The 112666-nt window shown below is 70.8% G+C and carries 110 protein-coding genes and 1 tRNA gene (2 of these 111 running past the window's edge); 54 read left to right on the forward strand and 57 right to left on the reverse strand.

Annotation, left to right across the window (positions count from 1 at the left end):
- From CLV43_RS03795 to CLV43_RS03810, 4 genes are all read right to left on the reverse strand, one after another.
- On the reverse strand, positions 1–434 hold the 5' end (the start) of the coding sequence (locus CLV43_RS03795) for an NADP-dependent oxidoreductase (RefSeq protein WP_106185505.1). 586 nt of this gene lie to the left of the window's left edge; only the first 434 of its 1020 coding nucleotides appear in the window; the start codon lies at positions 432–434; its stop codon lies off the left edge, out of view.
- Positions 435–579: 145 nt separating this feature from the next.
- Entirely contained in the window at positions 580–1356 is a 777-nt protein-coding gene (locus CLV43_RS03800) for a GNAT family N-acetyltransferase (protein WP_106185506.1), read from the reverse strand.
- A gap of 4 nt (positions 1357–1360) precedes the next feature.
- Positions 1361–2011, reverse strand: coding sequence for a response regulator (locus CLV43_RS03805; protein ID WP_106185507.1), 651 nt, complete (start codon positions 2009–2011; stop codon positions 1361–1363).
- The gene (locus CLV43_RS03810) at positions 2008–3198 is read right to left on the reverse strand and encodes a sensor histidine kinase (protein WP_146174631.1); all 1191 of its coding nucleotides are present in this window, start codon (positions 3196–3198) and stop codon (positions 2008–2010) included. The genes CLV43_RS03805 and CLV43_RS03810 overlap by 4 nt, the downstream gene beginning before the upstream one ends.
- A gap of 164 nt (positions 3199–3362) precedes the next feature.
- On the opposite strand from CLV43_RS03810, the gene CLV43_RS03815 reads away from it, so the two are divergent.
- A complete protein-coding gene (locus CLV43_RS03815) occupies positions 3363–4055 on the forward strand; it encodes a DJ-1/PfpI family protein (protein WP_170155676.1) in 693 nt (230 codons plus the stop codon).
- A 40-nt stretch (positions 4056–4095) separates the two neighbouring features.
- Here CLV43_RS03815 and CLV43_RS03820 read toward each other — a convergent pair whose 3' ends face one another.
- The 10 genes from CLV43_RS03820 to CLV43_RS03865 form a co-directional block, all read right to left on the reverse strand.
- On the reverse strand, positions 4096–4551 hold the full coding sequence (locus CLV43_RS03820; protein ID WP_106185509.1) for a hypothetical protein: 456 nt from the start codon (positions 4549–4551) through the stop codon (positions 4096–4098).
- Positions 4548–7319 carry an FtsK/SpoIIIE domain-containing protein gene (locus CLV43_RS03825; RefSeq protein WP_106185510.1) on the reverse strand — a complete coding sequence of 924 codons (2772 nt, stop codon included), beginning with the start codon at positions 7317–7319 and terminating at the stop codon, positions 4548–4550. The genes CLV43_RS03820 and CLV43_RS03825 overlap by 4 nt, the downstream gene beginning before the upstream one ends.
- A gap of 1 nt (position 7320) precedes the next feature.
- Entirely contained in the window at positions 7321–7572 is a 252-nt protein-coding gene (locus tag CLV43_RS03830) for a hypothetical protein (RefSeq protein ID WP_106185511.1), read from the reverse strand.
- A 1-nt stretch (position 7573) separates the two neighbouring features.
- Positions 7574–7834 (reverse strand): hypothetical protein, encoded by a 261-nt coding sequence (locus tag CLV43_RS03835; protein WP_106185512.1) that lies wholly within the window; start codon positions 7832–7834, stop codon positions 7574–7576.
- A 143-nt stretch (positions 7835–7977) separates the two neighbouring features.
- On the reverse strand, positions 7978–8778 hold the full coding sequence (locus CLV43_RS03840) for a hypothetical protein (RefSeq protein WP_106185513.1): 801 nt from the start codon (positions 8776–8778) through the stop codon (positions 7978–7980).
- A gap of 76 nt (positions 8779–8854) precedes the next feature.
- On the reverse strand, positions 8855–10078 hold the full coding sequence (locus CLV43_RS03845; protein ID WP_106185514.1) for a hypothetical protein: 1224 nt from the start codon (positions 10076–10078) through the stop codon (positions 8855–8857).
- 10 nt (positions 10079–10088) lie between these two features.
- Positions 10089–10877, reverse strand: a complete 789-nt coding sequence (locus tag CLV43_RS03850) for an alpha/beta fold hydrolase (RefSeq protein ID WP_106185515.1) — start codon at positions 10875–10877, stop codon at positions 10089–10091.
- The gene (locus CLV43_RS03855) at positions 10878–11507 is read right to left on the reverse strand and encodes a DUF4232 domain-containing protein (RefSeq protein WP_106185516.1); all 630 of its coding nucleotides are present in this window, start codon (positions 11505–11507) and stop codon (positions 10878–10880) included. It lies immediately after the preceding gene.
- A 135-nt stretch (positions 11508–11642) separates the two neighbouring features.
- Positions 11643–12698, reverse strand: a complete 1056-nt coding sequence (locus CLV43_RS03860; protein WP_106185517.1) for a gamma-glutamylcyclotransferase family protein — start codon at positions 12696–12698, stop codon at positions 11643–11645.
- A 177-nt stretch (positions 12699–12875) separates the two neighbouring features.
- Positions 12876–13241 carry a winged helix-turn-helix transcriptional regulator gene (locus tag CLV43_RS03865; RefSeq protein WP_106185518.1) on the reverse strand — a complete coding sequence of 122 codons (366 nt, stop codon included), beginning with the start codon at positions 13239–13241 and terminating at the stop codon, positions 12876–12878.
- Positions 13242–13325: 84 nt separating this feature from the next.
- Here CLV43_RS03865 and CLV43_RS03870 point away from each other — a divergent pair, with 84 nt between their 5' ends.
- Positions 13326–14168: an SDR family oxidoreductase gene (locus CLV43_RS03870; protein WP_106185519.1), complete on the forward strand. Its 843-nt coding sequence runs from the start codon at positions 13326–13328 to the stop codon at positions 14166–14168.
- Here CLV43_RS03870 and CLV43_RS03875 read toward each other — a convergent pair.
- Entirely contained in the window at positions 14155–15141 is a 987-nt protein-coding gene (locus CLV43_RS03875) for a LysR family transcriptional regulator (protein ID WP_106185520.1), read from the reverse strand. The genes CLV43_RS03870 and CLV43_RS03875 overlap by 14 nt on opposite strands.
- A 569-nt stretch (positions 15142–15710) precedes the next feature.
- Positions 15711–16532, reverse strand: a complete 822-nt coding sequence (locus tag CLV43_RS03880) for a PhzF family phenazine biosynthesis protein (protein ID WP_106185521.1) — start codon at positions 16530–16532, stop codon at positions 15711–15713.
- A gap of 74 nt (positions 16533–16606) precedes the next feature.
- On the opposite strand from CLV43_RS03880, the gene CLV43_RS03885 reads away from it, so the two are divergent.
- Positions 16607–17446 carry a LysR family transcriptional regulator gene (locus tag CLV43_RS03885; protein ID WP_106185522.1) on the forward strand — a complete coding sequence of 280 codons (840 nt, stop codon included), beginning with the start codon at positions 16607–16609 and terminating at the stop codon, positions 17444–17446.
- A 58-nt stretch (positions 17447–17504) separates the two neighbouring features.
- Here CLV43_RS03885 and CLV43_RS03890 read toward each other — a convergent pair whose 3' ends face one another.
- The 4 genes from CLV43_RS03890 to CLV43_RS03905 all read right to left on the reverse strand — a co-directional run bounded on the left by CLV43_RS03890 (position 17505) and on the right by CLV43_RS03905 (position 22263).
- The gene (locus CLV43_RS03890) at positions 17505–18023 is read right to left on the reverse strand and encodes a GNAT family N-acetyltransferase (protein WP_106185523.1); all 519 of its coding nucleotides are present in this window, start codon (positions 18021–18023) and stop codon (positions 17505–17507) included.
- Between the two features lie 22 nt (positions 18024–18045).
- Positions 18046–19437, reverse strand: coding sequence for a GTPase domain-containing protein (locus CLV43_RS03895; RefSeq protein ID WP_106185524.1), 1392 nt, complete (start codon positions 19435–19437; stop codon positions 18046–18048).
- 34 nt (positions 19438–19471) lie between these two features.
- Positions 19472–21286 carry a dynamin family protein gene (locus tag CLV43_RS03900; protein WP_106185525.1) on the reverse strand — a complete coding sequence of 605 codons (1815 nt, stop codon included), beginning with the start codon at positions 21284–21286 and terminating at the stop codon, positions 19472–19474.
- Positions 21287–21393: 107 nt separating this feature from the next.
- A complete protein-coding gene (locus CLV43_RS03905; protein WP_106185526.1) occupies positions 21394–22263 on the reverse strand; it encodes an IniB N-terminal domain-containing protein in 870 nt (289 codons plus the stop codon).
- 244 nt (positions 22264–22507) lie between these two features.
- Here CLV43_RS03905 and CLV43_RS03910 point away from each other — a divergent pair, with 244 nt between their 5' ends.
- Together CLV43_RS03910 and CLV43_RS03915 are read left to right on the forward strand one after the other, a co-directional pair.
- The gene (locus tag CLV43_RS03910; protein ID WP_106185527.1) at positions 22508–23812 is read left to right on the forward strand and encodes an Hsp70 family protein; all 1305 of its coding nucleotides are present in this window, start codon (positions 22508–22510) and stop codon (positions 23810–23812) included.
- A gap of 52 nt (positions 23813–23864) precedes the next feature.
- Positions 23865–26252 carry a helix-turn-helix transcriptional regulator gene (locus tag CLV43_RS03915; RefSeq protein ID WP_245886100.1) on the forward strand — a complete coding sequence of 796 codons (2388 nt, stop codon included), beginning with the start codon at positions 23865–23867 and terminating at the stop codon, positions 26250–26252.
- A gap of 97 nt (positions 26253–26349) precedes the next feature.
- Here the strand turns inward: CLV43_RS03915 and CLV43_RS03920 are convergent, their stop codons facing one another.
- A complete protein-coding gene (locus CLV43_RS03920) occupies positions 26350–27216 on the reverse strand; it encodes a VOC family protein (protein WP_106185528.1) in 867 nt (288 codons plus the stop codon).
- Positions 27213–27719, reverse strand: coding sequence for an RNA polymerase sigma factor (locus CLV43_RS03925; protein WP_106185529.1), 507 nt, complete (start codon positions 27717–27719; stop codon positions 27213–27215). Before CLV43_RS03925 ends, CLV43_RS03920 begins: the two co-directional genes overlap by 4 nt.
- Positions 27720–28027: 308 nt before the next feature.
- Here CLV43_RS03925 and CLV43_RS03930 point away from each other — a divergent pair, with 308 nt between their 5' ends.
- The gene (locus CLV43_RS03930; protein ID WP_146174632.1) at positions 28028–30142 is read left to right on the forward strand and encodes a putative bifunctional diguanylate cyclase/phosphodiesterase; all 2115 of its coding nucleotides are present in this window, start codon (positions 28028–28030) and stop codon (positions 30140–30142) included.
- Positions 30143–30483: 341 nt separating this feature from the next.
- Here CLV43_RS03930 and CLV43_RS03935 read toward each other — a convergent pair whose 3' ends face one another.
- Positions 30484–30996, reverse strand: coding sequence for a DUF2165 domain-containing protein (locus CLV43_RS03935; protein ID WP_106185531.1), 513 nt, complete (start codon positions 30994–30996; stop codon positions 30484–30486).
- 150 nt (positions 30997–31146) lie between these two features.
- Positions 31147–35190 (reverse strand): nSTAND1 domain-containing NTPase, encoded by a 4044-nt coding sequence (locus tag CLV43_RS03940; RefSeq protein ID WP_245886101.1) that lies wholly within the window; start codon positions 35188–35190, stop codon positions 31147–31149.
- Positions 35191–35478: 288 nt separating this feature from the next.
- Here CLV43_RS03940 and CLV43_RS47585 point away from each other — a divergent pair, with 288 nt between their 5' ends.
- From CLV43_RS47585 to CLV43_RS03965, 6 genes are all read left to right on the forward strand, one after another.
- Entirely contained in the window at positions 35479–35640 is a 162-nt protein-coding gene (locus CLV43_RS47585) for a hypothetical protein (protein ID WP_170155677.1), read from the forward strand.
- 419 nt (positions 35641–36059) lie between these two features.
- Positions 36060–36422, forward strand: coding sequence for an MmcQ/YjbR family DNA-binding protein (locus CLV43_RS03945; protein ID WP_106185533.1), 363 nt, complete (start codon positions 36060–36062; stop codon positions 36420–36422).
- 56 nt (positions 36423–36478) lie between these two features.
- A complete protein-coding gene (locus tag CLV43_RS03950; RefSeq protein ID WP_106185534.1) occupies positions 36479–37939 on the forward strand; it encodes a DNA-3-methyladenine glycosylase 2 family protein in 1461 nt (486 codons plus the stop codon).
- Positions 37940–37952: 13 nt separating this feature from the next.
- Complete coding sequence (locus CLV43_RS03955) at positions 37953–38444, forward strand: methylated-DNA--[protein]-cysteine S-methyltransferase (RefSeq protein WP_106185535.1); 492 nt, start codon at positions 37953–37955, stop codon at positions 38442–38444.
- A gap of 115 nt (positions 38445–38559) precedes the next feature.
- Complete coding sequence (locus tag CLV43_RS03960; RefSeq protein ID WP_106185536.1) at positions 38560–40404, forward strand: sigma-70 family RNA polymerase sigma factor; 1845 nt, start codon at positions 38560–38562, stop codon at positions 40402–40404.
- Positions 40405–40492: 88 nt separating this feature from the next.
- Positions 40493–41929: a DUF1996 domain-containing protein gene (locus CLV43_RS03965; protein WP_211304210.1), complete on the forward strand. Its 1437-nt coding sequence runs from the start codon at positions 40493–40495 to the stop codon at positions 41927–41929.
- Positions 41930–42095: 166 nt separating this feature from the next.
- Here the strand turns inward: CLV43_RS03965 and CLV43_RS03970 are convergent, their stop codons facing one another.
- Positions 42096–43535, reverse strand: a complete 1440-nt coding sequence (locus CLV43_RS03970; protein WP_106185538.1) for a phenylacetate--CoA ligase family protein — start codon at positions 43533–43535, stop codon at positions 42096–42098.
- A gap of 17 nt (positions 43536–43552) precedes the next feature.
- On the opposite strand from CLV43_RS03970, the gene CLV43_RS03975 reads away from it, so the two are divergent.
- Positions 43553–44554, forward strand: coding sequence for a protein kinase family protein (locus CLV43_RS03975; protein WP_106185539.1), 1002 nt, complete (start codon positions 43553–43555; stop codon positions 44552–44554).
- On the opposite strand, the gene CLV43_RS03980 is transcribed toward CLV43_RS03975, so the two are convergent.
- From CLV43_RS03980 to CLV43_RS03990, 3 genes are all read right to left on the reverse strand, one after another.
- Entirely contained in the window at positions 44539–45375 is an 837-nt protein-coding gene (locus CLV43_RS03980; protein WP_106185540.1) for an alpha/beta fold hydrolase, read from the reverse strand. The genes CLV43_RS03975 and CLV43_RS03980 overlap by 16 nt on opposite strands.
- A gap of 77 nt (positions 45376–45452) precedes the next feature.
- Positions 45453–45854: a VOC family protein gene (locus CLV43_RS03985; RefSeq protein WP_106185541.1), complete on the reverse strand. Its 402-nt coding sequence runs from the start codon at positions 45852–45854 to the stop codon at positions 45453–45455.
- 38 nt (positions 45855–45892) lie between these two features.
- Positions 45893–46240: a helix-turn-helix transcriptional regulator gene (locus CLV43_RS03990; RefSeq protein ID WP_106185983.1), complete on the reverse strand. Its 348-nt coding sequence runs from the start codon at positions 46238–46240 to the stop codon at positions 45893–45895.
- A gap of 676 nt (positions 46241–46916) precedes the next feature.
- Here CLV43_RS03990 and CLV43_RS03995 point away from each other — a divergent pair.
- Positions 46917–47606 carry a TetR/AcrR family transcriptional regulator gene (locus CLV43_RS03995; protein ID WP_245886103.1) on the forward strand — a complete coding sequence of 230 codons (690 nt, stop codon included), beginning with the start codon at positions 46917–46919 and terminating at the stop codon, positions 47604–47606.
- Here the strand turns inward: CLV43_RS03995 and CLV43_RS04000 are convergent.
- Positions 47575–48729 (reverse strand): metallophosphoesterase, encoded by a 1155-nt coding sequence (locus CLV43_RS04000; RefSeq protein ID WP_106185542.1) that lies wholly within the window; start codon positions 48727–48729, stop codon positions 47575–47577. The two genes, CLV43_RS03995 and CLV43_RS04000, sit on opposite strands and share 32 nt — an antisense overlap.
- Positions 48730–49208: 479 nt before the next feature.
- Here CLV43_RS04000 and CLV43_RS50415 point away from each other — a divergent pair, with 479 nt between their 5' ends.
- The gene (locus CLV43_RS50415; protein ID WP_425445719.1) at positions 49209–50003 is read left to right on the forward strand and encodes a transglycosylase SLT domain-containing protein; all 795 of its coding nucleotides are present in this window, start codon (positions 49209–49211) and stop codon (positions 50001–50003) included.
- A 72-nt stretch (positions 50004–50075) separates the two neighbouring features.
- A complete protein-coding gene (locus CLV43_RS04010; protein ID WP_106185543.1) occupies positions 50076–50447 on the forward strand; it encodes a VOC family protein in 372 nt (123 codons plus the stop codon).
- Position 50448: 1 nt separating this feature from the next.
- Here CLV43_RS04010 and CLV43_RS04015 read toward each other — a convergent pair whose 3' ends face one another.
- The 3 genes from CLV43_RS04015 to CLV43_RS04025 form a co-directional block, all read right to left on the reverse strand.
- On the reverse strand, positions 50449–51225 hold the full coding sequence (locus CLV43_RS04015) for a hypothetical protein (RefSeq protein ID WP_106185544.1): 777 nt from the start codon (positions 51223–51225) through the stop codon (positions 50449–50451).
- A gap of 220 nt (positions 51226–51445) precedes the next feature.
- Positions 51446–52198, reverse strand: coding sequence for a GntR family transcriptional regulator (locus CLV43_RS04020; protein WP_106185545.1), 753 nt, complete (start codon positions 52196–52198; stop codon positions 51446–51448).
- 37 nt (positions 52199–52235) lie between these two features.
- Positions 52236–55001: an AfsR/SARP family transcriptional regulator gene (locus CLV43_RS04025; protein ID WP_106185546.1), complete on the reverse strand. Its 2766-nt coding sequence runs from the start codon at positions 54999–55001 to the stop codon at positions 52236–52238.
- A 160-nt stretch (positions 55002–55161) separates the two neighbouring features.
- On the opposite strand from CLV43_RS04025, the gene CLV43_RS04030 reads away from it, so the two are divergent.
- Genes CLV43_RS04030 through CLV43_RS04055 form a run of 6 tightly spaced genes read left to right on the forward strand, consistent with a single transcriptional unit; the run spans position 55162 to position 60012 of the window.
- A complete protein-coding gene (locus CLV43_RS04030; protein WP_211304211.1) occupies positions 55162–55566 on the forward strand; it encodes a hypothetical protein in 405 nt (134 codons plus the stop codon).
- Between the two features lie 22 nt (positions 55567–55588).
- Positions 55589–57400 (forward strand): PPE domain-containing protein, encoded by a 1812-nt coding sequence (locus CLV43_RS49970; RefSeq protein ID WP_106185547.1) that lies wholly within the window; start codon positions 55589–55591, stop codon positions 57398–57400.
- A complete protein-coding gene (locus CLV43_RS04040; RefSeq protein ID WP_106185548.1) occupies positions 57400–58176 on the forward strand; it encodes an ESX secretion-associated protein EspG in 777 nt (258 codons plus the stop codon). Before CLV43_RS49970 ends, CLV43_RS04040 begins: the two co-directional genes overlap by 1 nt.
- 41 nt (positions 58177–58217) lie before the next feature.
- Positions 58218–58820, forward strand: a complete 603-nt coding sequence (locus tag CLV43_RS04045) for a YbaB/EbfC family nucleoid-associated protein (RefSeq protein ID WP_106185549.1) — start codon at positions 58218–58220, stop codon at positions 58818–58820.
- A gap of 35 nt (positions 58821–58855) precedes the next feature.
- Positions 58856–59158, forward strand: a complete 303-nt coding sequence (locus tag CLV43_RS04050; RefSeq protein WP_106185550.1) for a hypothetical protein — start codon at positions 58856–58858, stop codon at positions 59156–59158.
- A 44-nt stretch (positions 59159–59202) separates the two neighbouring features.
- A complete protein-coding gene (locus tag CLV43_RS04055; RefSeq protein ID WP_106185551.1) occupies positions 59203–60012 on the forward strand; it encodes a WXG100 family type VII secretion target in 810 nt (269 codons plus the stop codon).
- A gap of 791 nt (positions 60013–60803) precedes the next feature.
- Here CLV43_RS04055 and CLV43_RS46950 read toward each other — a convergent pair.
- Positions 60804–61991, reverse strand: a complete 1188-nt coding sequence (locus CLV43_RS46950; protein WP_146174633.1) for a hypothetical protein — start codon at positions 61989–61991, stop codon at positions 60804–60806.
- An 83-nt stretch (positions 61992–62074) separates the two neighbouring features.
- Between CLV43_RS46950 and CLV43_RS04060 the strand changes: the two genes are divergently transcribed.
- A complete protein-coding gene (locus CLV43_RS04060) occupies positions 62075–62638 on the forward strand; it encodes an HD domain-containing protein (protein WP_106185552.1) in 564 nt (187 codons plus the stop codon).
- Here CLV43_RS04060 and CLV43_RS04065 read toward each other — a convergent pair.
- Both CLV43_RS04065 and CLV43_RS04070 read right to left on the reverse strand, forming a co-directional pair.
- Positions 62623–63096: an NUDIX hydrolase gene (locus tag CLV43_RS04065; protein WP_106185553.1), complete on the reverse strand. Its 474-nt coding sequence runs from the start codon at positions 63094–63096 to the stop codon at positions 62623–62625. The genes CLV43_RS04060 and CLV43_RS04065 overlap by 16 nt on opposite strands.
- Before the next feature lie 10 nt (positions 63097–63106).
- Positions 63107–63850 carry a DUF5919 domain-containing protein gene (locus CLV43_RS04070; RefSeq protein ID WP_106185554.1) on the reverse strand — a complete coding sequence of 248 codons (744 nt, stop codon included), beginning with the start codon at positions 63848–63850 and terminating at the stop codon, positions 63107–63109.
- A 160-nt stretch (positions 63851–64010) separates the two neighbouring features.
- Between CLV43_RS04070 and CLV43_RS04075 the strand changes: the two genes are divergently transcribed.
- From CLV43_RS04075 to CLV43_RS46955, 8 genes are all read left to right on the forward strand, one after another.
- Positions 64011–64463 (forward strand): hypothetical protein, encoded by a 453-nt coding sequence (locus CLV43_RS04075; protein WP_106185555.1) that lies wholly within the window; start codon positions 64011–64013, stop codon positions 64461–64463.
- A gap of 229 nt (positions 64464–64692) precedes the next feature.
- The gene (locus tag CLV43_RS04085; protein ID WP_106185557.1) at positions 64693–64932 is read left to right on the forward strand and encodes a hypothetical protein; all 240 of its coding nucleotides are present in this window, start codon (positions 64693–64695) and stop codon (positions 64930–64932) included.
- Positions 64933–64973: 41 nt separating this feature from the next.
- A complete protein-coding gene (locus CLV43_RS04090) occupies positions 64974–65330 on the forward strand; it encodes a helix-turn-helix domain-containing protein (RefSeq protein WP_146174634.1) in 357 nt (118 codons plus the stop codon).
- 691 nt (positions 65331–66021) lie between these two features.
- Positions 66022–67404 (forward strand): FtsK/SpoIIIE domain-containing protein, encoded by a 1383-nt coding sequence (locus CLV43_RS04095; protein ID WP_342749745.1) that lies wholly within the window; start codon positions 66022–66024, stop codon positions 67402–67404.
- Positions 67401–69005 carry a replication initiator gene (locus tag CLV43_RS04100; protein ID WP_106185560.1) on the forward strand — a complete coding sequence of 535 codons (1605 nt, stop codon included), beginning with the start codon at positions 67401–67403 and terminating at the stop codon, positions 69003–69005. The genes CLV43_RS04095 and CLV43_RS04100 overlap by 4 nt, the downstream gene beginning before the upstream one ends.
- A gap of 14 nt (positions 69006–69019) precedes the next feature.
- Positions 69020–69226 (forward strand): helix-turn-helix transcriptional regulator, encoded by a 207-nt coding sequence (locus CLV43_RS04105; RefSeq protein ID WP_106185561.1) that lies wholly within the window; start codon positions 69020–69022, stop codon positions 69224–69226.
- Entirely contained in the window at positions 69223–70593 is a 1371-nt protein-coding gene (locus CLV43_RS49075) for a tyrosine-type recombinase/integrase (protein WP_170155678.1), read from the forward strand. Before CLV43_RS04105 ends, CLV43_RS49075 begins: the two co-directional genes overlap by 4 nt.
- Positions 70594–70661: 68 nt before the next feature.
- Positions 70662–72770: a hypothetical protein gene (locus CLV43_RS46955; RefSeq protein ID WP_146174635.1), complete on the forward strand. Its 2109-nt coding sequence runs from the start codon at positions 70662–70664 to the stop codon at positions 72768–72770.
- A 249-nt stretch (positions 72771–73019) separates the two neighbouring features.
- Here the strand turns inward: CLV43_RS46955 and CLV43_RS04115 are convergent.
- Positions 73020–73092: transfer RNA gene (locus CLV43_RS04115), tRNA-Arg, on the reverse strand.
- A 92-nt stretch (positions 73093–73184) separates the two neighbouring features.
- Here CLV43_RS04115 and CLV43_RS04120 point away from each other — a divergent pair.
- Positions 73185–73931, forward strand: a complete 747-nt coding sequence (locus CLV43_RS04120) for an FkbM family methyltransferase (RefSeq protein WP_106185562.1) — start codon at positions 73185–73187, stop codon at positions 73929–73931.
- A gap of 95 nt (positions 73932–74026) precedes the next feature.
- Here CLV43_RS04120 and CLV43_RS04125 read toward each other — a convergent pair whose 3' ends face one another.
- Positions 74027–77218, reverse strand: a complete 3192-nt coding sequence (locus CLV43_RS04125; protein WP_106185563.1) for a penicillin acylase family protein — start codon at positions 77216–77218, stop codon at positions 74027–74029.
- Between the two features lie 150 nt (positions 77219–77368).
- Here CLV43_RS04125 and CLV43_RS04130 point away from each other — a divergent pair, with 150 nt between their 5' ends.
- Both CLV43_RS04130 and CLV43_RS04135 read left to right on the forward strand, forming a co-directional pair.
- Positions 77369–78001 carry a peptidoglycan recognition protein family protein gene (locus CLV43_RS04130; RefSeq protein WP_106185991.1) on the forward strand — a complete coding sequence of 211 codons (633 nt, stop codon included), beginning with the start codon at positions 77369–77371 and terminating at the stop codon, positions 77999–78001.
- A 173-nt stretch (positions 78002–78174) separates the two neighbouring features.
- Positions 78175–78822, forward strand: coding sequence for a response regulator (locus CLV43_RS04135; protein WP_106185564.1), 648 nt, complete (start codon positions 78175–78177; stop codon positions 78820–78822).
- Positions 78823–78871: 49 nt separating this feature from the next.
- Here CLV43_RS04135 and CLV43_RS04140 read toward each other — a convergent pair whose 3' ends face one another.
- From CLV43_RS04140 to rpmB, 5 genes are all read right to left on the reverse strand, one after another.
- Positions 78872–80209: a diguanylate cyclase gene (locus CLV43_RS04140; protein ID WP_245886104.1), complete on the reverse strand. Its 1338-nt coding sequence runs from the start codon at positions 80207–80209 to the stop codon at positions 78872–78874.
- A gap of 254 nt (positions 80210–80463) precedes the next feature.
- Positions 80464–81117: a 5,6-dimethylbenzimidazole synthase gene (gene bluB, locus CLV43_RS04145; RefSeq protein ID WP_106185993.1), complete on the reverse strand. Its 654-nt coding sequence runs from the start codon at positions 81115–81117 to the stop codon at positions 80464–80466.
- Positions 81118–81195: 78 nt separating this feature from the next.
- Positions 81196–81501 (reverse strand): 30S ribosomal protein S14, encoded by a 306-nt coding sequence (gene rpsN, locus CLV43_RS04150; protein ID WP_106185566.1) that lies wholly within the window; start codon positions 81499–81501, stop codon positions 81196–81198.
- On the reverse strand, positions 81501–81668 hold the full coding sequence (gene rpmG / locus CLV43_RS04155) for a 50S ribosomal protein L33 (RefSeq protein ID WP_106185567.1): 168 nt from the start codon (positions 81666–81668) through the stop codon (positions 81501–81503). Before rpmG ends, rpsN begins: the two co-directional genes overlap by 1 nt.
- Positions 81668–81907, reverse strand: a complete 240-nt coding sequence (gene rpmB / locus CLV43_RS04160) for a 50S ribosomal protein L28 (RefSeq protein ID WP_245886105.1) — start codon at positions 81905–81907, stop codon at positions 81668–81670. The genes rpmG and rpmB overlap by 1 nt, the downstream gene beginning before the upstream one ends.
- 46 nt (positions 81908–81953) lie before the next feature.
- Between rpmB and mrf the strand changes: the two genes are divergently transcribed.
- The 3 genes from mrf to rpmF are packed head-to-tail and all read left to right on the forward strand — an operon-like array spanning position 81954 to position 83289.
- Positions 81954–83027, forward strand: coding sequence for a ribosome hibernation factor-recruiting GTPase MRF (gene mrf / locus CLV43_RS04165; protein ID WP_106185569.1), 1074 nt, complete (start codon positions 81954–81956; stop codon positions 83025–83027).
- Positions 83024–83128 carry a 50S ribosomal protein L31 gene (locus CLV43_RS49080; protein ID WP_245886106.1) on the forward strand — a complete coding sequence of 35 codons (105 nt, stop codon included), beginning with the start codon at positions 83024–83026 and terminating at the stop codon, positions 83126–83128. The genes mrf and CLV43_RS49080 overlap by 4 nt, the downstream gene beginning before the upstream one ends.
- A complete protein-coding gene (gene rpmF / locus CLV43_RS04170) occupies positions 83128–83289 on the forward strand; it encodes a 50S ribosomal protein L32 (protein ID WP_106185570.1) in 162 nt (53 codons plus the stop codon). Before CLV43_RS49080 ends, rpmF begins: the two co-directional genes overlap by 1 nt.
- An 18-nt stretch (positions 83290–83307) precedes the next feature.
- On the opposite strand, the gene CLV43_RS04175 is transcribed toward rpmF, so the two are convergent.
- Positions 83308–83973, reverse strand: a complete 666-nt coding sequence (locus CLV43_RS04175) for a histidine phosphatase family protein (protein WP_106185571.1) — start codon at positions 83971–83973, stop codon at positions 83308–83310.
- Between the two features lie 91 nt (positions 83974–84064).
- Between CLV43_RS04175 and CLV43_RS04180 the strand changes: the two genes are divergently transcribed.
- The 6 genes from CLV43_RS04180 (at position 84065) to CLV43_RS04205 (ending at position 89179) form a co-directional block, all read left to right on the forward strand.
- Entirely contained in the window at positions 84065–84385 is a 321-nt protein-coding gene (locus tag CLV43_RS04180) for an EthD family reductase (protein WP_106185572.1), read from the forward strand.
- Positions 84382–85212 (forward strand): 3-hydroxyacyl-CoA dehydrogenase family protein, encoded by an 831-nt coding sequence (locus CLV43_RS04185; protein ID WP_106185573.1) that lies wholly within the window; start codon positions 84382–84384, stop codon positions 85210–85212. The genes CLV43_RS04180 and CLV43_RS04185 overlap by 4 nt, the downstream gene beginning before the upstream one ends.
- Positions 85213–85222: 10 nt before the next feature.
- Positions 85223–86374, forward strand: a complete 1152-nt coding sequence (locus CLV43_RS04190) for a GNAT family N-acetyltransferase (protein ID WP_106185995.1) — start codon at positions 85223–85225, stop codon at positions 86372–86374.
- Positions 86375–86394: 20 nt separating this feature from the next.
- Positions 86395–87006, forward strand: a complete 612-nt coding sequence (locus tag CLV43_RS04195) for a trimeric intracellular cation channel family protein (RefSeq protein WP_106185574.1) — start codon at positions 86395–86397, stop codon at positions 87004–87006.
- 74 nt (positions 87007–87080) lie between these two features.
- Complete coding sequence (locus CLV43_RS04200; RefSeq protein ID WP_106185575.1) at positions 87081–87776, forward strand: response regulator transcription factor; 696 nt, start codon at positions 87081–87083, stop codon at positions 87774–87776.
- Positions 87776–89179 (forward strand): sensor histidine kinase, encoded by a 1404-nt coding sequence (locus CLV43_RS04205; protein WP_170155706.1) that lies wholly within the window; start codon positions 87776–87778, stop codon positions 89177–89179. The genes CLV43_RS04200 and CLV43_RS04205 overlap by 1 nt, the downstream gene beginning before the upstream one ends.
- A gap of 1 nt (position 89180) precedes the next feature.
- Here CLV43_RS04205 and CLV43_RS04210 read toward each other — a convergent pair whose 3' ends face one another.
- From CLV43_RS04210 to CLV43_RS04225, 4 genes are read right to left on the reverse strand one after another with little or no spacing between them, the layout of a single operon-like run.
- Complete coding sequence (locus CLV43_RS04210; protein WP_106185576.1) at positions 89181–90518, reverse strand: glycoside hydrolase family 36 protein; 1338 nt, start codon at positions 90516–90518, stop codon at positions 89181–89183.
- 3 nt (positions 90519–90521) lie between these two features.
- Entirely contained in the window at positions 90522–91406 is an 885-nt protein-coding gene (locus CLV43_RS04215) for a carbohydrate ABC transporter permease (protein ID WP_106185577.1), read from the reverse strand.
- The gene (locus tag CLV43_RS04220) at positions 91403–92368 is read right to left on the reverse strand and encodes a carbohydrate ABC transporter permease (protein WP_245886108.1); all 966 of its coding nucleotides are present in this window, start codon (positions 92366–92368) and stop codon (positions 91403–91405) included. The genes CLV43_RS04215 and CLV43_RS04220 overlap by 4 nt, the downstream gene beginning before the upstream one ends.
- Before the next feature lie 4 nt (positions 92369–92372).
- Positions 92373–93599 (reverse strand): ABC transporter substrate-binding protein, encoded by a 1227-nt coding sequence (locus CLV43_RS04225; protein WP_245886109.1) that lies wholly within the window; start codon positions 93597–93599, stop codon positions 92373–92375.
- Between the two features lie 347 nt (positions 93600–93946).
- Between CLV43_RS04225 and CLV43_RS04230 the strand changes: the two genes are divergently transcribed.
- From CLV43_RS04230 to CLV43_RS04245, 4 genes are all read left to right on the forward strand, one after another.
- Positions 93947–95944 (forward strand): beta-galactosidase, encoded by a 1998-nt coding sequence (locus tag CLV43_RS04230; RefSeq protein ID WP_106185579.1) that lies wholly within the window; start codon positions 93947–93949, stop codon positions 95942–95944.
- A gap of 1 nt (position 95945) precedes the next feature.
- Entirely contained in the window at positions 95946–96743 is a 798-nt protein-coding gene (locus tag CLV43_RS04235) for a DeoR/GlpR family DNA-binding transcription regulator (protein WP_106185580.1), read from the forward strand.
- Between the two features lie 14 nt (positions 96744–96757).
- Positions 96758–97837, forward strand: a complete 1080-nt coding sequence (gene galT / locus CLV43_RS04240) for a galactose-1-phosphate uridylyltransferase (RefSeq protein WP_106186000.1) — start codon at positions 96758–96760, stop codon at positions 97835–97837.
- A gap of 122 nt (positions 97838–97959) precedes the next feature.
- Complete coding sequence (locus CLV43_RS04245; RefSeq protein WP_106185581.1) at positions 97960–99510, forward strand: S1C family serine protease; 1551 nt, start codon at positions 97960–97962, stop codon at positions 99508–99510.
- 135 nt (positions 99511–99645) lie between these two features.
- Here the strand turns inward: CLV43_RS04245 and CLV43_RS04250 are convergent, their stop codons facing one another.
- Genes CLV43_RS04250 through CLV43_RS04270 form a run of 5 tightly spaced genes read right to left on the reverse strand, consistent with a single transcriptional unit; the run spans position 99646 to position 103079 of the window.
- Positions 99646–100059: a hypothetical protein gene (locus CLV43_RS04250; RefSeq protein WP_106185582.1), complete on the reverse strand. Its 414-nt coding sequence runs from the start codon at positions 100057–100059 to the stop codon at positions 99646–99648.
- Entirely contained in the window at positions 100059–101165 is a 1107-nt protein-coding gene (locus CLV43_RS04255; protein WP_106185583.1) for a molybdopterin-dependent oxidoreductase, read from the reverse strand. The genes CLV43_RS04250 and CLV43_RS04255 overlap by 1 nt, the downstream gene beginning before the upstream one ends.
- Complete coding sequence (locus tag CLV43_RS04260; protein WP_106185584.1) at positions 101162–101776, reverse strand: class I SAM-dependent methyltransferase; 615 nt, start codon at positions 101774–101776, stop codon at positions 101162–101164. The genes CLV43_RS04255 and CLV43_RS04260 overlap by 4 nt, the downstream gene beginning before the upstream one ends.
- Positions 101773–102441, reverse strand: coding sequence for a TIGR04282 family arsenosugar biosynthesis glycosyltransferase (locus tag CLV43_RS04265; protein ID WP_106185585.1), 669 nt, complete (start codon positions 102439–102441; stop codon positions 101773–101775). Before CLV43_RS04265 ends, CLV43_RS04260 begins: the two co-directional genes overlap by 4 nt.
- Positions 102438–103079, reverse strand: a complete 642-nt coding sequence (locus CLV43_RS04270) for a glycosyltransferase family 2 protein (RefSeq protein ID WP_106186002.1) — start codon at positions 103077–103079, stop codon at positions 102438–102440. The genes CLV43_RS04265 and CLV43_RS04270 overlap by 4 nt, the downstream gene beginning before the upstream one ends.
- Positions 103080–103231: 152 nt before the next feature.
- Between CLV43_RS04270 and CLV43_RS04275 the strand changes: the two genes are divergently transcribed.
- The 3 genes from CLV43_RS04275 to CLV43_RS04285 are packed head-to-tail and all read left to right on the forward strand — an operon-like array spanning position 103232 to position 106204.
- Positions 103232–104476 (forward strand): hypothetical protein, encoded by a 1245-nt coding sequence (locus CLV43_RS04275; RefSeq protein ID WP_106185586.1) that lies wholly within the window; start codon positions 103232–103234, stop codon positions 104474–104476.
- A 4-nt stretch (positions 104477–104480) separates the two neighbouring features.
- Positions 104481–105191, forward strand: coding sequence for a response regulator transcription factor (locus CLV43_RS04280; RefSeq protein ID WP_106185587.1), 711 nt, complete (start codon positions 104481–104483; stop codon positions 105189–105191).
- The gene (locus tag CLV43_RS04285) at positions 105191–106204 is read left to right on the forward strand and encodes a sensor histidine kinase (RefSeq protein WP_106185588.1); all 1014 of its coding nucleotides are present in this window, start codon (positions 105191–105193) and stop codon (positions 106202–106204) included. Before CLV43_RS04280 ends, CLV43_RS04285 begins: the two co-directional genes overlap by 1 nt.
- Here the strand turns inward: CLV43_RS04285 and CLV43_RS04290 are convergent, their stop codons facing one another.
- Positions 106205–107248 (reverse strand): NAD-dependent epimerase/dehydratase family protein, encoded by a 1044-nt coding sequence (locus tag CLV43_RS04290; RefSeq protein ID WP_106185589.1) that lies wholly within the window; start codon positions 107246–107248, stop codon positions 106205–106207.
- 95 nt (positions 107249–107343) lie between these two features.
- Here CLV43_RS04290 and CLV43_RS04295 point away from each other — a divergent pair, with 95 nt between their 5' ends.
- The 3 genes from CLV43_RS04295 (at position 107344) to CLV43_RS04305 (ending at position 109332) form a co-directional block, all read left to right on the forward strand.
- Positions 107344–107844, forward strand: a complete 501-nt coding sequence (locus tag CLV43_RS04295) for a MogA/MoaB family molybdenum cofactor biosynthesis protein (RefSeq protein ID WP_106185590.1) — start codon at positions 107344–107346, stop codon at positions 107842–107844.
- Positions 107841–108020: a hypothetical protein gene (locus tag CLV43_RS04300; RefSeq protein WP_106185591.1), complete on the forward strand. Its 180-nt coding sequence runs from the start codon at positions 107841–107843 to the stop codon at positions 108018–108020. The genes CLV43_RS04295 and CLV43_RS04300 overlap by 4 nt, the downstream gene beginning before the upstream one ends.
- A 136-nt stretch (positions 108021–108156) precedes the next feature.
- Complete coding sequence (locus tag CLV43_RS04305) at positions 108157–109332, forward strand: serine hydrolase domain-containing protein (protein ID WP_106185592.1); 1176 nt, start codon at positions 108157–108159, stop codon at positions 109330–109332.
- Positions 109333–109387: 55 nt separating this feature from the next.
- Here the strand turns inward: CLV43_RS04305 and CLV43_RS04310 are convergent, their stop codons facing one another.
- Both CLV43_RS04310 and CLV43_RS04315 read right to left on the reverse strand, forming a co-directional pair.
- Positions 109388–110005: an NADPH-dependent F420 reductase gene (locus tag CLV43_RS04310; RefSeq protein WP_106185593.1), complete on the reverse strand. Its 618-nt coding sequence runs from the start codon at positions 110003–110005 to the stop codon at positions 109388–109390.
- 85 nt (positions 110006–110090) lie between these two features.
- Entirely contained in the window at positions 110091–110825 is a 735-nt protein-coding gene (locus CLV43_RS04315; protein ID WP_106185594.1) for an SDR family NAD(P)-dependent oxidoreductase, read from the reverse strand.
- Positions 110826–110949: 124 nt separating this feature from the next.
- On the opposite strand from CLV43_RS04315, the gene CLV43_RS04320 reads away from it, so the two are divergent.
- A complete protein-coding gene (locus CLV43_RS04320) occupies positions 110950–111546 on the forward strand; it encodes a TetR/AcrR family transcriptional regulator (protein WP_106185595.1) in 597 nt (198 codons plus the stop codon).
- Between the two features lie 371 nt (positions 111547–111917).
- Here the strand turns inward: CLV43_RS04320 and mscL are convergent, their stop codons facing one another.
- Together mscL and CLV43_RS04330 are read right to left on the reverse strand one after the other, a co-directional pair.
- Positions 111918–112358, reverse strand: a complete 441-nt coding sequence (gene mscL / locus CLV43_RS04325; RefSeq protein ID WP_106185596.1) for a large-conductance mechanosensitive channel protein MscL — start codon at positions 112356–112358, stop codon at positions 111918–111920.
- 34 nt (positions 112359–112392) lie between these two features.
- Positions 112393–112666, reverse strand: the 3' portion of a protein-coding gene (locus tag CLV43_RS04330; RefSeq protein ID WP_106185597.1) for an SAF domain-containing protein. 260 nt of this gene lie beyond the right edge of the window; 274 of the gene's 534 nt are visible here — the last part of the coding sequence; its start codon lies off the right edge, out of view — the gene reads right to left on this strand; the stop codon is at positions 112393–112395.

Here is a 112666-nt window from a genome sequence, read left to right on the forward strand (position 1 = left end):
TCGCCGACCCGCAGCAGCCCCGCGTAGGCGGTCAGGCCCGGCATGCCCAGCACGCCGAGGTAGGCGCCGAGGGGAGCGGCGGAGGGGTCGACCGCCACGGCGTGGTCGGCGCCGACCACGGCGTACTCGCGCCAGCCCAGGCGGTGCAGGACGTGGTCACCGACGGTGAACTCGGGGGAGTTCGACGCGATGACCTCGCCGATGGCGCCGCCGTCGAGCGGCTCGCCGACCTGGAACGGGGGCACGTAGGACTTGGCGTCGTTCATCCGGCCGCGCATGTAGGGGTCCACGCTCATCAGGAGGTTCCGCACCAGGATCTCGCCGTCGCCCGGTTCGGGCACCGCGACCTCGGCCACCTCGAAGTTCAGCTCGGTCGGCCACCCCTGCGGGCGGGACGCGAGGCGGATCTCCAGGGCGGTGCTCGGTACGGACATGTGGCGACCTCTCTGCTTGCGGCACTTGCTCGGTTCGGACTGGACCCGTAGGTGCAACATCCCCAGCGTCCCCCGGTGTTCCAGGTTCCGCAGAACCCGAGTGTGAGCCGGCTCCCCGAGGTCGAACACCCCTAGTGATCAACCCCTACCGCCGTCGCGGCGGCCGGGCGGCGGCGATCTCGGCCGGGAGCAGGATCGTCAGCCCCCGGAGCGCGAACCCCAGTCCTCGGTAGGCGGCGATGGCGGCGGTGTTGTCGCCCTCGACCATCAGCGCGCACGCCGGGTGCTCGGCCAGCAGCGCGTGCACCACGAAGGAGCACAACGCCTTCGACAGCCCGCGCCTGCGGAAGTCCGGGTGCGTCGCCACCCCGGCGACGAACCCGACGTGCGGGGCGCTCCACGCGTCCGCGCCCACGGCGACCAGCTCGCCGTCCACGTGCGAGCCCGCCCAGCGGCGGGACCCCGGCTCGCGCGGCACGACGTAGGCGTTCGGGTTCACCTTGCGCAGCAACGCCTCCGCGGTGTCCAGCTCGTCCTCGCGCAGCCACCGCACGCCCGGTGCGGAGGGCAGCGGGCCGGTGCTCTCCATCCAGCCGAACCCCGCCCACGCCACCACGTCCGGCACCAGCGCCGTGACCGCGTCGACGAGGTCGTCGGGCACCAGGGGGTTCAGCTCGGGGCCGTGCGCCCGCGCCTGGTCGCGCAGGATCGCCGCGACCCCCTCGGCCGGACCGGCGAGCACGAGCCGTTCCCGGCGGTTGAGCCCCGGCGCCAGCACGCCCACCGCGCCGCCGTGCTCCCAGGCGGCCCCACCGGGGCCGGGATGGCCCGGCAGCAGCGCCTGGGCGGCCCAGCGGGGCAGCAGGTCGGGGGTCGCGTCGGCTACGGCGTCGGGGGAGTGCAGGGCGCGCATGCCCCGCATCAGATCAGGAGAGCACGCCGGTGCGCCAAGCCCAGGCCGCGATCTCCACGCGGTTGCGGGCGCCGAGCTTGCCCTGCACGGACGCGAGGTGCGTCTTCACCGTGGACAGCGACAGGAACAGCGCCGCGCCGATCTCGGCGTTCGTGGAGCCCTTGGCGACCTCGCGCACCACGTCCAGCTCGCGCTCGGTCAGCTGCTCGGTCGGCCGGTCCGGCGCCGGCCCCGAGGACCGGGTGAAGTGCGACAGCAGCCGCACGGTGATCTGCGGGCTGATCAGCGCGTCGCCGCGCACCGCCGCGCGCACGGCCTCGACCAGCAGCGCCGGGCCCGCGTCCTTGAGCAGGAACCCGCTCGCCCCGGACCCCAGCGCGCTGTGCACGTACTCGTCGAGGTCGAACGTGGTCACGACGACGACCTTGACCGGGTCGGCCACGCCGGGACCGGTGAGCTGGCGGGTGACCTCCAGGCCGTCGATGCCGGGCATCCGGATGTCGACCAGGCACACGTCCGGTCGCAGCTCGCGGGCCCGCGCCACGGCGGAGATCCCGTCCGGCACGTCCGCGACGACCTCGATGTCCGGCTGGTGCTCCAGGATCATCCGGAACCCGATCCGCACCATCTCCTGGTCGTCCGCGATCAGGACCCGGATCGTCATCGTGCGCCCCCCTCGACCGGCAGCTCGGCCAGCACCCGCCAGCCGCGGACCCCGGTGGGCCCGGCCGAGAACGTGCCGCCGAGCAGCTCCGCCCGTTCCCGCATGCCGATCAGACCGTAGCCGCCCGAGCCGCCGACCGGCTCGACGGGCAGGCCGGGGCCGTCGTCGCGCACCGCGAGCCGGACCACACCGTCCTTTGTGGACAGCTCGACGGCCACCTCGGTCGCCTCGGCGGCGTGCTTCTGCACGTTGGTCAGCGACTCCTGCACCAGCCGCAGGACCGACCGCGCCACCTCGGGCGGGACCGGTTCGGGCAGGGCCATCCGCAGCTCCACCGGCGTGCCCACGTCCCGCGCCTGCGCCACGACGGCCCGCACGTCCGCCTGCAGGTCCGTCGTCGCGACGTCGGCCGTCCCGACCCGCGAGCCCTCGTCGCGCAACGTCCCCACCAGCCGCCGCATCGCCGCCAGCGCGTCGCTGCCGCTGCGCGCGATGCCGGGCAGCAGCCGGTGCGCGGCCAGCGGGTCGGCCTCCGCCACGGTCAGCGCGGCCTGCGCCTGCACCACGATCCCGGTCACGTGGTGCGCGACCACGTCGTGCAGCTCGCGGGCCAGCGCGATCCGCTCCTCCTGCTGCGCGGCCGACACGGCGACGTGGATCGACCGCTCCCGGTCGGCGTCGCGCGCCCGGAAGTACAGGCCGGAGCCGATCGCCAGCGCGAGCAGCATCGTGGTGGGGAACAGGTCCGACGGCTCGAGCAGGTGGTAGTGCGGCGCCGTGTCGCGGACGACCGCGGCGTAGACCGCGGCGGCCACCATCAGCGCCACCGCGATCGCGGACTGCTCGCCCGGCGACTGCCGGACCACCACGGCCGCGATCACCATGCAGGCCAGCGTCTCGGCCGGGGACAGCGGGCTGAAGTAGGCCAGCGTGCTCACGCCGAGGAAGTCCACCCAGAACGTGGTGAGCAGCACCGACGCCGCGGCGGCGCACGCGGCCGCCACCGGCCTGCGCACGGCCAGGACGGCGAACAGGCACGTCAGCGCGGTCGGCGCCCACCCCACCAGCGCGCGGTAGCCCTGGTAGCGGAACAGGGCCAGCTCGAACGCCAGCACCACGGTGAACAGGCCCGCGACCGGCCACAGGCCGTGCGTCCACACCCGTGCGCGAGTCAGTAGTCCGTCCACCCCGGACACGCTACGACCCGCGTGCGGGCAAGACCGTCAGCCGAACGGTCATCACCCGCCTCGGTCATACGGCCGATCCCCCTGGACCGCGGCCGGTGCAGGGGAACCGCGGGCGGGGTCGGCGCGACCTGTGGGCGTAGGACAACCGGATCGGGGAGGTCATCGTGGAACGACGTGCTTTCCTGCGCGCCTCGGCGCTGTCGGTGGGCGGTCTCGGCGCGTTCGCGGCGGGCGCGCCGACGGCGTCGGCGGCGAACCCGCTGAGGGTGCAGGTGCTGATGTTCGACGGGGTCGAGGAGCAGGACTGGGCCGCGCCGGTGGAGGTGCTCGGCATGGCCGCGGGGATGAGCGGCGGGGCGGTCACCACCGCGCTGGTCGGCACCGGCGGACCGGGCACCGTGACGGGCAACTTCGGCGCGCGGGTCGAGGTGCCGACCGGGTGGTCGCCGGACCGGGCCGACGTGCTCGTGGTCCCCGGTGGCGGCCGCTACACCGAGCAGGCCGGGCCGGGCGTCCGCAGGCTGATGGCCGACCGGGCGTTCCTGCGGAGGCTGGCCGACGCCGACGTGCTGCACGCGGGCATCTGCACCGGCGTCATGGTGCTGGCCGCCGCCGGCCTGACCAGGGGCCGCAACGCCACCACCCACACCGTCGCCAAGCCGGACCTGGCGGCGCTGGGCACGACGGTCGTCGACGCCCGCGTGGTGGACGACGGCGACCTGGTCACCGGTGGCGGTGTCACCTCGGGCCTGGACGTGGCCCTGTGGCTGGTGGAGCGGTTCCTGGGCGCCCGGCTCGCGCAGCGCGTGGAGACGATCATCGAGTACGAGCGCCGCGGCACGGTCTGGCGCGTCTGAGGCCGCGGGAACGCGGCGGTCCGCCGCGTTCCCGCCCCCGTCACTCCTTCTTGCGGCGCAGCAGCGACCGCTTCTGCAGCGACTCCTCCAGCGCCTGGAACGCCAGCTCCATCGCCGCGTCGTAGTCGTTCTGGTCGCGCGCGGGCACCCGCTCGTCGGGCTGCGGCATCGGCCGCATCCGCAGCCACCGCTCCTCCCACAGCGCCTCGACGGCCGACTCCCAGTGCAGCGCCACGCCGAGCTTCACGACCTTCTCGCGCTCGATCGCGTCGACCATCCGGTCCTGCGACACGGCCAGCCGCGCCATCAGCTCGGCCACGCGGGTCTCGTCGTGGGCGCGCATCGTCGCCACGGCCTCGCCGATCGAGCCGATGATCTCCTTGTACCGCTCGACCGCCGACCGGGTCTCCGGTTCCGCCACGTGCGCGTGCCCGTCGCCGGTGCGCTGCAGGGGAACCACCGAGAATTCGCACGTTCCGTTGGACTGCGTGTTCATGAGATGTCCTCCCCCGTGTCGAACGGAATGACCACTTGCGGACGAGAGTGCTCGAACCGGTCGAAGTACAGCCCGCGCCGCGGTCGCGGGGACCAGGCCATGACCTGCTCCGGGCCGAACGAGATCAGTTCCTTGCCCTGGACGTCGAAGGCGACCCAGGCGCCGATGTCGTCGTACACGCCCGGAGGCAGGCTGCTCTTGAGCCGCTGCACGCCGCGCCACCAGCCGAGCACGTGGGTGCGGCTCTCCGGGCCGTGCTTCAGGACCGTGCGCAGGCTGTCCAGTCCGGACGCCCGCGTCGCGGGGTCCTTCTGCTCCAGCAGGGTGTGCGCCGCGTCGACGGCGTACAGCACGAGGTAGTGCGGCTGCGGCGGTGCGCTCGCCGTGCCGGTGATGGTCTCGGTGAGCCGCTTGGCCGTGCGGTCCAGCAGCTCGCGGATGCCGTCCATGCGCACCACGTCCACCGTGTGCCCGGCGGTGTTGAGCTGCTTGGCGAGCTTCTGCGCGGCGGGCTCGGCCTCGTCCACCAGGCAGCACAGGGTGAACGTCGCCTCGGCCGGGTGGTGCTGCCTGCCCAGCGAGATCGCCGCCGCGCCGAGCACCGCGGCCGCGTCCTGCACCAGCGAGCCGACCACGGCGACGTTGCGGCCCGGCGTGCGGGCCAGCCGCACCTTCGCCGCGCTGCCCGCCACGTCGATGACCTGGCCCAGCAGCACGGTCGGCGTGACGTCGCCGGGGTGCAGCAGCCGGAAGTCCTGCACGCCGTGCAGCGCGGGGACCTTGCTGCCGTCGAACAGGATCGGCTCGGCCAGCTCGGGCCTGCGCCGCCGGAACAGCTCGCGCTGCAGGAAGTCGAACGTGTCCTTGCTCGTCGAGTCGGGGATGCGCGCGACCTCGTTGCCGTGCCGCACACCGGACTCGTGGTTGACCACCGCGTGCCAGCGGGGGAGCTCGACCGCCGCGTCGTTGTTCGGCTCGGCCAGCACCCGGCGCGCCTTGGGCAGCGCGACCCGGACGGTGAACTGCTCGAAGATGGCGGACTTGCCCCAGAAGCCCTCGATGCCCGCCACGTCCTGGCTGCACAGCACCAGGTGGATCCCCTGCGAACGACCGCGCCGCGCCACGTCCTCCAGCAGCTGGGTGGCCTGCTGGGTGACCTGGTCGCGTTCGCCGAACAGGTACTGGAACTCGTCGATCACCGCGACGATCCGCGGCCACCGGCCGTGCGGGTCCTCCGCGCGCAGCTGCTCCAGCTTGGTGACCTCGTGCTGCTTGGCCGCGTCCGCGCGCCTGCGCATCTCGTCGGCCAGGAACTTCAGCAGCGCCACGCCGAACTCGCGGTCGGTGTTCACGTTCACGCCGACCAGGCGCGCGTGCGGCAGCCAGCTCGGGTCCTTGCGGCCCGGCGCGAACTGCGCGAACGACACGCCCTCCTTGAAGTCCAGCACGTAGAGCTCCAGCTCGTCCGGCGAGTACCGGGCGGCCAGGCTGCCGATCATGGCGTAGAGGAAGTTCGTCTTGCCCGACCCGCTCGGCCCGCCGATGAGCGCGTGCGGCGACGTGTCGCCCAGCCCGAGCGACACCGGCTCGCCGTCCTGGTACCCCACGGGCGCCACGACGCCCGCGGACGAGCTCTCCATCCACAGGTGCTCGGGCAGCAGGTCCCCGAACGTGCCGAAGCGCTTGCGGCGCTCCTCGCGCTTCTCCGCGATCGTCGCGCACGCCCTGGGCACCAGCGTGCGCGGGAACGGCGGGTCCAGCGCCACGGTGACGTGCTTGCCGGTCATGGTGCAGGTGGCGGTCTGGTCCGCCTTCAGCGTCACGGTCTCGATCGGCGAGTTCACGGTCACCGGGATGTCCACGATGACCAGCACGATGCCGCAGGCCAAACCGTTGCGCGCCACGCGTTGCAGCTGTTGCTGCTGCTCCTCCTTGAGCGCGTTGCGGTTGCCGAACAGCACCGCGATCCGCCACGGCTCGGTGCGCCGCCCGGTGCCGCTGACCGCGCGCACCGACAGGTGCCCGTCGACCAGGACGCTGGTGTGCACGCGGCGGATGTGGTCGGACAGCTCGTCGAGCACCTCGTGCAGCCGCGACGGGTCGTGCACGGTCAGCAGGCCCGCGCGGGTCAGCGGGTAGAGCCCCGGCAGCGAGCCGGTGAGCTGGTTGACGTCCCACACGTGCACGTGGACGAGACCCGGCTGGAAGTAGCTGAGCACCCGCAGCAGCAGGTTCTCCACGAGCCCGTCGGCCAGGTGGCGGCTGTCCGGGGTGGACGAGACGTGCAGGTGCGCCTGGTCGAGCAGGGGGACGGCCACCGGGAACGGCCGCTGCTCGGGCGCGCTGCGCACCACGCCGCTGCCGATCCGCCACAGCTCCGGCACGCTGCTGCCGTCGGCGTTGCCTGCGTCGCCGAGCCACGACTCGTGCGGCCACGACGCCGCGGCGGGCGACACCTCGCGCACCAACGAGGACAGCTGGTCCGGGCCGCGCTCCGACCACGTGCGGAAGGCGTTGACGTGGTCCAGCATGGCCTGCGCGACGGTGCTGGAGAACTCCTCCTTGGCAAGCGCTTTCTTCAGCAGCGGGTCGTCGAGGGCGCGGTCTATCCCGCCGCCGCGCACCATCACCTCGAACATGTCGCGGGCGCGCTCCTCCGCGAGCTCGCGGTGCTCGCGCGACGCGTTGCCCAGTGCGGCGGCCACGGCGAGGCGGAACTCCTCGAAGGAGTCCTCCACCTTCTTGCGGCGTTCGTCGCGCCTGCTCACGTCACAGCTCCACAGCTAGCCGTTGCACCAGTTCGAGGCTGTTCACCATCAGCGCCAACTGGTCGGGGAACCGGTCCTTGGCCGCCGCGAACCCCGCGGGCAGCAAGGACTCCGGGTGGTTCGCGCCCGCCTCGAGCAGCAGGTCGACGGCCGCCTCCAGGTCCTTCTGCGCCTCGCGCACGCTGCGGTAGGCATCCCTCAAGTGCTCGCAGCTCAGCTCGAGCGCGACCTTGACCTCCGCTACCGACGTCACGTCATAGCCTGGAGTTGATGCTCTCGGCCTGGGAGATCCCAGCGCCCAGGTGCTTCTGCAGGTCGCTCACGCCGTTGACGACCTCGGCGAACTGGGCGTTGGCCTGCTCGGCGTCGGACTGGGCGCTGCCCTGCACCGCGCTGCTCAGGAGGGCTTGGGCGTCCTCGGCCAGGTCGGCTGCCTGTTGCAGAGCGGCGGCGCTCTGGCCCGCCTTCTCGATCGCCTGGGCAATTGCGGCACGGACCTCTTCGATGCTGGCCATGTCGACTCTCCGACCCTCTCCAAAGTGCAACGGGTGGCCGTAGACCGACCAACCTATTAGTACCGAAAGTTTGAACATTCACAAGCAAGATCGGCCAGCCGGGTGGACCCGGATGTTCACCCGCACGGACCTTGCAGTTGATCTTACTCGGGTTCCTTCCAGACCGAAGTGGACGTAACCACGGCCGTCATCTCCAACCCGACGATTCCCGTTACCGGTTCAGGGGTCGCTGACCAGCGGATAACCGCCGAGTCGCCCACCAGTTCCAGATCGGACCACCCGGACTGCCCCATCGACTCCACGGCGGTGTGTAGCGCGGTAGTGGGCGAGTCGACACTCGATCCGAGGTCGATGTGCACGCTGAGTAGGTGACCGTGCGGGACCACATGGGTGATGCTGGAGCTGTTGGCGACCCGGCTGGCTACTGCGCGCGCCTGCCATTCCGCCCCGGCCCGCCTCTCCGTCGCGACGTCCACCCGCAGCAGCAACCGCACCCCCGTCGGGCTGGGTGTTTCCACCTCGGCGGGCTCCGGTCGGACCTCTTCGGACGGTCGCCGGTCGGGGTCACCACCGGCCCAGGACTCCACCAGCAGCCGTTCGCCGCCCGGAACCACCGGGTCCAGCACGTCCGGGTCGTCCAGGACGGTCCACGCCGTCGGCGGTTCGCAGGCCACCCGCGGCATCGGGAAGTCGTCCCCGAGGAGCCGCACGAAGGCCCGCACCGACCGCGCCAGCGCCCCGGCGACCCCGTGCGTCACCTGTTCGCCGCTCGTCGCGCCGATCGTCACCGACCAGCACCCCGGCTCCTCGTCGGAGCAGTCGCCGACCTGCAGGACACGCCCGTCCACCCGCCTGACCAGGCCCGCGCAGGCATCCCTCGCCTGCTGCTCGTCGTCGGCCCCGACCACCACGGTGATCAGCAGCTCCAGGTCTTCCTCAGCCATCGGGGCGAATTGTGCACGAGTGGGTTAACGGTGTGCACGGCGGTGGTTCGGCATCCGCCGCCCGACGGCTTCGGTGTCAACGGCGCGACGCGGCCTTGAACGCGGCCTTCCTGGCCGCCTTGGCGGTCTTCTTGTCCGGGTGGCGCTCGCCGATGAGGGTGAGGGCCTCGGCGGCGTCGGGGTGGGGCAGGCGCCAGACGTGCTCGAACAGGTCGGGCTCCTGGCCCGCGGGGGCCGCCTTGGCGAGCTCGGCGGCCACGGCGGCGGGGTCGTCGGGGTCGGTGGTGACGGCCAGGGTGTCCACCAGGAGCCAGGCGACGTCGTCGGGCGCGGGCGGCTGGTCGAGGGCGAGCTTGGCGTAGGGGCGCAGACCGGGGGTGTCCAGGACCTCCTGCCACTGCGCGGTGACGTCGGCGTCGAGGCCCGCGACGGTCGTGGTGGCGAACACCCTCCCGTTGGCGTCCACGGCGGCCGTGAGGAGCTCGTGGGCGGCGTCGACGGGGGAGCGCCGGGCGAGCCAGGCGGTGGTGTCGGCGTCCAGCTCGGCGGCGGTGAGGGCGTGCACGGCGGCGACCAGGTCGGCCGCGGTCATGTCCTCGGAGGCGGGCATCAGCGGGATCTCGAAGCCGCCGTCGACCATCTGCGCGCGCATGACCGCCGCGCCCAGCGGGGTCATCCGGGCGGTCTCGCCGTCGGACTCGACCGCGCCCAGGTTCGCCAGGCGCTCCAGCAGCACGAGCGCGGGGTCGCCGTGGGCCGCGGAGTAGGCCGCCCACCTGTCGGGCATGTTCTGCTCCAGCCCGGCGGCGCGGGCCATGCCGCTGAACTCCGCGAGCGGCAGCCCGGTGCCCCTGGCCATGAACAGCGCGGTCATCGTGGCGCCGCCGACGCCCTCCAGGTCCAGCTCCTCGCCCGCCTCGATCGGCAGCGACTCGATGACCAGGTGCGTGTAGGCCTCGTCGAACAGCTCCAGCACGGCCTCGGCGCCACCGGTGAGCCACGGCTCGGCGCTGGGCCCGAGCGAGGCCAGGTTGGAGTCCTCGTCGACCTCCACGAACCCGACGGCGTGCGCCAGGTACCAGACCTGCTCCATCGTGTCGGACAGCTCGCCGTCGAACGCGTCGAAGTCGCTGTCCTCGTACACGGTGCGGCCGTCCGCCCAGCGCGACAGGGCAAGCGCTTGCGTCAGCAGCGCGCTCGCGCGCGCCGAGGCCGCCAGCTCGTCCGGTCCGGGCACGCGCAGCGGCGGCAGGGTCGTGGGCAGGCCGAGGGCCGAGGGGAGGTCGAAGTCGTCCGACATGGGCGGGACCTTAGAGCTTCAGGGCCGCCCGGACGAAAGCGACCACGTCGGCGAGCACCTCGTCGCGGTTGGTCTCGTTGAACACCTCGTGCCGCGCGCCGGGGTACACCCGCTCGGTGAACGCCGTGCCGCGGATGCGGTCGGTGCCCGCCCTGGTGTCGGCGATCGGCACCACCCGGTCGTCGTCGCCGTGCAGCCACAGCGTCGGCAGGTCGCCCAGCGGTTCGCCGGACGCGACCGCGTCCAGGGCCCGCTCCAACGACTCCAGGGTCTCCCGGTGCCAGTTCCCGTGGTACACCAACGGGTCCGCGGCGTACGCGGTCGCCACGTCCTCGTCGCGCGACAGCGACGACGGGTCGAGCGGGGCGTCCGGGACCTCCTTGTCCGCCAACGGGTCCAGGCCCTGCCAGGCGCCGAGCACCGGTGCGGACAGCACCAGCGCGGCCAGCTCCTCGCCGTGCGCCTGCGCGTAGCGGGACGCGACCAGCCCGCCGACGGAGTGTCCGATGAGGACGGTGGGCAGCGGGGTGGCGATCGAGCGGGTCACCGCGTGGACGTCGGCGACGAGCGCGTCGACGTCGGTGATCAGCGCCCGTTCGCCCTCCGACCCGCCGTGCCCGACCAGGTCGCCGCCGACCACGAGGGCGCCAGCGTCGTGCAGGGCGGCCGCCACGTGCTCGTAGCGGCCGAGGTGCTCGCCGTACCCGTGCACGAGCACGGCGAGCCAGGTGGCCTCGAGGTTCGGCCAGGTGTGGACCGCGAGTTCGCCCGCGTGGCCGGTGACGTTCGATTCGATCACCTAGGCAGCGTAGAACGCGCTCAGCTCGATCGTGCCGGCGCCGCACACCGGACCGTAGGTCCACGGGAACTGGACCGGTGCGGTCTCGTCCGGCGGGATGGCCGCGGCGCTGGTGGCCTCGGGCTCGCACGGCCCGTCGACCGGCTCGCCGTCGCGCGCCACGACCGTCCAGTGCAGGTTCGCCGCCGCGGACCCGCCGGGGGCCAGCGTGACGAGCGACGGACCGGGGTCGGTGGTGCGGCTGGTCCTGGTCGCGACGTCGCCACCGGACCCCGCGACCAGCTGGAACCCGCTGTACCCGTTGAGCGTGCACGGCTGGTCGCCGGTGTTGGTGAACACCAGCTTCGCGTACCGGTTGCCCGCGCCCGCGTCGCCCTGGTCGACCTTGCCGGACAGCGTCGTCGCGGTGCACCGCGCGGCCCCCGTCGGCGCGGCCGCGCTCTCGGCCGCCGAGGACGCGGCGGGCGGCGGCGGTGCTGGGGTGGACGACGACGCGGCCGCGGAAGGGAGGTCCGCCTGCTTGGTGACCGGGACGCTCGCGGCGCCGGTCGAGGTCTTCTGCCCGGCACCGCAGGCCGCCACCAGCAGCGCCGTGCCGAGGAACCCGCAGGCGATCAGACGTCGGCTCATGTCAGTCCTCCTGATTCGCCGTCCAAAGAGGACGGCTCGCTCGGTGGTCTTATCAAGAGGACGTGCATCCCCGCCGCCGGGTTCGCCCGGACCGGCGAAAAATAACCGGATCGTGTGCCGCATCCGGTGATTTTCCTACCGGCGGACCCAGCCGCCGGGCAGGACGGACATCCCGTCCACGCCCGCGCCCCACAGGTAGGTCCAGGTCACCGTGCCGTCGGGCAGCACGACGCGGGCCCGCCGGTACTCGTCGCCCTCGTACTTGTCCAGCAGCGGGAACGCCGTCTCCGGCGACTTGAGCCGCACGAGGTGGCCCGGCACGTCGTGGTCGCCGCCGGGGCGCAGCGCCGGGTAGCCGCGGCCGGTGTCGTGCAGGCTGCCGGACAGGGTCACGGCCACCGGGTCGCCCGCGACGTGCTCGGCCAGCAGGCGCCAGTGCGACTCGCCGGGCTGGAGGGTGCCGTAGACGAACAGCCGGTCCGGCCAGTCGTCGGGCGACGGGTCGCCGAGCACGGGCGTGAGGTCGAGGCCGTCGGTCTCCGCCGGGTGGCCGCCGAGCCTGCGGGCGCGCGGCTGGTCGACCTCGGAGCACATCACCGGGGCGCCGCGCACGAGCAGCGGCATCCGGCGGGTCCCGGCGCCGGTGTAGGCCAGCACGGAGTCGACCCGGCCGCCGTTGAACAGGGTGACCCGGCCGGAGTGCACCCGTGCGAGCTGGTAGCGCAGCCCGCGCCCCTCGCACCGGTCCAGCACGCGCAGCTGGTCCGCCGTGGCCATCCACACGGCGTGCTCCTCCTCGACGCCCGGCGCGGCGGCCAGCGTGGCGGGCCGTTCGCCGTCGCGGGCGCGCAGCCCCGCCGCCCACACCGCCGAGATCCCCTCGCAGCGGGCCCGCAGCACCACCGCCGGGCCCGTCAGGCCCATCTCCTCGCGCAGCCACGTCACCTTCGCCGGGTTCGCGTTGGACCCGTAGGCCAGCACCGGCATCCGGGCCGCCAGCGGCGGTTCGCCGTGGTCGGCGAGCCAGTCGTCGAGGTCCCGCCCGTCCGGTGCGACCCGCCAGCCGGAGTCGGTCGCGGGGTCCGGGGTGACCGGCCAGCCCTCGCCGTCCAGGTGCACGAAGCAGTGTTCCGGCCGGGTGCCCGGATACGGCAGTGCCGGATGCAGGTCGTCCGTGAAGGGCTGCGTCATGCGCCCATTCTCGCAAGCCTCATCTGGAATTCACGTCACGTTGGTTTGACGAAGAGGCTGTTCATCGGATCTCTGGTCCTGTCGCACGGGTGACCTTGCCGTCCTGGACGGCATTTCGTCGATCTTAGGTAGGAGGTCTGGGGTGAGGCGTTGCACTTTCGCGGTTCGGTGCGGGGGCTAGCCGCGGGCCTCGTCGTAGGCCTGCTGGGCGGCCGAGATGCCCGCCATGTTGCCCTGGATCCAGCCGAACAGCCCGCGCACCTGCCGCGACACCTCGACGCCCATCGGGGTGAGCGTGTAGTCGACGTGCGGCGGGATCACGGGGTGCACCTCGCGGTGCACCAACCCATTGCGCTCCAACGCCTGGAGCGTCTGCGCGAGCATCTTCTCGCTGATCCCGCCGACCGCGCGGCGCAGCTCGCCGAACCGGAGCGTGCCCTCCAGCAGCGCGCCGAGCACCAGGGAGCCCCAGTGGCTCGCGACCACGTTCACCACCGTGCGGGAGGGGCAGTTGCGGTCGTAGACGTTCGCTACAAGGGGCATGAGCTGGATGCTAACCGTTTGGGCAGTATCTGAGAAGAAGGTGGGTACTTACGAAACCGCAGCCTCCGCCCTAGCGTCGCGGCCATGACCACTTTGATCACCGGAGCCACCGGCCACCTCGGTTCGCTGACCCTGCACCACCTCCTGCGGCGCGTTCCCGCGAGCGAGGTCGTGGTGTCCGTGCGGGACCCCGCGAAGGCCGGGGACCTCGGCGTGGAGGTCCGCCGCGGTGACTTCGACCGGCCGGGGACGCTGGACTTCGCCGGCGTCGACCGGCTGATGCTGATCTCCACCGACGGGCCGGACGAGGCCAGGATCGCCAAGCAGTCCGCCGCGGTGCGCGCGGCCCAGGACGCCGGAGTCCGGCACATCGTCTACAGCAGCGTCACCGACGCGCCGACGTCCCCGCTCTCCCTCGCCGTCGTGCACCGGGCGACGGAGGAGCTGATCCGCTCCACGGGCATCCCGTTCACGTTCCTCCGCAACGCGCTCTACCACGAGAACTACACCGGCCGGCTCGCCGGCGCGTACGAGCGCGGCGCGCTGGTGACCGCTACCGGTGACGGCCGCATCGCCTCCGCCTCCCGCGACGACCTGGCGCTCGCCGCCGCGGTCGTGCTGAGCTCCGGCGGGCACGAGTTCGCGGCCTACGAGCTCACCGGGCCGCGGGCGTGGAGCTTCGCCGAGCTGGCCGAGGCCGCCGGGAAGGTCACCGGGAAACCGTTGGAGCACAAAAGCGTCCCGGACGCCGAGCTGCTCACGGGCCTGAAGGCCACCGGTCTCCCCGACTTCGTCGCCGAGCTGCTGGTGGACATCCAGGCGAACATCCGCGCGGGCGCGCTGGCGGAGGTGCGGCCCGACCTGGAGGAGCTGATCGGCCGCCCGGCCACGCCCGTCGAGGAGGCCGTGCGGGTCAGCGCGGGCTGAGCACCAGCGCCGCGTCCAGCTCGGTGTGCTCCTCGGGGTGCTCGTCCCACCAGCGCTCGTAGCCGGGGTTGCGCGCGATGACGGACCGGTAGGCGCGGGCCGCGCACGCGAACACCTCGTGCGCCCGCCCCGCCGCCGGACCCTCGCGGCGGGTCGCGACCAGCAGGTCGGTCTTGATCGGGGCACCGCGCAGCGGTCGGATCACGATGCCGTCGCCGCTGCGCGACGGGGCCGCCGCGAACGACACCGCACCACCCGTCACCAGGCCGCGCGCGGTGCCCGCCTCGTTCACGTGGTGCGTCAGCCGCGGCGTGAAACCGGCCTCGGCGCAAGCCTGGAAGATCTGCACCCGCTGCCCGATCTGCTCCGACGGCGGCACCACCCAGTCCCGGTCCGCCAGCTGCCCGAGGTCGACCACCTCCTGGCGCCCCAACGGATCCCAGTCCGGCAACGCCACGAACTGCGGCTCCGTCACCAGCGTCCGCACCTCGATCCCGCGCAGCTCCCGCCGGTCCATGCCCTCGAAGCGGTCGAACACCCCCAACTGCACGTGGCCCGCCGCCAGCAGCTCCACCAGCTCCGACGACCCCGCCGCGATCTCCGAGCGGATCTCGGAGCAGGGGATCACCTTGCGCAGCTCCTCCACGAACTGCCCGAAGAACAACAGCGGCACCCCGCCCACCACCAGCGTCCCCTGCGACCCGCCGGTCCGCTCCCGCGCCGACCGCAGCAGCTGCCCCACCTCGTCCAGCACCAACCGGGCCGTCCCCACCACCTGCCGCCCCAGATCCGTGGGCACGCTCCCGTTCGACGTCCGCTCGAACAACCGCCCGCCGATGATCCGCTCCACGGTCCGGAGCTGAGCGGACATCGCGGGCTGCGTCAGCCCCAGCCGGGTCGCGGCTTTGGTGACGCTGCCTTCTTCCGCGATCGCGCAGACCGCGCGCAGGTGGCGCAACTCCAAGTCGGGCATAAAACCCTTGTATCCCCCTTTCATATGAGCCGCTACCCCTCTAACGGGTCATAGTTCTGGTGCGACGGAAACGGTTCCCCGGCCCACCTCCCCTGCAAGGAGGGCCGCGGGCGAGGGCCTGGGAGGCCTGGAGTCACGTGACCGGCGCCGGGGTGGGCGGCTGCGCGGGCGCTGTGCTTGTGCGGGCTTCGTGCTTGTGCGAGTGCTGTGCTTGTGCGGGCGTTGTGCTGAGGGCACCCCTGAGCGGCCGGAGCCGCCGACCCGTTGCGGACCGGGGCGGCGGTTCCGGCCGGGTGTTCCGGGCGGCTGTTCTGGGCGGCTGTTCTGGGCGGCGGGGTGTTGGGGTGCTGCTCGGTTGGGTGGGTGGTGCGGGTGGTTGCGTGGGTGGGTGTGGTCGATTTGACTTGGGGCCCCTCTTTTTGGGCCTCGTCGGGCGAAAAAGGGCAGGTGGTAGAGCCTGCCCGCCGACTCATTGTAGGCCCAAAAACCCCAAGTAAAATCGACCACGGTTGCGTGCTTTCGTTGCGTACCAGCGGGTTCGGGGGTTGGTTGCGTGCCGGCGGTTTTGTTCAGGGGATGGGTACTGCTGTGCCTGTCACGGTTACTCGTGGGTCTGTTGGGTGGATGTCGACTAGTAGTTGGCTTGGGCGGCCCATGTCGACGCCTTGGTGGATGAGCAGGCTGCGTGGGGTGGGGACTTTGCCCAAGGTGCGGAGGTAGCCGCCGAAGGCGGCTGCTGCGGCGCCGGTTGCGGCGTCTTCCACGACGCCGCCTACCGGGAACGGTTGGCGGACGTCGTAGACGTCTGGGGATCGTTCGTGGAAAAGGTGGGCGGTGATGAGGTTCGCCGAGCGGAGGGTGTCGGCGAGGGCGGTGAAGTCGTAGTCGAGGTCGGCTAGGCGGGCGCGGTTGGCGACGCCGATGATCAGGTGTCCGGCTCCGCCGTGGGCGATGTGCACCGGCCACGAGAGGTCGGAGGGGGTCCAGTGGAGGGCGTGGAGTGCTTGGTCGACGAGAGCGCCGGGTGCGGGTGCGGAGCTGGTGGGGACGCTGGTGAGGCTGGCCGTGCCGGGGGTGGTGGTGAGGTCGATGCGGCCGGCGGCGGTGGTGAACGCGAGGGGGCCGGGGCCGATGCGGTCGGCCAGCGCCACGGCGGTGGCGATGGTGGCGTGGCCGCAGAAGGGGACCTCCACGAGCGGGCTGGAGTAGCGGACGTGGAAGTCGCGGGCGGTGGGGCCGGGGAGGACGAACGCGGACTCCGAGTAGCCGAGGTCGGCGGCGATGGCGAGCATCGCGGCGTCGTCGAGTCCCCGTGCGTCGAGGACGACGCCCGCCGGGTTGCCGCCGTCGGGGTCGGTGCTGAAGGCCGTGTAGCGCAGGATCTCGGTCATGGGACCAGCCTGCCGACCAGTGCCCATGGAGTCCAACGATGACAACCGATGCTCCCCATCGATAACCTCGATCCGTGGACACCAGGCTGCTGCGGACGTTCCGGGTGCTGGCGCGCACGGGCAGCTTCACCGCGACGGCGGCGGAGCTGCACCTGGTCCAGTCGACGGTGACGACCCAGATCAAGTCGCTGGAGCACGACCTCGGCGCGAAGCTGGTCGACCGGCTCCCCGGCGGGGCCGAGCTCACCGAGGCGGGGGTGCGGGTGCTGGCGGGCGCGCACGAGCTCTTGGCGGCCGAGCAGCGGCTCCGGGACGCGGCCCGCAGCACCCCCGAGGTCACCGGGGACGTCCGGTTGGGGGCGCCGGAGTCGATGTGCGCCTACCGGCTGCCCCGCGTCGTCGCCGACCTGGCAGGCCGGTGGCCCGGCATCACGGTGCACCTGACGCCGGTCGGCACGCCCGCCGCGCTGGACGGAGTGCGCGACGGGGTGCTGGACGTGGCGCTGGTGCTGGAGGACGAGGCACCGGTGACGTCGCTCGACAGCGTCGCGGTGGGGGTGGAGCGGATCGACCTCGTCGCGGCACCGGGCCACCCCGACGAAGGGCGGTACTTCCTGCTGGAGGAGGGCTGCTCGTACACGGACCGGTTCGCCCGCGGGCTGTCCGGCGCCCACCCGACCCGGTTCGGCAGCATCGAGGCGGCGCGGTCGTGCGTGGTGGCCGGACTGGGGCTGTCGGTGCTGCCCAGGGTCGCGGTGGCCGACCAGCTCGCGGCGGGCACGCTGCGCAGCGTGGCCGAGCTGCCGGTGTCGACGCTGTTCGTGGTCACCGACCCGCGTCGGACGGCGGGTGCGGCGGTGCGGGTGGTGTGCGAGGCGTTGGGTCACGTGGTGGAGTCGGGGCCCGCGACGTAGACGTGCGGCAGCCGGCGTGGATCTCGTCGGCGGTGCGGGCGGTGTGCGCGGCCCCGGGTCAGGCGGCGGAGTCGGGGCCGCCGACGTAGACGTGCAGCAGCCGACCGGCCTGGGTCTCGTCGACCACGCTGCGGTCGTGCACCAGGCCGATCTTCGCCATCACCCGGCCGGACGCGTCGTTGCCGTCCTGGTACTGGGCGAGCACCCGGCGCACACCGGGCAGCCGGAACGCCTCGTCGCGCAGTGCGGCGGCCAGCTCGGTGGCCAGTCCGCGCCCCCACGCGGCGGGCGCGATCCACCAGCCGAGCTCGACCTCGCCCGCGCCGCGGTGGACCATCGACCCCACCCCGGTGAACATCCCGGTCTCCCGGTCGAGCGCCGCGCGCCACCCGTACCCGTGGCGCCGCCAGTGCGCGAGCACCGAGCGGTGCCGGTCGGTGGCGTAGTCGCGGTTCCACGGCTTGCCGTCGTTGATCATGCGCACGACCCGCTCGTCGCTCGCGAGCACCATCAGGTCGACGAGGTGCTCGTCCCGCCACGGGACCAACGTCAACCGCGCCGTCGTGAGAGTGCCCATGCGCCCATGATCCCCCGGAACGTCAGCCCAGGCCCGACAGCATCCCCTCGCACGAGCGGACGACCACGGTCGCCGCCCGGCGCTGGTCCTGGTCCAGCACGGGGTTCGCGGCCTGCTCGCGCCACCGGGCCAGCAGGTCCGCGATGAGGTAGCGCTGCTCGGTCTCGTCGGCCTCGTACTCGAGGCCCAGCCTGGCCTGGGTGGCCGTGCCGAGCCCGCCGACCAGCCGGGACGCCTCGGGCTCCAGCGCGGCGGGCAGCCTCGTGCGGCCGCCCTGCAACGCGGCCAGCAGCCGCAGCTCGCGCACGTCGTGCGCGCTGGAGACGATCCGCTCCAGGTCCATCACGATCTTGCGCGCGGCCGGTTTGGGCTCCGCGCGCAGCACGACCTCCAGCGCCAGCAGTGCCGACCGCGCCTTGAGCACCTCGCGGCGGTCGGTGAAGTACTGGGCGATCGAGTCGCGCAGCTCGCCCAACCCGCTGCGCTGCACCAGCTGCGTCACCAGCTTCACCTGCGTGTCGAAGCCCTGCCGGATCAGGGTCGCGGTCAGCCGCACCCCGAAGATCCCGTACCGCTCCAGCAGCCCCTGCCGCACCGACGGCGCCAGCGCGACCGGGAAGTCGTTGCCCACGAACCGGTCCACCGACAGCAGGTGGTCCTCCAGCTCGGTGCGCGGCAGCGCGGCCAGCGCGGTGAGCGCGGTGAACTCCTCCGGCTTCATCGTGCGCGCGGCCACCGCGATCAGCCCGGCGACCGCGATCACGTTCTGGCACAGCGGTTCCACCCGCACCTCGCGCCGGTAGCGGCGGGCGATCTGCTTGGTCGACGACAGCGCGTCGATGCGGCCCGCCCCGATCTCGTCCGCCTTCGCCAGCAGCACCACGGTGTTGATCGGGGACACCCGCGCGATCGGGTTCTCGTGCGCCGCCTGGAGGTAGCGCAGGTCCACGTCCTGGAGGTGCCGCATCAGGTACAGCACCGCGTCCGCCTCGCGGTAGACCTGGTCGCTGGTCGCGGTGGGCGGGGTGTCGATGATCGTGGCGTCGCGCAGCGACCGGGTCGGCCAGTCCACGATCAACCGGTCGACCTGGTCCCACATGCCGATCTCCACGTGCGGACGGCCCTCGCGGCGCACCACCGGCACCTCCTGCGGACCGCTCGGCGTGAACGCGGTCGCCCGCGCCCGGACGCCGTCGCGGTACCAGGTGAACCCGCTGCCCGCGGTGAACTCCTCGCCGATCAGCGCGTTCACCACGGTCGACTTGCCGATCCGCTGCGACCCCGCCACCGCGATCCGCACCGGCTCGCCGAACCGCGCCAGCTGGTTGCGCAGCCACCCGGTCGCGCGGGGGCTGTCCCGGTAGACGATGAGCGCCTCGTTGAGCAGCGCCCACACCTTCGCCTCTAGGCTCATGTCGACTCCGCGGGGAGGAGCACGTCGTCGAGCCTCACGCAGTGATCCCCAACGCCACCTGAGACCCGCCGAGCACCTGGACCTTCTTGTACAGCTCGACGAGCTTGTCCAGCTCCTGCCGGACCTCCAGCGTCCGCCGCTCCCGTTTGGTGGCGTCGTCCTGCACGGCCCGGCGCGCGCTGCGGGCGGACTCCAGCAGGGTCTCCTGGAGCTCCTCGGCCAACGTGCTGAAGTGGTTGCGCAGGCTGACCTGCACGTGCCGCGCGGCGTCGCGGCAGTCCTTGCTGAACTTGATGAAGAAGTCGTCCACGTGCCGCTGCGCCGCGTTCTTCGCGGCGGCCTGGCGGCGCTTGAGCCGGGCGTCGCCCTCGTCCTTGATGCTCTTGCCGCCGAACAGCGCGCCCGCGCCGAGCGACACCACGTTGATCAGCGGCATGCCCGCGAGGCTGGTGACGAGGCCGAACATCAGCACACCGCCGTAGGACCCGCGCAGACCGGTGAAGAGCTTCTGGCTGATGGTGAACTTCTCGATGTTGGGCCGTTCGATCGTGGAGATCCGCTCCAGCACGTCCTCGGGGAAGATCGAGCCGGGCAGCAGGTCCTCGCGGTAGACCGGGAAGCTCTTCGCGACCTTCTCGGCGACCCACTCGGAGCGGTCCAGCAGCCAGGCGAAGTTCTTCGTGCCCGCCTCGGTGAGGTTGTCCTCCAGCCACCGCTCGAACTCGTCCCAGCCCTTCGCCGGGTCGGCGTCGTCGAACGTCTTGTCGACCTCGCGGAGGATCTTGCGGGTCCGGTCGCGCAGGTCGAACTCGATGTCGGACACCAGGTCCGCCATCTCGTCGGCCAGCACGGTCTGCCAGCGCGCCGACCGGCGGCGCAGCTCGTCGACCCGGCGCTGCGCCTCGTGCAGCGCGCCGATCGTGTCCTCGGTGCGCTTGGTGTTCTGCACCGTCAGCTCCTGGCGCAGCGGCGCGACGAGCTGCTGGATCGCCGACGCCGCGGACACCGCCACGACCCGGCGGGCCAGCTGGTCGGCCGCGGCCACGATGTCGCGCTGCACGCACGCCAGCAGGTCCGGGAAGCCGGACTCGACGTTGAGGGACTTGTCGCCGGTCTGCGCGGCCCGCAGCCGCAGCGCGGACGACACCGCGAACACCTTCGCGCTCACGCCCGCGCGGGCCAGCTGGGCCTGGTTGGCCTCCAGCACCCGGCGCCACTGCGGGCAGATGTCGGTCTTGGTGAGCACCACGGTCACGTTCGGGCAGGACGTCATGACCTGCTTGAGCAGCTCCAGCTCGGTCGAGGTCAGCTCGTTGGTCGCGTCGGACACCAGCAGCACCGCGTCGGCCTGGAGCAGGGCGGTGAACGTGCTCGTGGTGTGGGCGGAGCGCAGGTCGCCGACACCGGGGGTGTCGATCAGCACCAGGCCGGAGGTGAGCAGCGCGCGCGGGATGCCGACCTCGGCGCGGACCACCTCACCCGAATGCCCGGCGCTGACCTCCTTCGCGACCTGGTCGATGGCCACGGGGACGCGCTCGGTCGGGGTGTCGGTGATCGCGCGTCTGGCCGCCGAGCTGCGCACCAGCGCGGCGGACGGGGTCTCGGCGTGCTGCACGAAGGTGGGGACGGTGGTGGTGATGTCGTCACCTACCGCGCAGACGGGGGCGTTGACCAGGGCGTTCACCAGTTGGCTCTTGCCCTGCTTCGCCTCGCCGATCACCAGCACTCTGAGCTTGGGGTCCAGTTGTCGAGCCCGCTTCTCGCGCAACCGTTCTGCCAGGTCAGGCCGGTTGAGCGTGGTGCAAGCCCCGATCGTCTCGTCGAGCACGTCGAGCCAGGGGACGGCCATCACCCGAGTGAGTGTGCCGTGTTCACCCTCATGGGTGAAAGTGGAGAGGGCGGGTCCCGTCGTGAGACAGGACCCGCCCTCGGTGGAACGACGAGATCGAAAAGAGATCAGAACAGCAGGTCGGTGACGCCGAGCAGGTCGGAGCCGGGGAGGTGCGCGTGGTCGACCGTCTCGGTGACGTTGCTCACAACGTCGCCCACCGCGCTGTGCGAGAGGACGTCGCCGCCGACGGAGCCGAGGGTGTCCACGCCGAGCGGCGCGGAGGTGGTGAAGTCGACGATGTTGCCGCCGCCCAGGCCCAGGCCGCTGTGGTCGAGCCCGTCGGTGAGGCCACCGGTCACGCCGTCGACGACGCCGTGCAGCGTGTCGACCGAGCCGAACACGTGGCTGGTCAGGCCTTCCGTGCCGGGGAGCGTGCCGGTGACCCCACTCGCGGTGGCGGTGACGCCGTGGAGAGCGCCCGTCGCCGAGTCGGCGAGGTCGTGGACCTGGCCGGTGGTGGTGTCCAACGTCGCGTCCAGGGAGCCGGTGACGTCGTTCACCGCGGAGAAGTCACCAGGGATCTTGATGTCGGCGGCGCCCGCGGCATCCGCCAGTCCCCAGGCGGAGAGGCCGGTGAAGGCCTCCAGCCCGGTCTCGTCGGCCGCGATGGCACCCGTGGCCGCGAGGTTGACGTCGGTGGTGCTGGGCACACCCACGAGCTGCGTGACGACCTGCAGCTGCGTGATGGCGCCCGCGGGGCCCGCGAGGTCGAGGTCCACCGGCATCCCGTTGAGCACGGACCCGTCGAGAGCGGGCAGGCTCCCGGCGGGCACGTAGTCGAGGACCAGCGGGAGGACCTCCTGCACGTCCAGCGCACTGATGTCGCCCAGTCCGGCCGCGCCGAGGGCACCCTCGGCGTCGTTCTGGAAGTCGGCCAGCGCGGTCGGGTCGCTGAGCAGACCGAGGACGAATTCGTGCAGCGTGTGCGAGCTCACTGGTGATCTCCAAAATGGTCGTGCGGGGGGTGTCGGGAGCCGGGGTACTGCTTGCCCGGCACTGCCACAAACCTAGGAGCCGGGGGTTTCGGTGCCATCGGGGATCACTCCCAGTAGATGCCGTATCCACGTTGGGGTGGATTTCGTTCACCCCCTAGGGGGTTAGGGGCCCTGCTTGTGAGCCGATGATCACCGGTGTACGTACGTATGACTGGTACGAACAGGTGAGTGAGGAGTTCTGGACTTGCCTTATGTCCTCGGGGTCGATGTGGGCACCACCCGCACCGCTGCCGCGATCTGCCGCCTGGCCCGCGTCGGCAGGCCGGAGGTCGAGGTGGTCGGGCTCGGCGGGCCCGGCGGCGGCGTCTCGTCGACGCTGCGGCTCACCCCGGAAGGCGACTACGTCGTCGGTGACCCCGGCGACCCGCTGCTCACCGCGACCGGGTTCGCCCGGCGCGTCGGGGACGACGTGCCGGTCCTGCTCGGCCAGGACTGGGTCGCGCCGGAGGACCTGACCGCGCTGATGGTCATGTACGTCGCCGCCCAGGTCGCCGAACGGGAGGGGGAGCAGGCCACGCACGTCGCCGTGACCCACCCGGCGGACTGGGGGCAGCACCGCAAGGACCTGCTCGCCCAGGCGCTGCGCCAGGTCGGGATCGAGCGGCCGACCCTGGTCGCCGAGCCGATCGCGGCCGTGGAGAACCACCTGGCGGCGGGCGGCGGGGGTGAGGTGCAGGCGGTGTTCAGCCTGGGCAGCCACGCCGTCGAGGCCTCGGTGGTGCGCCGCTCGTTGGGCACGGCCGCGGAGCTGCTCGGCGCGAACGAGGGCCACGACCACCGGGCGGGCGTCGACTTCGACGACGTCGTGCTCGGTCACGTGCGGGCGGAGCTGGGCCGCGACCTGGCCGACCTCGACCCCGCGGACCCGTGGGTCGCCCAGCTCGTCACGCGGCTGCGCTTCGACTGCGAGGCCGCCAAGCGGGCCCTGTCCGCGATGCCCGAGGTCACCATCCCCGTGCACCTGGAGGAGGGGGTGCGGGAGGTGCGCCTGACCAGGCCCCGGTTCGAGGACATGATCCGCCCCGCCCTCGACCTGGCCGTCGACACGCTGGTGCGCACCACCGCCGCGCACGCGGCACCCGACGTGGTGCTGCTGGTGGGCGGCAGCGCCCGGATCCCGCTGGTCGCGGACCTCGTGTCCGGTGCCGTGCGGGCCCGCCTCGCCATCGAGGCCGCGCCGGAGACCTCGGTCGTGAAGGGCGCGGCGCTGGTGGCCCGCCAGGCGGTCGAGGGACCCGACGCCGAGCCCGAGCCCCGCGAGACGTCCGTGCTCCGCCGCTTCGACGACCCGTCGCTGCGCTTCCCGGTCGGGGAGCTCGGCCTGTCCGACGACGAGTTCACCGCACCACCGCCCCGCCCACCGGTCGACATCACCCCGCTCGACCTCCCGGAACGGCGCTCGGTCAAGCGCGTCGTCCGCGGTCTGAAGCCCGCGGGCGCGGGCGGGTCCCGCCGGGGCGGCCCCGCCCCCGACGAGGACGACCGGTGAGGACCGACCGCCCCGACCGCCCCGACGACCCCGACGACGATGAGGACGGCTGTTGAGCCACCGATCGACCACGCACCCCGCGCTGTTGCCGGACGAGCCGACCCGTCGGCTGCTGGACGACATCGCCGCCGCCCCGGACGCCCCGCTGCGCCTGGGCGTGATGGCACCCGGTGGGTACGGCAAGTCGGTCATCCTGCGCGAGATCCGGCGCCTCTACGACGACGCCGGCTCGTCGGTCCGCGTCGTCGACGACGCCCACCTGCTCGACGAGCCGCGGCTGCGCGAGGTGCTGGAGGCCGACGACCCGCGACTGGTCGTCGCCTACCGCCCGTGGCCCCGGCACCGGGTGCTGGCGGAGTCGTTGCGCGGACGGCCCCTGCTCATGCCGGGCGCGTTCGGCAAGGAGCAGGTGAAGGAGTTCCTGCCCGCCGCCGCGAGCCCCGCCCTGGTCGACTTCGTGCACCAGCAGAGCGGCGGCGTGCCCCGGTTCGTGGAACGGCTGGCGGGCGTGACCGGCGCGGAGGTCCCGGCCGAGGCCGTGGACGCGTTCCGGCCCGAGCTGGACTGGCTCGACGCCGACCTGCAGAAGTTCCTGCTCGCCGCCGAGGCCGGTGCGGGTCTGCGGCTGGACCTGCTGGGGTCGTTGCTGGGCAAGGACTCCGACGGGGTCGCCGAGATCATCGAGGCCGCCCGCGCCACCGGCATGGTCGCCCAGGACGGCACGCTCGTGCCGATCGCCCGCCGGGCCGTCGCCCTGCTCAGCCGCGCCGAACGCCGGATCGCGGTCCGCCAGCGGCTGGCCGGGCTGCAGCTGGACGCGGGCGGCCCGGTGCTGGACCTGGTGCGCCCGCTGATCGGCACCGGCGTCGGCGGTCCCGGCGTGGCCGCCGCGTTCCAGGCCGCGGCCGCCGAGGCGCTCGGCGCCGACCCCGCGCTGGCCGCCCGGCTGTTCGCCGCCAGCGCCTCGGCGGGCACGCCCGGTGTCGAGGTCGCCGCCCGGTGGGCCACCGCGTCCGCGATGGCGGGTGACCTGGACGGCGCGCTGCGGCTGGCCGACCAGGTGATCACCGGCCCGGAGTCCGCGCACCGCGGTGCCGCCGCCGAGGTGGCCGCCGTCGCGCTGGCGCACCGCGGCCAGCTGGCCAGGAGCACCGAGCTCTACCAGTGGTCGGCCACGCCGTCGGCCGCCGCGTTCGCCGTCGTCGGCAGCATCGGCACCGGCAGGCTCTCGTGCGAGCTGGACCTGCCCGCCGCACCTCCCACGTCGCTGGACGGCGCCGCGGCCCTGATGGCGCAAGGTATCCGCGAGTCCGTCGCGGGCGAGCCGATGACCGCGCTGTCCACGCTGGTCCGCGCCTCCGGTCTCCTGGAGCCCGTCGGCAGGGCCGCCCTGCTCCCGGACAGCCCGGCGGCGCTGGCCGCGCTGGTGGCGCTGCACTGCGGCGAGTCCGGCGTGGCCGAGTCGGTGCTCGACCGGGCCGCCAGGGCGCAGGTCGGCGGCACCCTGTTCACGGTGCGGCACGTCGTGCTGCGGGCGTGGATCGCCATGGTGCGCGGCAACCTCGCCCAGGCCAAGGACTGCCTGCTGGCGTTGAAGAAGGCGGGCAAGCGGCTCGAACCGCGCGACTGGCTGTTCGCGGTCGCGCTGGAGATCGGCGTCGCCCGGCGCAACAGCGACCTGGCGACGATGAAGCGGACGTGGGAGCAGGCCTGCGAGGCCGTGCTGCGGCACCCGGTCGACCTGTTCACCTTCCTGCCGCTGGGGGAGTTCGCCGCCGCGGCCGCACGGCTGCGCGACGAGCACCGGCTCGCCCCGCACCTCGCCGAGGCCCGGAACCTGTTGCGGGAGCTGGGGAACCCGCCGCTGTGGGCGGTGCCGCTGCACTGGAGCGGGCTGCACGCCGCGATCATCGCCGAGCAGACCGGGGTGGCCGAGGAGCACGCCGCCGCGCTGGCCGAGCACCGCGGTCTCAACCGCTACAACGCGATCATCTCCGGCGCGGCCGAGAGCTGGCTCGACGTCCTGGCGGGCAAGGTCGACGCCGACCAGGTCGAGGACGCCGCCCGCGGCCTGCACGCGGCGGGCCAGTGGTGGGACGGCGCCCGGCTCGCCGGCCAGGCGGCCATCCGCACCGCGGACCGGCAGGCGATGGTCCGCCTCCTGGACTGCGCCCGCCTCCTGCAAGGCCGCCCGGTCGCCGTGAAGAAGACCGGGGTCGAGCCCGCGGTCGTCCCGGAGAGCACCGACGCCGACAAGCTGAGCGACCGCGAACGCGAGGTGGCCGACCTCGTCGTCGCGGGCCTGACCTACAAGCAGGTGGGCGACCGCCTGTTCATCTCGGCCAAGACGGTCGAGCACCACATGGCCCGCATCCGCCAGCGCCTCGGCTGCACCAGCCGCGGCGAGCTGCTGGCTCGGCTGCGCGAGATCCTGGCCTAGGGCGGGTTTCCCGGATCCGTGTCCGCAGGGGCCGCCTCAGGTGCGACTCCCGTCGGACGAGATCCGGGAACACGCCTTGGACGCGCCCGCCGCCCGGTCAGGCCTGCCACAGCCAGAACCCGATGCCCTGGTCGTCCGTGCACTCGGCGGTCAGCCCGTAGTCCTCCCGCTCGACCGGACCCGCCGTGCCGCCCCGCCCGACGACCTCCGCCAGCGCCGCGTCCAGGTCCCGCACCGCGTACATCAGCTTCCAGCCGACCTGCTCCTGCCCGCCCCACAGCCCGGCCATCGTGCCCGCGCCGTCGATCCGCCACCCCTCCTGGACCCGGCCCGGCGTGAACCGCCACCCCAGCACTGCCCCGTAGAAGGACTTCGCCGCTTCCGCGTCCGGCACCTGGAACGTGTGGTAGCCGAGTTCCCCGTGCCGCGGCGCGGGTCCGGACTGCGGTTGCGGGGCGGCCTCGGCCACCAGCCAGCGGTGGCCGAACGGGTCGAGCACGGTTCCGCCGCGGCCGTGCGGCGAGTCCGCGACGGGGCGCAGCAGCTCCGCGCCGCGCTCCACCGCCCGCCGCACCACCCCGTCGAGGTCCGCGACCTCAATCCGGTAGGACGGGTGCGTGCCGACCGGTGCCAGGTGGCCGACCTCGGGGAACTCCTCCGACAGCATCACCACCGACCCGCCGAACACCAGCTCGGCGTGCCCCACGCGGCCGTCGTCCACCACGATGGGCTCGCCCTGCCGGACGGCGCCGAACACCTCCGTGTAGAACTCGATCGCGGCACGCGCGTCGGTGACCGCGAGGTAGGGCGTCAAGGTGCTGAGCTTGGTCTCGGTACTGGTCATGTCTCCTCGATCCGGGGCGAGAACGGCGTCCGCGAGGCGGGCGCGCAGGCGGGCGGCGAAGGCCGGGTCCGGGTCCACGGGGCGGACCGGCAGGTGCAGTGCGTCGAACGGGTCGGTCATCGCGGACCCCCGGTGTACGCCCGGCGGAACGCGGCGCGCGCCCTGGCGAGCAGCGACTCGGTGGCGTGGACGGTGCGCCCGAGGTGCCGGGCGACCTCCGGGACGGGCAGGCCGTCGAGGTAGCGCAGGGTCAGCGCGCAGCGGTGGTCCGGGGTCAGCGCGGCCAGCACCTCGCGGGCGTGCAGCGCGTCCACCTCCTCGTCCCACGGGTCGTCGACCCGCTCCTCCTGGTAGGCGAGGCGCAGGCCGCGGGTCTCGCGCTCCTTGCGCCGCCAGTGGTCGACGAGCTTGTGCCGGGCTATCCCGATCAGCCACGCCGGGCTGACCGGGCCGCCGTCGCGGCACCCCTGCACGGCGGCGAGGAACGTCTCCGAGGTCAGCTCCTCGGCGTGCGCCCGGTCGCCGCACCGGGCCAGCAGGTACCCGTAGACCTGGGGCAGCGCCGCGTCGTAGACCTCGAGCAGCGCGAACGCCGGATCGGGGTGCACCCGCGGTTCGCTCACACCCCATAGTCGTCCCGAGTACCCGGACTCCGTCGGGTGAGACCGAACTTCTTCAGGACCGATGGTCACGGGTCGCTGTGCGCAGTACTGAAGGGGCGGAACCAGGGGTCGATAGGCCGTGTGAGTGAATCAAGATCCCTTGGGGGAGACGCAAAGTAGCCAATAACCGCTGGATTCCACGTAAGAGGGACATTCATAGGCGAGGCCCCGAATCCGCAGGTAGGGTTCCGCGTCGGCGCGGGACTGTTTAGAGACCTACGCCGAGTCCGTCCCTGCGTCTGGATCCGCCCCCCAGCAGGCAAGGTGGCATGAGCTCAGCCCTCCCCGACGACGTCAGAACAGCCCCCGGAGCAGGAAGACGGGAGCGGCGCAAGCTCGCGCGCAAGTGGATGTCCGCCGTCGGCTCGACCACCTACATCCCGCTCCCCGTCGAGGAGCTGGAGCACCAGCTGCGCCAGCTCGTGCACCGGCTGCACGACGCCGTGACCACCGAGCCGTTCGCCCCGGAGCAGGCCTCCGTCGTCGGCGCGCGCCTGGTCGACCTGCACTGCACCGGCCCGGCCAGCCTGCGGACGTCGTTGGCGCTGCTCGGCACCGCGCTGCTGTCCTCGGCCGAGCTGCAGCGCGTCGAGGGGCTCACGAAGCGGGTCATGGCCGTGCTCGGCGCGGTCGCCTCCGGTTACGTCGACGCCGCCCAGCTCCTCGTGCTGCGGCAGCAGGAGAGCGTCAGCCAGGCGCTGCTCATGGCGACCAAGGCCGCCCAGTGGAACCTGCGGGTGAGCGAGGCGCTGGCCGACGAGGTGTTCACGTCCTCCGCCAGCGGCATCGCGGTCACCGACCTGGAGGGCCGGTTCGTCCGGGTCAACTCCGCGCTGGAGGAGATCATCGGCAGCACCACCGCGGAGCTGGCCGGCCGCCCGGTGACCGAGGTCGTGCACGAGGACGACGCGGAGGGGCTGCTCACCGCGTTCCGCGACCTGCTCGACGGTGTGCACCAACGGGTCCCGCTGCGGCCGCGGCTCGTGCGCAAGGACGGCGAGGTCCTCGGCGGCACGCTCGCCGTCGCCCTGCTGCGCGACGCCGACGGCGAGCCCGGCCAGTTCGTCGCGGTCGTCGAGGACGTCAGCGAGCTGACCCTGCTCGGCACCCAGCTCAGCCACCAGGCCCTGCACGACCCGTTGACCGGCCTGCCGAACCGGCAGTTCTTCAGCACCAGGCTGGAGACCACGCTCGGCCGGGCCGACCCCGTCGCGGGCGTGACCCTCTACCACCTCGACCTGGACGCGTTCTCGGTCGTCACCGACGGCCTGGGCCGCCGCGTCGGCGACCAGCTCCTCAAGGTCGTCGCCGACCGGTTGGGCGCCGTGTTCAGCGCCGAGAAGGCCATGGTGGCCAGGCTCGACGGCGCCGAGTTCGCCGTCCTGGTCGAGAACGGCCCGTCCACCCCGGACGTCGTCACCACGATCGACCGCGTCAACGCCGAGCTCGCCGAACCGGTCTACCTCGACGGCCACGGGATCGCGGTCTCCGCCACCATCGGCGTGGTCGACCGCCCCGCGCCGGGCACCGACCCGGTGGAGCTGCTGCGCGCCTCCCACCTGACCTTGCGCCGCGCCAAGCGCAGCGGCCGCAGGCAGTGGGGCCTGTTCGACGCCGGCCGCGACGCCGTCGACCGCGCCCGCTTCGAGCTCGCGGCCGTCATGCCCGGCGCCTGGGAGTCCGGCGAGATCGACATCGTCTTCCAGTCCGAACACCGCCTGGCCGACAACGAGATCACCGGCCTCACCGCCCAGCTCCGCTGGAACCATCCGGACCAGGGCACCATCGACCACGACCACTGCGTCGAGCTCGCCGAGTCCACCGGCCTCATGCTCCCCCTGGGCACCTGGCTGCTCCGCGGCGCCGCCGAACGCCTCCGCTGGTGGCAGCAGACCACCAACGCCACCACCCTCCCCCTGTCGATCGCCCTCACCACCAGCCAGGCCACCGACCAGGACCTCGTCGGCAACGTCCTCCGCGTCCTGTCCGACACCGGCCTCCCGGCATCGTCCCTCCGCCTGGCCCTGCCCTCCGCGCTCCTGGTGGCCAACCACGACGACGCCACCGACAACCTCACCGTCCTCGCGGACGCCGGCGTCCGCACCGCCATGGACCACTTCACCGGCTCCGTCGACGAGTTCGCCAGACTCGAAGCCCTACCCGTCCACGAAGTCCGCATCCCCCGCCGCCACATGTGCACCGACCGCACCCCCATCACCACCCGCGTCCTGAGCGACCTGGTCGCCGCCGCCCACCTCGCGGGCGCCACCGTCGTCGTCAACGGCGTGGACACCCCAGAACTAGCCGACTGGTGGCGCACCACCTCCGCCAACACCGCCACCGGCCTTCACTTCGCCCCACCCAAACCACTCACCGACTGGTAGCCAAAGCCAAGGGGCACAACGACACTGGAACCAAAGGACAAGCCGCCCAACCCAACCCAACCCAGCTGGAAGCGAGCGGTGCTCGTCCGCTAGTGCGGTCGGCTTGACTTGGGGTTTTTGGGCTTAAAATTGGTCGGCGGGCAGGCTCTACCACCTGCCCTTTTTCGCCCGACGAAGCCCAAAAAAGGGGCCCCAAGTCAAGCCGACCGCACCCGGAGACAGCTGTAGCGATACCCCCGGAGACCGCGGCTAGCGACACCCCTCCGGAGACCGCGGCTAGCGACACCCCCCGAAGACCACAGCACCGACACAGCGGCGACACCCACAACAGCGAGAAAGACCTACCCCCTCTCCCTACCCACCACCCACACCAGCACCAAGCTGATCCCCGCCACCGTGAAGTTCTGCAACGCGGGCTGCAACCCGTTCCAGGTCTTCGACTGCCACATCTGGAACCACTCCCCGCCGATCACGATGAACCCGCCCCCGAACAGCAGCAGCTGCATCACCAGCCCCGCCGTCGTCCACCGCCGCGCCCCTTCCGCGTCCCCCCGCCCGAACAGCACCTTCACCCACGCCACGACCCCGACGACCAGCACCACCGCCGTCACCGCCTCCCAGGCGATGATCAGCAGGTAGGCGATCGTGACGAGGGTCGGGCTGGTGATGGCCCGCCACATCACGTTCGGCGAGTTGAACGTGGTGTCCATCGCGAAGACGTGCTCGACGAACGCGCGGTTCGTCCCGTAGTCGGTGGTGTTCCCGAGGACGACGAGGAGCAGGTACAGCGCGGTGATCGCGGTGACGGCCGCGGCCACCGCGTGGGGGCTGCCGACCCTGGCAAGAAGACGCATGGCCGGGACCCTACGCAGACGGCTTGAGCCCGACCCCAATTCCTGCTGAAGTGGCTTCGGCGTCCGTTCGGCCCAACGTGGCCCTCACGCTGGGTGTACGGGTGCCCGCCCTGGGTTCGGACACCTCGGGTTTGATCTTCGACACACGCCCTAGGCGCAGGGCGGGTCGTAGCTGAGCTGCGGCAGGTGCCGCTGCCACTGGTCCTCGGTGAGCACCCCCTTGGTGCTGGTGCAGATCCGGTTGATCGCGTGCTCCTCGTCCAGGTCCCACAGCCGGATCGTGGCGTCGAAGCTGCTGGACGTCAGGCTGCGCCCGTCGGGGCTGAACGCGATCCCGGTGACGCTGGCGTCGTGCCCGGACAGGGCCTGCCCGATCGCGGTCGGCTTGGTGACGTCGTGCACGTCCCACAGCCGGACCGTCTTGTCGTCGCTGGCGGTCGCGAGGCGCTTGCCGTCCGGGCTGAACGTCGCGTCCACCGGCGACTCGACGTGCCCGGTGAGCGACGGGCCGACCTGCCGGATGGTGTTGCGGTCGCTGATGTCCCACAGCCGGATGGTCTTGTCGTCGCTCGTCGTGGCGAGCGTGCGGCCGTCGGGGGTCATCGCGCCGCCGCTGATGGGGGCGCTGTGGCCGAGGACCGCCTGGCCGATCTGGTGGGCGGCGGCGGGATCGCCCACGTCGTAGAGCCGGATGGTCTTGTCCGCGCTGGCCACCACGACGGTCCGGCCGTCGGGGGTGAACTCGGCGAACTCGATGTACCCGTCCGGGCCCGCGAGCGGTTCCCCCAGCGGTTTCGGTTGGGAGGGGGTGGTGATGTCCCACAGCCGCAACGACTTGTCGGTCTGCCCGGTGATCAGCTTGGTCCCGTCCGGGCTGAACGCGACGCGCGCCATGTACCTGGTCTGCAGCACCAGCGGGACGCCGATCGGCCGCGGCTTGGTCCGGTCGCCGATGTCCCACAGCCGCACGGTCTTGTCCTCGCTGGCGGAGGCCAGCGTCCGGCCGTCCGGGCTGAGCGCGAGCATCGAGACCCCCGACGCGTGCGCGAGGACCGGTGGTCCCAGCGGTTGCGGGTCGTTCGGGTCGGACAGGTTCCACAGCCGGATCGTGCGGTCGTCGCCCGCGGTGATCAGCAGCTTGCCGTCGTCGCCGTAGACCGGTGACGACGTCTGCCCGCTGTGGCCGACCAGCACCGACGACGGCAGCGACCACAGCCGGACGGTCTGGTCCGCGCTGCCGGTGGCGAGGCTGCGCCCGTCCGGGCTGAACCCGACGGCGAACACCGTGCTGTTGCGGCCCGCCAGCGGGCTGCCGAGCGCTTGGGGGCGCGCCGGGTCGGTGACGTTCCACAGCCGGGCGGTGCTGTCCGCGCTGCCGGTGGCGAGCAGGCGCCCGTCCGGGCTGAACGCCACCGACCAGACGGCGCCCTTGTGGTCGGTGAGCGGACGGCCCAGCGGCACGGCGGCCGCCGGGTCGGTCACGTTCCACAGCCGGATGGTCTTGTCGTCGCTGCCGGTGGCCAGCGTGCGCCCGTCCGGGCTGAACGCGACCGAGTGGATGGTGCTGTCGTGACCGTCCAGCGGTTGGCCGAGCGGGACCGGCGCGAGCGGGTCGGCGAGGTTCCACAGCACGACGGTGTGGTCGTCGCCGCCGACCGCGAAGAGCTTGCCGGTGCGGTCGAAGGCGATGGACCTGACCGCCGCGGTGTGCCCGCCCAGCGGGTCGCCGAGCGGTTTCGCGGCCGCCGGATCGGTCACGTCCCACAGCCGCGAGGTGTGGTCCTCGTTCGCGGTGGCGAGCATCCGGCCGTCCGGGCTGAACGCCAGCAGGTAGATCGTGCCGTTGTCGCCCTCCAGCGGGTCGCCGAGCCGCCGGGGGTGGCCGATGTCGCCGACGTCCCAGAGGATCACGGTCTTGTCGTCGCCCGCGGTGGCCAGCGTCCGGCCGTCCGGGCTGAACACCGCGGAGCTGACCCAGCTCTTGTGCCCGAGCAGCGGTTCGCCCAGCGGCTTGGGGTTCGAGCGGTCGGTCACGTCCCACAGCCGCACGGTGTTGTCGTAGCTGGCGGTGGCCAGAGTCTTGCCGTCCGGGCTGAACGTCGTCAGGTACACCGCGCCGGTGTGCCCGGTCATCGGCATGGCCAGCGGGGACGTCTCGGTCGACACGAGCCGGGTGTAGACGTCCTGGTCGTCGGGCCGCATCCGGTGCGCGACCAGGTCGAGCTGCGCGGACAGCGACGGGTCGCTCTCCTGGAGCCGGTTCGCCTCCGCCACGACACCGCGGAACACGGCCTCGTCGCGTTCCCGCACGGCGAGCACGGCGGCCGTGCCCGCGATGAGGGCGAGCACCACCACCGAGGCGACGGCGGCCCGCCGGATCCACGTCGACCGGGTGCGCTGCTGGCTCGACACGGCGAGGAAGTCGTCCGCCGCGGCGGTCAGCGAGCCGGGTCCGGCGCCGTCGGCCCACTGCCGGGCCGTCTCCAGCCGGGCGCCGCGGTAGAGCAGCGACGAGTCGCGCTCCTGCGCCGCCCAGGTGGCCGCGTCCTCCTCCAGCCGCTGCCGCAGCAACGTGCCCTCGCGGTCCTGGTCGACCCAGGTCCGCAGCCGGGGCCACGCCTGCAGCAGCGCCTCGTGGGTGATCTCGACCGAGCCCGCGTCGAGCGTCACGAGCCGGGCCCTGGCCAGCACCTCCAGCGCCTCCTCGGCCGCCGACCGGTTGGCCGCCTGCTCCACCAGCTCGTGCCGGGTGGACCGCCTGCGGGTGTCCTGGGTGTCGTCGCCGACCCGGACCAGGCGCAGCAGCAACGAGCGCGCGGCCCGCTGGGCGGCCGGGTCGAGGTCGGCCCACGCCCGTTCGGCCGTCGCCGCGACGGCGCCCTGGATGCCGCCCGCGCCGCGGTAGCCGGTGATCGTGAGCTTGCCTGCCTGCCTGCGCTGCCAGGTCGCGAGCAGCGCGTGCGACAGCAGCGGCAGCGCGCCCGCGTCGTAGGCGCCCTGCCTGCCCTGCGGCCTGCCGCTGCGCACGCCGAGGTCGCGCAGCATCAGCTCGATCAGGCCGGGCTCGAGCTGCAGGCCCGCGGCCTTCGCGGGCCGGGACACCGCCTCGCGCAGCTCCGCCGACGTCATCGGCCCGAGCACCATCTGCCGGTCCTGCAGCGCGTCGGCCAGCTCCGGGTAGGCCAGGCAGCGGCCGTAGAAGTCGGCGCGCACACCCAGCACCACCAGCACCGGCGGCGTGCCGCCGGGCAGCGACGGGGTGCACGCGGCGTGCAGGGCCTGCACGAACACCTGGAGCCGCGCCTCGTCGCCGCCGAGCGTGAACGCCTCCTCGAACTGGTCCACGACCAGCACGAGCCGGTCCGCGCCGTGCCGCGCCGCGTACGCCGAGAACGACGCCCGGATCTGGGTGGAGAACCGCATGACGCCCATCAGCGTCTGGCCGATGAACGCCTCCGCGCTCTGGCCGCCCGCGAGCAGGTCGTGGTCCATCCCGTCCAGGCCGAGCGCCAGGTCGAGCGCGTCGGCGAGCTCGGGCACCTGGTGCGCGAGCTCCTTGAGCGGGTCCGCGCCCGGCGTCATCAGCACGACCGGCCATTGCGCGGAACCCTCGACGCCGAGTTCGCCCCGTGCGATGGAAGGAATCATTCCGGCGCGCACCAGAGAGGATTTCCCGGCACCGGAAGCGCCGACCAGCATGACGATCCCACTGGTGTCGACCGCGTTTCCGAGTCGGTTCACCAATGCGGCGGTACTGCGTTCCCGACCGAAGAACCACCCCGAATCCTCGGGGCGGAATGCGGCCAGTCCGCGATAAGGACAAAGGCCCGACTCGCCAATGGGGGAATCCTCTTCGGAGGATTCACCGCCGGCCGCCGGACTCGCCTGCGCCTCCTCCCACAGCGCCCGCCACGCGGCCAGGTCGTAGAGGTCGGGGACGACCGGCTGCGGGTGCGCCTTGCGGGCCTCGCCGATGAGGATCTCGAGCACCACCGACAGCGCCGCGAAGCGCGCGGGCACGTTGCGACCACGGCGCCAGTCGCTGACCCGCTGCGCGGTCGCGCGCACCGGGCGGTCGCGCTCGTCGGTGCGCCGAGCCCGCGTCACCGACTCGGTGACCTTCTTCAGCGGGGGGTCGCCCGCCTCCGCGTAGAGCAGGGCGAACCTCTCGGCGAACACCCCGCGCGGTCCCATACCCGGACCGGAACTGCTCATCCGCTGGCCTGCCATCCGTTGTGGATCCGGACCGGAAAACCCGATAGGAGCGTGTGATCAGGTCTTTTGTCGGCCGTCATAAGTCTGCGCGGTCCACCCTAACGACTTCCCCTGTCAAGCTGCTCCACGACGTTCCGCTCACCTGTCGGTAGTGCGAAGGAGACCTGATTCCAGTGGTTTCACAGTCGACTGACGAATACCGCGGGGCGTTCGCCGCTGAGAGGTCCTGGGGGTCTTCTCAGTGGTCGCGACCCGGTCGTTGGACCGGTGCGGCGACCTGACCGCAGGCCACCCGTCCCGGCGGCGGTCCTACCAACCGCCGTCGGTGACGGGGTGTGCCCGGTGCTCCGGCTGGTCCTCGATCTGCAGACGCTGGGTCGGGTCGAGATCCCGCTGGGGAGCCTCGTCCGGCTGGTCGCCGCGGAGTGAACGCCGGAGCTGTACCGCCGAAGCCGCCGCGGATTCCCGTGGCGGCTTCGGCATGTCACCACCTGTTCGCGATAACGGCGCGGGCCCGTCCTTCGCCGTCGCTTTCGGGTAGTCCGGATATCCGTGGACCGCGGTGCCGTCGCGAAGCACGACAGCCGCCCGCTGTGCCCGTTCCGGACTCGGATGTCCAATGCTCGCAACGAGTTCAGTAACAGCGTTTATGAACCCCTTCCGGTGTTCTCCGACGACTTCGCGGACGGGTGCGCGGTGTCCGGGTGCCCGGCGGTGGAAGCAGCGCCGGAACGCGGCCGGGGCGGGTTACCACCGTGCCGCGAGAAACAGGACGTCCTGTTGGGAAGAGGTGGCGGACAAGGCGATCTCGTGGGCGGTCGGGCACGCCCGCGGGTGACAATGGCGTTGTGGCGACAGGAGAAGACCTACGACGGCTCGCGCGGACCCTGCCGCGCAGCTCCGAGCACCTGGTGCGCGACCGGCCCAAGTTCCGGGTCGGCGCGATCGTCTACGCGGCGCTCTCGCCCGACGAGCTGACCCTGGGCTTCGGCTTCCCCAAGGAGGAGCGCGACGCCCTGGTCGCGGGTGAGCCCGACAAGTTCTCGCTGCCCCGCGAGTCCGACCTGCGCTTCCACTGGGTGCACGCCCGGATGGACGCGCTGTCGGTGCGGGAGCTGACCGAGCTGGTCGTGGACGCGTGGCTCATGGTGGTGCCGAAGAAGGTCGGCAAGGCCTACCTGGAGTCGCGGTTGCCGGACGTCGTCCCCTGAAGCGTCATGTCGCTTTTCCGCGAGCCTCGTGCGTCGCGGTCACGCAGACTGGTCGCATGCACACCGATGTGGAGCGTTGCGTCCGAGCAGTCCAGTCCAAGGACGAGCGCTTCGACGGCTGGTTCTTCACGGCCGTGCTCACCACCGGGATCTACTGCAGGCCGAGCTGTCCCGTGGTACCGCCCAAGGTCGAGAACATGGTGTTCCACCCCAGCGCGGCCTCGGCGCAGCAGGCGGGTTTCCGCGCCTGCAAGCGCTGTCGACCCGACGCGTCGCCGGGGTCGCCGCTGTGGAACGAGCGCGCCGACCTGGTCGCCCGCGCCATGCGGCTGATCGCCGACGGGCTGGTCGACCGCGAGGGCGTGCCGGGCCTGGCCTCCCGGCTCGGCTACAGCGTGCGGCAGATCGAACGGCAGCTGCTCGCCGAGCTGGGCGCGGGCCCGCTCGCACTGGCGAAGGCCCAGCGGGCGCAGACCGCGCGGCTGCTCATCGAGACCACCACCCTGCCGATGGGCGACCTGGCCCACGCCTCCGGCTTCGCCAGCGTGCGGACGTTCAACGAGACCGTGCGCGAGGTGTTCGCCCTGACGCCGAGCGAGCTGCGCTCCCGCGCCAAGGGCCCCGGCACGCAGACGCCGGGCGTGATCTCCCTGCGCCTGCCGTTCCGCCGCCCGCTGTGCCCCGACAACCTGTTCGGCCACCTCGTCGCCACCGGCGTGCCCGGTGTGGAGGAGTGGCGCGACGGTGCCTACCGGCGCACGCTGCGCCTGCCCCACGGCCACGGCATCGCGTCCCTGCGGCCGGGCCCGGAGCACGTCGAGTGCAAGCTGGCGCTCACCGACCTGCGCGACCTCACCACCGCCATCAACCGCTGCCGCTGGCTGCTGGACCTGGACGCCGACCCGGTGGCAGTGGACGACCAGCTGGCATCCGACCCGGTGCTGGCGCCGCTGGTGCTCAAGGACCCCGGCCGCCGGGTGCCGCGCACCACCGACCCGGAGGAGCTCGCCCTCCGCGCGGTGCTCGGCCAGCAGGTGTCGACCGCCGCGGCCCGCACCCACGCGGCCCGCCTGGTCGTGGCGCACGGCGAGCCCGTCGAGGACCGCGACGGCGGCCTCACGCACCTCTTCCCGACCACCGGGGCCCTGGCCGACCTGGACCCCGAGGCGCTGGCGATGCCGCGCACCCGGCGGGCCACCGTCACGACCCTCGTCGCGGCGCTGCCGGACCTGGGGCTGAGCATCGGCGGCGACTGGCAACGCGCCAGGGCCCAGCTGGCCGCCCTGCCGGGCATCGGCCCGTGGACCGTGGAGACCATCGCCATGCGCGCCCTCGGCGACCCCGACGCGTTCGTGGCCACCGACCTCGGCGTCCGCTTCGCCGCCGAGAACCTGGGCCTGCCCACCAAGCCCGCGGAGCTCGTCCGCCACGCCGCCCAGTGGTCGCCCTGGCGCGCCTACGCCGTCCAGCACCTCTGGGCCACCGGCGACCACGCCGTCAACCGCATGCCCGTCTGACCGAGGAAACCCCATGCCCGTGCACACCACGATCGACAGTCCCATCGGCCTGCTCACCCTGGTGGCCGTCGACGACGGACTGACCGGTCTGTACATGGTGGAGCAGCGCCACCGCCCCGCGCAGGAGACCTTCGGCCACCCCGACCACACCCCGTTCCCGGCCGTGGTCGAGCAGCTCGGCGAGTACTTCTCCGGCGACCGCACCGACTTCGACCTGCCGCTGGCCATGCGCGGCACCCCGTTCCAGCTCACCGTCTGGAACGAGCTGACCAAGATCCCCTACGGCGAGACCGTCTCCTACGGCGAGCTGGCCGGACGGCTGGGCAACCCCTCCGCCTCCCGCGCCGTGGGCCTGGCCAACGGCAAGAACCCGATCAGCGTCATCGTCCCCTGCCACCGGGTCGTGGGGTCCACCGGCGACCTCACGGGTTACGGTGGCGGCCTCGAGCGCAAGCGGCACCTGCTGGCGTTCGAGAAGAAGATCGGCGGAGCGACCCTGTTCTGATCCACGCGCCGGTCATCGGGCACCTCGGAAAAAGTCGGCCGGATTTTCCCGTTATCCCCGACCGCCAGGGACATCTCCTGGTCAGAGGACCTGGAACCCGGCGAGTGAGGTGGGCATGGCGGTACCCGTGGAACCCGGCGTCGCGACGGTGACGGCCGCGCGCGACGGTGACCAGCGCGCTCTGGACGAGCTGGTCGCCGGGTACCTGCCCCTGGTCTACAACATCGTCGGGCACGCGCTGGGCGGTCACGCCGACACCGACGACGTCGTCCAGGAGACGATGCTGCGCGCGGTGAACGGGCTGTCGTCGCTGCGCGACCCGGCCGGGTTCCGGTCGTGGCTCGTGGTGATCGCGATGAACCAGATCCGCGAACGCCACCGCGCCCACCAGCGGGTGCCGGTCTCCGGGGAGATCCCCGAGGACCTGGCCGACCCCGGCGCCGACTTCGTCGACCTGACGATCATGCGGCTGCAGCTGTCCGGGCAGCGCCGCGAGGTCGTAGCGGCGACCAGGTGGCTCAGCGAGGACGAGCGCGAGCTGCTGTCGCTGTGGTGGCTGGAGGCGGCCGGACGGCTGACCCGCACCGAGGTGGCCGAGGCGCTGGACCTCACCCCTCAGCACACCGCCGTGCGGGTGCAGCGGGTCAAGGGCCAGCTCGACGCGGCCCGGATCGTCGTGCGCTCGCTGGAGAAGACCCCGCGTTGCCCGGAGCTGGCCGAGGTCGTGGCCGACTGGGACGGCGACCCGAGCGCGCTGTGGCGCAAGCGGATCGCCCGGCACACCCGGAGCTGCGCCCGGTGCGAGCGCGTCACCACGGACCTCGCCGCCGTCGAGGGCCTGATCGCCCGGCTGCCGCTCGTCCCGCTGCCCGCCGCCCTCGGGCTGTGGCAGCCGCTGGGCGCGGTCGGCACGCACGCCGCGCTGTCGCAGACCGCCATGGCCCCGGTCACCGCGGGCAAGTTCGCGCTGTTCATGCAGGGCGCGCTGGTCAAGCCGATCGCGGCCGCCGCCGCTGCCGTGCTCGCGGCCGGGGTGGCCGTCACCGTCGTGCTGCCGTCGGAGGAACCGGTGGCGCAGGCCGTGCCGGTCACCTCCAGCTCCGCGCCGACGAGCATCCTGCCCGCCGAGCTCGCGCCCTCGCCCGTGTCCAGCTCGTCGTCGGTGCCGCCGACCACGACCACCACCACCGTCGCGCCCGCCCCGCCGCCCCCGGCCGCCCCCGTGGTGGCGTCGGCGAAGAAGGGCGTCAGCACGTGGAACTTCGACGGTGTGACCAAGGCGCTCGGCGACGTGCGCGCGGGCTGGTACTACAACTGGGCGTCCACCCCCGAGGGGATCGCGGCGCCGCCGGACGTCGAGTTCGTCCCGATGATCTGGGGCGAGAAGTCCATGGACCAGGCCAACCTGGACAAGGCGAAGGCCAACGGCAAGGTGCTGCTCGGGTTCAACGAGCCCGACTTCCCCGACCAGGCCAACATGACCCCGGAGCGCGCGCTCGACCTGTGGCCCAGGCTCCAGGCCACCGGGCTGCGGCTGGGCTCGCCCAGCGTCGGGCACAGCGGTGACAAGGAAGGCGGCTGGCTCGACCGGTTCATGACCGGCGCGGCCCAGCGCGGACTGCGCGTCGACTTCATCCCGATCCACTGGTACGGCTCGGACTTCAGCGCCGCGGCCGTCGGCCACCTCAAGAACTACGTCGAGGCCGTCCACGCCCGGTACGGCAAACCGGTGTGGGTGACCGAGTACTCGCTCATCGACTTCTCCGGCGGCACCCCGCGCTACCCGAGCCAGGCCGAGCTGGCGGCGTTCGCCCGCGGGTCCGCGGCGATGCTGGAAGGCCTCCCGTACGTGGAGCGCTACGCCTGGTTCGCGCTCCCCGCCGAGAAGCCCGGCACCGGTCTCTACGCGCCCGGCGGCATCCCGAACCAGGCGGGCGAGGCGTACCGCGACGCGGGCTGAGCCCTGCCCGTCCCGCTCCTCGACTCCCTTTCCCCTGCCCGAGAACGTCCCCCGGCACATCCCCCGGTGCCGTCGAAAGGACACAGCCATGACCCATGTGATGCCCCCGTCGGCGTTCAAGCGGTGGCGCGGCCGCATCGCGGTGCTCTCGGCCGTCCTGGTCGCGGGCTCCGCGGTGACCGTGAACGCGATCTTCGCCGCGACCTCGGCACCGCCGCCTGACCTGCTGTCCCAGGGCAGGCCGGCGACCGCGTCCTCGGTCGAGGGCGTCGTCTTCGCGGCCGACCGCGCGGTGGACGGCGACACCGGCAGCCGCTGGTCCAGCGCCTTCCAGGACCCGCAGTGGATCCAGGTCGACCTCGGCTCGGACGCGACGGTCTCGAAGGTCGTGCTGAACTGGGAACGCGCGTCCGCCGAGGACTTCACCGTCCGGACCTCCGCTGACGCCAGGACGTGGACCACGATCTCCACCGTCACCGGCGGCAAGGGCGGGGTGCAGACCCTCGACGTCAGCGGGTCCGGCCGCTACCTGCGGCTCGACGCCACCAAGCGCTCCACCCAGTACGGCGTGTCCCTGTGGGAGCTCCAGGTGTTCGGCAAGGCGGGCGCGGCGACCGGCCCGACCACGCCGTCCGACGGAACCGGGTCGCCGACGTCGCAGACCTCGTTCGCCTCGCCGACGACGACCACGACGACGGGCGCGGAGCCGACGCAGGGCAGTTCCACCGCCCAGCCGACGAGCACCAGCCGCAAGCCGATCCCACCGGGCGCCGTGCGCGTGGCGGAGTTCGTCGCGGAGTGCGGGTTCAGCCACCGGCTGCCCGACGACCCGATCGTCTTCCCGAAGCTCGCGGGCGCCTCGCACCTGCACACGTTCTTCGGCAACACCTCGACCGACGCGCACTCCGACACCGACACGCTGATGTCGGCCGACACCAAGTGCGACCCCGTCGAGGACAAGACCGCCTACTGGACGCCCACCCTGCTGGTCGACGGCCAGCCGGTCGACCCGCCGACCTCGACGTTCTACTACCTCGGCGAGGGCGTGCGCGACGACGTGACCGCGCGCATCCAGCCCATCCCGGTCGGTCTGCGGATGATCGCGGGCAACGCCAAGGCCAGCAGCCCGGAGGGCACCGTGACCCGCTGGGACTGCAACGGCGCGAACGTGCCGCCGTCGCACGACTTCCCGAGCTGCCCCGCGGGCTCGAAGCTCCAGTCCTACCTGGACTTCCCGCAGTGCTGGGACGGCAAGAACCTCGACTCCGCCGACCACCGGTCGCACGTGGCCTACCCGGTCGGCGGCGACTGCCCGGCCACGCACCCGGTGCCGATCCCCAAGATCCGCCAGGTCGTGAGCTTCCCGGTGTCCGGTGTGGACGCCTCGCGGATCAAGCTGTCGTCCGGTCCCGGCTACACCTACCACATGGACTTCATGAACGGCTGGCCCGCGGCGGAGATGGAACGCCGGGTGCGCGACTGCATCAACCAGGTCGTCAAGTGCGGCCACGACGGGAACCCGTGACGAAGTCGTTGCCCAGCAACGCTTCCGCTCAGACCAGGCGCTGACGTCGAGCGCGACCGCGCGGAGCTCCCGACCCTGCCGGGTGCTCCGCGGCGGTGGACCGCGGGCGGGTGTGGCTTTCGCCGAGCCCCCGCCCGCGGTCCTCGCCCCCTTGTCCGTCCGGGTGCTACGACGGCCGCGTGTACCGGTGCTTCACGCCGACCGGGAAGTGCGTCGGGTCCCCGGCGGGCTTGAGGACCACCTCGGGCAGCCGCCGTTCGGCGGGCACGTAGTTCGCGAACTCGCTGTTGAGCCGCAGCAGCTGGTCGCGGATGGCGATGGCGATCACGCCCTCGTCCCCGGTCCGGCCCGGAGCCAGCTCCACGGTGACCCGCAGCCGGGTGTCCTCGTCGGCGTCGGACACCGTCTCCAGCACGAACTTCCCCGTCACCCAGTCGCTGATCCCCGGCTGCTCCAGGCCGACCGTCACGTTCTCCGGGTACACGTTGGCGCCGAAGAACGACACGGTGAACAGCGACCGGCCGAACACGTAGACGAACGGCAGGTCGTTGTCGACCTCCGGGTGGAAGTCGTGGCGGGCGCAGAACTCCAGCATCTCGGCGGAGGTGAGGACGCCCCCGTTGTCGGCGATGTGGTACCGGATCAGCGGCACGCCGTTGTCGCCGGAGAACAGCAGGGTCCCGCCCCGCGCCTCGAAGAACCGGCTGGTGGGGTCGTACTGGACCAGCGTCGGCAGCCGCGAGTCGCCGAACAGCTCCTTGGCCAGGATCGGCCGCGCGGCCAGGAACCGGCGGATCGACACCGACAGCGGCGTCTCGTTGCCGAGCACGCCCGCGTCCGCCGTGCCGTAGAGCGACGCGGAGTCCCGCACCGGGTCGGCCATCCCGGCCCGCCGCCCGACCAGGTCGCGCCACGACTCGCTGAACACCTCACCGGCCAGCACCAGCTTGACCGCGTGCCGCGACCAGTCCAGGCCCTGCGCCATCCCGGTGTCGACCACGTCCTTGACGAACGGCGGGTAGCCCAGCAGCACCACTTGGTCGAAGTGGTCGGCCAGCTCCGGCACGACCCGCAGGATCTCGGCCTTGTTGTTGCCAGGGGCGACGACCGTGATCGGGTAGCCCTTCGCCGCCAGGTGCCGCACGCACGCCGTGGTGAACAGCCCGCCTACCCACGTGCCGAGCGGGAAGCAGACCACCGCGAGGGTGCTGCGCTCGTGGGCGCGGAACCCGTCCCGGAACACCTGCTCGAACCGGCGGGCGATCTCCAGCTCGTCGGTCAGCGACCGCGGCCACACCGTCGGGCTCCCGCTCGACCCCGAGGACACGGCGATCATGTCGCACCCGTCCAGCCGCCCGTCGCGGCACAGCTCCGGCAGCGGGTAGCGCTGGTGGTAGCCGGCCTTGTCGGTCAGCGGCAACGTCCGGAAGTCGTCCATCGTGACGATGGACGCCGGGTCGATCCCGTGCTCCGCCAGGAACTTCCGGTAGGCGGGCACGGTCGTGGCCACCCGGTGGAACAGCTCCAGCACGGACTCCTCGGCTCGGGTGCCCGCGAAGAACGCCCCGAACCCCTCGACCACCTTCGCCCCGCGATCGGTATCCATTCGGCCACCCTAGGGTGATGAACCCGTGGCGGAGGATCCCCATCGACGACGAGGTGCTCGGCAGGCAGCGCAAGGTTCGGGGGATCAGGAGCAGCCCGCGGTCGCGGGTGTGGTCGGCGGAGTTCGACGGCACGCCCGCCGTGGTCAAGCAGGCCGTCGGCGGCCCGGACGCGGGGGAGCGGTACGAGCGCGAGGTGACCGCCCTGCGGCTCGCCGCGCGGGCCGACCCCCAGTTGGCGCCGCGCCTGCTCGGCGTGCAGCCGGACGAGCGGATCATGGTGCTGGAACGGGTGCCCGTCCGGCACCGGGTGTCGCCCAGCTGGGTGACCTACGCCGAGGGGTTGGCGCGGCTGCACCGGGTCACGACGGCCGAGGACGCCGGGGTGCTGCCCGCGGCGGACGTGCCGACGGCCGCGGACCTGGCGGCGTTCCGCCGGTTGTGCGCCGAGTTCGGGCTGACCGCGCCCGACGACGAGCTGGACCCGCTGCCGGAGCGGCTGTCCGGCGGTCACCAGCTGGTCCACGGCGACCCGTGCGTCGGCAACGCGATCCCGGTCGACGGGCGGGCGTGGTTCCTCGACTTCGAGCACGCCGCGTTGGGCAACGGGCTGACCGAGCTGGCCTACCTGCGGATCGGCTTCCCGACGTGCTGGGACACCGCCGTGGTGCCGGAAGCCGCGCTGGCGGAGGCGGAGGCGGCCTACCGGGCCTTGTGCCCCGACCAGCCCGGCACGGTCGCCGACCACTGCGTCGGCTGGCTGCTGCGCGGCGACGCCCTGGTCGAGCGCGCCCACCGGGACGGCCGCGACCACCTCGGCCGACTGCTCGTCGAGGACTGGAAGTGGGGGTACGTCGGCGCGCGGCAGCGGTTCGCGCACCGGCTCGGCGTGGTCGCCCGGATCACCGAGCCGGAGCTCGCCGCGACCAGCGCGCTCGCGGCCGCCCTGCGGGAGCGGATGACCGCGCGGTGGCCCGAGGCGGCCGGGCCACCGCGCGGGGTCGTTCAGGTCTTGGAGTGACCCAGGATCGCGGGCACCACGACGTCCCAGGACGAGCGGGGCAGCTCGTGGCCGACACCCGGCAGCGTGACCAGCGTGGCGTCCGGGATCTCGGCGACCAGCGCGTGGGCGTGCGCGAGGTCGAACAGCGGGTCCTCGGTGCCGTGCAGCACCAGCGTGGGGGCGCGCACCTCGTCCAGCCGCTCCCGCCACGGCTCGCCGCCGGTGACCATCTGGTGGTTGCTCGACGAGCGGAAGCTCGACGTCCGGTCGAAGTCCCGCTCGACACCGGCCCGCGCGGCCTGCTCGTCGAACTCGCCGAGGGAGAACCAGCGCAGCACGCCGACCACGTGGTCGACGACGGACGTCCGGTCCGACCAGTCGGGCTCGGTCAGGCCGGTGAAGAAGGCGACCGCCCCCTCCGAGACCGGCGGCAGGTCGTCCGCGCCCGGCCCGCTGGGGCTGGTCGCGATCAACGTCAGCGTGGTCACCCGCTCGGGGTGCTCCAGCGCCATGAGCTGCGCGATCCCGCCGCCCATCGAGATGCCCACGACGTGCGCGGACTCGACGCCCAGCGCGTCGAGCACACCCACGGCGTCGTCGAGGAGGTCGGTGAACCCGTACTCCGGCGCGCCGGGCGGGTAGGTGACCGAGCGGCCGGTGTCGCGCGAGTCGTAGCGGATGACGAACCGGCCGGTCAGCCGTTCGCAGAACTCCTCTTCCCAGAACGTCATGGGGCTCGCCGAGCCCGCGATGAGCAGCACCGGTGGGTCAGTCGGCTCGCCGAAGGTCTGCACGCACAGCTCGACACCGTTGACGGGGAGCAGTTTTTCGCCGGTCATGGGGGTGAGCGTACGTACCGGCACCTGTTTTCGAGGGCATTCGGGCCGGTGGCGCCGGGCGCCACCGGCCGGGGGGCTCAGCGGCTGGAGAACCGGATGTGGTTGCCGGACGGGTCGCGGAACGCGCAGTCGCGCACCCCGTAGGGCTGGTCGATCGGCTCCTGCATGACCTCCGCCCCCGACGCCCTGACCTTCTCGAACGTCCCGTCGAGGTCCGGGGTGGTGAAGATGAGTCCGGGCAGCGACCCCTTCGCGAGCAGCTCCTTCATCGTCTCCGCGTCCTGGGGCGCCCGCGCCATGCCGACGATCTCCAGCACCACCTCCACGTTCGGCTGGTTCGGCGGCCCGACGGAGAGCCAGCGGAACGTGCCGAACATCGTGTCGGTCCGGAGTTCGAGCCCGAGCACGTCGCGGTAGAAGACCAGGGCCTCGTCCTGGTCGTGGACTTGCAGGAACGTGTGCGAAACCTTGAGATCCATGCCGACGACGCTACGACCGGAACCCCCGGCCGCGCTTCTCAGATCCTGCTCGGTCGGGTGACGGCCTTCGCCCAGCACGCGGGCACCCCCGCCGTGTCCCGGTGGTCGCGCGCCCGGTACGCGCTGGGCGACTCGCCCACCAGCTCGCTGAACCGCGCGCTGAACGACCCGAGCGACGTGCACCCCACCGCCACGCACACCTCGGTCACACTCAGGTCCCCCCGCCGCAACAACGCCTTCGCCCGCTCGATCCGCCGGGTCATCAGGTAGTTGTAGGGCGTCTCCCCGTACGCCGCCCGGAACTGCCGCGAGAAGTGCGCGGGCGACATCAACGCCTCCCGCGCCATCACCGGCACGTCCAACGGCCGCGCGTACTCCCGATCCATCAGGTCCCGCGCCCGCCTCAGGTGGGCAAGGTCTTCGAACGCCACACCCCCAGCATCCCACCCGCCACCCCCACCCGACACCGTCTTCCGCCCCACCTGCCGCCCAACCCCGGCTCACCCAGCCCCGGCGCACCCTCCGAACTCACCCTCCGAGAACTGTCGTACCCCCTCCGTACTCTCGGATTCGGGGGGGCCTCACAACAGGAGGACCCCTGCCAGGGCGCGACCAAGCCACAGCACACCTGCTGTCCACCGCCCCCAGCTCTGAAAACCAGCCTCGCGGCCAGCCGCTGGAACCGGCTCCGACGTCGGCCGTCGAACCAGGACCCGAAAACTGTCGTACCCCGTCCGTACCCTCGGATTCGGGGGGCCTTCACGACCGGAGTACCCCTGCGCAGCCTGGGCCGAGGCCTCCGAGCAGCCGCCGCCCACTCCCGCCCCGCGCCGATCACCAGCAGCCCGACCCTGGCCCGCCCCCACCACCAGACCCACCGCTCAACCCCTGCGCTCGACCCCGAAGCCGTCGCACCCCACCCGCACCCTCGAATCCAGGCCCTCAGCACCCCGCGCAGCCCACCCAACCCCAGCCACCCAGGGCCCTCACCCCCAACAGCCCGCCGGTTCCCTATCACCGCACCCCGAGATCACCGCACCGCCGAGTTGCTAGGTTCGCCCCGTGACGCCACCAGACGACGACTTCCAGCGCGCACGCCGCCCCGAGCAGGTCCGGGCGCGGCGGACGGCGATCCTGGAGACCGCGTCGGCCATGCTGCGCGAACGCCCGGTCGCCGAGATCAGCCTGCGCGAGCTGAGCGACCGCGTCGGCCTGGCGAAGTCGAACGTGCTGCGCTACTTCGACAGCCGCGAGGCGATCTTCCTGGAGATCCTGGACCACACCTGGCGGGAGTGGCTCGACGTCATCGACGCCGAGCTGCGCGACCTGGCCGCACCCGAGCCGACCACCGCCTACGCCCGCGAGACGGCGGTGGCGACGACCATCGCGACCTCGCTGACCCGCCAGCCCCTGCTGTGCGAGCTGATCAGCAACACCATGGCCGTGCTGGAGCGCAACATCTCCGTCGAGTTCGCCCGCGTGTTCAAGCGGCGCGTGGTCGACAACTCGAACCGGCTCGCCGACCTGGTCGCCCGCGAGGTGCCCGACCTGGGCGAGGCCAAGGTGCGGCACTTCTCGGGTGCGGTGTTCGTGCTGGTGGCGGGTTTGTGGCCGTGTGCGAACCCGACGGACGCGGTCGCGACGGCCATGGCGGAGCTGGGTCTGCCGCCCGCCGGGCGGATGTTCGTGGACGGCCTGGTGGACGGGCTCGTCCACCAGCTCATCGGCCTGAGCGCAGCACCAGGACGCTGATCTCGCTGGGCGCGAACACCCGGAACGGCGGACCCCAGAACCCCGAGCCGCGGCTGGTGTAGAGCTGGGTGCGCTCGCCGTGCGAGCTGAGCCCGTGCAGCACGGGCTGGTCGACCCGCACGAGGTAGTGGAACGGCCAGATCTGGCCGCCGTGCGTGTGCCCGGACAGCTGGAGGTCCACCCCCGCCCGCACGGCCACCGGGACCTGCTTGGGCTGGTGCGCCAGCAGCACGACCGGGTCGTCCGGGTCGACGCCCGCCAGCGCGGCCTCGATGTCGGGCCCGTGCCCGGTCAACGTGGACCCGGTCCCGGTCGGGTCGTCGATACCGGCGAACACCAGCCGGTCGCCGCCGCGCTCCACGACCCGGTGCCGGTTGTGCATCGGGTCCCAGCCCAGGCCCTCCATGTGGTCGAGCCAGCCCTGCGCCTCGTTGTAGTACTCGTGGTTGCCGGTGATGTAGAGCTTCGCCTCGGTGGCGCGCACGGTGCCGAGCGGGTCGACCTGCCCGCGCCGCTGCACGACCATGCCGTCGGCCAGGTCGCCGGTGTGGCACACGACGTCGGCGTCCAGCTCGTTGATCGCCGCGGCGAGCCCGATGGACCACCGGGTGCGCTCCAACGGCCCGTAGTGGGTGTCGGTGATGACGACGACCCGCAGCCCGTCGAGCCCGCGGCCCAGCCGGGGGAGCACCACCTCCGTGGTCCTGACCCGCGGCACCCGCATGGCCTCGACGTAGCCGTAGACCAGCAGCGCGACCGTGACCACCAGGACGAACGCGGCCACGATCCGCGCCCGGTCGGGGTTCTGCACACCCGCCAGCGCCAGCACGAGCCGCAGCACGTGGCCGATCAGCGTCCAGACGAACAGCACCCAGATCGCGCCCAGCGTCGTGTCGGCGATCTTGGACGCCCAGTCCACGTGGTGGCGGCCATGCCCCCGCACCATCAGGAACGGGAAGCCGACCAGCGCCACGGCGAACAGCACCGTGCCGACGACGACCACCGCGGTCGGCCAGTCCGGCCCGACCGCCACCAGCGCCGCCCACGGCACCCCGAACAGCAGTGCCAACACCAGGACGAGCACGAGCCCTCGGCGCATCAGCTGCCTCCGGTTGTAGGACATCCACCTGGCGCCAACGGTACGGAAGCGCTCCCACGGCCGCTCACGGCGCCGTGGGGGCCCGTTGCCGGGTGTTCCAGGACGCGTGTCGGACGGCGTGGTTGCCCGCCACTTCCGGCGGGCGTCCACCGGGGTGGTCCGGCGGGTGGTGAACCGGGGTGGTCCGCCCTCCGTACTACTCGTCGTGGATCCGGAGAACACGCAGGTAACAGCGATCTTGGGCCGTTCGGGGAAGTTGGCACCCTCTGTGAGCGCACCGGGGGTAAACGTGATGAGCGTCACCTATAGGTGGTCCCCCGGTTGCCTTCGGCAGTGACATCACGTTACGTTCCCGGCCGCAGGTCACGGTTCGGTCACTGAATGGACTCGGAGTTCGCCCCCGAAGCGGCTCCCCCTGGATCCCCCGCCAGGCGTCCTCGACCGGGCTCCCCGACGCAGGAGGATCACCCTTGGCTCGGCATGGAAAGGCCACTGGCGGCACCGTGTACACGGTCGCTGTCCAGCAGGCGGCAGCAGAGGCGAAGAAGAAGCCCCGGCGTGCCTCGCACCGCGTGGAGAGCGACTGGGCCCCGTTGGGCACCAAGGTCTCCGCGTTCGTCGTCGCCGCGGGCGTGCTCGCCGGAGCCGCCGCCGCCGCGAACGCGATGACCAAGTCCGCTTCGGTGAACCCCGAGAACGGCGCCATGGACTTCTCGTCCGGCTCCTCCGGGATCCACGCGCAGACCGCGTCCTCGAAGACCGTGCACATCGCCAACCCGGCCGCCGAGGTCGGCAGGCTCCTCCAGCTGGAGAAGCGCCCCGCCATCGGGTACTTCCAGCAGGCCGGGAAGCACGCGGCGGACACCGTCGAGAACAACCGCAAGGCCGAAGAGGCCCGCCTGGCCCGCGAGAAGGCCGACGCCGGGAAGTCCCCGCACCAGCGCGAGGTCGAGGGCTGGATCCGCGAGGCCATCGCCATCCTGGCGGCCAACGGCACCGCGATCGACGAGAGCAGCGTCGACGAGATCTACACGATCATCCAGAAGGAGTCGAACGGCAATCCCAACGCCGTCAACAACTGGGACTCCAACGCCGCCAAGGGCACGCCGTCGAAGGGTCTCATGCAGACCATCGACTCCACCTTCATGGCCCACGCCCTGCCCGGCCACTACGACATCTTCAACCCGGTGGACAACATCATCGCCGGCGTCCGCTACACCTACGACCGCTACGGCGGCTTCGAGAACCACCCCGGCCTCAAGTCCATCAACGTCGGTGGCGGCTACCAGGGGTACTGAGCTCCTCGGCCGAGGGCGTGCGGTCCACCGCACGCCCTTCGCCATGTCCGGCCCCGGTTGTAGGTTGCCCCCATGACGCCGAAGCTGACCCTGGCCGGAGTCGTCCTGGGCACCGACGACGTACCGGGCCTGACCGCCTTCTACCGCCGCCTGCTCGGCTGGCGGCAGGGTGCCGACGAACCGGAATGGGCCACCCTGCGCCCGCCCGACGGCGGCACCGGCCTCTCGTTCCAGTTCGAGGCCCACCACACCCGCCCCACCTGGCCCGCCGGACCGGGCGACCAGCAGATGATGGTCCACCTCGACATCCACGTCGACGACCTCGACACCGCCGGCGCCCACGCCACCGCCGCGGGCGCCACCCTCGCCGACTTCCAACCCCAGGCAGGCGTCCGCGTCTACCTGGACCCCTCCGGCCACCCGTTCTGCCTCTTCACCGTCTGACTCACGCCGGGCCGGTGAAAACGGCTTTGTCGGAGGAGAAACCGGGTTGCAGCACGATCTGCATCTCACCGGGCTGGGCGCCGACGGAATAGGCCTTGTCGTAGGTGTAGGTCTTTCCCGGCATCACCGTGCCGGACTCGAAACTGCCGCCGCATTCGCCGCTGGAGTCGAAAACGCTTTCGGCTTTCCGGCCGTCGAACTGCGCGTCGCCGCCGATGGACAGCATCGCCGTCTCGAACGGCTTGTCCGTGCCGTTGGTGATGACGATCGTGAACTTCACCGCGCGGACGACACCCTGCGACACCGCGTACTTGCCCGGCTCGCACGGCACGGGCGCGGCGACGTCGACCGCCAAGCCGTCCTTCCACGTGTACCGCTTGCCCCACGTGGGCGACTCCGCCGCGGCGGGCGCCTGGGCGGCGGCCGGCTTGTCGGTGCCGCTGCTGCTGACCTGGCCCTGGTTGGTCGTCCCGTCGAACAGGGCGTCCAGCTCCTCGACCGCCTTCTTCTGCACGGACACGGTGATCGCCACCCCCGCGACGCACACGGCGACGCCGATGATCGCGAGGACCTTCCTGCTGCCGAAGACTGCGATCACACCGAGGATGATGCCGACGCCCGCGACGACCGCGGTGAGGTTGTTCAGGATGATGATCGGGGATCCGACCACGCCCACGATCCCGAGGATGAGCGCGGTCCAGGCGAGTGCGCCGAACTTCGTCTTCGCGGGCGGCGCGGGCGGCGTCGGATACGGCGCCTGCGGTTGTGGATAGGTCATTTTTCGTCTCCCTGGTGGATGCCTCACATTCTGAGTCGCGGTTCGCCGCCGTCTTGTTAACCCCCGAATGTCACGGTTCGACCGTCAACGTCGGGAAATTCCGGAACGTAACGACGTGCGCCGCCGAACCGATGGGATACCGATGGTTTTTCCATAGTTACGTTATACAAATACGATCGGCGAACCGGAATTCGAGTCCTTTTCGCAGCCCGCGGACGCCCTACGACGTCAGCTGGTACCCCGAGTGCGCCGAGAAGTCCGCCGTCAACGCGAACCGGTCCCCCCGCACCACCGTGTGCCGCCACTCCACCGGCCGTTCCCGGCTCCGCCCCAGCCGGTTGATCGAGAACACCGCGGCCCCCGCCGGGCAGTCCAAGCGGGCCCGTTCCGCCGCCGAGGGCACCACCGCGTGGATGTCCTCGTGCCCGTGGTCCAGTCGCAGCCCCGTGCGGGCCAGGAGCTCGGCGTACAGGCTGGTGTTGGTGAAGTCGGCGTCGAGCAGCGGGGCCGCCAGGTCGGCGGGGAGCCAGACGCGGTCGAGCGCCAGCGGTTCGCCGCCCGCGAGCCGCAGCCGTTCCAGGTACACCAGCGGCGAGGAGGCCTCCAGGTCCAGCCTGGTCGCGACGACGCCGTCCGCACGCACGTCCAGGGCCCGCACGACGCTGCGCTGCTCCAGCCCGGCCGCCGACACGGACGCGAACAGGCTGTACAGCGCGCCCATCGGCTGGTGGATCTCCGGGGGCGGGGCGACGCGGGGCTGGCGGCCGCGTTCGGCGACGACGACGCCGTCGGCGCGCAGCCTGCTCAACGCCTGCCGCACGGTGTGCCTGCTGACGCCGTAGTCCTCGACCAGCGCCATCTCGCCGGGGAACTGGTCGGTGAACTCGCCGGAGCCCATGCGCGCCAGCAGCTCCTGCTGCAGCTGCCGCCACAGCGGGGTCGGCGCGGCGCGGTCGAGCGCGCGTGCGGCCACGTCACCTCCCCGGCTGTCGCTGCCGAACGCTACCGCCTCAGACCTCGCACGCCATCGCGTCGCCGACGGACGGGGTGAGCTTGGCGCCGAGCTCGTCGGCGTCGGCGAGCCGGAGCTCGCGGTAGAGCAGGGCCGCGGAGTGCCAGTGCGGGGTGGCCAGGTGGGCCCCGCCGAGCTGCTCCAGCGCGTCCCCGATCGCCCGGTGGCCCAGCGCCTCCCGGTACTGGTCGCCCAGCTGCTCGGCCAGCTCCAGGCCGTCCAGGTGGAACTGCAGGGACTCGGCGTGCCGGTCCAGCCGCCACAGCGCCGTGCCCGCGGTGTAGAGCGCGGTCGCGTGCGAGGTGGACAGCGCGACCGAGGCGAGCAGCCACAGCGCCTGCTTGATGCAGTCCAGCGCCTCGTCGGGCTCGTGCTGCCCCAGCAGGACGTTGGCGAGGTTGATGAGCACGGTGGCCTGCGCGCGGACGTCGCCGATCTCGCGGGCGATCTCCAACGCCTCCCGCGTCCGCTCCTGCGCCTCCACGAACCGGCCCGCGGCCAGCAGGCAGTAGCCCAGGTTGTCCAGGGCCGCGCACTCCAGGTACGGGTCGCCGGTCGCGAGCTGGACCGCGCGGGTGCCCTCGCGCACCGCGTCGTCGTGCCGCCCGAGGTCGGCGAGCGTGGAGCCCATGCGCAGCAGCAGCGCGGCCTCGGCGTGCTCGTCGTCGAGCGCGCGCGCGGCGTGCAGGCCGATCCGGACGGTGCTGAGCCGGTCCACCCGGTTGCCGCGCCGGGAGTAGAAGGCGTCCAGGCACAGCGCGAGCTTCCACGTGCGCTCGTGCTGGCGGCCGTGCGCGGTGATGTCCAGCAGCAGCCGCAGGTTCGTCTCCTCCAGCGCGAACCAGTCGGCGGCGGCGTTGTGCGAGGCGAGCAGCGGGAAGCTCGCGGGCGGGTGCGCCGGCGGCCCGAACGGCCGCACGTGGTCGGCGAGGTGGGCGCGCGCGGTGTCGGCGACGTGCAGGTAGTAGTCCAGCAGCCGTTCGGTGCTGAGCACGTTGTCCTCTTCGGCGTCCTCCTCCTCGCTGAGCACGAGGTGCCGGGTGAACAGCCGGACCAGGTCGTGCCGCGAGTACCGGTCCGGCGAGGCCTCGTGCAGCAGGTTCGCGTACGCCGCCGTGCGCAGGTGCGTCCTGGCCGTGACAACGTTGATGTCCAGCAGCGCGGCGGCCGCGTAGCAGTCCAGGTCGGGGCCGGGGTGCAGGCCCAGCCTGCGGAACATCCGCGCGGCGCCCTCGGGCAGGGCGCGGTAGCTCACCGCCAGCGCGGCGCGCACACCCCGCCCGACCTCGGGCAGCGACAGCGCGGCCAGCCTGCTCTGCTCGTCGCGCAGCTCGTCCACCAGCGACTGGACCGTCCACCGGGGCCGGGACGTCAGCCGGGCGCCCGCGATGCGCAGCGCGAGCGGCAGTCGGTCGCACAGCTCGACGAGCTCGGCGGTCGCCTCGGGCTCCTGGTCGGTGCGCCGCCTGCCCAGCATGCCGACGAGCAGGTCCGCGGCGGCGGCCCGTTCCAACGTTGTAACCGGGAGGACCGACGCGCCCTCGGTGGCCACCAGGTCGTGCAGGCCGTGCCTGCTGGTGACCAGCACCAGGCAGTGCGCGGAACCGGGCAGCAGCGGGCGCACCTGCTCGGCGGTCCTGGCGTTGTCCAGCACGACCAGCACCCGCTTGCCTGCCAGCAGCGAGCGGAACTGGGCGGCCTGCTCGTCCAGGTCGGCCGAGATCTGGGCGTCGGTGAGGCCCAGCACGCGCAGGAACCCGATCAACGCCGTCCGCGAGTCCACCGGCTCGGTCTCGTCGAACCCGCGCAGGTCCACGAACAGCTGGCCGTCGGGGAACTCGTCGGCCATCCGGTGCGCCCAGTGCAGCGCGAGCGCCGTCTTGCCGACGCCCGCCGGGCCGACCAGCAGCCCGATCGCGGAGTCCTGGCCGGTCAGGGAGTCGTCCATGTCGACGAGCTCCTCCTCGCGGCCGACGAACCCGCGGTGCTCCCGCGGCAGCTGCGCGGGCACCGGCGGGCGCGAGCTCTCCGGCGCGGGCGCGCTCTCCCCGGTGAGGACGGCCTGGTAGGCGGCGCGCAGCTCGGGGCCGGGGTCCACCCCCAGCTCGTCGACCAGCCGCTTCCTGGTGTCGTGGAACAGGTCCAGCGCCTCGGCCTGCCGCCCGCACCGGTGCAGCGCCAGCACCAGCTGCGCCACCAGCGGCTCGCGCAGCGGCGCCTCGTCCCTGGCCTGCCGCAACGTCGACACGGCCTCGTCCGCGCGGTCCAGCCGCAGCAGCCGCTCGGCCATGTCCTGCACGGCCACCAGCCGCAGCTCGTCCAGGCGTGGCGAATTTGCGTCACGCAGCCGCGTGCACGGCACGTCGGCCAGGAACGGCCCCCGCCACAGCTTGAGCGCGCCGGTCAGCTGCTCCACGGCGTCCTCGTCCGAGGCCTCCCTGGCGGCGCGCACCATGTCCTCGAAGAGGAACACGTCGACCGCCCCGCGGTCGCCTTCCAGCAGGTATCCGGGCGCGCGCGTGACCAGCTCCAGTCCGGGGCCGAGCACCTTGCGCAGCTGCGCGACGTGGCCCTGCAGCGCGGCCTTCGCCTGGGGAGGGGGTGAGCCGTCCCATACGAGTGACATCAGCCGATCACCCGAGACGACCCGGTTCAGCTCGAGCGCCAACGCCGCGAGGACCGTTCGGCGCTTCGCCGCTCCGACCGGCACGCGGTCACCACCAGGGGAAACCAGCTCAACCGCGCCGAGCAGGTTCACCGGCATGTGGAAGTCCTATCGGTGATGGATGAAGGTGCTCTCCGGATGTTCGCACAAACGGGACCCTCCGCGCGTTGGGGACACGTTGGGCGGGCGTTGGCGGTTGCCCTGATGCTGTAGGGCGAGTCCGAGTCACCCGCGTCTGCGCGTCATAGGGGAATTTCCGATGCAGTCCGCTGAGCCCAAGAAACTGGCCCCACCGCCGACCATCAACGGTCAACCGATCGAGCTGCGCGACAACATCAGCTCGGGGCGGGTGACGCTGGATCCCGCCACGGGCGAGGAGCTGCGCAGGTCGCTGCGCGAGCAGATCGACCAGGTCGACTCCTGGCTGGAGCGCGCGGGCAGACTGGCCCGTCCCGCGCCGCTGGGCACCAACCCGGTCGGCGACAAGATGGCGGCCAAGTTCGAGGAGCGCGCCGACGGCGACCCGCTGTCATTCGTGAACGTGATGACGGCCTACCGGTCGGTGCTGCAGCAGACCCACGACTCGGTCAGCGCGGCCATCACCAAGTTCCAGCAGGTCGACGAGGACCACCGTGCCGAGCTGACCAAGCTCCAGGGCATCTGAGGCGAGAGGCGCAGTACAGAACATGGCTCCCGAAGCAGATCCGGTCCTCACCGACACCCAGAACTGGGCCTCGGTGTCGCACCGCGCCCTGTACGACTCGGTGCACGTCAACAACGACCCCGGCCAGTCCGGCGAGCTGGGCTCGGAGTGGGCGCAGTTCGGCACCGAGCTGAGCGAGTCCGCGCAGGTCATCACCGAGCGGATCACCGCGTCCGAGAGTGGCTGGACCGGTGAGTCCGCCGACGGCGCGCGCACCGCCATCAAGAAGCTGTCCGACTGGATCGCGGGCACCGCGCAGACGGCCGGCCAGGTGGGCGACAAGGTCGCCGACCAGGGCCGCGTCATGCAGGACGCGCGCGCGTCGATGCCCGAGCCGGTCGAGTTCGACTACGCCAGCGCGACCGCCCAGCTGGTCAGCGGCGGTCTGCCGGGGCTGATCGCGGCCACCGCGAGCATCCAGCAGGCCAACGCCAAGGCCAACGCGGCGCACGACCTCGCGGTCATGGTGATGACCAACATGGAGGCCAGCTCGCGGGCGATCGACCAGACGACGCCGACGTTCACGGCGCCGTACAACCCGGTCACCGGCCAGACCGAGGACCCGCAGGTCGTCATGGCGCGCTCCTCCGCGGCGCCGAACTCCGGCGGCGCGGTCGACGGCCTCCAGATGATGACCGGCCGGACCTCGACGACCGACGCGCTGCAGTCGCGCACGCTGGCCGACGGCACGGCCGCGGGCACGACCTCCACGGCGGGTGCCGTCGCGGCCCCGCCGTCCATCGCGGGCGGCTCGTTCGACGGCGGCGGTGCCGGCGCGGCCGGTGCCGGCGGCGCGGCCGCCGGGTACAACGGCGGCAGCGGCGCGGCGGCCTACACGGGCGGCGGCGCGGCGGGCGGCGGCGGGTACACCGGGGCCAGCTACGCGGGACCCACCGGCGGCGGCGCGGGCGTCCCCACCGGCGGCAGCTACCCCACGGGTGGCGGCTACGGCGGTGGCGGCTCCTACACGGGCGGCGGCGGCTCCTACACCGGTGCGACCCTGCCCGGCGGCGGCTTCGACGACGACGAGAGCGAGAGCGCCTACCGGGCGCCCGGCACGACGTCGGCGGCCGCGGTCGCGGGCTCGATCCCGGTCGCGAACCCCTACACGCCGGGCCAGTTCAACCCCGGCGGCGGCTACACGGGCACCGGTGGCGGCTACACCGGCCTGCCCGACTACACCGGCGGTGGCGGAACGGGCATGCCCGGTGGCTATTCGGGCACCGGCGGGAACGGCTCTTCCCCTTCGCGCACCGGCGGCCCCGGTTCCGCGGGCTACCCCGGCGGAGCCCCCGGCAGCATCCCCACGGGCAGCATGCCCAAGATCCCCGGCCTCCCGGTCGAGGGCGGCGGCACGGGCATCCCCGGCCGCGGTCTCGGCGGCTTCGGCACGGGTGGCGCGGGCGGCGGCGCGGGTGGCTTCGGCGGTGCGGGAGCCGGTGCCTTCGGCGGCGGCGCGGGCGCGGGTGGCTTCGGCGGCGCGTCCGGTGGCGGTGTCGGCGGCGCGGCGGCCGGTGCGGGCGCCGGTGGCTCGACCGGTGTGGTCCAGACGGGCCGTCCCGGCATGCCCGGCGGGTTCGGCCCCGGTGCGCCGGGTGCGGCCGGAGCCGCGGGCGCGATGGGCGGTGGCATGCCGATGGGCGGCCACGGTGGCGGTCGCTCCGAGGAGGACAAGGAGCACAAGTCCGCCTCCTACATCATGGGCGGCGACCTGTTCGAGGTGCCCGGCGACGACCTGCCCCCGTCGGTGATCGGCGGCGTGAAGCCGGCGAAGAAGAAGAGCGGTGACCAGTAGTGATCGCTCCTGACTTCCTGCTCAGCCCCGCCGAGTTCGACATCCTCTGGCACGAGCTCGAGCTCGGCGGGCGGCCCCCCTACCCCCTGGACGTGCCGAGCATCGGCACGACCATGGAGGAGAGGGCCAGGCTGCGGCTGGACGTCCTGGAGGCGCTGGGGCGGCGCGGGCTCGCCAACGACGCCCGCCTCCAGGACATGCTGCGGCTGCTGGCCGAGCACGAGATCGCGGTCGACGCGGTGGCCCACATGGAACGCCCGGTCCGCGCGGTGGTCGCGTCCGACGGCGGCAACGCCGTCCTCGCGGTCGTCGACGAGGACCAGATCGGCCTGGTCGAGGTCCGTCCGACGTCGCTGGCGAAGTCCATCGTCGGCGTGCTGAACGACGGCCAGGCCGGTCCCGGCAGCGCGTTGTCGCTGCGGTTGGAGACCCTCGTGCACGCGGTCGCGCTGCACGAGGACCCGCCAGAGAACGACGACCCGTGGGGCGACGAGGACCTGGACGAGAAGCAGGCCCTCCAGCGGGCCGGTGTGTCCGGCCCCGACGCCGCCGTGATCAGCGAGCTGGCCGAGAACCGGGTGGCGGGCGGCCAGTTCGGCGTCTCCCGGCGCGGCGGCTCGCGGTACAACGTGCAGCGGGCCGAGGTGACGATCAACTGGTTCGACACGCCCCAGGGCCGTTACCTGATGGTCCGCGAGAACGGCTGGCTCAGCCTGTCGCCCACGGACAACGAGCGGATCGCGAACCGGATCGACTCGGTTCTCGCGGCCGTCTGAGCGGCGCCAGACCAGCCTGTTAGAGGAGAGGGAACGTACCCGTGGACCCGCTGGCCCCCATCGACGCGAACCGGATGAAGAACGTGGATCCGGAGCAGTGGTTGGCCGACATGCAGGCGCGCATGGCCGACCTGCAGCAGAAATCGACCGAGCTCCAGGAGAACCTCGCCTCGTCCAGCGCGACGGTGAGCTCCAAGGACGGCGCGGTGAACGTCACCATCGCGCCCACGGGTGCGTTGCAGCACCTGGAGCTCACCCAGCGGGCCGCGGGCATGAGCCCCGGCAGGTTGACCGCCTCGATCATGGAGGCGGTCCACAGAGGACAGCGAGCGGCGTCGGAGAAGATGGTCGAGGCGTTCGCGCCCCTCGGCGAGGGCACCCAGTCCATGGACCTGGTGCTCAGCTTCATCCCGGCCGACGAGGACGACGGTGAGGACATTGACGAGCGTGACCTCAGGGCGGTCGACGACCTGGACGAAGAACCCCAAAGGCGTCATCCGGAGCCGTCGCACGCAGCCCAGCAGCCTCCCGTGCACCAGCCCTACGTGCCGCAAGCGCCACAGCAAGCCGCACCGCCACCGCCGCCCCCTCGCCCAGGTCGTACCCAAGCCGACTTCGAGGAAGACGAGAACCACCCGTGGTGAGCGCCGTTCCCCCCTGCTGACCGGAAGGACACCAAGTGGCGGCCGGGTTCGAGGTAGAGCCGGACGACCTGGACACGTTCACGAAGAACATCCGGGCGCTGGTCGACGGGCTGGCGGAGTCGAGAACCCTCCTCGAGGGCGTGCACCTCGACCCGCTGGTGTTCGGGGCGCTCGGCCGGTCGTTCAGCCTCTCGACCAGCGACCGGGTCGCCGAGGCAGCGGACTGCATCGCCCGGTACCAGGGGTCGATCGCCAACGCCGGAACAAGCACCAAGGCGACGGCGGACACGTACCGCTCGGTGGACCAGGAGATCGCGGAGTCCTTCAAGGACTGCTGATCCTCGGCGCCGCGGGCACCTACACCCCCGCGCCCGTCGTGGGCGTGGCCCCCACCAGCTGGGACGACCTCTCCGGCGCGGGCCTCACCGACGCCGTGGCCGACGTCGTCAAGACCGTCGGCGACGACAACAGCACCTACATCTCGGCCTTCGGCGCCGCCCACGCGCCAGTGGCCCCGGACACCGCCACCAACCCCCTCGGCGACCTGCACGGCGCCGGCGTCGGCTGGCTCGTCGACCACGTCGACTTCCTCCGCGAGCCCCTGGACCTGTTGATGGGCGACGACAACGCGGTCAGGAGCGAGGCGGAGAAGATCTCCGGCGACGCCGACAAGTACGAGGACATCGCCAACGCCCACCTGGACGCGTTGAGGAAGCTCGAAGGCTGGACCGGCACCACCGCCGACGCCTTCAAGACCAGCATGTCCCAGGTCGGCCACGAACTGCAGGCCATCGGCCTCGCCATGAAGGGCGCGGCCGACATCATGTCCACCATGGGCACCACCGTCACCGCCTTCCGCGCCCTGGTCCGCACCCAGGTCATCAAGGTCGTCGACGACCTCATCACCGGCGCCCACCTGGCCGCCGGCCTCGCCCCCTCCACCCACGGCGCCTCGATCGTCTCCTTCGTCGGCATCGCCGTCACCGCCGCCCGCGAAACCCTCGCCCAGATCCTCCGCGACATCACCAACCTGAACGCCCTGCTCACCGCCAACAAATCCGCCGCCACCCACCTCAACACCGCCCTCCTCAAAATCGGCGCGGACGGCGGCAGATTCGACAAACCCCTCAACCCCCCAACACCAGCCGACCTCCCCCTGGGCACCCTCGAAAGCCTCCGCAAGGCCATCTGAGCCTGTCCCAGCGTGGACCCGTTTCGCCGATGGCGGTAAACGGAGGCAGACGCGGGGCTCTGGAAAAGATCAAGCCCCGAGCGCGTTGCCGCTGCTCAGGGCCTGATTCACCCGGCGAAAGGTGAGTGCCCCCGGCAGGATTCGAACCTGCGACACACGGTTTAGGAAGGCCCGACAGACAAGCGGTCCTCCATACCCCGTGACCTGCGGTCGAGCGGTCCTCTGACCCTCCCGCCTACGGTGCCAGTCCGTCAGGAGTCCGCAGTCCGCGCGCCCACGCTTCCTGCCCCCATCCCGACCCGAAGCCGCTCACACGGCCGGTGGTGCTGGGTCAAGGTAAGCCCTCCGGCCTTAACGCGGCACTGCTGGCCGTCGTCATGCTCACGAGTCGGGCTGACGCCGGTCCCTCATCCCCGTCGCCCTGGCCCTCGATGCCGTCCACTCGATCCAGTGGCAAGGCGGCGCAGCCGTCGCGGCAGCCGAGCGCCCTGCCCCATTCCGCGGTGCCCCCTCGGCGCTCGTAGGGACCCTGGACGAACGTGGCCTCATGGGGTCACCAGCTCCTCGGCGGCACTCGGCCCTGGGTACGGCGCTCCGCGCCGCCCGGTCGCCCGGCGCAGCGAAGCGGAGGCCGGGCGTGCCGGGATGGATGTGGCCAAGCTGCCAGCGCAAGGACCCGCACGCGCCGCCGCAGGCGGTGCCTTGATCCTGTAGAGCCAAATTCGGCAACTGATTCGTAGATAGTCATCGAGCGTCGCGCGGTTGTCGAGTTCTGTCTTGTGGAGTCGTGTCTATCCGCTTCTTCTCGTGTGGTTTGCAATTTTTTTCTTTACTTGGGTTTTGACATTGATTACCAATCGGTTGACCTTGTCAAATTTCGGCTTGACTCTTGAGTACCATGTCCGATGCAATCTTTTGTCGATGAGCAGCACTCGATTTTTCGTATTGGCCAAGTTGGTTTCGACGGTTTCGCTATAATCAAATCTCATCATATGTATATCCTCTAGCCACGACGGCTGGCTGGAAAGTTTAATGTCTGTGCCGTCGCCGCTCAAGTAAATACGTATGAGTACGTACTCTTGAGCCTTGAGTCGAGGTAATTTGATCGAGATGTGCGCCTTTTCGAGTGTCACGCATCGATCCTTTAGGTCCTTTGAAGCCCATTTTTCTCCAATGCTCATGTCGAAATTGTATACCCTAGTCGATTCGAAGGTGAACTTTAGTTCTTCTCCTTGGTTGCCTTCTTGAATGGGTAGATCGGTAATGTTTGTGAAAATTAGGTTCAATTCATGCGCATTGCTTATGTAGTGCCCATTTATCAGTGAGGTAACTTGCCCTGGCAGTTCTCCCATTGGATTAATGGTAACGGGTGCCAGAACGGCTGCTGCATTTATTCTGGTTATCGTAGGCCAGTCCTTCTTTAGTTCAAAGATCATTGATCGCATCTGTGCCTTTAATAACATACCGTCATTTGGTGGCTCGATATGAATCGCTTCGCGTATCCCGGCGATACGAGTGGACACCGATGCATTTTCTGGCCTACCTTGCACAAGGCCGAATAAAGTGAGAGTGTCTCCAGGGTTCATGAGGAAAGGGGTTACGGAAAGGCCGCCGTCTTTGGCGTGTATTTGATCAGTTTCAAAATTAAGAAGATTGGGTGGATCTTGGACTAATGTACCTATTTCGAAACGCGAGTTCTCGAACTTTATGTCAAGTGGGCCGGAGAAGTCGTCGGGAGTGATTGGAGCTTGGCCTGTGTTTACAATTCTGATTGCGACAAAGTGTGGATCGATTACACGCCTATCGTCGTGATAAGTTTTTACTTCCTTTCCATTCGGAGACTCATCGCGAAGAGTAAATCTAAACCAGGTGCTCGTATAGTGAAGTCTTCGATGCTTACCTTTATTCTGATTGCGCATAGTTTTGTAGGCAACTGCTAATGATGCGGCTGCTAGGAGTAATGCTAACGCGGTATCCATGAACTAGATCCCCGCCCCCATTCTGTCGCCTCTTGAAAGTCGTTGGCATGACGTTGTGGCCGAAAGTTGGCTATCCTTCTCGTATGGATATTGTTACTTGGTCACACGGTGTCGCAGAGTCTGTGCTGAGAGTCTTGCCTCGGAGGTGGCGCCATGTTCGAGGGGTGGCTGACCGAGCTGCCCAAGCGGTGGGGTTGTTCCCAGTGGAGGACGGTAGGCTCTTGGTAGCTGCGGCCATGCTTCATGATATCGGATATGCTCCAAATCTGGCGCTTACAGGATTTCATCCGCTCGATGGTGCGCGCTATCTGAAGGGAATAGGTGCTCCTCTTCGGCTGTGTGCGTTAGTTGCTCACCATTCTTGTGCGTTTCGCGAAGCTGAGCTGCGCGGCCTTTCGGTTGAGTTGGCTGAATGGCCGGATGAAGAAAGCCCTCTTCGAGATGCATTGTGGTGGGCGGACATGACCACCACTCCGGATGGAGGGCTTACGACTGTGCATGACAGGATTGAAGAGATTCAGAAGCGGTATGGTCCAGAAGACTTAGTAACTTTCTTTATTCGTCAAGCTGAAGGGGAACTTGTGGCTTCCGTAAAGCGGACTGAAGGACGACTTGGAGAGGCTGGCCTCGATCAGATTGTGAAGTAAGGGCTTGCTTTTCTTGTGAACCCATGTTCGATTCTGAGATTGATAGACGGGTGGATATTTAGTGATTCGAGATCGTTTCGATGTATCCAGTGAACCTCGCTAGATTCATTGCTTGTGCGCAGTTCCCCACCTATGGGGTGAGCGCGGAAGCAGATTGAGAACTGTTGCCGGACCTCGCCATCGGTATATGAGATGACGTGGGCCGGATCGGAGTAGACGCCGATCAGGTCCGTAGGCTCAACGGTGATTCCGGTTTCTTCTTTGACTTCTCGCACAACTGTATGACCGATGGCCTCGCCTACGTCTTGTGCGCCGCCGGGGATCGAGTAGAGATCGTTGTCGGTGCGCCTGATCATGAGTAGGCGGCCCTGGTCGTCCTGCACGAACGCGGTCACCGCGACCACGATGTTGGTCGCTTTGGGGGCGTTGGGGTCGTGGTAGTGATCAGTGCGCGCCATGTCTACCTGCCTACCACTTCGGCGGCTTGGCGGCGTCCCAGACGCCCTGGAAGCTCTCCGCGTACGTCTCGAACAAGTCCCCTCCGGACAGGCGGCGCAGGTGGAGCACAGGGGCGTGACCTGCCATGAAGCCGAGTACGTGGGTGTTGATGAGCATCTCGTCATCGAACCTGTAGATCGAGTTGTAGAGCGTGGTCTTGTGGCACCTGACCTCGGCGTGCCCGCTGTCGGCTAGCGGCTTGAAGAACGCGAGTGCGTTGCGGACCTTGGCGGCGAGAGTGCCCTTGCCGATGCCCTCCTCCTCGCTGCGGCGGGCTACCTCGCGGCTAGCTGGGTCGCCCAGGAGGATGCGGATCTTGACGCCCTCCTCCGCTTTCTGGCGCAGGGTGCGGATCAGGGCTGGGTTGTCGACCAGGAACATTCCTGAGTAGACCAGGATCGAGACGTTGAGCTTGGCTCCGTCAAGCATGTGCCGCCAGACGTCCGCGGAGATCGAGTGTCGGTGTGCGTAGACCTGCACCACCTCGGACTCGTTGATCTCCTTCTTGGCGTCCTTGGCCAGCGCGTTCGGCCACAGGTACGTCTCGGACTCCTTGACCATGGACGCGATGACGTGCCGGTGCCGTGGGTACGGGGTGCGGTCGCGGGTGATCCAACGTTCAACCGTTTTGGGGTCCACGGTGGTGGCTCGGGCGACGTGCTCGAAGCTCAAACCGTTGCGTAGCAAGGCATCCCGTAGGCGCTGGTTGGGCATGGTTGCTCCCTTGAGACTGGTTGGGACGTCTTGAAAGTAGCAAGGACGTCTTAAGTTGTCCCGCCATGCGGTACTGACGTCCCTCTTTCGGGTCGAAAGTCGTAGGGGTCGAGAAAGCCGGACACCAGGTCCAGCCGACCCGGACGACAGGAGACAGCAGATGGCGATCACAGGTGGGAGCAGGCTCCCTGCCGGTCACGACTTCGTGTTCCCGCGCGGTGCGCTGGTGATGGGCGTGGAACCGGTGCTCAAGTTCCAGTCCGCTGATGAGCGGGCGAAAGGGCTGCCGGTGGAGCAGGAGGCCGACAAGGGGAACGGGTTGCCGGTGTGGTCGGTGCTGGTCATCGATCAGGCGGCGGAGCGCAAGACGGACGCGGTGGTCACGGTGAAGATCGCTGCGGCTCACCAGCCGGTTCCGCCGGAGGCGATTCCCGGTACTGATGTGCGGCCAGTGCTGTTCGAGGGGCTGACGGTCACGCCGTGGATCGATGACAAGGGCTGCCGGTCGGGTGCGGCGGGGGAGCGTCACCGGTGCCGGGCGAAGCTCGGGTACAGCCTGCGGGCTACCGGGATGAAGCCCGCCGTTGCCAAGAGCGCTCCAAAGGCCGCGTGATCCGTGGCTGACATGGTGCGGGTGCACGTGACCGCAGATCTCCCCATACGCGTCGAACCGGTTGTGTTCGCGGAACGAGTGGAGATTCGGCTCGGCAACGCGTTCCCCGCCGTCCTGGTCGTTGATCGCGACGCTTTGCCTCGCCTGTCCCAGGCCATTTCTGAAGGCAAGGCAGCTCTCGACGCCGCTCGTAGGAAGAAGGGGCAGAGCTGATGGGGTTCAACGTGACGTGTTCGCCGGGGCGGACGCGGCGGCCGGGATGGTGCACATTACCGATGAGTTGCCCGCGCTGGTGATCTACCTGGACCCGGTGAACGTGGCGATCCAACTGCCGCCGTTTCCCGGCGGGGTGGAGGTGCTGGCGAAGTTCTGCCGGGAGTTGTCGCGGGAGGCGGGGAAGCTCGCGGATCACCTCGACAGCCGGGAGGGGCGGCACGCGCTGTCGGAGAAACCGGCGGTGCAGGGGTGAGCGGGCGGCCGTTGACGCGGCGGGCGCACTACAACCGGCTCATGGGTGCTCGTCTGCGGGATCTGCGGCAGGACGCGGGGATCAAGCCTGCCCCGATGGCTCGGGCGTTCGGGGTGTCGGAGGCGGCGATTTCCAAGGTCGAGTGTGGTCATCGTGGGCTGTCGCCGCAGGTCCTCGGCGTGTACTGCGACTTGTTCGACGTGAGTCCGTTGGATCTGTTCCGGGATGTAGCGGAGCAGTACCGGGCGCAGTGCGATCCGTTCCGGCCCGGCGTCTATCGGGCAGTCCGCGGTGAGGTTCGGGTGCTCGACGGCCTGGCGCTCTACGCCGATCTGCCGGAGCGGTACTTGCCTGCGGGTGCCTTGCGGGTCGGTGTCGAGGCGCTGAACGAGGCCTGAGGTGTGGTCCGGGGTGGGTGACTGCCCCGGATCTCCCATCTGAGGGGAGGTGAGTGATGAGCTTCCTTGAACGTTTCATGTCGTGTGACCCGGTTGAGCGCCGGATGGCTGAGCTGCGGCCGTTGCGGGTGCGGGTTGAGAACAAGCGGTGTGCCGGTAGGTGTGGGCGGTGCACGTGGATTCGGGCGACCGTGGACTACTGCGGGGACTGTGTGGCCTGGATGGCTGAGCGGGGCATTGAGCCTCGGCCGTGTCGCTGGAGGCGGCGCTAGGAGTCCTATTTAGACACAACGCGTGATCTTGTTGGGTCACGCGGTGATGCCGCACGTCTTGTTGCGGCACAACGGAAGCGTAAGACGCAGGAGCGGAACACGGCTACCAACCTCGCCGCTCCTGCGCTGTCCACCACGCGTAACGGAGTGAACGAGATGAGCGTAGAGCCACGGCGTGTTGCAGCGCCAGAGGGGGTCTCGCGGGACCGGTGTGCGACGTGCAAGCGCTTCGCCCGGTTGCTGCCCGGCCAGACCGAATGTGACCCGTGTGCCGGTGTGTTGGGACTGGACTTCGGCGGCTCCGTCCGGCGGGGCGGTGATGTGCGATGAGGGGCAACAGGTGGGTTGATCCAGCTCCGTTCGAGGGGTACCGGCCTCGGGTTCCCTGGTGGGCGTACCTGCCTGGGTGGACCAAGGTCGTGGCGGCTCCGTTCGCGTTGGTCGGGGTCGCAGTGTGGCTGATCGTGCGCCTGGTGCTCGTTGCCGTTCGGTACCCGGTGACGGTGCTGGCCTCGGTGTCGGCCTACTGGATGTACGCCACGTGGGGTCTGTCGCCGCTGGTGTTGGCGCTGCTGTCGCTGGTAGCGGGCGGCTTCGTCTGGGCTGGTCTGGATCTGCCGTCGTTCCTGCGGCACGTCTGGTACCGAGTCCTCACCGAATGGCGGCGGGCCACGATCTACGTGCCGCAGTGGCGGACCGTGATGCGGCTATCGGACCTCGCGAAAGTCCAGCGGGGTAAGGAATACCGGCCTCGGCTGCGTCGTGTGCGGTCCGAGGGATGGCGGGACCGGGTTCGGGTGCGGATGATCCCGGCGCAGTCTCCGGAGCAGTGGGAAGCGCGGCGGGAGAACCTGGCGCACTCGTTCAACGCCCGGTCCTGTCGAGTGCGGGTGCTGCGGCCTCGGCTGTTGGAACTGGACTTCATCCACTCCGACCCGTTGTCGCGTCCGGTGCCTGTACCTGCGCTTTCGGTGGATGAGTCCGCGGTGAACCTCAAGAAGATCGTGGTCGGGCTTACCGAGACGGGGCGGGCCTGGACGCTGAGGTTGCTGGGCTCTCAGCTCCTTGTCGTGGGCGTGCCTGGCGCGGGCAAGGGCTCGGTGTTGTGGTCGATTGTGTGGCAGCTCGCGCCCGCCGTCCGTGCCGGGTTGGTGCGCCTGGTGGGCATCGATCCCAAGGGCGGGATGGAGCTGGGGCAGTGCCCGGAGGCGTTCGATCGGGTCGTCTATGACAACGGGCCTGACGCGGTGGCGCTGTTGGAGGAGATTGCCGCTGAGGTCAAGGAACGGGCCTCGCGCTACCGAGGTGTTCGGAGGTTGTGGGCGCGGTCGACGGGAGAGCCGTTCACGGTCCTGATCGTGGATGAGCTGGCGGACCTGATCGCCTACCAGCCGGACAAGCAGCTGCGGGAGCGTGCCTCGCGGGCTATCCAGACGATCACCTCCCAGGGGCGTGCGCCCGGCTATGCCCTCGTGGGCCTGGTCCAGGACCCGCGCAAGGAAGTCGTGTCGTTCCGGCACCTGTTCAGCACCCGTGTGGCGTTGCGGCTCGATGAGCCACAGCAGGTGGACATGGTGCTTGGCGACGGCGTTCGGCAACGGGGTGCGGCGGCTCACGAGATCAGCGAGAACACCCCCGGTGTGGCCTGGCTGAAGACCGATGGTCAGCGGGAGCCGGAGCGAGCTCGCGCCTTCCACGTCACGGATGCGGACTTGGTGGAGCTCGGCCTCTACTTCACGCCGGCCACCGTCCACGACTTCGCCAGCAAGCGCACTTCGGGCGAAGGGAGCGCGGCGGCATGAGCGAGTACCTGAACCGCGCTGACCGGATGAAGCAGCCTGCGGCGTTCGACGTGGCTCGTGCGGTGGCGGAGCAGCACGGCGTGTGCGTTCGCCCGTTGGCCAAGGAACGGATTGACCTGGACACGGGGCGGGTGGAGATCGTCCCGATTCCGTGCGGTTCGACCGTGGCCAGCGTGTGCCCGACCTGCGCGGAGAAGAACCGGCGGCTGCGGATGGCGCAGTGCCGCGAGGGCTGGCACCTGACCGAAGAACCTGACTTCACGCCGAACGAGCCGACGCCTGATCAGCGGGGGCTCACGGAGTACCGGGCAGACCTGGTCAAGGCCTATCAGCAAGCGATGGAGGAGGACGACGAAACCGGGGCCGATGAGCTGCGGGATGAGGTCGCGTCCGTCGACGCGGAACTTCGGCAACTGGGAGTCCGCGGGAACCTTCCGTCTCTGGAACCGCGTCCTCGGGCTGCTCGGAAGCGGTCGACCAAGCGGCGGCAGGATGCGGCGAACCTGCCTCGGCGGCCGGTGCAGAAACGCACCGTGGGCGCGATATTCGGCGAGAAGTATCGGCCGTCGACGTTCCTCACGCTGACCCTCGACAGCTACGGCAAGGTGCGCTCGGACGGCACCCCGGTTGACCCGGATCGCTACGACTATCGGCGGGCGGCTCGGGATGCGGTGCACTTCGCAGCGCTCCTGGACCGGTTCGTGCAGAACTTGCGGCGCTGTGTGGGCTGGGATGTTCAGTACTTCTCGACGGTGGAGCCGCAGCGGAGGTTGGCGCCGCATTGGCACGCGGCTATTCGGGGCAGCATCTCGCGTGCTGAGCTGCGGGCGATTGCTGAGGCGACGTATCACCAGGTCTGGTGGCCTGCGCACGACGAGATCAAGTACTCGGGTGACCGGCTGCCGGTGTGGGACGTCCGGGCGAAGGGCTTCGTTGACCCGCAGACGCGGGTGGCTCTGCCTACCTGGGAAGAGGCGCTGGACCAGGTCGAGGCTCCGGCGCATGTTGCGCGCTTCGGGGTGCAGGTGCACTCCAAGGGCATCCTCGGCGGCACTCCGGAGGCTGGGCGGCACATCGGGTACTTGACCAAGTACCTGACCAAGAGCATCGCTGAGTGCCATCAGTCGGGGACGGCTCGGCAGGAACGCCACGCCGAACGGCTCTGTGACGAGCTGGCAGTGACGCCGTGCTCCCCGCAGTGTCCGGTGTGGCTGCTTTACGGCGTTCAGCCTCGGAGTGCTCGGCTGTCGATGAATCCGGGACTGTGCAAGGGAAAGGCGCACAAGCGCACCACCCTCGGCGTGGCCGGGCGGCGGGTCCTGGTCTCGCGGAAGTGGTCCGGGAAGTCGCTCGCCGACCACAAGCACGACCGGAAGGCGTTCGTTCGGCAACTGCTCGCGGATGTCGGCATCACGCAGGACGGCCAGCCTTCGCGGGTCGCGTGGAACAACGTCCAGCCTGGCGACCCGAACGTTCCGCCGCGCCAACACCTGTTGCTGCGGGCCGTCGCTGAGCGGCAGCGGTGGAAGGCGGAGTACACGGCGGCGTTACTCGCGTCGGCTGGTCCGCCAGACGGTTCGGCAACTTCGCACGCTGCGTAAACGAGGGGGGAACCATGTCAGGCAAGGTTCGTGAGATCGCGGAACTGATGTCCGTTCCGGAGATCCTGGAAGCCCTCGGCGGGGTTTCGCGGGACACGTTCTACAAGTGGCGGCAGACCGGTAAGGGGCCGCGTTGCTTCTCGCTGCCCAACGGGGAGTTGCGGTGCAAGCGGGTGGACTTCGTCGCCTGGCTTGACGGTCTTTACGGGGCGGCGGCATGACTACGACGTTCAAGGTCAAGTTCTGGGAGATCAAGAGGCGTGAGGGGCGTAAGCGGCCGTATCCGGTGCGGTGGTTGACGGACGGGGTCGAGCATTCGGAGTGGTACGCCACGAAGGCGCTGGCGACCAGCAGGCTGTCCGAGCTGAGTCAGGCGGCGCGTCATGGTGAGCCGTTCGACGTTGAGAGCGGGTTGCCGCTGGGTGAGCATCGGCGGCGGAACTCGTTGTCGTTCCTTGACTTCGCACAGTCCTATATGGACTTGAAGTGGGATGACGCTGCCGCGACCACGCGGGGGAGCACGGTGGAGGCGCTTGCCACTGCGGGGGCGGTGTTCGTTCGGGATGGAGTCGGTCGGCCAGAGGTCACAGAGCTTCGGGGAGTGCTGTCGCGGACGCTGTTGCCTCCGACTACTCGGGATGGCGGGGTGTCTGATGTTGATCAGGACGTCATCGACTGGTTGAGGCGGAACTCGCGTCCGTTGTATGAGCTGACGGACGCGGTGGCGGCGCGGGCGGTGTTGGACGCGCTGGCGGCGAAGCTGGATGGGAAGTCCGCGGCTGCTTCGGTGTACCAGCGGAAGCGTGCGGTGCTGTTCAACCTGCTGTCCTACGCCGTTGAGCTGGAGCTGATCCCGGACAACCCGCTGAGTCGGATCAAGCGCAAGGTGTCCAAGGTCGTGGACCAGGTGGACCCGCGTGTGGTGGCGAATCCCAAGCAGGTCGGAGAGCTGCTGACGGCCGTGACGTACGTCGGGAAGCGCAACAAGGATCGGGGTGCGCACCTGGCTGCGTTCTTCGCGGTCGGTTACTACGCGGCGGCTCGTCCGGCTGAGGGGTTGGGGCTGCGTGAGGACGATTGCACGCTGCCTGAGAGTGGATGGGGTGCGTTGGCGTTGGGGGAGTCGCGACCGGCGGCGGGGAAGCGGTGGACGGACTCGGGGGAGGTGCACGACCGGCGCGGGCTGAAGCATCGGGCTCGGAAGGAGGTTCGGATCGTGCCGATTCCGCCGGTGCTCGTGCGCATCCTGCGTGATCACCTCGACCGGTACGGGGTCGGGCCGGATGGGCGGCTGTTCCGGTCACCCAACGGCGGGGTGGTGTCGTCCTCGACGTACTACCGGGTCTGGGATGACGCTCGTCAGTACGCGCTCGTGCCTTCTCAGGCGGCCTCGCCGTTGGCTGGTCGGCCGTACGACTTGCGGCACGCGGCAGTCTCGTTGTGGTTGAACGGTGGGGTGCCGGCTACCGAGGTGGCGGAGCGAGCTGGGCACTCGGTGGACGTCCTGCTGAAGGTCTACGCTAAGTGCATCGATGGACAGCGGGAGACGGTCAACAAGACGATCGAAAGTCTATTCGATCATCTATGAATTGATCTCCTTGAAGTCAACCGGCATGTCAAGCCTTGTTCTCGGTGCATGCATGTCAAAGTGATCAGATGAACCTACCGTTGAGCAACGATGGGCCCGCCTGGTTTCAGGTTTCTGTGGTTCCTGCCCGGACGGCGTATCTGATCCGGGCAGGAAGCAGAACTGGATTTAGACGCGCGATGCAAGAGGCCACTACTCGATGGGCTGGAATGACCGAGCCTATTATTCCCGTGCGTCGACACGGCGGTATAGATGGGTGGTGGCGGCAAGTAGTTGAATTTAGTGGTGTGGGTTCCGTTGTGAATGTAGACGTTTTGGCAGAGGATGCACATGCGGCGGCGAAATTATTGAATCTTCCACTCGTATCGCTTGCGGATATTGATCGGCACGGGCCAGCTTCATGGAGCATGCATCCGCTCATGTTGGATGATGATACTGCTGACTTTGCTCCGGTTTTAGCAGGAAGTGGATCTCCGTTGTGGCATGCTGTTGCTGCTGGCGATTTCACGTCTGCGCATGAGCGTTCTCTTCGATCTAGCGAAGTCGAGTTTGCGAGATTGGAAACCGATGCTCAGGTGGCAAGTTCCGCCTTGCGTCGTTCTACGATGATTGATCGTACTACTGTTCAATTCAGTGAGAATTATGCGAACGGTGGAATCGGCTCTATACCTGCGATTATCTGGGTAACGCGACCTAATGGCTATCTGGACTGCCTGTGGTTCTGGAATCTTCGAGCCTTGAGACCCCTTCGATTCGACGCTGGGCCGATGATGATCCTTCCTGTAGAAGGGGCTTCGGGATGGGCGGGCTTCGATCGAGAATTTTCCGCTCAGCTTCTAAGGAGGGACGATTTCTCGCCTGATGTGATCTTTATGAGTATAAATGTCACTGAGTCGAAGATTATAGAATTGGCGAATTTTCTCCAGTTGGAGCCTTCTGGGGAGAAGATTCGTTCCAGCATCTTCTGGTCCGGAAGTCCACGCGTAGCACCGTACAGCTACCTTATTAATCCATCAATTGATATCCGGGATTGGTTTGCATATGAGCGTAGGTATGGCCAGAGCGTCGAGGTTCAAGGCCATACTTCGTCAGGGCTTTCGGCGCTGAGGCTCGCCCCTCCTGTTAAATCAAAATTTGGTGGGAAGGCTCTCTTGTGTCTTCGTAGCTCGATATTTGACGTATTTCCGCGGCGAACCGTGGTCGCCGAATCTATTGTGGCAGGCGCTGATTGGGATGGGGATTCTCTGCGGATCAGGACCAAAATCGTGGGACAGTCGAAGTTAAATCTAAAAATTCCTGATCTTGGAGTAGCGTTAGATCTAATGGTTCGCGAAAAGACTTCGAGCTACGCTCTGTCGGACAAGGGGAAGTTGGGATCTCCGCTTCTTGGCGATTCGCCATTCATGCTCAATGCCGGGGTATATGAGGCAGCCATTTCGTTGACGACACCGCGTTCGAGTGAATTGGTTAAGCAACTTCGAGCGATGCGGGAGAGAGGGGATGGTGATGAGCAACTTGTGGAACTTGCCGCCCGGTGGGGAGGGCGAGCAGAACGTCGGTATCGAAGTATTGGTGATATCGGTAAGCCTAATGGGCAGGTCGCAATACGGGCGCTTGAATTGCTTTGCGACAAAGGTTGGGCTGAGAGAGGGTTGGAAATCAGGTGCTCGCGGTGTGGCGTATCAAGCTTCATTGCGCTGGAGGCGGCCTTTGGTAAAGCCGTCTGTCCGGGTTGCAAAGACCATCAGTCGTATGTTTCATCGCGTAGTGGTGTGAATGTATTCTATCGCCTCAATACCTTTCTTGATCGCGCAAGTGATCAAGGTGTCTTGCCTCATCTTCTTACGTACGCGGCACTTCTGAAAACCGACCCTATTACATTTCTTTTGCCTGGAGTAGATGTAGTTTTTCCTGGTGGCGACAAGAGTGAGGTTGACATCGTTGCGATATATTCTGGAAAACTTTTGGCTGGAGAAGTAAAAACAAGCCCTAGCGAATTTAATGATGAGCAGATCAAGCGTGATGTCAGCTGTAGTAAGCGTCTGGGCGCGGATGTGCATCTCATGGCATCGGTATGGGATCTAAGTCAGGATGTTCGGGAGGTGGCTAAGGTCGAGGCTGACGCGGCTGGTATGGACCTGCTTGTTCTGGATCAGTCGCAGCTGCGTCCGACTTGATGATCTTGGCCGTGGGCCGGAGCGAGCGGATGCATCACGCATGTAACAGATGTGGTCCTGTAGAACGGCCCGGTGGCCAGGGCCGTTTGGCTCGCCCTGCAGCCCTGAATCCAGTCCGTGAGGAGTCCGTGAACGGTGGCAAACCGGGGCATATTCCGGCCGACAGTGGCATACGGCTCACCCGCTAAAAGATCAAGCCCCGAGCGCGTTGCCGCTGCTCAGGGCCTGATTCACCCGGCGAAAGGTGAGTGCCCCCGGCAGGATTCGAACCTGCGACACACGGTTTAGGAAACCGATGCTCTATCCCCTGAGCTACGAGGGCGGGGCTGGTGCTGGGGGTAGCTTACCGGCGGGTGTGGGGGGAAATGTGGTGGGGGGCCTCATGGGGGTTGGGGGTTGCCTAGTCTTGGGTGGGTGACGCAGAACTTGGTTGATGTGCGCGGGGCCGCTGTTGCCGCTGGGCTGAGGGTGTTGGCGCGGGTGACGCCGTTCGTGGAGCCGGAGCTGGTGGGGTTGCGCGGGGTGGTGGGGCCGGGGGACGTGTGTTTGGACGTGGGGGCGGCGCTCGGGCTGTACACGGTGACGTTGGCGCAGCTGGTGGGTCCACAAGGGACTGTCCACAGCGTGGAGCCGTTGGTGTTCGCGCATCCCGCGCTGTCCTACCTCCTGCGTCCGCGCGAGGGGCGGAACGTGGTGCGGCACTCGGTGGCGCTGGGGACCGCGGAGGGCCGTGAGGTGATGAGCGTGCCGGTGCGGCACGGGTCGCCGGTGACGGGGCGGTCGTTCCTGACGGCGGGTGCCAAGGGGCTGGGGTCGAACGTGGAGTTCGACGAGCACCTGGAGGTGGTGGTGCGGACGCAGACGTTGGACTCGTTCGTCGCCGACCACGGGATCACGCGGCTGGACTTCGTGAAGGCGGACGTGGAGGGGGCGGAGCTGCGCGTGCTGGAAGGGGGTGCCGGGGTGGTGGAGAAGCTTCGGCCGAAGTTCCTCCTGGAGATCGAGGAGCGGCACGTCGAGCGCTTCGGGTACCGGGCCGCGGACGTGGTGGCGTGGCTGGGCGACCGGGAGTACGACATGAGGATCTGGAAGCAGGGCGGGTGGCGGCGGGTGGACCGGATCGATCCCGACGTGCGCAACTACCTGTTCGTGCCGCGCTGACCCGGAGTGCGCGCTGACCCGGAGTGCGCGCTGACCTGGAAAAGGCGGAAGACCCCGGTCCCTGGGGGTGGACCGGGGTCTTCCTCGGAAGTGGTCTACTGCGGGTAGACCTCGAGTTCGTAGAGAGAGTATCCGTAGTCCGTACCGCGTTGGGTACCCGTCATTCGTATGAAACGCGCCTCAGTTGGTGCGAAGGACACGTTGTCCGTGGCGCCGTTCCCTTCCGCGGTAACGAAAACCTGGCGCCACCCGGTGCCGTCGGCGGACACCTCGATCCGGTACGCCTTCCCGTAGGACTTCTCCCACCTCAGGACCGTGCGCCCGACCTGCTGGACCGCCCCCAGGTCGACGGTGAGCCACTGGTTGTCGCTCCAGTCGCTGGCCCAGCGGGTGGTGGGGTCGCCGTCGACGGCGTTGGCGGGCGGCGAGTTGTACACCCCGCGCTCGTAGCTGCTGGCCGTGGCCGTGCGGCCCTGTGCGACGTTGGCGACGGTGTTGCCGCGGTGCGCGGGGAACTGGACGACCTGCTGGTAGGTGGGCCGGTTCTGCCACTGGATCTTGTCCTGGGTGATGCCGCCCATCGCGCGGTGGATCACCGAGTCGGCGCACCACTGGTCGCCCGCCGCGCAGTCCGCGTCACCGGGGTAGACCTGGTTGGCGGGCACCGCCGCTGCCGCCTTGAGGCTGTCCAGCAGCACGGTCCGGCACGCCGTCACGTCGCCGCCACCGCAGTACGTGCCGGTCAACGGCCCCGCGACCTGGTCGCCGAGCACCCGCCTGATGTCCTTGTCGACGTAGCTCCACCAGCCGTACTGGAACGACGAGCCCTTGTGCGGTGCGGCGCCGTGGGTGTCCGAGGGCGCCTCGTCGACCTGGACGGCCTTGGTGAGCTCGGTGTAGAGGTCGGCCCCTAGACCGGGCTGGAACTCGGCCTGGACCAATCGGGGCCACCACGCGTCGAGCACGCGGATCGCCTCGGCGTGGTTGTACACCTTGCTGCCCTTGGTGGTCTCCCGCCGCAGCGAGCCGGACTGCTGCCACGCCTTGAGCTTCTGCACGGTCGCGGCCAGCGCCGGGTCGGTGACCGCGGACTTCTCGATCACCCGCAGCAGGTCGGGGAGCACCTGCTCGGCGCGCAGGTCGGCACCCGCGGCCTCGGACATCGCCTTGGCGACCGACGCCCGCGAGGCCTTGCCGCCGTTGGCGATCAGCGCCTTCAGCCGGACGTCGAGCAGGTCGCCGCGGTGCACGGAGCCGTTGCCGAAGCCGGAGGAGGTGAAGTCCAGCGCCTGCTTGTTGTTCCAGCTGATGTAGTAGTCCTGGTTCACCGACTGGGGGTGCTCCGCCGCGGGCGTGTAGCGCGCGGTGTTGGTGTCCGGGTCCCAGTCCTGCCACTCGTACTGCTGGGCCGCCTTGATCGGCAGGTTCGGCTCCACCCCGGCCTTGCGCACGGGGTTGCTGCCGGAGTTGAAGTACGCGGTGTCCTTGGAGTCGACGTAGAACCAGTTGAACGCGTACCCGATGTGCTCGGCGGCGCGCTGGAAGTCCTGCGCCGACCCGATGGCGCTCGGGTCGTTGAACTCCTGGAACCCGATGATCGGGTCCACCTCGTGCAGGTAGGTCGACCGCAGCGCGGCGTAGGCGACCGGCTTGCCGCCGACCGTGGCGCGGCTCTGCACCAGCCCGTACTTCGTGCGGTACACGACCAGCGTGTACGACCCGGCCGCCGTGCCGTCCGCGACGGTCGGCTTCCAGGCGTTCTTGCGCTCCAGCCGCTCCATCGCCACGCACTGGCCGCGCAGCAGGTAGTGGTTCGACGCCTTGGTCGCCGGCTTGCCGTCGGGCTCGCACAGGTCGACGGCGTAGGTGTCGACGATGTCCTGCGACGCCGAGGTCGCGCTCCACGAGTAGTCCTGGCCGCGGCCGAGCTGCACGTACATGCCGACACCGGCGAAGGACACGCCGCGCGCGCTGATACCGGGCCCGTTGAGCTCCTGGAGCATCAGCAGCTGCGGCGCGAAGTAGCCGGTCTGCGGGCCGAACACGGCGATCGGGTTGCCGGTGTCGGTGTGCGCGCCGGACACGACGAGCGCGTTGGACATGCCGTGCTTGCGGTTGAGCAGGTCCGCGGGCAGCACGCCGTCGGCGAAGATGCCCTGCGCGGGCTCCAGCTCGCCGGCCGCGATGTCCACAGTGGACGGTGCTGAGGCGTTGCCGACCTGGTCGTAGACCATCGGCTCGGGGGTCACCGAGCCCGCGTCCGGCATCGCGACGCCCTGCGGGTTCGCCGGGCTGGCCGAGTACGGGAAGCGCCGGCCGTCGTGCACGGTCAGCACGGCCTCCGGGTCGTTCTGCTCCCGGAACGACTTCCACACCTGCTCGCCGACCGTGGCGCCGTACTTGTTCTGCGCCGCCAACCGGACCAGCGCGGACTGCACCTCGCCGCCACCGCCGGAGCCGAACAGCCCGCCGACGACGGAGGCGATCGCGACCATGTCGGTGGCCTTGAACGGCTGGATGTCGTTCCAGTTGGTGATCGAGTCCGCGTGCCCGCTGAGCACGTACTCGCCGGGGAAGTTCCGCGCCGAGACCGACTGGGTGATGTAGGCGTTGATGCCCGAGATGTAGTCGGTGACGTCCTGGAACGCCTGCGCGCCACGGGGCCCGCTGGCGGCGACCCGGTCGATCTGGGCCTGCAGGTCCGCCTCGGTGTACCCGATCTGCGAGTAGAAGCTCTGCTCCAGCACGCGGTTGCCCTCGGCGCCGCCCGCGAAGCCGGTGAGCTGGCTGCGGCCGAGGTGGCGGAACACGTCCATCAGCCACAGCCGGTCCTGCGCGGCGGCGTAACCGGCGCCGAACTCCGTGCCCGACCTGGTGGTGCCGTAGATGTGCGGCATCCCGATGGCCTTGTCCCGGATGATGGTCACGTCCGAGCGCGGCTTGGTCGTGCTCTCGACCTGGTCGGCGGCCACGCCGAACGAGGCGTCGTTGAAGAACGCGCTCAGCTGCTCGTTGGTCAGCCCCTGGTAGCCGGAGGACAGCGCGTCGTACTTCGGGAGCTGGTCGGCCGCGTGCGCGGGGCGCGTCCCGAACACCTTGTGGGCGAGGATGTCGGCGAGCGTGGCGTTGCCGTTGTTGCCGGGCGGCAGGATGTCGTTGCACTGGCCCAGGCAGTAGTCGTTCGCGGCGAACGCGGTGGCGGCGGGTGCTGCCTGTGCCACCGGGGTGGAGAGGGGGGCGATGGCCAGCAGGGCGACCACCACGACGGGTAGGGCGGCTCTCCGCATGACGCGAAGCTCCTTCCATGCAGGACTGGTGTGGCGCACGTTACGTTTTCCGGAACTTTTCTGAAAGGCTTTCACGTTTATTTGCCCCGATCGGCTGGTAATGGAAGTTGCCAGTTGACCGAATGCCCCCGTATAGGGAAAAAAGTGACCATGGTGCGACGACGAACGCTGCTGGGTGGGGTGGCCGCGTCCGGTCTGCTCCTGGGGCTGGGCACGACACCCGCCACCGCGAAGGCGCTGCCGATCCGGAGCTGCGCGGACTGGCGGGCCCGACCGCCGTCCGCGCCCACGACCCTGGTCTACGGCACGCCCGAGCGGATCCTGATCCACCACACGGCCACCGAGAACGTCACCGACTACTCCGAGGCGCACGCCTACGAGCACGCCCGCTGGATCCAGGACCGGCACATGGACGTCAACGGCTGGATCGACTCCGGGCAGCACTTCACCAACAGCCGCGGCGGGTTCCTGTTGGAGGGCAGGCACGGCAGCCTCGACGCGCTGCGCGCGGGCGACCGGCTCGTCGAAGGCGCGCACTGCCCCGGCCAGAACCGGATCGCCGTCGGCATCGAGAACGAGGGCCTGTACACCGCCGAGGAACCGCCGCAGGGCCAGTGGGACACCCTGGTGTCGTTCTGCGTCTACACCTGCCAGCAGTACGGCATCCCGCCGACGGAGATCGACGGCCACCGCGACCACTACGACGCCACCGTGTGCCCCGGCGACAAGCTCTACGCGCTGCTGCCGCGCCTGCGACAGGAAGTGGCGCGCGTCCTGGGGTGACCGCGTTTTCTTCCTGGCAACTGTGAACGGAGTGGTGGGAGCCCTCCCATAAGCCGCAACGCTGGGCAAACGTCCTACCACATGGTGAGATAACGTCGAATTAACGCCAGCTTGCGCATTCGTGCGCGATGCTGACCCTGTATGAACACGAAACGCCAACTCGGGGAGGCGTCGTGATCAAGGTGATGCTGGCCGACGACGAGGACCTCGTCCGGTCCGGCCTTCGCATGATCCTGAGCAGCGCCGGTGACATCGAAGTAGTGGCCGAGTGCGACGACGGGCATCTGGTGGCCGACCTGGCACGTCAGCACCGTCCGCACGTGGTCCTGCTGGACATCCGCATGCGGTCCAACGACGGGCTGGTGGCGCTGCGCAGGCTGCGCACGCTGCCCGATCCGCCGAGGATCGCCATGCTCACCACGTTCGACGTGGACGAGTACGTCAGCGAGGCGCTGCGCTTGGGCGCCAGCGGTTTCCTGCTGAAGGACACCGAGCCGGAGCAGTTGGTGAAGGCGGTGCGCGACCTCGCCAGGGGTGGCGCCGTGCTGGATCCCGGTGTGGCGGCACGGGTTCTCGCGGCGGTGGCCGACGGTGAACGGGCCGCGGAGCCCGCTCGTCGTCTGCTGGCGATGCTGTCCGAGCGCGAGCGCGAGGTACTCGTGCTCATCGGGCAGGGGATGTCCAACGCGGAGATCGGTGGCACGTTGCACTTGTCCGAGGCCACGGTCAAGGGCTACGTCTCGTCGGTGCTCGGGAAGATCGGTGCGGTCAACCGCGTCCAGGCCGCCCTGGTGGCCTTCCGCGGCGGGTTGATCGCCTAACACCAAGGGAAAAGCCGGAACCGGGTCGGGGGCGCGAGCCGCCCCCGACCTAGTTCCCGCTCATCGTCTCGGTGATCTCGTGCACCAGCGGCTCGACCTCGACGCGGTTGCGCCCGTGCCGCTTCGCCCGGTACAGCGCCATGTCCGCCGCCGCGAACAGCTGGTCCAGCTTCGCCGGTCCCGCCGCCACGCCGATGCTGACCGTCGGGCGCCGGGCCGTGCCCAGCACCATCGACCAGTCGTGCCCGTCCACGGCCGCGCGGATCCGTTCCGCCACCGTCGGTCCCACCTCGTGGTCGGTGCTCGGGCTGCCGCTGCCGTTGTCGCCCAGCAGGACGACGAACTCGTCGCCTGCCCAGCGGGCCACCAGGTCGTCGGTGCGGCACTCCCGGCGCAGCAGCTGGGCGATCTCGCGCAGCGCGGCGTCACCCGCGGCGTGCCCGGCGTCGTCGTTCACGCCCTTGAACCAGTCGACGTCCACCAGCACGAGCCACGGCACCCGGCCGCGCGACGCCGTGCTCTCCAGCAGCAGGGCGGCCGCGCGCTCCAGGCCGAGCCTGTTCGCCAGTCCTGTCAACGGGTCTCGGGCCGCGGCCTCCTCGGCCGCGACCTTCGCCTGCTGCGCCTGGACGGCCAGCAGGCGCTGCTCCAGGGCCTGCCCGAGGCCTTCCTGGAGCGACTCGTTCGCCCTGGTACCCGCCGCGACGCTGTAGCGCAGCGCGGCGGCCTCGCCGACGGAGTCGTCCAGCTCGGTGCAGATGTCCGCCAGGTCCAAGGAGAACCGCAGTACCAGTGACGTGTCGTTGATGACCTGGGCGGAGGCCACGGAGCGACTGGCCAGCGTCCGGGCGGCCACGAGCTCGCCCCGTTCGCGGCACACCACCGCCAGCACCCAGTTCCCGACCGCCTTGCCCCAGTGGTCCTTGGCCTCCAGCGCCAGGTCCAGCACCTGCCGGGCGACCTTCTCGGCGTGCTCCAGCTCGCCGACGCCCGCGAGCGAACGGCTGTAGGCGCCGAGCAGGCCGCGGTGGACGTGGTCGTCCACGGTGTGCAGGGTCAGCCCCTCGGCCAGGTAGCCCTTGGCCTCGGCGAAGATGGCGGGCGCGGCCGCGGCCGGTCCGGAGGCCGCGCGGAAGTTGAGCGTGCCGCCCAGCCGTTGCAGGCACTGCGCCAACGCGTCCGGGCCGTTGGCGCGGCGGGCGATCTTCATGGCCTTGCGCAGGATGTCGAGCGCGCCGTGCCGGTGGCCCATGCCCTCGAGCAGGTACCCCAGCGTGCTCAGGGTCTGCGCGGCGGCGGGGTGGTCGGTCGTCTCGGGGTCGAAGTCCAGCCAGCCCTCGGCCGCGAGCTCCAGCGCGAGGGGGATGCGGCCCAGCCTCCAGGCCATGGTGGCCCTGTGCACCAGGATGGCGGCGTGGACCCATCGGTCTGTTCCCGGTGGCGTCCTGTTGACGACCTCGTCGAATAAGGCGTTGGCCTCGGGTAAACGCCCAGCGTTCAGCAACACCCGGACCCGGAGGTCCATGTGCGTCACGTATCCCGCTGTCAGCGGATCGCGCTGCTCCACTCGTGCTCGACACTCCATTCCGACTTGCCGAGCGGGAACGCTGGTCCCGCCGCTGCCGGCACGGCCCCAACAGGCTACCGGGAGGAACGCTCCCTGTACCGCTCGTGGTGCATGACGTCTTCGACGGGTATCCGGGTGCGCCATCCGACTCGCTCCAGATCGGGCTTGCCCGGCAACCCTGCCACGGGTCCGACGCAGAGCCACGCGACCGGCCGCAATCTGGCCGGAATGTGCAGCAATCGACGCAGAACGTCCTCCCGGTAGAAGCTCACCCAGCCCACGCCGAGGTCTTCGGCGGTCGCCGCGAGCCACAGGTTCTGGATGGCGAGGCAAACGGAGTAGAGCCCGGCGTCGGCGATCGCGTGCCTGCCCAGCACGGCGGGCGAGCCGCGGTCGGGGTCGTAGGTGACCACGATCCCCAGCGTGGACTCGAGGATCCCCTCGACCTTGATGCGGTCGAACAGCTCCGCGCGCCCTGGTTCCAGTCGCGCGGCGAACGTGCCGCGCTCGGCGTTCACGTGGTCGCGGAAGGCGCGCCTGGTGGTGTCGTCGCGGACGAGGATGAAGTCCCACGGCTGGGACAGGCCGACGCTGGGTGCCGCGTGCGCGGCCGTCAGGACGCGGTGCAGCGCCTCGTCGGGGATCGGGGCACCGGTGAACTCGCCCCTGGTGTCGCGGCGGCGGTGCAGCACCTCGTAGAGGCCCGCCACCCGTTCGCTGATGCTCATCGGCCTGATGGTGCCGCACGCGGGCGCGACCACCACCGTCCACGGGGTGCGGCGGTGGTCACTCCCGCGCGGACCGGGCTACCAGCTGGACTTGCGCACGCCCGGCAGCTCGCCCCGGTGCGCCATCTCACGCAGTCGGATCCGGGACAGTCCGAACGCGCGGGAGAACGCGCGCGGCCGTCCGTCCACGGCGTCCCGGTTGCGCAGCCGCGTGGGGCTCGCGTCCCGCGGCAGGCGCTGGAGCCCCAGCGCCGCGGCGGCCCGCTGTTCGTCGGTGGACGAAGGGGATCGTTGCGCCTGCTTGAGTTCCGCCCTCCGGTCGGCGTAGCGGGCGACGACGACCCGGCGCCGCCGGTCCTTGGCGATCTTCGACTTCTTGGCCATCAGCGCTCCTCCCGGAAGTCGACGTGCCCGCGCACCACGGGGTCGAACTTGCGCAGCACCAGCCGATCGGGGTCGTTGCGGCGGTTCTTGCGCGTCACGTAGGTGTAACCGGTGCCCGCCGTGGACCGCAGCTTGACGATCGGGCGGGCGTCGGTGCTCCTGGCCATCAGACCTTCTCCCCTCGGGCGCGCAGCGACGCGACCACGGACTCGACGCCGCGGCGGTCCACGGTCCTGATGCCCTTCACCGACAGCGTCAGGACGACGTGGCGCCCTTCGGAGGGCAGCCAGTAGCGCCGCCGTTGCGTGTTGGGCAGCCAACGTCGGGACGTGCGGTGGTTCGAGTGCGAGACCTGCTTGCCGAACCCCGGCGCGCGGCCCGTCACCTGGCAGTGGCGCGAAGACACGGAACCTCCTTTGTAATGACATCCATTTCCATCTACAGTAACCCACATGAAAACCGTTGTCGTCATGGTGGCCGGGCTGGGCGAGCACCGGGTGGCCGAACGGGTGTGGCGCGCCCGCGAGGGTTCGGTGCTGGTCCGCCACGACCTGGGCCGCGTCGCGGACGGCGTGGTCCGGCGCTGGGTGGACGGTCGGCTGACCGTGCTGGAGCTCGCGCACGGCTGCGTCTCCTGCGCGCTGCGCCACGACCTGCTGCCGCTGCTGCGAGAGCTCGCGGGCCGGACGGTGGTGCTGCACCTCGACCCGGCGATCGAGCCCGAGGCGCTCTGCGTCGCGCTGCCGCCGGAGGAGGTGCACGTCGAGGCGGTGATCTCGGTGGTGGACCGGGAGACCTGGCTCGCCGACGCCACCGGCGAGGTCACGCTGGCCGAGCGCGGGTTCGGTGTCGGGGCCGGTGACGAGCGCACCGTGGCCCAGGTGGTCGTCGGCCACGTCGAGTTCGCCGACGCGCTGGTGCTGGCCGGCGACCCCGGCGACATCCGCACGCTGCCGGTGCTCGACCGGCTGGCGCCCGGCGTCCCGCGCCAGGAACTGTCCTCTGTGGACGTCGACGCGCTGACGGCCGCCGCCGGTGCCGGGCGGCTCCACGACGCGTTCGGCCCGTTGCTGCGCGGTGTCCCGCTGGAACCGGACGGCCGGGTGTCGGTCGTCCACTTCACCGACCGCCGCCCGTTCCACCCGCAACGGCTGCACGAGGCGCTCGACGTGCTGCTGGAGGGCGTCGTGCGCACCAGGGGGCGGCTGTGGGTGGCGACCAGGCCGGACACGGCGCTGTGGCTGGAGTCCGCGGGCGGCGGGCTGCGGATCGGCGACGCGGGCCCGTGGCTGGCCGCGGTCGAGGACTGGTCCGGGGTCGACCCCGAGCGCCGCACGATGGCGTCGCTGGACTGGGACCCGCGCTGCGGCGACCGCGGGCAGGAGATCGTCGTGATCGCCCACGAGGCCGCGCCCGACGAGATCGCCGCCGCGCTGCGGGCGGCGCTGCTGACCGACGAAGAGATCGAACAGGGCGACGGGCCGCTGCGCGCGCAGGACCCGTTCGCCAGGGAAGAGGCATCGTGAGACCGGGCATCCACCCCGACTACCACCCCGTGGTCTTCCAGGACTCCTCGACCGGCCGGGTCGAGAAGTTCACCCGGCGCTACGGGAAGAGGGTGCGGTAGTGGCCGTCCCCAAGCGCCGGACCTCCCGTTCGAACACCGGGCACCGGCGGGCGAGGTGGAAGGCGACCGCGCCCGACCTGGTCCCGGTGACCACTGTGGACGGTCGCCGGATCAGGGTGCCGCGCAGGTTGGTCGCGGCCTACCGGCGCGGCCTGCTCTGAGGACCGGGTGGTACCCCGTCAGCGGCGGGATGCCACCTGCCTCTGTGTCTCGCCGTCCGGCGAGTCGCGCCACTGCGCGAACGGCCGGTCGATCGTCCACCCCGTCCCGTCGTGGTCGAGCACGCGGGCCTCGCAGGTGTCCAGGTTGGACAGCGACTCGAACAGCTCCACGCTCCACGAGAACAGCCGTCGGCACAGCAGCCGGATGGTGAGCCCGTGCGAGACGACCAGCACGGTCTGCGGGTGGTCGGCCTCGGCGCGCATCCGCAGCTCCAGCTCCCCGAGGAACGCCGCCAGCCGGTCGTCCACGTCGGCGCCGGACTCCCCGTTGGGCAGCCGGAAGAAGAAGTGCCCGAACGCGTGCCGCTGGTGCTTGAGCACCTCCTGCTGCACCGGGTCCTGGAGGTTGCCCCAGTCCTGCTCGCGCAGCCGCGGCTCCGCGATCACCCGGTCCACCACGTCGCCGAGCTCCAGCCCGGCCAGCGTCCGGCGGGTCCGCAGGTAGGGGCTGACGTACACCGCCACCGGGCCGTCGCCGACCAGCCGCTTCACCTTGGCGCCCGCGGCTTGCGCCTGCCGTTCGCCGAGGGGGGTGAGGGGCAGCGAGTGGTCGGGGACCCGGCAGTACGCCGACTCGTCCACGTTGCCGAGGCTCTGGCCGTGTCGCAGGAGGATGATCCGCACCCCACCATCTTGGGGGTAGGGCCGGGTGGGGCCTCCGGCGGACCGGAATCCGCTGTTACAGTCCGATGCGGAAATCGACAGGGAGTGTCACATGATCAAGTACATCGCCCTCTACCGGAAGCCCGCCGACGTGGCGGGCTTCGACGAGAAGTACTTCGCGACGCACCTCCCGATCGTGGGGAAAACCCCTGGTCTGCTGCGCGCCGAGGTGGCCAAGGTCGACCGCGTGCTGGTGCCGGGCTTCCTGGGCGACACCGACCTGCACCTCGTCGCGGAGATGTACTTCGAGTCCGCCGACGTGATGAGCGCCGCGTTCCAGTCGCCCGAGTGGCACGCCGCGGGCGCGAACCTGTCCGAGATCGGCGGCCTGGAGCTGGTCGCCATGTTCACCGCCGAGGTGGTCGCGGGATGATCGCGGCGGTGATCGGCGGCGGCACGATGGGCGCGGGCATCGCGCACCTGCTGCTGGCGGGCGGGCACGACGTGACCGTGGCCGAGGCGGGCGCCGACCGCGCCGAGGTCGCGCTGGGGGCCGTGCGGAGGTCGTTGGGCAAGGCGGCCGGACGCGGCAGGCTGGCCGCCCCGCCCGAGGAGCTGCTGACCAGGCTCGTCGTGGTCGACGACCTGGCCGCGCTGCCGCCCGCCGCGGAGCTGGTGGTCGAGGCGGTGCCGGAGCGCGTCGACCTCAAGCGGACCGTCCTCGGCCAGGCCGCAAGCGTTTGCCCCACGGCTGTGCTGGCCTCGAACACCTCCTCGCTGTCGATCACCGAGCTGGCCGAGGGCCTGCCCGGCGACCGCCTGGTCGGCATGCACTTCTTCAACCCCGTCCCCGTCCAGGAGCTCGTCGAGCTGGTCCACCACGCCGGCGTGGCGCCCGAGGTCGTGGCCAGGGTCCGCGGCTGGGCCGAGGCGCTGGGCAAGACCGTGATCGAGGTCCGCGACTCGCCCGGCTTCGCCACCTCGCGGCTCGGCGTCGCGGTCGGCATGGAGGCCATCCGGATGCTGGAGGAGGGCGTGGCCGCCGCCGAGGACGTCGACACCGGCATGCGGCTGGGCTACGGCTGGCCGATGGGACCGCTCAGGCTGACCGACCTGGTGGGCCTGGACGTGCGGCTGGCCATCGCCGAGCACCTGGCCGCGGAGCTGGGGCCGCGCTTCGAGCCGCCCGCGCTGCTGCGCGACAAGGTCGCCAGGGGTGAACTGGGGCGCAAGTCCGGTCAGGGGTTCTTCACCTGGTAGGCAGGTGCGCGTGGAGATCAGGGAGTACACCGAGGCCGACCGCGACACCGTCTTCCGGATGCGCAAGCTCGCCTTCGCGGGCTCGGCGCCGCCACCGGACCGGCTCGTCACGCCCGGTCGCACCGGTCTGCTGGCCGAGGACCACGGGCAGCCGCTCGGCTCGCTGATGGTCAACGACTTCGCCCAGTACTTCGGCGGCCGCGCGGTGCCCATGGGCGGCGTCAGCGCCGTCGTGGTCGACCCGCACGCCCGCGGCCGGGGCGTCGCCTCCACCCTGCTCGACACCGCGCTGCGCACGATGCGCGAGCGGGGCCAGGCGCTCTCGGTGCTGTACCCGACCGTGCCCGCGCTGTACCGGGGGTTCGGCTGGGAGCGCGCGGGCGTCCACGAACGGGTCGACTTCACGATGGACCGGCTGCTGATGTCGCCCAGGGCGCCGCGCGGGCTCGCCACCCGCCGGGCGACCGAGGCCGACCTGGCCGACGCGCACGCCTGCTACACCGCGTTCGCGGCCACCGCGGACGGCATGCTCGACCGGCACGCGCCCGCGTTCGCCTGGGAGAAGCTGCTCGACCTCGACGTGATGACCCTCGTGCACGACGACGAGGGCGCCCTGCGCGGCTACCTCACCGCCGAACGCGAACGCGAGCGGCTCAAGGTCGACGACCTGGTCGGCCTCGACCCGGCCGCCCAGCTCACCCTGCTGGCCGAGCTGACGTCGTGGGCGGGGGTGCTGGGCAAGGTGTCGCTGCGGATCGCCGACCCGGCGTTCACCGACCTGCTCACCGCGCAGGCCATCCACAACGACGTGAAGACCTCGCAGTGGATGATGCGCGTCGTCGACCTGCCCGCCGCCGTCGCCGCCCGCGGCTGGCCGAACGCCGAGGGGATGCGGCCCGCCGCGGTGGACCTCGACGTCGTGGACGGGCACGCCCCGTGGCACGCGGGTCCGCGGCGCCTGGTCGTGGACGACGACGGCGTGCGGGTCGAGCCGGGCGGGACGGGCGCGGTGCGGGTGCACGCCCGCGCGCTCGGGCCGTGGTTCTCCGGCGTGCAGAGCACCCGCGCGCTGCGCCGCGCCGGGCTGCTGGAGGGCGACGCGCCGCTGCTGGACCGGCTCGCGGCCGCCCCCGGCACCCCGCGCCTGGCCGACTTCTTCTAGCGCACCTACGCTGGCCGGTCGTGCTCCTCGTCATCCTGGAACTGGTCGGCATCGCCGTGTTCGCGGCCTCCGGCGCCCTCGCCGCGGTCCGCGCCCGGCTCGACGTGTTCGGGGTGACCGTGCTGGCGCTGGCGACCGCGCTCGGCGGCGGCGTGATCCGCGACGTGCTGCTCGGCGTGCACCCGCCGACCAGCCTGACCAAGTGGCCGTACCTGCTGGTCCCGGCGCTGACCGGGCTGCTGGTGTTCTCGTTCCACCCGCAGGTCGCGAGGCTGCGCCGGGCCGTGCAGCTGCTGGACGCGATCGGGCTCGGGCTGTTCGTCACCGGCGGCACGTCCACCGCGCTGGCGTTGGGCGCCCCGCCGTACACGGCGTGCCTGATCGGCATGACCACGGGCATCGGCGGGGGAGCGATGCGGGACGTGCTGCTGCGGGAGATCCCGCTCGTGCTGCGCCGCGAGATCTACGCCGTGGCGGCGCTGCTCGGCTGCCTGGTGGTCGCGGGCGGCAGCGTGCTGGGCCTGCCGGAGGGGCCGGTGGCGCTGGCGGGGTCGGCGTTGGTGGTGGCCGTGCGGCTGCTGGCGCTGTGGCGGCGGTGGAACGCCCCCGTCGCCCACGGCCTGGACGCCTAACTCACGAGTAGTTCACATCCTTTGTTGGGTCCCTTCTCAGGCGCCTCTCAGGACGAGGGACAAGACTGACCCCCATGCGCATCCTTGTTGTCGACGACGACCGGGCCGTGCGTGAGTCGCTACGCCGCTCACTGCAGTTCAACGGCTACCAGGTGGACACTGCCGGCGACGGCCAGCAGGCGCTCGAGTCGGTGACGTCGGCCCGACCGGACGCGATGGTCCTGGACGTGATGATGCCCAGGCTCGACGGGCTCGAGGTGTGCCGCAGGCTGCGCAGCACCGGCGACGACCTGCCGATCCTGGTGCTGACGGCCCGCGACGCGGTGTCGGACCGGGTGTCCGGGCTGGACGCGGGCGCCGACGACTACCTGCCCAAGCCGTTCGCGCTGGAGGAGCTGCTGGCGCGGCTCCGTGCGCTGCTCCGCCGCGCCTCCAACGAGCAGGAGGAGTCCGAACGGGCCCGCTCGACGCTCAAGTTCGCCGACCTGGAGCTCGACCCCGGCACCCGCGACGTGCGCCGCGGTGAACGCCCCATCAGCCTCACCCGCACCGAGTTCGCCCTCCTGGAGCTGTTCCTCGCGCACCCCAAGCAGGTGCTGACCCGCGGCCGGATCCTGGAGGACGTCTGGGGCTACGACTTCCCGACCTCCGGCAACGCGCTGGAGGTCTACGTCGGCTACCTGCGGCGCAAGACCGAGCTGGAGGGCGAGTCCCGGCTCCTGCACACGGTGCGCGGCGTCGGCTACGTGCTGCGGGAGACGCCTCCGTGATCACCCGTCCAGCGCGGGACGACCTGCTCGTGACCGGGAGGTTCCAGCGGGTCTCGCTGCGGGCCAGGGTGACGCTCCTGGCGGCGTTCTGCGTCGCGGGGGTCGTGGCGATGGTGTCGCTGGGCGCCTACATGACGGTGAGCCAGAACCTGTACACCCAGCTGGACGAGACGCTCCGGCAGCGGGTCACCGACGCGATCGCCACCCCGTCCGTGCAGGGCACGCAGGACGTCCAGTCGTTCCCCGGCGCCTTCCTGGTGGCCGGGGACATCCGCATCGGGCTGCTCGACGACTCCGGCCGGATCCTGTACGCCAAGGGCGCCACGCCGCCGCCCACCAACAGCCTCGACCTGGAGGTCGCCAAGGGCGAGCGGGACGAGAACATCTGGACCGACGACCGCACCGAGTTCCGGGTCATCTCGAAGAAGTACGGGCTCGGCCAGGCGATGGTCATCGCCCAGTCCATGAAGCCGTTGCGCGGCACCCTGGGCAAGCTCAACGTCGTCCTGTTCGTGATCAGCGGCCTGGGCGTGCTGATCGCCGCGGGCGCCGGGACCGCCGTCGCCCGCACCGGCCTGCGCCCCGTGCAGCGGCTGACCGAGGCCACCGAACGGGTCGCCATGACCGGTGACCTCAGACCGATACCCGTGACCGGCGACGACGAGCTGGCGAGGCTGACGCAGAGGTTCAACGCCATGTTGGGGGCCGTGGCGGAGTCCCAGGAGAGGCAGCGGCGGCTGGTGGCCGACGCCGGGCACGAGCTGCGCACCCCGCTGACGTCCATGCGGACCAACCTGGAGCTGCTGCTCGCCTCCGAGCGCCCCAACGCCCCCACGCTGTCCGAAGTGGACAAGGCCGAGATCAACGACGACGTGCGCGCCCAGCTCGACGAGCTCACCACCCTGATCGGGGACCTGGTGGAGCTCGCCCGCGAGGACGCCCCGCAGGTCGTGCAGGAACCGGTGGACCTCGTCGAGGTCGTCGAACGGGCGCTGGACCGCGCCCGCAGGCGGGCCGTCACGCACGTCAAGTTCGACGTCCGGCTCCAGCCGTGGTCCCTGCTCGGCGACTCGAACTCGCTGGAGCGGGCGGTGCTGAACCTGCTCGACAACGCGGTGAAGTTCAGCCCCGACGACGGCGTGGTGCGGCTGGAGCTGCGCCAGCTCGGCGACGGCAGCGCCGTGGTCGAGGTCGCCGACTCCGGGCCGGGCATCGCCGACGCCGACATGCCCCACGTGTTCGAGCGCTTCTACCGCTCGTCGGAGGCCAGGACCCTGCCGGGCTCGGGTCTGGGGCTCGCGATCGTGAAGCAGGCCGCGGAACGGCACGGCGGCATGGCCTACACGGGCCGCGCCCCCGAGGGCGGGGCGCTGTTCGCGATCCGCCTGCCGGGCAGGCCGTAGGTCAGCTCGCGACGAAGTGCCGGGGGACCGCCGCGCCCAGCAGGGCGCGGGTGGTCTCCAGGGCCCAGTCGTCGAGCTTGTCCAGCCCGTCTGAGGCGCCCCGCAGGCCGCCGAAGCGCGAGACGTGCTCGGCCCACTCCTCGCGGCGTTCCACGTCGGGCCGGGTGATGAGGCAGTCGGGGTCGTTGACCCAGAACCGGCCGTGCTGGAAGGCGCGGGAGACGCCGTTGAGCACCGCTCCCCGTTGCGACGGCTGGGAGAGGTCGCCGTCGGCGGGCGCGTGGACGGGGGCGATGTCCGGGCTGACGCGCATGGCGTCGACCAGGCCGATCGACGGCAGCTGCGGGGCTCCGCAGCCGAGCAGGTAGGAGTCGCCGACGCAGTCCCGGATCAGCTCCACGCCCCGGCGGTAGGCCTCGATCGGCGTGACGTCCTCGTGCCTGCGGCCGGGGAGCGCGCCCGCGTAGATGAAGTCGATCTTGTGGAAGTCGATGCCCCAGCCCTGGAACGCGGTGAAGACCTCGCGCAGGTACTCGACGGCGCCGGGATGCGTGGTGTCCAGGGCGAAGAGGTCCTGGCCCCAGTTGGCGCCCGCGCTGGTGGGACCGCCGTCGTCGTCGCGGACGAGCCAGTCGGGGTGCTCGGCGAAGGTCCGCGACCGGCTGCCCACCAGGAAGGGCGCGGTCCAGATCCCGGCGCGGCGGCCGTGGTCGGTGATGCGCCGGAACAGCCCCGGCACGTCGGCGAACCGGCCGGACGGCACCAGCCAGTCGCCGATCTCCTGCTGGTAGCCGTCGTCGACCTGCACCACGTCGACCGGCAGCTCCAGCTCCGCCATCAGCCCGAGGTTGAGGTCCACGTCGGCCTCGGTCACCCCGGTGAAGTACTGGTACCAGGAGCACCACGTGGTGGGCGCGGGTCGCGGCGCGGTCAGGCCGAGGTCGGCGACGACCTGGTCCGCCCACCGCGCGTAGGAGCCCTGGACCCCGCCGGGACCGTCGTCGAGGCGGACCACCACGTCGCCGTCCGCCCGGACGACCACGCGTCCGTCCACGTAGGACGCCTCGATCGTGGGCACGGTCGCCGTCGGGTCGGCCGCCGCGATGACGGTGACCGGGCCGCCGTCGCGCGGGTCGACGGCCAGCAGGCCCTCGCCGCGGAACACGCCGGTCGTCGGGTCCGCGTCACCGCGGTAGCAGACGATCCGGTGCGTCCCGTGGATCCAGCGGTGCGGGCGTTCGCCGATCCGGTACCGGGTCGAGGGCGACCAGGACTGCCAGCCCTGCTCGTGGACCTCCGCGGTGTCGGGGTCGACGCTGATCTCGGCAACCGTGCGCACGTGCTAGCCCTTCGTGGAACCGAGGGTCAGGCCCCCGACGAACTGGCGCTGCAGCGTGAAGAAGACGACGAGGGTCGGCAACGCCACCAGCAGCGATCCCGCGGCCACCAGGTTGTTGTCGGTGAAGAACGTCCCCTTGAGGTTCTGCAGCGCCGAGGTGATCGGCATCTTGTCCCCGGTCTGGATCAGCACCAGTGCCCACAGGAAGTCGTTGTAGATCCAGGTGAACTCCAGCGTCGCCAGCGCGGCCAGCGCGGGCCTGCACAGCGGCAGGATCACCTGCCAGTACTGCCGGAACACGCTCGCGCCGTCCACGCGGGCGGCCTCGGTCAGCTCGTGCGGGATCGTCTTCATGTAGTTGCTGAGCACGAACGTGCAGAACCCGATCTGGAACGCGATGTGGATCATGACGACACCGATCTGGGTGTCGATCAGCGATCCGCTGTCGCTGAGCCACTCGGGCAGCTCGATCAGCCGGTACAGCCGCCACAGCGGGGTGACGATGACCTGTTGCGGCAGCAGGTTGCCCGCCGTGAACAGCATCAGCAGCGCGAGGTTGAACTTGAAGCTGAACCGCGCCACGCCGAAGGCGACCATCGAGCTGAGCAGCAGCGTCATGAGGACCGCGGGCAGCGTGATGACCAGCGTGTTGAGGTAGTAGTGCGGCAGGTCGCCGGTCGTCCACGCGTTGCCGAAGTTCTCCAGCGTCAGGCTCTCCGGCAACGAGAAGTACCCGTTGCGGGCGGTGTCGTCGTAGGTGCGCAACGACGCGTAGACCGCCCACAGCAGCGGGGCCAGCGTCGTCAGGCAGGTGAGCGCGAGGAAGACGTGCAGCACGACCCTGCCGGGTCGCAGCGGAGCCCTGCGTGCAGTCGGTGCGGTGGTCACGCGCGGTTCTCCTTGCTGAACACCTGGTACAGGTAGGTGATGATGAAGCCGAGGGAGATGAGCAGCAGGATCACCGCGAGCGCGGAGCCCCAGCCGATCCGGCTCGACTCGCCGATGATGTTGTCGGTCACCAGCACCGACAGCAGCTCCAGCCCGTTGCGGCCCTTGTTGATGACGTAGACGATGTCGAACGCGCGCAGCGCCTCGATCACGGTCACCACGAGCACGACGATGTTCACCGGCTTGAGCACCGGGAAGGTGACCTTGGTGAACGTCTGGAAGGAGTTCGCGCCGTCGAGCGCGGCCGCCTCCTTCAGCGCCGGGTCGACCGACTTCAGGCCGGCCAGGTACAGCAGCATGATGTAGCCGGTGTGCCGCCAGGCCGCCGCGACCAGCACCGCGTAGATGTTGATCTTCGGGTCGCCCAGCCAGTTGGTCGGGTCGCTGTCGGCGGTGCCCAGCAGGTTGTTCAGCAGACCCTGCTCCGGCTGGTAGATCAGCTGCCAGATGAAGCCGACCAGCGCGAGCGAGAGCACCATCGGCAGGTACAGCGCGCTCTGGTAGACCGCGCCGAAGCGGAGCTTGCGGTCCAGCAGCACGGCCAGGAACAGCCCGGCCGTGGTCGGCACGACGAGCAGGAACACCAACCAGATCAGGTTGTGCTGCAACGCGGGCCAGAAGCGCGGGTAGTGGGTGAAGATGTCGACGTAGTTCTGGACGCCGACCCACTTGATGTCCTCGAACCCGCCGATGCCGTCCCACGAGCTGAACGACAGCGCGACCGACCCCAGCGACGGCAGCCACACCAGCAGGACGTGGAACAGGGTCGGGATGCCCAGCATCAGGCCGAGCACCAGCTTGTCGCCGCCGGCCAGCGCGGTGGCCCGTTTGCGGCGGGCCCGCCCACGAGGAGCCGGGGACTTCGGCTCCTCGTGGACGGTCTTGTCGGTCAACGCGGTCAACTCGTCACCCCGTGAAGATCGTCTTGGCCTGGTCGGCCATGCCCTTGAGCACGGTGTCGATGTCGTCCGGGTTCTGGATGAACGCGTTCAGGCCGTTGGTCGCCGCGTCGCTGGCGAACCGCGGGTCGGTGTCGCGGTCGAGGAACTGGGTGATGTGCTTGGCGTTCTTGATGACGTCGGCGGCCTTCTTCTGCAGCGCCGTGTAGCCGGAGGTGTCGGCCTTGGTGCTGGTGGCGATCGACGACGGGTCGGACTTGAGGTACTCCAGCTGCGTCTCGGGCTTCGCCAGGTACTGCAGGAGCTTCTTCGCGCCCTCGGCGTTCTTCGGGTTCTTGGCCATCATGTAGCCGTCGATGGGCGCCTCGACCGTGTCCTGGCCGAACTCCGGGTTGATCTCGGGGAACGGGAAGAAGTCGAGGTCGTCCTCCTGGCCCTTGAACTGCTGGCCGACGAACGTGCCGAGCAGGTACATGCCCGACTTGCCCTGCTGGACGCTCTGCGCGGCCTCCTGCCACTCGCGGCCGAGGGCGTTCTCCTGGTGCAGGGGCAGCAGGCGCTTCCAGGTGTCGAACACGTCGCGCACCTTCTTGCCCTGCCAGTCCTCCTTGCCCGCCATCAGGTCGACGTGGAACTGGTAGCCGTTGGTGCGGAAGTTCAGCTGGTCGAACGTGCCCATGCCCGGCCAGCCCTGCTTCTGGGCGAAGGCGATCGGGGTGAGGCCGTCGGCCTTCATCTTCGTGGCCAGCGCCACGAACTCGTCGAGCGTCTTGGGGACCGCGTAACCGCGCTGCGTCCACACGCTCTTGAGGTAGAACACGCCCCACGGGTACTGGGTGAACGGCACCAGGTACTGCTTGCCGTCCTTGGCGGTCGCCGCCTCCTTGAGCGCGGGCGCGTAGTTGTCGCCGAGTCCGCTCCAGAGCTCGGTCAGGTCGCCGGTCAGGCCCTTCTCGGCGAAGAAGCGCATCCGGTAGCCGGCGAACCAGGCGAGCACGTCGTCGGGCTTGCCCTGGAGGTAGTTGTTGATCTGCTCCTGGTACTGCTCGTGCTGCTTGGTGTTGATCGAGACCTTCAGGGCGTCGCTGTCGAAGCCCTTGAGGGCCGCGGTGATCGCGTCCTTCGGGACCTGGTCGGACAGGTTGTTGCCGAAGGTGACCGTGCCGTTCGAGGAGCCCGAGTCGGACCCGCCGCAGGCGGCCAGCCCCGGCACGGCGGCGATGCCGGCCGTCATGAGCAGTCCACGGAGCACGGCCCTGCGGCCGAGGAGGGGGTTCGTGGACTGTGAACTGGGCGTGTACCGGACCATCGTTGCTCCTGAGGACACTCGACCAAACCAACTGAACACGGAGTCAAACAAAGTAGCGCATAATGTTGCGTCCACCACACGTGCTGTCAAGGCCCGTTACAAAGCCGTTAACCCAGTACAACGTTGTAAAAATCGGCCGCCTACCTGGTACAACGTTGTAAAAATGGCCAAAGTAGATCTTCGGGGCCGGTCACGAGGTCCAACAGACCCAAACGGGCGATCTTGTTGGACTGTGTTGACGTTGCGGGTGGGTTTCAGACACCCTTGCGGCCATGACGAGTTGGCCCTCAGGTGTGCGCGGCCTCGCTTGGGGCGCGGACTACAACCCGGAGCAGTGGCCCGAGCACGTGTGGGCCGAGGACGTGGAGCTGATGCGGCGGGCCGGGGTGAACCTCGTCAGCGTCGGCATCTTCTCCTGGGCGCTGCTGGAGAGGGCCGACGGCGAGTACGACTTCGGCTGGCTCGACCGGGCCCTCGACCTGCTGCACGAGGGCGGGATCCGGGTCGACCTGGCGACCGCCACCGCGTCGCCGCCGCCGTGGCTCACCACCGCCCACCCCGAGATGCTGCCCCAGCGGGCCGACGGCACCCGGTACTCGCACGGCTCGCGGCAGGAGTACTGCCCGAGCTCGCCGGTGTACCGCGCGAAGGCCGTCGCGCTGGCGACCGCGCTCGCCGAGCGCTACCGCGACCACCCCGCGCTGGCGGCGTGGCACGTCGGCAACGAGTACGGCTGCCACGTCGCCCGCTGCTACTGCGACCGGTGCGCGGAGGCGTTCCGCGAGTGGCTGCGCCGACGGCACGGCGACCTCGACGCGCTGAACGAGGCGTGGGCGACGGCGTTCTGGAGCCAGCACTACACGGCGTGGGACCAGATCCTGCCGCCCCGGCTCACCCCGACCTTCGGCAACCCCGGCCACCTGCTGGACTTCGACCGGTTCTGCTCGGACGCGCTGCTGGAGCTGTACAAGGCCGAGCGCGACGTCCTGCACGCGACGACGCCCGGTGTCCCGGTCACCACGAACTTCATGGTGGGCTGGACGTTCGACGCCCTCGACTACTGGGCGTGGGCGGCCGAGGTCGACTTCGTGTCCAACGACCACTACACCCGGTCGGAGAGCGCGGAGCGGCACGTCGAGCTGGCCATGGCCGCGGACCTGACCCGCGGGCTCGCGGGCGGGCGGCCGTGGCTGCTGATGGAGCACTCCACGTCCGCGGTGAACTGGCAGCCGCGCAACATCGCCAAGCTGCCCGGCGAGATGCGCCGCCACTCGTTCGCGCACACCGCCCGCGGCGCCGACGGCACGCTGTTCTTCCAGTGGCGCCAGTCCAGGGCGGGTGCCGAGCGCTACCACTCCGCGATGGTCCCGCACGCCGGTGTCGAGACCAAGGTGTACCGCGAGGTGTGCGAGGTCGGCGCCGAGTACGCGAAGCTGACCGAGCTGCTGGGGTCCACTGTGGACGCCTCCGTCGCGATCGTCTACGACTGGCAGTCCCGCTGGCTCTCCGGCCAGGAGGCCCATCCCACGCAGGACTTCTCCTACCAGGACACCGTGTTCGCGCTCTACCGGCAGCTCTGGGCCGCCGGTGTGACGGTCGACTTCGTGCCGCCCTCGGGTGACCTCTCGCCCTACCGGCTCGCCGTCGTGCCCGCCCTGTACTCGGTGACCGACGCCGACGCCGCCCGGCTCGCCGAGTACGTCGACGGCGGCGGGCACGTGCTCGTCACGTACATGTCCGGCCTCACCGACGAGCGCGGCCACGTGCGGCTCGGCGGGTACCCCGGCGCGTTCCGCGACCTGCTCGGCGTGTGGACCGAGGAGTTCTTCCCGCTTCGGGAGGACGAAGTCGTCCGGCTCGACGACGGCGGGGTCGCCGCCGTCTGGACCGAGCTGCTGCACACCAGGGGAGCGGAGGTCGTGTCGGCCTACGCGGACGGCCCGCTGCCCGGCGTCCCCGCGGTGACCCGCAACCGGCACGGCGCGGGCACCGCCTGGTACCTCGCCTGCGGCCTGGGCGATGACGGGCTGCGACGGCTCGTGGACGCGGCGCTGGAGGACGCGGGCGTGCCCGCCCGACCCGGCCTGGAGATCGTTCGCCGACGCGGTACGCGCGACGGCGACGCCGTATCGTGGCTGGTCGCGGTCAACCACGAGGCGCACGACGTCGCACTGCCCGCGACCGGGGTCGAACTGCTGTCCGGCAGCCGGGTCGACTCCTCGCTGGTGGTGCCCGCCGGGGCGGTCGTCGTGCTGAGGGAAGAGGTGTGAAGTGCTGGCTCGGCAACGACAAGCGGTGATCCTCGAGGAGATCCGCCGGACCGGCGCGGTCCGGGTGAGCGACCTGGTCGTGCGCCTGGGCGTCTCGGACATGACCATCCGCCGCGACCTGGACGTGCTGGCCGCGCGGGGCGTGATCGAGAAGGTGTACGGCGGGGCGACCTCCGTGGTCGGCCGCAGCACCGACGAGCCGGGGTTCGAGGCCAAGTCGGTGCGGCAGCTCCCCGAGAAGGAGGCCATCGCGAGGCAGGCCGCCGCCCTGGTGCGGCCGGGTACCGCGATCGGCCTGTCCGCGGGCACCACGACGTGGACGCTGGCCAGGTTCCTGGAGGACATCCCGGACCTCACCGTCGTGACGAACTCCATCCGCGTCGCCGACGTGCTCCAGCAGGGCGGGCGCACCGACCGCACGGTCGTGCTCACCGGCGGCGTGCGCACCCCGTCGGACGCGCTGGTCGGGCCGGTCGCCGTGCAGGCGCTGCGGTCGCTGCACCTGGACGTGGTGTTCCTCGGCGTGCACGGCATGGCCGAGCGCTCCGGCTTCACCACCCCCAACCTCAACGAGAGCGAGACCGACCGCGCGCTGGTGGACGCGGCGGGCCGGGTCGTGGTGGTCGCCGACCACACCAAGTGGGGGACGGTCGGCATCTCCACCATCGCGGATCTCGACGAAGCGGATGTGCTGGTCACCGACGAGGGCCTGGCGGACGACGTCAAGGCGGTCCTGGTCGAGCAGGTCGGGGAACTCGTGCTCTCGCACGTGCCCGGAAGGGGAGAGGAACTCGCGTGAAGGAAGCGTCGGAGTTGCGGCGGACCGCGGCGAAGCTGGCGGACGGTCGGGAGATCATCTACTTCGACGACACCCCGGACGCGCCCCCGCGCACGGCGGTCGACACCAGGGACCTGCCCGCGTCGCAGCCCCACTCGGAGGTCCGCCGCGACCCGCTGACCGGCGAGCGGGTCGCGATGGCCGCGCACCGCCAGACCCGCACCTACAAGCCGCCCGCCGACCTGTGCCCGCTGTGCCCCACGTCGCCGGGCAAGCCGACCGAGATCCCCGAGTCGAGCTACGACGTCGCCGTGTTCGAGAACCGCTTCCCCTCGTTCGCCGAGGACGTGCCGGAGGTCCCGTCCACTGTGGACGGCATGGACATGGTCGCCCGCGCGGCCGGGCGCGGGCGCTGCGAGGTGGTCTGCTTCACCTCCGACCACAACACGTCGTTCGGGCAGCTGACCCCGCACCGGGTGCGCACCGTCGTCGACGTGTGGGCCGACCGGACCGAGGCGTTCGGCCGGATTCCCGGTGTGGCGCAGGTGTTCCCGTTCGAGAACCGCGGCGAGGAGATCGGTGTCACGCTGCACCACCCGCACGGCCAGATCTACGGGTACCCCTTCGTCACGCCCAAGACGGAGCGGATGCTGTCGGTGGCGGGCGAGTACTTCGCCGAGCACGGCAGGCACGTGATGGGCGACGTGCTGGCGGCCGAACGCGCCGTGGGCACCCGGATCGTCGCCGAGGGCGAGCACTGGACGGCGTTCGTGCCCGCCGCGGCCCGCTGGCCCGTCGAGGTGCACGTGGTGCCGCACCGGCAGGTGCCGGACCTGCCCGCGCTGACCGACGCCGAGCGCGACGACTTCGCCGACCTCTACCTGCGCGTCCTGCACCTCATGGACGCCCTGTACGACCGGCAGCTGCCCTACATCGCCGCGTGGCACCAGGCGCCCGTGCGCACCGGCCGCGACCTCGCGTGGCTGCACCTGGAGGTGTTCTCCGTGCTGCGCACCAAGGACAAGCTCAAGTACCTGGCGGGGTCGGAGTCGGGCATGGGCGTGTGGATCAACGACGTCACGCCGGAGCAGATCGCCGAGCGGCTGCGCGGGTGAACGGGTTCTCGCGTTCGCCGCAACGGTGTGCGCAGGCCTTGGGTTTCGGGCCTGGAATTACTCACACCTGATGCCCAGCTGCGTTTAAGGGTTCTCTCAGGCGGGCACCGCACAGTATGGGCATGACCGAGAACAACCACGGTGCCGCAGAGGACAAGCCTCAGCCCGAGGCGCCGCAGCCGCCGCAGCAGACCCCCACTGCCGTGCCGAGCTCGCCGCCCAGCCCGTGGGCCGCCAACGCTCCTGCCACCCCTCGGCAGGACGCGTGGCAGGCGTCCTCAGGTCATGCCGTCCCCGGTTTCCAGCAGCAGGGTGCTGGACAGCCGGACCCCGGCCAGCCAGGCGCTTTGCAGGGGGCGCCTGGCCAGCCGGGGACACCTACCCCAGAGCACGGCATCCCAGAACACGGCATCTCGGCGCACGGCATCCCGGAGCACAGCATCTCAGGGCACGGCAACCAGGGGCTCGGCACCCCGGCGCACGGCACCCCCGAGCACGGGACCACCGCGTTCGGCGTGCCGCAGCCCGGTGCGCAGGCGCCGACCGGGCCGTACTACGCCCAGCCGGGTGCCGCCTACCCGTACGCGCCGCCGCCGCAGCGGAAGGCGGGCCGCGGCAAGGTGGTCGCCGGTGTCGCGGCGCTGGTCCTCGCGGTCGGCGCGCTGTCCGGTGGCATCGGCGGGTACATCGGCTACCAGGCCGCCGTCGACTCGCGGCCGGTCACCAACGCGCTCAACGCGCCGAAGCCCGCCCAGCAGAGCAGCAACGCCCCGGCGGGGTCCATCGAGAGCGTCGCGCAGAGCGTGCTGCCGTCGGTGGTCAAGCTGCAGCTCTCCGGCGGTGAGGGCTCCGGCATCGTGATCAGCTCGGACGGCCAGATCCTCACGAACAACCACGTCGTCGAGGGCGCCGCCGCCGGTGGGCAGATCCAGATCGTGTTCCAGGACGGCAAGACCACGACCGCCACGATCATGGGCCGCGACCCGTCGTCGGACCTGGCCGTGGTGAAGGCCGCGAACGTGAGCGGTCTGACCGTGGCGGAGCTGGGCAGCTCCGGTGACCTGAAGGTGGGCCAGCAGGTCGTGGCCGTCGGGTCGCCGTTCGACCTCCAGGGCACCGTGACCTCCGGCATCGTCAGCTCGCTCAACCGCCCGGTCCGGGCCGGTGGCGAGTCGGGCACCCAGGCCTCGGTGATGGACGCGATCCAGACCGACGCGGCGATCAACCCCGGCAACTCCGGCGGTCCGCTGGTGAACATGCAGGGCCAGGTCGTCGGCATCAACTCCGCCATCTACAGCCCCAACTCCACCTCGCAGTCGCAGGGCGGCTCGGTCGGCATCGGCTTCGCCATCCCGATCGACCAGGCCCGGCGCACCGCCAAGGAGATCAGCGACAGCGGCAAGGCCACCCAGACCGTGCTCGGCGTCTCGGTGAAGGACGGCGAGAAGGGCGGCGCGCTGGTCAGCGAGGTCACCGCGGGCGGTGCGGCCGAGAAGGCGGGCATCAAGTCCGGCGACGTGATCACCAAGTTCGACGACCGCAAGATCGACACCTCCGACGCGCTGGTCGCGGCGGTCCGGTCCAAGGCCCCCAACGACAAGGTCAAGCTCACGATCGGCGAGAGCCAGACGGTCGAGGTCACCCTCGGCAGCCAGGTCGTGGAGACGAAGTAGGTCCCGAAGACCCCGGCGCGATCGCCCCCCGCGCCGGTCGGGTTCCCGGCGCGGGAACATCGACGCAGGGAGAGCGCAGCTTCCCGGCGACAGGAACCCACCACCCCGGCCGCGTCCGACAGGATCCCTCACCTGTCACGACGCGGCCGGGGTGTTCCCACGCCTCCGCCCGGCCACGAGCCCGGAGACGACGACCACGGCCCACACCACGGCGAGCGCGATGAGCAGGCCCGCCAGGTACGGGCGGTCGTGCAGCCCCGGAGTGACGGGACCGGAGTAGGCCCGCCACAGGTAGGGGACCGCCAGCACGACGAGGATCCCGCTGACCACCAGTCCCGCGCCGACCGGTGCGCGCCACGGCTTCGGCAGCACGCGGGCGATGAGCACCCCGCCGACGCCGACCGCAGGGGCCAGCACGGCGTCGTGCAGGACGGGGCCGCCGACCAGCCAGCCGCCGAGCGAGAACGGGTTGTCCAACGCCACCGGCAGCAGCAGCACCGCGCCCCAGCCGAGCAGCCCGATCCCGAGCGCGCCGATCACCCACCGCATCACAGCACCTCCAGTCGGGAGACCCACTTGGTCTGCAGCACACCGGGCCTGCTCGGGGCGATGAGCCTGCACGGGTAGCCGTGGTCGAGCGTCAGCGTCGCGCCGTCCATCCGCAGCGCCAGCAGCGTCAACGGGTCCGCGGTGTGCGTGCCGGGCAGCGTGGTCGACCGGTAGAGCCCGTCCTTCTCCAGGGAGTCGACCCTGACCGCGCTCCCGGCGGGCACACCCGCCCGGTCCAGCAGGTCCGCGACCCGGACCCCGGTCCAGGTGGCGCTCGCGCTCCAGCCTTCGACGCACGCGATCGGCAGCTCGGCGGTGGTCTGCGGCATGGCCCGCAGCTCGTCGAGCGTGAACTCCGCGTCACCGACCCGCAACCGCCACGTCGAGTCCGCAGTGGACACACCCGCGGCTTCGGCCCGCCGGTTGACCGGCACCCCGGTGGCCGAGCGCGACCCGAGGACGGAGACGTCGCGCAGCCACGGCACCGTGCCGCCGACCGTGGCGAGCACGGCCGCACCCGCGGCCCCGCCGGTGGTGAGCAGGAAACCGCGCCTGCTCAGCGCGCCGGTGGCCGGCTTGGGCTCCTCGGTCGTCCTGGTCAGCGCCTCCCGGATCACCGGCAGCTTCACCGCGATGTGCACCAGCAGCGCGCCGGTGGCGACGTAGGCGACGGCGTAGTGGGCGGTGGGGAAGAAGAACGCCCACGGGTAGTTCTGGGCGACGTTGAACACGCCGGTCAGCAGCTCGAAGAACGAGGCGGCGATCAGCACGAAGATCGACCCGCGTTCCAGCGCGTGCGGCACCGACCGCACCACGGGGCGCCCGAACAGCTTCGGGTACACGCTCCACAGCTTGGCCAGCAGCAGCGGGATCGCGGCGACCCCGGACGTGACGTGCACGCCCTGGGTGATCCGGTACAGGTTGACCGGCCTCGACGGCCAGGTGAACCACGCGGCCGGGTGCTGGATGCCGTGGCTGAGGAGCCCGGTGGCGAAGCACAGCCCGAACGCGATGCCCAGCCACAGCCCGATCCGCGCCGAGACGCGCGGACCGTGGGTCGGGCTGGTGAAGTCGGTCTCCTGGGGTGGTCGCACGGGTGGTTTCACGACTGCTCCAGTTCCGCGAACCAGCGGCCGGACCGCTCCACGAGCCAGCGGACCCGGAACCCGGCGGACCCGGCCGCCTCCTGGAGGGCCTCGGGGTCGAGCCAGGCCCAGTCGAACCACGAGCCCCAGGAGTCCTCGCCGCCCACGCGGGCGCGTTCCCGGCGCAGCCCGCAGCCGGGCGGCTCCACCTCGACCAGGACGGTTCCCCTGGCGTGCAACAACGTCCTGGCCCGGCGCAGGAGGGCGGCCGGGTCGCCGCCGATGCCGATGTTCCCGTCGGCCAGCAGCACGTGCGACCACCGGCCCTCGCCGGGCAGCTGCTTGAACAGGTCGCGGTGCAGCGCCGGGCCGCCGCGCGACTGCGTCAGCGAGATCGCGACCTCGGAGTTGTCCACGCCCAGCGCGACGATCCCGCGTTCCACCAGCGCCGCGACCAACCGGCCGGGGCCGCAGCCGAGGTCGATGGTCGGTCCCCCGCACGCGTCCACCAGGATCCGGTCCGCGTCGTCGGCGTCGTCGTGCCACCGGGTGATCGGCATGGCGACCCGCCTCCCTCCGTCCACGTCGAGCCAGCACCGCGAACCGCGCAGGCCGACGTCGAACGCGGTCACCGCAGCACGTCCACGAGCAGCGCTTCGGCGAACCGGCTGCCGGGCAGTCCCGCGGCCACCGCCAGCGCCGTGCCCATGTCGTCCACATCGGACAGTTCGGGGAGCGCGCCGATCCTCAGCCCGTGCCGCCGCAACGCCGCGGCGGTGAGCGAACCGGTGTCGTCGCGGGACATCGGCACGGTGCGCAGCGCGGCCGCCCGGTACCCGTCGTGCAGGCCGAGCGCCCACCAGCCGCCGTCGGCGGCCATGCCCAGCACCCCGTCGACGTGGCGCATCGAGGCGATGCACCCGTCCAGCAGCTCGGCGGTCACCTGCGGGGTGTCCATGCCGATCTGGAACACCGGCAGGCCCCCGTTCAGGTGCGCCGTGTCGGCGTGCGCGTTGGCCAGCCTGGTGGCGAAGTCGGCACCCCGTTGCGGCACCACGACCGTGCGCCGCAGCAGTGCCCGCAGCTCGTCGGACCGCTGGGCCGCGGTCAGGTCGCCGGTCATCGCCACCACGGGGATCGTGCCGGGCGTGGCGAGCACGGCGTCGAGGGTGTCCAGCAGCGCGGCGGCCGCGATGTCCGCGGCCTGCCCTGGCGGCACGGCGGGGCTGAGCCGGGTCTTGGCCTGGCCGGGCACGGGGGCCTTGGCGACCACGAGCAGCGATGCGCGGGCGGTCATCGCAGCACCCCCGCCATGTCGCGGACGGCGCGCACCGTGCCGCGCACGGACCCGGAGACCTTGGACTTCGTGCCCGCGGTGCGCGGCCCGTAGGTGACGTCGCGCTCCTCGACCCGCCAGCCCGCCGCCCCGGCGCGCAGCAGCAGTTCGAGCGGGTAGCCGAACGCGCGGTCCTCGATGCCGAGGTCGAGCAGGTCCTGGCGGCGGAACGCGCGCATCGGGGCGATGTCGCGCACCGGCAGGCCCTTGCTCCGCAACAGGGCCGCGAGCACCATGTTCCCGGCCCTGGCGTGCCACGGCCAGCTGCCCGAGCTCGTCGGCACCCGTCTGCCGACGGCCATCTGGGCGCCACCGCGCACCAGCTCCACCAGCTCGGGCAGCTGCCGGGGGTCGAGCGAGCCGTCCGCGTCCAGGACGCAGACGATCTCCGACCGGGCCAGCTCCACGCCGGTGTGCGCGGCGGCGCCGTAGCCCTTGCGCGGCTCGTGCACCACCCGCGCCCCCAGCGACTCGGCCACCTCGGGGGAGCCGTCGCGCGAACCGTTGTCGACCACCAGCGCGCGGAAGCCCGGAGGCAGCGCGCGCAGCACGCCGGGCAGCGCCGCGGCTTCGTCCAGGCAGGGGAACACCACATCGATCTCGTCCACAACGGACAGAGTGGGCCTGTCGGGGGCGGAGGAAAACCCTTTGGCTGCTTACCGAATCCTGACGTGTGACGACTTCTTACGGGTGTCTGACGGATCCCGGTCCCAGCCGGTGACCAGCGCGTCCGTGCCCTACGGTCCAACCCGTGTCGCGTGTCCGGTGGACGGTCCTGGGGGCCTCGGTCCTGGTGCTCCTCGCCGTCGTCGTCGGGGCGCTGCTCGGCGGGCAGCGGACGTTCGCCGGCTTCCCGCCGCTGTTCGCCTACTGGCTGCCCCACGTCGGCGTCGGCACGCCGCTCGCGCTGCTGGTCGCCGTGCTCGTCGTGGCCAAGGGCCCGGAGCTGGCGGACCGGCTGCCGTGGCGGACCGCGCTGGGCGCCGGGTACCTGGCCGCGGTGGCGTGGACGATCTCGCTGGCGCTGGTCGACGGCTGGGACCGCGGGTTCGCGGGCAGGCTGACCACGTCCGACGAGTACCTGCACGAGGTTCCGGGCGTCACCGACATCGGCGCCATGCTGCGCGGTTTCTCCGCGCGGATCCTCGACTACCAGCCGGACTCGTGGACCACCCACGTGTCCGGCCACCCGCCGGGCGCACTGCTCGCGTTCGTCGGGCTCGACCGGATCGGGCTGTCCGGCGGGGCGTGGGCGGCGCTGCTGTGCGTGCTGGTCGGCGGGCTCACGGCGGTCGCGGTGCCGGTCGCGCTGCGCGCCCGGGGCAACGACGAGGCCGCGGCCCGCGCGGTGCTGCCGTTCGCCGCGCTGTTCCCCGGCGCGGTGTGGGTCGGGGTGTCGGCCGACGGGCTGTTCGCGGGCGTCACGGCGTGCGGCATCGCCCTGCTGGCGCTGGGCCGCCCGCTGCTGGCCGGGCTGCTGCTCGGGCTCGGGATCTTCCTGTCCTACGGGCTCGTGCTCATCGGCGTGGTCGCGCTGGTCGTGGCCTGGCGGAACTGGAAGGCGCTCGGCCTGGCCGTGCTCGGCGCCGTGGTCGTCGTGGCGGCCTTCGCGGCCGCCGGGTTCTGGTGGCTCGACGGCTACCACCTCGTCGTGGAGCGGTACTACCAGGGCATCGCGTCCTCCCGCGTGTACCACTACTGGGTGTGGGCGAACCTGGCCGCCGCCGTGCTGGCCGCCGGACTGGCACCGATCGCGGGCCTCGCGCGGGCGCGCCGCTCCCCGGCGGCGTGGCTGGCGGGCGCCGCCGTGGCCGCGGTGCTGTTCGCGGACCTCTCCGGCCTGAGCAAGGCGGAGGTGGAGCGGATCTGGCTACCGTTCACCGTGTGGCTGACCGCCGCGACCGCGTTCCTGCCCGCGGGCTCGCGCCGACCGTGGCTGGCCGTGCAGGCGGGAACGGCGCTGGTGGTCAACCACCTCCTGCTGACGAACTGGTGAGGCGATGACGAACGAAGCTGTGGCCGTCGGGCGCGTGCTCGTCGTGGACGACGACATGACCGTCCGCGACGTGGTGCGCCGGTACCTGGAGCTGGCGGGCCACGAGGTGCGGCTGGCCGGTGACGGGGAGGCGGCGCTGCGGATGTTCGCCGAACAGCCCCCCGACCTGGTCGTGCTCGACCTCATGCTGCCGGGGATCGACGGGCTGGAGGTGTGCAGGCGGCTGCGGCAGCGCAGCGCCGTTCCGGTCGTGATGCTCACCGCGCTGGGCGAGGAGGAGGACCGCATCGCCGGTCTCCAGCTCGGCGCCGACGACTACGTGACCAAGCCGTTCAGCCCGCGCGAGCTCGCCCTGCGCGTCACGTCCGTGCTCCGCCGCTCCCGCGCGACCCTGGCCCCGCCTCCCGCGCGGACCCTGGTCGACGGCGGCCTGACCGTCGACCTCGGCGCCCGCGGCGCCCGCCTGGACGGCGCGGACCTGTCGTTGACCACCAGGGAGTTCGACCTGCTCACGTTCCTCATGTCCAACCCCGGCCAGGCGTTCGACCGCGCCCAGCTGCTCGAACGCGTGTGGGGCTGGGAGTTCGGCGACCAGTCCACCGTGACCGTCCACGTGCGACGGTTGCGCGAGAAGATCGAGAAGGACTCCGCGCGGCCGACCCGCATCACCACGGTCTGGGGCGTCGGCTACCGGTACGACGGAGGTGCCCGCTGATGCTGGTGGAGATGTCGCACATAGCCCCGTTCGCGGTCATGTTCTCGCTGCCGCTCGTCCTGCTGGGCGCCTGGCTGCTGCTCCGCAGGCTGGTCCACCGCTCGCTCACCACGGCGCTGTCCGTGCTGGCGATCGTGCCGGTGCTCGCCACCATCGGCGGTGTCCTCGCGGTCAGCCAGTTCATGTTCAACCCGATCATCACCACCACGCTGCTCGTGTGCTCGCTGGTGGCGCTGGTGACCGTGCCGACCGCGGTCATGCTGGGCCGTAGCATCGCCCGCCGCAGCGTGTGGGAGCACGAGGCCCGTGCCCGCGAACGCGCCGCCGAGGCGTCCCGGCGCGAGCTGGTGGCGTGGATCAGCCACGACCTGCGCACCCCGCTGGCGGGCATCCGCGCGATGGCCGAGGCGCTGGCCGACGGGGTCGTCCACCAGCCCCACGAGGTGTCCGACTACGCGGGCCGGATCAGCACCGAGGCCGACCAGCTCTCCGCCATGGTCGACGACCTGTTCGAGCTCTCCCGCATCACCGCGGGCGCGCTCCGGCTGACCCTGTCCGACGTCCCGCTGGCCGACATCGTCAGCGAGGTCGTCGCGGCCGAGGGCCCGGTCGCCCGGCGCAAGGGCGTCCGCCTGGAGGCCAGCGCCGCTACGTGGCCGGTCGTCCTGGGCAGCGACCCCGAGCTGGCCCGCGTGGTACGCAACCTGCTGTCCAACGCCATCCGCCACACCCCGCCCGACGGGACGGTGGCGGTGCGGGTGGACGTGGACGGCCAGGAGGCGCGCCTGTGGGTCGACGACTCGTGCGGCGGCATCCCGGAGCCCGACCTGCCCAGGGTGTTCGAGGTGGCGTTCCGCGGCACCCCGAGCAGGCAGCCCGTCGGCGGCGGCCTGGGCCTGGCGATCGCGCGGGGCCTGGTCGAGGCGCACAAGGGGACCATCGACGCGCGCAACCACGGGCCGGGCTGCCGGTTCGAGGTCCGGCTGCCGCTGGCCACCGCGATGGCGGGCTGACTACCGCAGCGGGTCCGTGGCGAACGCCTTGACGCCGGTGGCGAAGCTGGTGAGCGCCCGGAACCCCAGTCGGCGGGTGGCCTCGGACGGGTCGGCGACGACGTGGCGGACGTCGGCCGCCCTGGCGCCGCCGACGATCTCGGGAGCCGGGCCGCCGCAGGCGCGGGACAGCTCGACCGCGAGGTCGCCGACGGTGTGGGGCTCGCCCGAGCAGATGTTCAACGGGGTCAGCGCGCCGGGCGGGGCGTCGGCGCGCAGGGCCAGCACGTTGGCCCGCGCGATGTCGCTGACGTGCACGAAGTCCCGCCGCTGCCGCCCGTCCTCCAGGACCGTCGGCGCCTTGCCGTTCTCCAACGACGACCGGAACAGCGACGCGACACCCGCGTAGGGGGTGTCGCGGGGCATCCGCGGCCCGTAGACGTTGTGGTACCTCAGCGCCCACACCCCGCCGCCGGTCTGCCGGGCCCAGGCTGCGGCGTAGTGCTCCTGGGCGAGCTTGCTGGCCGCGTAGGTGCTGCGCGGGTCCAGCGGCGCGTCCTCCGGCACCGTCAGCGACTCCAACGAGGTCCCGCACTCCGGGCACGGCGGCTCGTACTCGCCCGCGTCGATCGACTCCTGGCGGCGCGGGGCGGCCCGCACGACCCCGTGCGCCGGGCACCAGTACCGGCCCTCCCCGTAGACGACCATCGACGACGCGAGGACGAGCCTGCGCACCCCCGCCTCGTGCATCGCGGCCAGCAGCACGGCCGTGCCGTAGTCGTTGTTGAACGCGTACAGCGGGGCGTCCGACGGGTCGAGGCCGTGACCGACGACCGCGGCCTGGTGGCACACCGCGTCCACGCCCCGCAGCAGCCCCGCGACCGCGACCGGGTCGCTCACGTCGCCGACCACCACCTCGTAGCGCCGCACCCACTCCGGCACCGGCCCGCTGTGGGCCTGGGGCAGCAGCGCGTCGAGCAGCACCGGTTCGTCACCGCCCTCGGCGAGCGCGTCGGCGACGTGTGACCCGATGAAACCGGCTCCGCCGGTGAGGAGGACTCGCACGCGACCGACGTTAAGGGGCGCGCGGCCGCGACACCCGGTCCCGGAGCGACACGTCATGGAACCGTCAGATCCGGGCATTGGCTACGGTTGTCCGCATGGAACGCAGCGCGCAGCGCCTCGGCCGCGCCCTCGTCGTGATCGTGGACGACCGGGTGGCGCACGGTGAGCACGACAACAGCACGGGACCACTGGTCACCGAACTGCTCGAAGAGGCAGGTTTCATCGTCGACGCGACGGTCGCCGTCGAGGGCGAGGTGGTCGACATCCGGGCCGCGCTCAACACCGCGGTCATCGGCGGCGTCGACCTCGTCGTCACGGTCGGGGGCACCGGTGTGTCGCCGCGTGACGTCACCCCCGACGCCACGCAGGGCGTGCTCGACCGCCCGATCCCCGGCATCGCCGAGGCGCTGCGCGGCTCCGGCCTCGCGGCGGGCGCGGTGGACGCGGGCATCTCCCGCGGCCTCGTCGGCGTGTCCGGCAGCACCCTGGTCGTGAACCTGGCCGGTTCGCGCGCCGCGGTGCGCGACGGCATGGCGACCCTCTCGACGCTGGTGCCCTACGTCATCGAACAGCTCTCGGGCCTCGACGAGGCATGACGACCGATCCGGAGGACGACGCCGTCGCCGCGGAAGCGGCGCGGCGGCGTCGGCTCGCCGAGGTGTTCGGCGAGGTGCTCCCGGACACCACGAGCGACGAGCGCGACCCCGACGGAGGGGCCGCCGACCGCGAGTCGTGGTACCGGGAGAACCGGCCGCCCCACCACGGCGGCTAGGCCCTTAGCAGTCCACGTGGCGGGCGTCAATGGCGTCAGCTGAACCACGTGGTGGGGAGTGCGGGGGATCGTTCGCGCGACGGCGTTCCCCGAAGCTTGTGGGGTCCGAGAAACGGTTCCCCACAAGGAGTTCCCCATGACCGCCGTGTCCCAGCGCGACCGCCGCCCCGGTCGCCGACGTGCCCTGTCGATCGTGTCCGCGGTCGTGGCCAGCGGTCTGGCGGTCGCCGTCGCGGCACTCCCGTCCTCGGCCGACCCCGCGTCCTCGGCCGGGCGCGACGGCGTGCAGCAGGGTCTGAACGCGCTGGTGCGCGACAACGGGTTCCCCGGCGCGCTCGCGACGGTGCGCGAGCGCGACGGGCGCGTCCGCGACTACACCGCGGGCGTCGGCGACCTGGCGACGAGGTCACCCGTCCCGGTGAACGGGCAGGTCCGCATCGCCAGCAACACCAAGGCGTTCGTGGCCACGGTGGTGCTGCAGCTCGTCGCCGAGGGCAAGGTCGCGCTGGACGTCCCCGTCGAGACCTACCTGCCCAACGTCGTGCGCGGCGAGGGCGTCGACGGGCGGGTGATCACCGTGCGCCAGCTGCTCCAGCACACCAGCGGGCTGGCCGACTACGACGAGATCGTGCAGGACGGCTACGCGGCCATCCAGCACCGCTACTTCGAGCCCCGCGAGATCGTGGACATCGGCCTGGCCAAGCCCGCCCTGTTCCCGCCCGGTGGCGGGTGGTCCTACAGCAACACGAACTACGTGCTCACCGGTCTGCTGGTGCAGAAGGTGACCGGGCGCCCCGTCGGGGAGGAGATCACCCGCCGGGTGATCGACAAGGCGGGCCTGCGGCACACCTACTGGCCCGCCCAGGGCGACCAGTCGATCCGCGAGGCGCACCCGCGGGGCTACTTCGGACTGCCCGGCGAACCGCTCGCCGACGTGACCGAGATGGACCCGTCGCTCGGGTGGGCCGCGGTCCAGCTGATCTCCACCCCGCGCGACCTGGACGAGTTCTTCCGCGCGCTGGTCGGCGGGAAGCTGCTGCCGCCCGCGCAGCTGGAGGAGATGCGCAAGACCGTGGACGCGCCGGGGGCGAGCGTGCGGGGCGGGGAGCGGTACGGGCTGGGGCTGCAGACGTTCACGCTGAGCTGCGGCGGTGTCGCCTGGACCCACGGCGGCGACTCGCCGGGGTACGAGACCCGCAGCGCGCTGCTGCCCGACGGGCGGTCGGTGGTGGTGGCGGTGACGTCGCTGCCCACCACCCTGGAGGCGGCCCGGCACGTCGAGGAGTTCGTGGACGCGGCCATGTGCCGCTAGCCGCGCACCCGACGGCGAAGGCCCGGACACCGCCGCGTGTCCGGGCCTTCGCCCGTCAGGAGGGCTCGACGCGCAGGCCGATGTCGAAACCGGCGCCGTTGCGCGCCACGCCCACCAGCAGGAGGCCCGCCCATTCGAGGGCGTGGGCCATCTCCAGTCCTCCCGCGTCGCGGGCCCGCATGCCCAGGCTCTCCAGGAACTCCGCGACACGGGCCTTCGCCTCGGCGTTGTCGCCCGCGAAGAACGCGTCCACGGGCTTGTCCTCGGCGAGGACGCCGCGGAAGATCGAGTTGAACGCCTTCACGACGTGTGCGCTCGCGGGGGCGGCGGCGGCGATCCGCTGGGTCACCGAGTCGCCCGCGGTGGTCACGAGCCCGCTCAGGTCGGCGTTGAACGGGTTGGTGATGTCGACGACGATCTTGCCCGCCAGCGCGTCGCCGTAGTGCGCGACCACGTCGACCGCGCCCGCGTGCAGGACGGCGATGACGACGATGTCACCCACGGGGCGCGCGCCGAACTCGCCGACGGTGGTCCCGTCGCCGATCCGGTCGGCGAGCGCCTTGGCCTTGGCGGTGTCGCGGCTCATGAGCTCGACGGTGTGGCCGTGCGCCGCGGCCCTGGTGCCGATGGTGGCGGCCATGTTGCCCGAGCCGATGATGCTGATGGTGCTCATGACGTGTTCCTCCGTCGTGCTTGGTCGGTTTGGTCCTGGTGGCTGGTCTTGGTGACGGCGGCGGTGCCCGGATCGGGCGGCGCGGTCAGATCACGGTGGAGCCGCCGTCGGCGACCAGCTCCATGCCGTTGACGTAGCTCGAGTCCTCCGAGGCGAGGAACAGCGCGGCCGACGCGATCTCCTCGGGGCGCCCCATCTCCCGCCGCGGGATCACGGACTCGAACTGCGCCTTGAGCCGCGCGTCCATCACCTGCTCCAGGACCGGGGTGGCGACCTGGCCGGGGGTCAGCACGTTCACCCGGATCCTGCGGTCCCGCAGCTCGGACACCCACACCCGCGCGAAGGCGGGCAGCACCGCCTTGCTCGCCGCGTACACGCCCCAGGCGGGGTAGCCCCTCAGCGACGCGTTCGACCCGGTCATGATGATCGAGCCCCCGTCGTTGAGCAGCGGCAGCGCCTTCTGGACCGTGAACAGCGTGCCGCGCGCGTTCAACGAGAAGGCGGTGTCGAACTCCTCCTCGGTGATCTCGCCGAGCTTGCCCTGCCCGCCCGTTCCGGCACTGGCCCACAGCACGTCGAGCGAGCCCTTCTCCTGCCGGACCGCCTCGAACAGGCGGTCCAGGTCGTCGAGGTCGGCCGCGTCGCCCTGCACGCCGGTCACGTTCCGGCCGACCAGCCTCACGGCCTCGTCCAGTGCGTCCTTCCGACGGCCCGAGATGAAGACGTGGGCTCCCTCGTCGACGAACAGCTTCGCGCCTGCCAGCGCCATCCCGCTCGTCGCGCCCGTGATCACCGCGACCTTGCCATCGAGCTTTCCCACGACTGCTCCGTCCACCCGTTGTGCCGATGTTATGTACACCGATCTGAGTACCTAACGTAGCCAACAGTCGTGCGGGGTGCAAGCTATGCACACCGACCCGTACCCAAGGGGGTAGGCTGCGGGTGTGACGGAGTTGGAGAAGGGGCCGCGCGGTCTGCGCCGGGGCAGGGGCGCGCGCGAGCGCATCCTCAGCGCGTCGCAGCAGCTGTTCCGCGACCAGGGCATCAACTGCACCGGCATGGACCAGCTCTGCGCGGTGGCCGAGGTGTCGAAGCGGACGCTCTACCAGCACTTCTCCGGCAAGGACGAGCTGATCGCCGAAGGCCTGCGCCGGTTCGACCCCGAGATCCTGCCCGAGGTGTTCGACCGCGCCGACCTCACGCCCCGCGAGCGGTTGCTCGCCGCGTTCGACGTGCACTCACCCCTGTGCCCGTTCATCGCGGCCGCCGTCGAGATCCCCGACCCCGGCCACCCGGCGCGCGTCCTCGCCCGCGACTACAAGGTGGGCTTCGCCGCCCGATTCACCGACACGGCCCGCGAGGCGGGCGCCACCGACCCCGAACAGCTCGGCGAACAGCTCGCCCTGCTCCTGGACGGCGCCTCCGCGCGCAGCCGGGTCCTGAACGCCGACGCCTTCACCACCGCGGCCGCCATCGCCACCGTCCTCGTCGACAACGCCCTTCCCGCGGCGGCAGGCGCAGTCGAGCACCCGGGCCGCTGACAGGTACGCGTTCTTCGGGACGTGGGAACAGCGGGAAGCCGGCCCGCGGCGGCCGAGTTCCGCTACGACGCACGGTGACACTCACGTGCGGAGCTTGACGATCGAGCCGGCGCTCCGAGCTGGGAACCGCCTTACCGGACAAGGCATCCAGCGCTGCGCAGCGGCAGGCACCCGGACCGGGCATCGGTTTGTGCCAACAGGGCATCCATGGGCCGGACCGGGGCTGCGGGGCCGGGCATCGGCGTGTGCCGACAAGGACATCCGCGCGCCGCGGGCCGGATCGAGGCATCGCGGCCGGGGCGGACGGTCTCCGGCTCCGCCGCCGGCCAGTGCCAGGAGGACCTGACCGGCGGCGGAGCACGGGGGAGGGACTAGTCGCGGCGCATCGGGGCCATGGGGTCCTGGGGGCCGCGGGGGCGCTGCTGGGACTGGGCGGCGAGCAGGTCGCGGATCTCCTTGAGGAGCTCGGTGTCGGTGGGCTCGGAAGGACCGGCTTCCTTGCCGCGCTCACGCCGTTCCTTGATCTTGTTCATCGGCAGCACCAGGATGAAGTAGACGACGGCCGCGACGATCGCGAAGTTGATGACGGCGGTGATGATCGCGCCGAAGTCCATCACGGTCTTCTCGTTGGCGGAGTTGAGCTGGACCGCCAGCCCGTCGACGTTGCTGCCGCCGAACAACGCGATGATCGGGTTGATGAAGTTCGACGTGAACGCGGTGACGATGGCGGTGAAGGCGGCGCCGATGACCACGGCGACGGCCAGGTCGATGACGTTGCCGCGCATCAGGAAGTCCTTGAAGCCCTTGATCACACCAAGCTCCTCGAGATATGGGGGACGGGCAGGGTTAGCGGAGGGTAACCGCAAGCGGGTGGTCCAGTGACACCGCCGCTATCCGCGTCGCATTCTTCCTGCTCAGCCCCAACACCACGAGTCGGTCGGGTTTCGCCTCGTGCACGGCGAGCACGGCCGCGCCCTCGGCCAGCAGTTCGGCGTCCGGACCGATGACGTCGACCCGCCCGCCGGTGCGCAGCAGCCCCGCGACACCCGCGTCGGCCAGGCGGACGGCGACCGACGCGGCGTCCGGGTCGGCGCCCGTCAGCCGCACGTCGGTGATCGGC

The sequence above is a fragment of the Umezawaea tangerina genome (assembly GCF_003002815.1).
In the GTDB taxonomy this organism is placed as follows: domain Bacteria; phylum Actinomycetota; class Actinomycetes; order Mycobacteriales; family Pseudonocardiaceae; genus Umezawaea; species Umezawaea tangerina.

Bases quoted from the DNA above. Each gene is read 5' to 3' on its own strand.
- CLV43_RS03855 (WP_106185516.1), bottom strand. From the start codon at position 11,507: ATGAGCCGACGTCTGATCGCCTGCGGGTTCCTCGGCACGGCGCTGCTG.
- CLV43_RS04310 (WP_106185593.1), bottom strand. From the start codon at position 110,005: ATGAGCACCATCAGCATCATCGGCTCGGGCAACATGGCCGCCACCATC.
- CLV43_RS03970 (WP_106185538.1), bottom strand. From the start codon at position 43,535: ATGGATACCGATCGCGGGGCGAAGGTGGTCGAGGGGTTCGGGGCGTTC.
- CLV43_RS04070 (WP_106185554.1), bottom strand. From the start codon at position 63,850: ATGCCCAACCAGCGCCTACGGGATGCCTTGCTACGCAACGGTTTGAGC.
- CLV43_RS04250 (WP_106185582.1), bottom strand. From the start codon at position 100,059: ATGCGGTGGGTGATCGGCGCGCTCGGGATCGGGCTGCTCGGCTGGGGC.
- CLV43_RS04185 (WP_106185573.1), top strand. From the start codon at position 84,382: ATGATCGCGGCGGTGATCGGCGGCGGCACGATGGGCGCGGGCATCGCG.
- CLV43_RS03960 (WP_106185536.1), top strand. From the start codon at position 38,560: ATGGCGGTACCCGTGGAACCCGGCGTCGCGACGGTGACGGCCGCGCGC.
- CLV43_RS04100 (WP_106185560.1), top strand. From the start codon at position 67,401: ATGAGCGAGTACCTGAACCGCGCTGACCGGATGAAGCAGCCTGCGGCG.
- CLV43_RS04065 (WP_106185553.1), bottom strand. From the start codon at position 63,096: ATGGCGCGCACTGATCACTACCACGACCCCAACGCCCCCAAAGCGACC.
- CLV43_RS04200 (WP_106185575.1), top strand. From the start codon at position 87,081: ATGCGCATCCTTGTTGTCGACGACGACCGGGCCGTGCGTGAGTCGCTA.
- CLV43_RS04305 (WP_106185592.1), top strand. From the start codon at position 108,157: ATGACCGCCGTGTCCCAGCGCGACCGCCGCCCCGGTCGCCGACGTGCC.
- CLV43_RS03890 (WP_106185523.1), bottom strand. From the start codon at position 18,023: ATGGGCACTCTCACGACGGCGCGGTTGACGTTGGTCCCGTGGCGGGAC.
- CLV43_RS04285 (WP_106185588.1), top strand. From the start codon at position 105,191: ATGCTGGTGGAGATGTCGCACATAGCCCCGTTCGCGGTCATGTTCTCG.
- CLV43_RS04060 (WP_106185552.1), top strand. From the start codon at position 62,075: ATGGATATTGTTACTTGGTCACACGGTGTCGCAGAGTCTGTGCTGAGA.
- CLV43_RS04075 (WP_106185555.1), top strand. From the start codon at position 64,011: ATGGCGATCACAGGTGGGAGCAGGCTCCCTGCCGGTCACGACTTCGTG.
- CLV43_RS04130 (WP_106185991.1), top strand. From the start codon at position 77,369: ATGGTGCGACGACGAACGCTGCTGGGTGGGGTGGCCGCGTCCGGTCTG.
- CLV43_RS03880 (WP_106185521.1), bottom strand. From the start codon at position 16,532: ATGACCGAGATCCTGCGCTACACGGCCTTCAGCACCGACCCCGACGGC.
- CLV43_RS46955 (WP_146174635.1), top strand. From the start codon at position 70,662: ATGAACCTACCGTTGAGCAACGATGGGCCCGCCTGGTTTCAGGTTTCT.
- CLV43_RS04300 (WP_106185591.1), top strand. From the start codon at position 107,841: ATGACGACCGATCCGGAGGACGACGCCGTCGCCGCGGAAGCGGCGCGG.
- CLV43_RS03955 (WP_106185535.1), top strand. From the start codon at position 37,953: ATGCCCGTGCACACCACGATCGACAGTCCCATCGGCCTGCTCACCCTG.
- CLV43_RS04295 (WP_106185590.1), top strand. From the start codon at position 107,344: ATGGAACGCAGCGCGCAGCGCCTCGGCCGCGCCCTCGTCGTGATCGTG.
- CLV43_RS04010 (WP_106185543.1), top strand. From the start codon at position 50,076: ATGACGCCGAAGCTGACCCTGGCCGGAGTCGTCCTGGGCACCGACGAC.
- CLV43_RS49970 (WP_106185547.1), top strand. From the start codon at position 55,589: ATGGCTCCCGAAGCAGATCCGGTCCTCACCGACACCCAGAACTGGGCC.
- CLV43_RS03930 (WP_146174632.1), top strand. From the start codon at position 28,028: ATGAGCTCAGCCCTCCCCGACGACGTCAGAACAGCCCCCGGAGCAGGA.
- CLV43_RS03865 (WP_106185518.1), bottom strand. From the start codon at position 13,241: ATGCCCCTTGTAGCGAACGTCTACGACCGCAACTGCCCCTCCCGCACG.
- CLV43_RS04105 (WP_106185561.1), top strand. From the start codon at position 69,020: ATGTCAGGCAAGGTTCGTGAGATCGCGGAACTGATGTCCGTTCCGGAG.
- rpsN (WP_106185566.1), bottom strand. From the start codon at position 81,501: ATGGCCAAGAAGTCGAAGATCGCCAAGGACCGGCGGCGCCGGGTCGTC.
- CLV43_RS04225 (WP_245886109.1), bottom strand. From the start codon at position 93,599: ATGACGGCCGGCATCGCCGCCGTGCCGGGGCTGGCCGCCTGCGGCGGG.
- CLV43_RS04245 (WP_106185581.1), top strand. From the start codon at position 97,960: ATGACCGAGAACAACCACGGTGCCGCAGAGGACAAGCCTCAGCCCGAG.
- CLV43_RS04030 (WP_211304211.1), top strand. From the start codon at position 55,162: ATGCAGTCCGCTGAGCCCAAGAAACTGGCCCCACCGCCGACCATCAAC.
- CLV43_RS03820 (WP_106185509.1), bottom strand. From the start codon at position 4,551: ATGAACACGCAGTCCAACGGAACGTGCGAATTCTCGGTGGTTCCCCTG.
- CLV43_RS04090 (WP_146174634.1), top strand. From the start codon at position 64,974: ATGGGTGCTCGTCTGCGGGATCTGCGGCAGGACGCGGGGATCAAGCCT.
- CLV43_RS03975 (WP_106185539.1), top strand. From the start codon at position 43,553: ATGAACCCGTGGCGGAGGATCCCCATCGACGACGAGGTGCTCGGCAGG.
- CLV43_RS46950 (WP_146174633.1), bottom strand. From the start codon at position 61,991: ATGGATACCGCGTTAGCATTACTCCTAGCAGCCGCATCATTAGCAGTT.
- CLV43_RS04140 (WP_245886104.1), bottom strand. From the start codon at position 80,209: ATGGCCTGGAGGCTGGGCCGCATCCCCCTCGCGCTGGAGCTCGCGGCC.
- CLV43_RS03870 (WP_106185519.1), top strand. From the start codon at position 13,326: ATGACCACTTTGATCACCGGAGCCACCGGCCACCTCGGTTCGCTGACC.
- CLV43_RS03800 (WP_106185506.1), bottom strand. From the start codon at position 1,356: ATGCGGGGCATGCGCGCCCTGCACTCCCCCGACGCCGTAGCCGACGCG.
- CLV43_RS04230 (WP_106185579.1), top strand. From the start codon at position 93,947: ATGACGAGTTGGCCCTCAGGTGTGCGCGGCCTCGCTTGGGGCGCGGAC.
- CLV43_RS03935 (WP_106185531.1), bottom strand. From the start codon at position 30,996: ATGCGTCTTCTTGCCAGGGTCGGCAGCCCCCACGCGGTGGCCGCGGCC.
- CLV43_RS03990 (WP_106185983.1), bottom strand. From the start codon at position 46,240: ATGGATCGGGAGTACGCGCGGCCGTTGGACGTGCCGGTGATGGCGCGG.
- CLV43_RS03950 (WP_106185534.1), top strand. From the start codon at position 36,479: ATGCACACCGATGTGGAGCGTTGCGTCCGAGCAGTCCAGTCCAAGGAC.
- CLV43_RS03965 (WP_211304210.1), top strand. From the start codon at position 40,493: ATGACCCATGTGATGCCCCCGTCGGCGTTCAAGCGGTGGCGCGGCCGC.
- CLV43_RS03805 (WP_106185507.1), bottom strand. From the start codon at position 2,011: ATGACGATCCGGGTCCTGATCGCGGACGACCAGGAGATGGTGCGGATC.
- bluB (WP_106185993.1), bottom strand. From the start codon at position 81,117: ATGAGCATCAGCGAACGGGTGGCGGGCCTCTACGAGGTGCTGCACCGC.
- CLV43_RS49075 (WP_170155678.1), top strand. From the start codon at position 69,223: ATGACTACGACGTTCAAGGTCAAGTTCTGGGAGATCAAGAGGCGTGAG.
- CLV43_RS04000 (WP_106185542.1), bottom strand. From the start codon at position 48,729: ATGTCCTACAACCGGAGGCAGCTGATGCGCCGAGGGCTCGTGCTCGTC.
- CLV43_RS03860 (WP_106185517.1), bottom strand. From the start codon at position 12,698: ATGACGCAGCCCTTCACGGACGACCTGCATCCGGCACTGCCGTATCCG.
- CLV43_RS03980 (WP_106185540.1), bottom strand. From the start codon at position 45,375: ATGACCGGCGAAAAACTGCTCCCCGTCAACGGTGTCGAGCTGTGCGTG.
- CLV43_RS04280 (WP_106185587.1), top strand. From the start codon at position 104,481: ATGACGAACGAAGCTGTGGCCGTCGGGCGCGTGCTCGTCGTGGACGAC.
- CLV43_RS04125 (WP_106185563.1), bottom strand. From the start codon at position 77,218: ATGCGGAGAGCCGCCCTACCCGTCGTGGTGGTCGCCCTGCTGGCCATC.
- CLV43_RS03875 (WP_106185520.1), bottom strand. From the start codon at position 15,141: ATGCCCGACTTGGAGTTGCGCCACCTGCGCGCGGTCTGCGCGATCGCG.
- CLV43_RS03985 (WP_106185541.1), bottom strand. From the start codon at position 45,854: ATGGATCTCAAGGTTTCGCACACGTTCCTGCAAGTCCACGACCAGGAC.
- mrf (WP_106185569.1), top strand. From the start codon at position 81,954: ATGAAAACCGTTGTCGTCATGGTGGCCGGGCTGGGCGAGCACCGGGTG.
- CLV43_RS04015 (WP_106185544.1), bottom strand. From the start codon at position 51,225: ATGACCTATCCACAACCGCAGGCGCCGTATCCGACGCCGCCCGCGCCG.
- CLV43_RS03900 (WP_106185525.1), bottom strand. From the start codon at position 21,286: ATGGCCGTCCCCTGGCTCGACGTGCTCGACGAGACGATCGGGGCTTGC.
- rpmG (WP_106185567.1), bottom strand. From the start codon at position 81,668: ATGGCCAGGAGCACCGACGCCCGCCCGATCGTCAAGCTGCGGTCCACG.
- CLV43_RS03940 (WP_245886101.1), bottom strand. From the start codon at position 35,190: ATGGGACCGCGCGGGGTGTTCGCCGAGAGGTTCGCCCTGCTCTACGCG.
- CLV43_RS03840 (WP_106185513.1), bottom strand. From the start codon at position 8,778: ATGGCTGAGGAAGACCTGGAGCTGCTGATCACCGTGGTGGTCGGGGCC.
- CLV43_RS03835 (WP_106185512.1), bottom strand. From the start codon at position 7,834: ATGGCCAGCATCGAAGAGGTCCGTGCCGCAATTGCCCAGGCGATCGAG.
- CLV43_RS04025 (WP_106185546.1), bottom strand. From the start codon at position 55,001: ATGCCGGTGAACCTGCTCGGCGCGGTTGAGCTGGTTTCCCCTGGTGGT.
- CLV43_RS03920 (WP_106185528.1), bottom strand. From the start codon at position 27,216: ATGACCGACCCGTTCGACGCACTGCACCTGCCGGTCCGCCCCGTGGAC.
- CLV43_RS04265 (WP_106185585.1), bottom strand. From the start codon at position 102,441: ATGACCGCCCGCGCATCGCTGCTCGTGGTCGCCAAGGCCCCCGTGCCC.
- CLV43_RS03845 (WP_106185514.1), bottom strand. From the start codon at position 10,078: ATGTCGGACGACTTCGACCTCCCCTCGGCCCTCGGCCTGCCCACGACC.
- CLV43_RS03895 (WP_106185524.1), bottom strand. From the start codon at position 19,437: ATGAGCCTAGAGGCGAAGGTGTGGGCGCTGCTCAACGAGGCGCTCATC.
- CLV43_RS04180 (WP_106185572.1), top strand. From the start codon at position 84,065: ATGATCAAGTACATCGCCCTCTACCGGAAGCCCGCCGACGTGGCGGGC.